The 81,140-nt window shown below is 70.5% G+C and carries 85 protein-coding genes; 48 read left to right on the top strand and 37 right to left on the bottom strand.

The genetic code is table 11. The features are described from left to right. Positions 1 to 251 precede the first annotated feature (251 nt). A complete protein-coding gene (locus ACIQRL_RS10155) occupies positions 252 to 1,013 on the bottom strand; it encodes a CDP-alcohol phosphatidyltransferase family protein (RefSeq protein WP_401329608.1) in 762 nt (253 codons plus the stop codon). Positions 1,014 to 1,169: 156 nt separating this feature from the next. Here ACIQRL_RS10155 and ACIQRL_RS10160 point away from each other — a divergent pair, with 156 nt between their 5' ends. Then, positions 1,170 to 1,721, top strand: coding sequence for a GNAT family N-acetyltransferase (locus tag ACIQRL_RS10160; RefSeq protein WP_401330780.1), 552 nt, complete (start codon positions 1,170 to 1,172; stop codon positions 1,719 to 1,721). Positions 1,722 to 1,753: 32 nt separating this feature from the next. Here ACIQRL_RS10160 and ACIQRL_RS10165 read toward each other — a convergent pair whose 3' ends face one another. From ACIQRL_RS10165 to ACIQRL_RS10195, 7 genes are all read right to left on the bottom strand, one after another. Further along, on the bottom strand, positions 1,754 to 3,379 hold the full coding sequence (locus ACIQRL_RS10165; RefSeq protein WP_401329611.1) for a type IV secretory system conjugative DNA transfer family protein: 1,626 nt from the start codon (positions 3,377 to 3,379) through the stop codon (positions 1,754 to 1,756). A 1-nt stretch (position 3,380) separates the two neighbouring features. Continuing rightward, complete coding sequence (locus tag ACIQRL_RS10170; RefSeq protein WP_401329614.1) at positions 3,381 to 4,805, bottom strand: ATP-binding protein; 1,425 nt, start codon at positions 4,803 to 4,805, stop codon at positions 3,381 to 3,383. Between the two features lie 14 nt (positions 4,806 to 4,819). Then, positions 4,820 to 6,379 (bottom strand): SCO6880 family protein, encoded by a 1,560-nt coding sequence (locus ACIQRL_RS10175; protein ID WP_401329617.1) that lies wholly within the window; start codon positions 6,377 to 6,379, stop codon positions 4,820 to 4,822. Further along, entirely contained in the window at positions 6,376 to 7,701 is a 1,326-nt protein-coding gene (locus ACIQRL_RS10180) for a hypothetical protein (RefSeq protein ID WP_401329620.1), read from the bottom strand. Before ACIQRL_RS10180 ends, ACIQRL_RS10175 begins: the two co-directional genes overlap by 4 nt. After that, positions 7,691 to 8,539, bottom strand: a complete 849-nt coding sequence (locus tag ACIQRL_RS10185; protein ID WP_401329622.1) for a hypothetical protein — start codon at positions 8,537 to 8,539, stop codon at positions 7,691 to 7,693. The genes ACIQRL_RS10180 and ACIQRL_RS10185 overlap by 11 nt, the downstream gene beginning before the upstream one ends. Before the next feature lie 210 nt (positions 8,540 to 8,749). Continuing rightward, complete coding sequence (locus tag ACIQRL_RS10190; protein WP_037622434.1) at positions 8,750 to 9,058, bottom strand: hypothetical protein; 309 nt, start codon at positions 9,056 to 9,058, stop codon at positions 8,750 to 8,752. A 518-nt stretch (positions 9,059 to 9,576) separates the two neighbouring features. Then, complete coding sequence (locus ACIQRL_RS10195; RefSeq protein WP_401329625.1) at positions 9,577 to 10,902, bottom strand: peptidase S8; 1,326 nt, start codon at positions 10,900 to 10,902, stop codon at positions 9,577 to 9,579. Positions 10,903 to 11,289: 387 nt separating this feature from the next. Between ACIQRL_RS10195 and ACIQRL_RS10200 the strand changes: the two genes are divergently transcribed. After that, complete coding sequence (locus tag ACIQRL_RS10200; protein ID WP_401329627.1) at positions 11,290 to 11,934, top strand: SRPBCC family protein; 645 nt, start codon at positions 11,290 to 11,292, stop codon at positions 11,932 to 11,934. A 17-nt stretch (positions 11,935 to 11,951) separates the two neighbouring features. Here ACIQRL_RS10200 and ACIQRL_RS10205 read toward each other — a convergent pair whose 3' ends face one another. The 3 genes from ACIQRL_RS10205 to ACIQRL_RS10215 are packed head-to-tail and all read right to left on the bottom strand — an operon-like array spanning position 11,952 to position 13,265. After that, positions 11,952 to 12,227, bottom strand: a complete 276-nt coding sequence (locus ACIQRL_RS10205; RefSeq protein WP_401329630.1) for a DUF397 domain-containing protein — start codon at positions 12,225 to 12,227, stop codon at positions 11,952 to 11,954. Next, on the bottom strand, positions 12,220 to 12,408 hold the full coding sequence (locus ACIQRL_RS10210) for a DUF397 domain-containing protein (protein ID WP_401329632.1): 189 nt from the start codon (positions 12,406 to 12,408) through the stop codon (positions 12,220 to 12,222). Before ACIQRL_RS10210 ends, ACIQRL_RS10205 begins: the two co-directional genes overlap by 8 nt. Before the next feature lie 11 nt (positions 12,409 to 12,419). Then, on the bottom strand, positions 12,420 to 13,265 hold the full coding sequence (locus ACIQRL_RS10215) for a helix-turn-helix domain-containing protein (RefSeq protein ID WP_401329634.1): 846 nt from the start codon (positions 13,263 to 13,265) through the stop codon (positions 12,420 to 12,422). Positions 13,266 to 13,472: 207 nt separating this feature from the next. Here ACIQRL_RS10215 and ACIQRL_RS10220 point away from each other — a divergent pair, with 207 nt between their 5' ends. The 4 genes from ACIQRL_RS10220 (at position 13,473) to ACIQRL_RS10235 (ending at position 16,820) form a co-directional block, all read left to right on the top strand. Beyond that, a complete protein-coding gene (locus ACIQRL_RS10220) occupies positions 13,473 to 13,919 on the top strand; it encodes an ATP-binding protein (protein WP_401329637.1) in 447 nt (148 codons plus the stop codon). Positions 13,920 to 14,031: 112 nt separating this feature from the next. After that, positions 14,032 to 14,811: a trypsin-like serine peptidase gene (locus ACIQRL_RS10225; RefSeq protein ID WP_401329640.1), complete on the top strand. Its 780-nt coding sequence runs from the start codon at positions 14,032 to 14,034 to the stop codon at positions 14,809 to 14,811. Between the two features lie 105 nt (positions 14,812 to 14,916). Further along, a complete protein-coding gene (locus ACIQRL_RS10230; RefSeq protein WP_401329642.1) occupies positions 14,917 to 15,924 on the top strand; it encodes an NlpC/P60 family protein in 1,008 nt (335 codons plus the stop codon). 194 nt (positions 15,925 to 16,118) lie between these two features. Next, positions 16,119 to 16,820, top strand: coding sequence for a phosphatase PAP2 family protein (locus tag ACIQRL_RS10235; RefSeq protein WP_401329645.1), 702 nt, complete (start codon positions 16,119 to 16,121; stop codon positions 16,818 to 16,820). Positions 16,821 to 16,839: 19 nt separating this feature from the next. Here ACIQRL_RS10235 and ACIQRL_RS10240 read toward each other — a convergent pair whose 3' ends face one another. Together ACIQRL_RS10240 and ACIQRL_RS10245 are read right to left on the bottom strand one after the other, a co-directional pair. Further along, complete coding sequence (locus tag ACIQRL_RS10240; protein ID WP_401329648.1) at positions 16,840 to 18,414, bottom strand: FAD-binding oxidoreductase; 1,575 nt, start codon at positions 18,412 to 18,414, stop codon at positions 16,840 to 16,842. 398 nt (positions 18,415 to 18,812) lie between these two features. Beyond that, positions 18,813 to 18,983 (bottom strand): hypothetical protein, encoded by a 171-nt coding sequence (locus ACIQRL_RS10245; protein ID WP_401329651.1) that lies wholly within the window; start codon positions 18,981 to 18,983, stop codon positions 18,813 to 18,815. A 118-nt stretch (positions 18,984 to 19,101) separates the two neighbouring features. On the opposite strand from ACIQRL_RS10245, the gene ACIQRL_RS10250 reads away from it, so the two are divergent. Together ACIQRL_RS10250 and ACIQRL_RS10255 are read left to right on the top strand one after the other, a co-directional pair. Further along, positions 19,102 to 19,935: a hypothetical protein gene (locus ACIQRL_RS10250; RefSeq protein WP_401329654.1), complete on the top strand. Its 834-nt coding sequence runs from the start codon at positions 19,102 to 19,104 to the stop codon at positions 19,933 to 19,935. A 130-nt stretch (positions 19,936 to 20,065) separates the two neighbouring features. Next, positions 20,066 to 20,257 (top strand): hypothetical protein, encoded by a 192-nt coding sequence (locus tag ACIQRL_RS10255; RefSeq protein ID WP_401329657.1) that lies wholly within the window; start codon positions 20,066 to 20,068, stop codon positions 20,255 to 20,257. A gap of 201 nt (positions 20,258 to 20,458) precedes the next feature. Here ACIQRL_RS10255 and ACIQRL_RS10260 read toward each other — a convergent pair whose 3' ends face one another. Then, entirely contained in the window at positions 20,459 to 20,815 is a 357-nt protein-coding gene (locus ACIQRL_RS10260; protein ID WP_356758132.1) for a metal-sensitive transcriptional regulator, read from the bottom strand. Positions 20,816 to 21,052: 237 nt separating this feature from the next. On the opposite strand from ACIQRL_RS10260, the gene ACIQRL_RS10265 reads away from it, so the two are divergent. Together ACIQRL_RS10265 and ACIQRL_RS10270 are read left to right on the top strand one after the other, a co-directional pair. Continuing rightward, a complete protein-coding gene (locus ACIQRL_RS10265) occupies positions 21,053 to 21,673 on the top strand; it encodes a DUF47 family protein (RefSeq protein WP_355841050.1) in 621 nt (206 codons plus the stop codon). A gap of 7 nt (positions 21,674 to 21,680) precedes the next feature. Next, entirely contained in the window at positions 21,681 to 22,679 is a 999-nt protein-coding gene (locus ACIQRL_RS10270) for an anion permease (protein WP_401329659.1), read from the top strand. Positions 22,680 to 23,056: 377 nt separating this feature from the next. On the opposite strand, the gene pstB is transcribed toward ACIQRL_RS10270, so the two are convergent. The 11 genes from pstB to ACIQRL_RS10325 form a co-directional block, all read right to left on the bottom strand. After that, positions 23,057 to 23,833 carry a phosphate ABC transporter ATP-binding protein PstB gene (pstB, locus tag ACIQRL_RS10275; protein WP_355759908.1) on the bottom strand — a complete coding sequence of 259 codons (777 nt, stop codon included), beginning with the start codon at positions 23,831 to 23,833 and terminating at the stop codon, positions 23,057 to 23,059. A gap of 48 nt (positions 23,834 to 23,881) precedes the next feature. Then, positions 23,882 to 24,940, bottom strand: a complete 1,059-nt coding sequence (pstA, locus tag ACIQRL_RS10280; protein WP_401329662.1) for a phosphate ABC transporter permease PstA — start codon at positions 24,938 to 24,940, stop codon at positions 23,882 to 23,884. Then, positions 24,937 to 25,944, bottom strand: coding sequence for a phosphate ABC transporter permease subunit PstC (gene pstC, locus ACIQRL_RS10285; RefSeq protein ID WP_401330782.1), 1,008 nt, complete (start codon positions 25,942 to 25,944; stop codon positions 24,937 to 24,939). The genes pstA and pstC overlap by 4 nt, the downstream gene beginning before the upstream one ends. A gap of 100 nt (positions 25,945 to 26,044) precedes the next feature. Continuing rightward, positions 26,045 to 27,178 carry a phosphate ABC transporter substrate-binding protein PstS gene (gene pstS, locus ACIQRL_RS10290; protein WP_401329664.1) on the bottom strand — a complete coding sequence of 378 codons (1,134 nt, stop codon included), beginning with the start codon at positions 27,176 to 27,178 and terminating at the stop codon, positions 26,045 to 26,047. Between the two features lie 482 nt (positions 27,179 to 27,660). After that, a complete protein-coding gene (locus ACIQRL_RS10295; RefSeq protein WP_401329665.1) occupies positions 27,661 to 28,077 on the bottom strand; it encodes an NUDIX hydrolase in 417 nt (138 codons plus the stop codon). 10 nt (positions 28,078 to 28,087) lie between these two features. Continuing rightward, a complete protein-coding gene (locus ACIQRL_RS10300; protein ID WP_401329667.1) occupies positions 28,088 to 29,161 on the bottom strand; it encodes a CHAD domain-containing protein in 1,074 nt (357 codons plus the stop codon). Next, on the bottom strand, positions 29,142 to 31,373 hold the full coding sequence (locus ACIQRL_RS10305) for an RNA degradosome polyphosphate kinase (RefSeq protein ID WP_389070960.1): 2,232 nt from the start codon (positions 31,371 to 31,373) through the stop codon (positions 29,142 to 29,144). The genes ACIQRL_RS10300 and ACIQRL_RS10305 overlap by 20 nt, the downstream gene beginning before the upstream one ends. Positions 31,374 to 31,689: 316 nt before the next feature. Further along, a complete protein-coding gene (locus tag ACIQRL_RS10310) occupies positions 31,690 to 32,685 on the bottom strand; it encodes a hypothetical protein (protein ID WP_401329670.1) in 996 nt (331 codons plus the stop codon). Next, positions 32,682 to 33,635: a hypothetical protein gene (locus ACIQRL_RS10315; protein ID WP_401329673.1), complete on the bottom strand. Its 954-nt coding sequence runs from the start codon at positions 33,633 to 33,635 to the stop codon at positions 32,682 to 32,684. Before ACIQRL_RS10315 ends, ACIQRL_RS10310 begins: the two co-directional genes overlap by 4 nt. Next, on the bottom strand, positions 33,632 to 34,555 hold the full coding sequence (locus ACIQRL_RS10320) for an ABC transporter ATP-binding protein (protein ID WP_401329674.1): 924 nt from the start codon (positions 34,553 to 34,555) through the stop codon (positions 33,632 to 33,634). The genes ACIQRL_RS10315 and ACIQRL_RS10320 overlap by 4 nt, the downstream gene beginning before the upstream one ends. Next, entirely contained in the window at positions 34,552 to 34,938 is a 387-nt protein-coding gene (locus ACIQRL_RS10325) for a GntR family transcriptional regulator (protein WP_401329676.1), read from the bottom strand. Before ACIQRL_RS10325 ends, ACIQRL_RS10320 begins: the two co-directional genes overlap by 4 nt. 202 nt (positions 34,939 to 35,140) lie before the next feature. Here ACIQRL_RS10325 and ACIQRL_RS10330 point away from each other — a divergent pair, with 202 nt between their 5' ends. The 5 genes from ACIQRL_RS10330 (at position 35,141) to ACIQRL_RS10350 (ending at position 39,891) form a co-directional block, all read left to right on the top strand. Further along, a complete protein-coding gene (locus tag ACIQRL_RS10330; protein WP_401329679.1) occupies positions 35,141 to 35,683 on the top strand; it encodes an RNA polymerase sigma factor in 543 nt (180 codons plus the stop codon). Positions 35,684 to 35,715: 32 nt separating this feature from the next. Continuing rightward, positions 35,716 to 36,603 (top strand): zf-HC2 domain-containing protein, encoded by an 888-nt coding sequence (locus ACIQRL_RS10335; RefSeq protein WP_401330784.1) that lies wholly within the window; start codon positions 35,716 to 35,718, stop codon positions 36,601 to 36,603. After that, complete coding sequence (locus ACIQRL_RS10340) at positions 36,600 to 37,460, top strand: ABC transporter ATP-binding protein (protein WP_401329682.1); 861 nt, start codon at positions 36,600 to 36,602, stop codon at positions 37,458 to 37,460. The genes ACIQRL_RS10335 and ACIQRL_RS10340 overlap by 4 nt, the downstream gene beginning before the upstream one ends. Further along, the gene (locus ACIQRL_RS10345; protein ID WP_401329684.1) at positions 37,457 to 39,028 is read left to right on the top strand and encodes an ABC transporter permease; all 1,572 of its coding nucleotides are present in this window, start codon (positions 37,457 to 37,459) and stop codon (positions 39,026 to 39,028) included. The genes ACIQRL_RS10340 and ACIQRL_RS10345 overlap by 4 nt, the downstream gene beginning before the upstream one ends. Positions 39,029 to 39,249: 221 nt before the next feature. Continuing rightward, positions 39,250 to 39,891, top strand: a complete 642-nt coding sequence (locus tag ACIQRL_RS10350; protein WP_401329687.1) for an ABC transporter — start codon at positions 39,250 to 39,252, stop codon at positions 39,889 to 39,891. 114 nt (positions 39,892 to 40,005) lie between these two features. On the opposite strand, the gene mshD is transcribed toward ACIQRL_RS10350, so the two are convergent. After that, positions 40,006 to 40,932, bottom strand: coding sequence for a mycothiol synthase (gene mshD / locus ACIQRL_RS10355; RefSeq protein ID WP_401329690.1), 927 nt, complete (start codon positions 40,930 to 40,932; stop codon positions 40,006 to 40,008). Positions 40,933 to 41,279: 347 nt separating this feature from the next. Between mshD and ACIQRL_RS10360 the strand changes: the two genes are divergently transcribed. Next, positions 41,280 to 43,079 carry a bifunctional metallophosphatase/5'-nucleotidase gene (locus tag ACIQRL_RS10360; protein WP_401329693.1) on the top strand — a complete coding sequence of 600 codons (1,800 nt, stop codon included), beginning with the start codon at positions 41,280 to 41,282 and terminating at the stop codon, positions 43,077 to 43,079. 120 nt (positions 43,080 to 43,199) lie between these two features. Here the strand turns inward: ACIQRL_RS10360 and ACIQRL_RS10365 are convergent, their stop codons facing one another. The 4 genes from ACIQRL_RS10365 to ACIQRL_RS10380 form a co-directional block, all read right to left on the bottom strand. Then, positions 43,200 to 44,669, bottom strand: a complete 1,470-nt coding sequence (locus ACIQRL_RS10365; protein WP_401329696.1) for a sensor histidine kinase — start codon at positions 44,667 to 44,669, stop codon at positions 43,200 to 43,202. Then, positions 44,669 to 45,400, bottom strand: a complete 732-nt coding sequence (locus ACIQRL_RS10370; protein WP_037622391.1) for a response regulator transcription factor — start codon at positions 45,398 to 45,400, stop codon at positions 44,669 to 44,671. The genes ACIQRL_RS10365 and ACIQRL_RS10370 overlap by 1 nt, the downstream gene beginning before the upstream one ends. Before the next feature lie 79 nt (positions 45,401 to 45,479). Next, positions 45,480 to 45,659 (bottom strand): hypothetical protein, encoded by a 180-nt coding sequence (locus ACIQRL_RS10375; RefSeq protein ID WP_401329698.1) that lies wholly within the window; start codon positions 45,657 to 45,659, stop codon positions 45,480 to 45,482. A 14-nt stretch (positions 45,660 to 45,673) separates the two neighbouring features. Next, positions 45,674 to 46,885, bottom strand: a complete 1,212-nt coding sequence (locus tag ACIQRL_RS10380) for a S1C family serine protease (RefSeq protein WP_401329701.1) — start codon at positions 46,883 to 46,885, stop codon at positions 45,674 to 45,676. Between the two features lie 700 nt (positions 46,886 to 47,585). Between ACIQRL_RS10380 and ACIQRL_RS10385 the strand changes: the two genes are divergently transcribed. After that, on the top strand, positions 47,586 to 49,343 hold the full coding sequence (locus ACIQRL_RS10385; protein ID WP_401329703.1) for a trypsin-like serine protease: 1,758 nt from the start codon (positions 47,586 to 47,588) through the stop codon (positions 49,341 to 49,343). Between the two features lie 100 nt (positions 49,344 to 49,443). Here ACIQRL_RS10385 and ACIQRL_RS10390 read toward each other — a convergent pair whose 3' ends face one another. Together ACIQRL_RS10390 and ACIQRL_RS10395 are read right to left on the bottom strand one after the other, a co-directional pair. Continuing rightward, positions 49,444 to 50,466: a LacI family DNA-binding transcriptional regulator gene (locus ACIQRL_RS10390; RefSeq protein WP_401329706.1), complete on the bottom strand. Its 1,023-nt coding sequence runs from the start codon at positions 50,464 to 50,466 to the stop codon at positions 49,444 to 49,446. A 23-nt stretch (positions 50,467 to 50,489) separates the two neighbouring features. Beyond that, positions 50,490 to 51,308 (bottom strand): response regulator transcription factor, encoded by an 819-nt coding sequence (locus tag ACIQRL_RS10395; RefSeq protein WP_401329709.1) that lies wholly within the window; start codon positions 51,306 to 51,308, stop codon positions 50,490 to 50,492. A gap of 252 nt (positions 51,309 to 51,560) precedes the next feature. Here ACIQRL_RS10395 and ACIQRL_RS10400 point away from each other — a divergent pair, with 252 nt between their 5' ends. The 9 genes from ACIQRL_RS10400 to ACIQRL_RS10440 all read left to right on the top strand — a co-directional run bounded on the left by ACIQRL_RS10400 (position 51,561) and on the right by ACIQRL_RS10440 (position 57,458). Then, positions 51,561 to 52,442 carry an alpha/beta hydrolase family protein gene (locus tag ACIQRL_RS10400; RefSeq protein WP_401329712.1) on the top strand — a complete coding sequence of 294 codons (882 nt, stop codon included), beginning with the start codon at positions 51,561 to 51,563 and terminating at the stop codon, positions 52,440 to 52,442. Positions 52,443 to 52,517: 75 nt separating this feature from the next. Further along, the gene (locus ACIQRL_RS10405) at positions 52,518 to 52,772 is read left to right on the top strand and encodes a MoaD/ThiS family protein (RefSeq protein ID WP_365879162.1); all 255 of its coding nucleotides are present in this window, start codon (positions 52,518 to 52,520) and stop codon (positions 52,770 to 52,772) included. 8 nt (positions 52,773 to 52,780) lie between these two features. Then, positions 52,781 to 53,977: a hypothetical protein gene (locus ACIQRL_RS10410; RefSeq protein ID WP_401330786.1), complete on the top strand. Its 1,197-nt coding sequence runs from the start codon at positions 52,781 to 52,783 to the stop codon at positions 53,975 to 53,977. A 143-nt stretch (positions 53,978 to 54,120) separates the two neighbouring features. Continuing rightward, positions 54,121 to 54,870, top strand: coding sequence for a DUF2993 domain-containing protein (locus ACIQRL_RS10415; RefSeq protein WP_401329715.1), 750 nt, complete (start codon positions 54,121 to 54,123; stop codon positions 54,868 to 54,870). A 285-nt stretch (positions 54,871 to 55,155) separates the two neighbouring features. Next, positions 55,156 to 55,236, top strand: a complete 81-nt coding sequence (locus tag ACIQRL_RS10420) for a putative leader peptide (protein ID WP_350310325.1) — start codon at positions 55,156 to 55,158, stop codon at positions 55,234 to 55,236. 148 nt (positions 55,237 to 55,384) lie between these two features. Further along, positions 55,385 to 56,230, top strand: a complete 846-nt coding sequence (locus tag ACIQRL_RS10425; protein ID WP_401329717.1) for a sulfurtransferase — start codon at positions 55,385 to 55,387, stop codon at positions 56,228 to 56,230. Between the two features lie 30 nt (positions 56,231 to 56,260). Then, complete coding sequence (locus ACIQRL_RS10430; protein ID WP_054232391.1) at positions 56,261 to 56,548, top strand: DUF1416 domain-containing protein; 288 nt, start codon at positions 56,261 to 56,263, stop codon at positions 56,546 to 56,548. 177 nt (positions 56,549 to 56,725) lie between these two features. Then, positions 56,726 to 56,989 carry a DUF3099 domain-containing protein gene (locus ACIQRL_RS10435; protein ID WP_401329721.1) on the top strand — a complete coding sequence of 88 codons (264 nt, stop codon included), beginning with the start codon at positions 56,726 to 56,728 and terminating at the stop codon, positions 56,987 to 56,989. A gap of 73 nt (positions 56,990 to 57,062) precedes the next feature. After that, on the top strand, positions 57,063 to 57,458 hold the full coding sequence (locus ACIQRL_RS10440; protein WP_401329723.1) for a VOC family protein: 396 nt from the start codon (positions 57,063 to 57,065) through the stop codon (positions 57,456 to 57,458). 54 nt (positions 57,459 to 57,512) lie between these two features. Here the strand turns inward: ACIQRL_RS10440 and ACIQRL_RS10445 are convergent, their stop codons facing one another. Next, positions 57,513 to 57,875, bottom strand: coding sequence for a DsrE family protein (locus ACIQRL_RS10445; RefSeq protein WP_261702080.1), 363 nt, complete (start codon positions 57,873 to 57,875; stop codon positions 57,513 to 57,515). Positions 57,876 to 58,142: 267 nt separating this feature from the next. Between ACIQRL_RS10445 and ACIQRL_RS10450 the strand changes: the two genes are divergently transcribed. From ACIQRL_RS10450 to ACIQRL_RS10475, 6 genes are all read left to right on the top strand, one after another. Continuing rightward, positions 58,143 to 58,958 carry a hypothetical protein gene (locus tag ACIQRL_RS10450; protein WP_401329725.1) on the top strand — a complete coding sequence of 272 codons (816 nt, stop codon included), beginning with the start codon at positions 58,143 to 58,145 and terminating at the stop codon, positions 58,956 to 58,958. 164 nt (positions 58,959 to 59,122) lie between these two features. Beyond that, on the top strand, positions 59,123 to 59,908 hold the full coding sequence (locus tag ACIQRL_RS10455) for a hypothetical protein (RefSeq protein WP_401329728.1): 786 nt from the start codon (positions 59,123 to 59,125) through the stop codon (positions 59,906 to 59,908). Then, positions 59,905 to 60,825, top strand: coding sequence for a hypothetical protein (locus tag ACIQRL_RS10460; RefSeq protein ID WP_401329730.1), 921 nt, complete (start codon positions 59,905 to 59,907; stop codon positions 60,823 to 60,825). Before ACIQRL_RS10455 ends, ACIQRL_RS10460 begins: the two co-directional genes overlap by 4 nt. Before the next feature lie 263 nt (positions 60,826 to 61,088). Beyond that, entirely contained in the window at positions 61,089 to 61,664 is a 576-nt protein-coding gene (locus ACIQRL_RS10465) for an FABP family protein (protein WP_389070857.1), read from the top strand. 74 nt (positions 61,665 to 61,738) lie between these two features. Then, a complete protein-coding gene (locus ACIQRL_RS10470; protein WP_401329733.1) occupies positions 61,739 to 62,164 on the top strand; it encodes a Fur family transcriptional regulator in 426 nt (141 codons plus the stop codon). A 127-nt stretch (positions 62,165 to 62,291) separates the two neighbouring features. Beyond that, positions 62,292 to 63,257 (top strand): YgfZ/GcvT domain-containing protein, encoded by a 966-nt coding sequence (locus tag ACIQRL_RS10475; RefSeq protein ID WP_401329736.1) that lies wholly within the window; start codon positions 62,292 to 62,294, stop codon positions 63,255 to 63,257. 84 nt (positions 63,258 to 63,341) lie between these two features. On the opposite strand, the gene dtd is transcribed toward ACIQRL_RS10475, so the two are convergent. Next, on the bottom strand, positions 63,342 to 63,767 hold the full coding sequence (gene dtd / locus ACIQRL_RS10480; RefSeq protein ID WP_355983883.1) for a D-aminoacyl-tRNA deacylase: 426 nt from the start codon (positions 63,765 to 63,767) through the stop codon (positions 63,342 to 63,344). 191 nt (positions 63,768 to 63,958) lie between these two features. Between dtd and ACIQRL_RS10485 the strand changes: the two genes are divergently transcribed. The 3 genes from ACIQRL_RS10485 (at position 63,959) to ACIQRL_RS10495 (ending at position 67,346) form a co-directional block, all read left to right on the top strand. Further along, positions 63,959 to 64,618, top strand: coding sequence for a hypothetical protein (locus tag ACIQRL_RS10485; protein WP_401329740.1), 660 nt, complete (start codon positions 63,959 to 63,961; stop codon positions 64,616 to 64,618). Between the two features lie 308 nt (positions 64,619 to 64,926). Continuing rightward, entirely contained in the window at positions 64,927 to 65,883 is a 957-nt protein-coding gene (locus ACIQRL_RS10490; RefSeq protein WP_401329743.1) for an asparaginase, read from the top strand. Positions 65,884 to 66,050: 167 nt separating this feature from the next. Continuing rightward, entirely contained in the window at positions 66,051 to 67,346 is a 1,296-nt protein-coding gene (locus ACIQRL_RS10495; protein ID WP_401329745.1) for a GNAT family N-acetyltransferase, read from the top strand. 163 nt (positions 67,347 to 67,509) lie between these two features. On the opposite strand, the gene ACIQRL_RS10500 is transcribed toward ACIQRL_RS10495, so the two are convergent. Beyond that, the gene (locus tag ACIQRL_RS10500) at positions 67,510 to 67,695 is read right to left on the bottom strand and encodes a hypothetical protein (RefSeq protein ID WP_037622368.1); all 186 of its coding nucleotides are present in this window, start codon (positions 67,693 to 67,695) and stop codon (positions 67,510 to 67,512) included. A gap of 215 nt (positions 67,696 to 67,910) precedes the next feature. On the opposite strand from ACIQRL_RS10500, the gene ACIQRL_RS10505 reads away from it, so the two are divergent. After that, positions 67,911 to 68,819, top strand: coding sequence for a GntR family transcriptional regulator (locus tag ACIQRL_RS10505; protein WP_401330788.1), 909 nt, complete (start codon positions 67,911 to 67,913; stop codon positions 68,817 to 68,819). Here the strand turns inward: ACIQRL_RS10505 and ACIQRL_RS10510 are convergent. Then, complete coding sequence (locus ACIQRL_RS10510; RefSeq protein WP_328554757.1) at positions 68,809 to 69,003, bottom strand: hypothetical protein; 195 nt, start codon at positions 69,001 to 69,003, stop codon at positions 68,809 to 68,811. The two genes, ACIQRL_RS10505 and ACIQRL_RS10510, sit on opposite strands and share 11 nt — an antisense overlap. Positions 69,004 to 69,190: 187 nt before the next feature. Between ACIQRL_RS10510 and ACIQRL_RS10515 the strand changes: the two genes are divergently transcribed. The 3 genes from ACIQRL_RS10515 (at position 69,191) to ACIQRL_RS10525 (ending at position 71,775) form a co-directional block, all read left to right on the top strand. Next, a complete protein-coding gene (locus ACIQRL_RS10515; protein ID WP_401329749.1) occupies positions 69,191 to 70,075 on the top strand; it encodes a GntR family transcriptional regulator in 885 nt (294 codons plus the stop codon). A 72-nt stretch (positions 70,076 to 70,147) separates the two neighbouring features. Then, positions 70,148 to 71,032, top strand: coding sequence for a FadR/GntR family transcriptional regulator (locus ACIQRL_RS10520; protein WP_401329752.1), 885 nt, complete (start codon positions 70,148 to 70,150; stop codon positions 71,030 to 71,032). Further along, complete coding sequence (locus ACIQRL_RS10525) at positions 71,032 to 71,775, top strand: HAD family hydrolase (protein ID WP_401329754.1); 744 nt, start codon at positions 71,032 to 71,034, stop codon at positions 71,773 to 71,775. Before ACIQRL_RS10520 ends, ACIQRL_RS10525 begins: the two co-directional genes overlap by 1 nt. Positions 71,776 to 71,786: 11 nt before the next feature. Here ACIQRL_RS10525 and ACIQRL_RS10530 read toward each other — a convergent pair whose 3' ends face one another. Then, on the bottom strand, positions 71,787 to 71,960 hold the full coding sequence (locus ACIQRL_RS10530; RefSeq protein WP_401329756.1) for a hypothetical protein: 174 nt from the start codon (positions 71,958 to 71,960) through the stop codon (positions 71,787 to 71,789). Positions 71,961 to 72,136: 176 nt separating this feature from the next. On the opposite strand from ACIQRL_RS10530, the gene ACIQRL_RS10535 reads away from it, so the two are divergent. From ACIQRL_RS10535 to ACIQRL_RS10575, 9 genes are all read left to right on the top strand, one after another. After that, on the top strand, positions 72,137 to 73,030 hold the full coding sequence (locus ACIQRL_RS10535) for a GntR family transcriptional regulator (RefSeq protein WP_401329758.1): 894 nt from the start codon (positions 72,137 to 72,139) through the stop codon (positions 73,028 to 73,030). A gap of 88 nt (positions 73,031 to 73,118) precedes the next feature. Then, complete coding sequence (locus ACIQRL_RS10540; RefSeq protein WP_401329761.1) at positions 73,119 to 74,519, top strand: phosphotransferase family protein; 1,401 nt, start codon at positions 73,119 to 73,121, stop codon at positions 74,517 to 74,519. Further along, a complete protein-coding gene (locus tag ACIQRL_RS10545) occupies positions 74,509 to 75,213 on the top strand; it encodes an HAD family hydrolase (RefSeq protein ID WP_401329764.1) in 705 nt (234 codons plus the stop codon). Before ACIQRL_RS10540 ends, ACIQRL_RS10545 begins: the two co-directional genes overlap by 11 nt. 102 nt (positions 75,214 to 75,315) lie before the next feature. Then, entirely contained in the window at positions 75,316 to 75,951 is a 636-nt protein-coding gene (locus tag ACIQRL_RS10550) for a TetR/AcrR family transcriptional regulator (RefSeq protein ID WP_401329766.1), read from the top strand. 123 nt (positions 75,952 to 76,074) lie between these two features. After that, on the top strand, positions 76,075 to 78,180 hold the full coding sequence (locus ACIQRL_RS10555; protein ID WP_401329769.1) for a HelD family protein: 2,106 nt from the start codon (positions 76,075 to 76,077) through the stop codon (positions 78,178 to 78,180). Between the two features lie 161 nt (positions 78,181 to 78,341). Beyond that, complete coding sequence (locus ACIQRL_RS10560; protein WP_401329771.1) at positions 78,342 to 79,280, top strand: NAD-dependent epimerase/dehydratase family protein; 939 nt, start codon at positions 78,342 to 78,344, stop codon at positions 79,278 to 79,280. A gap of 161 nt (positions 79,281 to 79,441) precedes the next feature. Beyond that, the gene (locus tag ACIQRL_RS10565; protein ID WP_401329774.1) at positions 79,442 to 79,972 is read left to right on the top strand and encodes a helix-turn-helix domain-containing protein; all 531 of its coding nucleotides are present in this window, start codon (positions 79,442 to 79,444) and stop codon (positions 79,970 to 79,972) included. A 56-nt stretch (positions 79,973 to 80,028) separates the two neighbouring features. Next, the gene (locus ACIQRL_RS10570) at positions 80,029 to 80,616 is read left to right on the top strand and encodes a hypothetical protein (protein WP_401329776.1); all 588 of its coding nucleotides are present in this window, start codon (positions 80,029 to 80,031) and stop codon (positions 80,614 to 80,616) included. Between the two features lie 117 nt (positions 80,617 to 80,733). After that, positions 80,734 to 81,072 (top strand): DUF2516 family protein, encoded by a 339-nt coding sequence (locus tag ACIQRL_RS10575; protein ID WP_401330790.1) that lies wholly within the window; start codon positions 80,734 to 80,736, stop codon positions 81,070 to 81,072. Positions 81,073 to 81,140: the final 68 nt, after the last annotated feature.

Genomic DNA, 81,140 nt, shown 5'->3' on the forward strand with positions numbered 1-81,140 from the left:
GCAGGGGGGACCCTGTGGGAGAGTAGGACGCCGCCGAACAAATATTACAGAAACCCCCGTACCGGGAAACCGGTCACGGGGGTTTTCTGCGTTCCAGGGGTTTCCTGCGTTCAGAGGTTTCGGCGTTCCAGGGTCCTTGCTCACGAGGCATTTCGCGCGGGGCCCGCGGGGCGTTTACGACGAGGTCCGGGGCGGGGGATGAGAAAAGGGGCGGCCTCCTCGTGGAGGCCGCCCCTTTTCTCATGGTGCGGTTACTTCAGGCGGGACGACGCGACGATCGAGACGATGTGCGCGGGCACGAGCAGCCACACGATCGCGGTCACGGCGACGGTCGCGATCCGCGTGGCCGTCAGGTCGCCCAGCGCCAGGTCGACGACCGCGGTGCCGAGCAGCAGGATGGTGCACTCGATGCCGTTGACCAGGCGGTGGAGGCCGACCGCCGAGGCCAGCCGGCGGATCTGCGCGAGACCGCTGGAGCGCGGGACGACGGACTGGTCGGTCGCCTTCTCCATACCGCTGTCGGAGCGGGCCACGTGGACGAGGTCGGACGACGACTTCAGGAGCAGGACGCCGATGGCCGCGGCCAGACCGGCCACGAGATAGGGGTCGAGGCCGAGTTCGGAGGCGCGGATACCCATGCCCACCATCACGGCGGCGTCGGCGAGGTAGGCGCCGAGGCGGTCCAGGTAGACACCGAGCGGGCTGAACTGGCGCCGCCAGCGGGCCACTTCGCCGTCGACGCAGTCGAGCAGCAGATAGAGCTGCATGAACAGGACCGAGAGCACGGCGCCGCCGAGGCCCGGCAGGATCAGGGCCACTCCCGAGAGCATCCCCGCGAAGACCATGATCACGGTGAGCTGGTTCGGGGAGATGCGGGTGTCGACGAGGTGGCGGGTCAGGCGCAGGGAGAGTGACCTCATGTAGAGGCGGCCGGCCCAGTGCTCCGCCCTGCTGTCCAGCTTGCCCGCAGGGTGAATGACGTTGCGGAGTTCCTCTAGTTGGACTTTGGGCATGCGGCGTTTCTCCCTGGCGAACTGGCACTGGATCGGTCGGCTGGCAAATGTCGTACAGGGAAGAGCATGACGGGGGTCCGGACGGAGGCGATCGGCAGGGTGGAAATCAGGTGATCGTTGTCGTACGCGCGTACTACGGTGACCGGCATGACCCCCATGACCCACGTGTTCCGCTCGATACGTCCCGACGAGTGGCGTCAGGTGAGGGAGCTCAGGCTCGACGCCCTGCGGGACCCCGTCGCCCACCTCGCGTTCCTGGAGACCTACGAGGACGCGGTCACCAAGTCCGACGCCTACTGGCAGGACCGGACGGCCGGGGTGGCCGCCGGTGTGGTCGACCGGCAGCAACTCGTGGCCGTGGGCGGGGACGGGGTGTGGGCCGGGTCCGTGACCGTGCTGGTCGAGGCGGCCGGGGTGGCCGATTGGTTCGGGAACATGGTCGAGCGGACCCAGGGGCATCTGGTCGGGGTCTTCGTACGGCCCGAGTACCGGGGGAGCGGGGCCGGGGTGACCCGGGCGCTCTTCGACGCCGCTCTCGCGTGGTCCTGGGAGAGCGGGCTCGAGCGCGTGCGGCTCTTCGTGCACGAGAAGAACGGGCGCGCACAGGCGTTCTACCGGAAGGCGGGTTTCGTACCCACGGGAGAGACGGTGCCGATGCCCGGAGCCACCGGGGAGCTGGAGCTGGAGTTCGTGATCACTCGGGGGTAGAGGGATCGACAGGCGTCAGGTCGTTATCCGCGTCAGACCGGAAGCTCGTACTGCGGCCAGCGCGAGCGGAGTTGTTCGCGGGAGCGGAGGAGGGCCAGCGTCGGCAGGCCGCGGGCCGGGCCTGTCGCCAGGAGGTCCGGGAGCTGGGGGAGCGGGGCCACGGCCGCGATGTCGTCGAGGACGAGCGTGAGTGGTGGGTCGAGGCGACCGGAGGATGACCGTTCGGCCATGCGCCGGCCACGCTCGACCACGCTTGAGGCGAGGGCCGTCAGGAGCGGCATGGCGCCGGGGCTCGCCTTGGGGTCCTCGATGGGTTCACCGATCATATAAAGCGTGCCCCCTTCGTTGACGAAGGAATCCAAGGCAAGGCTGTCATTTCGGTTCGGAGTGCAGGATTCGCGGATGTTGACCGTGCCGAAGGCCGAAAGGGCACGGGCCGTCAGCTCCTGCGCGATGTCCCGGCGTTCGGGGTGCGAGACGAGCGCGGCCTCCAGCTCGCCGGCGGCGCCGGACGCGGCCTTGGGATGCGTCCGCAGGGCCCGTACGGCGTCCTGCACCTGTGAGCCCTGGGCCCAGCGGTGGACATGGCGGAAGGTCTTGCCCTCCACCGCGGCGGCGTGCAGGTAGCTGCGCATGAGCGTTTCCGCGACGTCGGCCATCGCCTGGTCCGCCTTGGCGGTGGGGCGTACCGGGGCGAGGAGGGCGGCAGCCCTGGCCGCCGCCGTCTCCTTGTCCTCGCAGCCTGCCGCGGGGGACCAGTGGAGCCGGGCCGGGGTGTCGCACAGATGGGCCGGGTCGTAGAGGAGGACGGGGCCCAGCTTGGCGCGGGCGTCTTTGGTCTCCGACCAGGTGCGGGGGTCGGACGTGATGACGAGAGCCGGGCCCTCCGCGTCCCGTACGGCCTGGGCCGCGGTGAGGTGGCGGGTCTCGGGGGGCGCGAGGACGACCGCTCGGGCCGACGTCCACGTCGGCTGCGGCCGGCCCGCCGTGGCGGGCCGGGACACCGTGGCCTCCAAGGGGACGGTGTGCCGGCCGCCCACACGTTCGCGCGGCTGAGAGCCCGCGTGTTCGTGTACCTGAGAGCCCGCGGGCTCGTGTGCCTGGAGGGTGCCCGCGTGCTCGCCCTCGGCCGGTCCGTGGGCCGTCTCCAGGGGCTGCGCGGACATCGGGTGCGCCGGCTTCGCCGGCTGTTCCGTCCGGGCCGACGGCACCACCGGATCACCGGTGCCCGGGGACGCCTCGGTCCTGGCCTCGGCGCGTCTTCGCGCTCGTCCCGCCCGCCATCGCGCCACCGTCCCCATCACGAACACCGCCAGGACCAGCAGCACCATCAACTGGCCGATGAACAGACCCCAGAAGAGGCCGTAGCCGGACAGCTGGGCGGCGGGGGTGTCGGGCCAGGCGCCGGCGATGTCGTGCGGAGCGCCGATCAGGTGCCGCATGGCCAGGGGCGTACGGGTGAAGGTGATCGCGTCCGGCCAGGCGCCGCGGGAGAACCAGCCCGCGAGGCCGGTCGCCGTCCACACCATCAGGGTCATGCCGAGGAGGAAGCCCAGCACCCCGATCAGCAGGCCGTCGGGGATGCCGCCCGGGCCCTCGCGCCGGGGGTCGTGCCGGGCATCTCGCGGGTCGGGGTGCTGGTCGGGGTGCCGGCTCATCTCAAGCCACCGTGGACTCGGTGGAGCCGTCGAGATCGCTGAGGTGCTGCTCCATGAAGGCGGCCGCCCGTTCCTCGGCCTCCAGTTCGGCGGCGCGCATCGCGTCGTCGGAGAGGAGATCGGCGGACGACTGCGTCATCGCCCGGTCGGTGAAGACCAGTGGGCGTTCGGTCTCGGTGATGAGGTGCTTGACCACCTGGACGTTGCCGTTGACGTCCCAGACCGCGATGCCCGGGGTCAGCGTAGGGATGATCTCTACCGCCCAACGGGGCAGGCCGAGGACCCGTCCTGTCGAACGTGCCTCGTCCGCCTTCTGGGCGTAGATGGTCCTCGTCGACGCCATTTTCAGGATCGCGGCGGCCTCCTTGGCCGCCGCTCCGTCGACGACGTCCGACAGGTGGTGGACCACCGCCACGAAGGACAGACCGAGGCGACGGCCGAACTTGAGCAGCCGCTGGAAGAGCTGGGCCACGAAGGGGCTGTTGATGATGTGCCACGCCTCCTCCACCAGGAAGATGCGCTTCTTGCGGTCGGGCCGGATCCAGGTGTGCTCCAACCACACACCCACGATCGCCATGAGGATCGGCATGGCGATGGAGTTCCGGTCGATGTGGGACAGGTCGAAGACGATGAGGGGGGCGTCCAGATCGATGCCCACCGTCGTCGGGCCGTCGAACATGCCCCTCAGGTCACCGTCGACCAGCCGGTCCAGGACCAGTGCCACGTCCAGGCCCCAGGCCCGTACGTCGTCTATGGCGACGTTCATCGCCTCGGCCGACTCCGGTTCGGGGTGACGCAGTTGCTCCACGATGTCGGTGAGCACCGGCTGCCGCTCGACGATCGTCTCGTTGACGTAGGCGTGCGCGACCTTCAGGGCGAAGCCCGACCGCTCGTCGAGGCTGTGCCCCATCGCGACCTCGATGATGGTGCGCAGCAGCGCGAGCTGGCCCGTCGTCGTGATCGTCGGGTCGAGCGGGTTGAGCCGGATTCCCATGTCCAGGGCGGCCGTCGGGTCGAGCCGGATGGGAGTTATCCCCAGCTCCTGCGCGATGAGGTTCCATTCACCCACGCCGTCCTCGCCCTGGGCGTCGAGGACGACGACCTGGCGGTCGCGGAAGCGCAACTGCCGCAGGACGTACGTCTTCTCCAGGGCCGACTTGCCGTTGCCGGACTCTCCGAGGACCAGCCAGTGCGGGGCGGGGAGCTGCTGCCCGTAGAGCTGGAAGGGGTCGTAGATGTAGCCCTTGCCGGAGTACACCTCGCGGCCGATGATGACGCCCGAGTCGCCGAGGCCCGGTGCGGCGGTGGGCAGGTAGACCGCCTGCGCCTGGCCCGTGGACGTGCGCACGGGCAGGCGGGTCGTCTCGACCTTGCCGAAGAGGAAGGACGTGAAGGCGTCCGTAGCGGCGGACAGCGGATCCCGCATCAGTGCATCAGCCCCTACCTGCGGATTCCGGTGGCGAACGGCAGTGTGTTGACGAAGGCACGGTGGTGCTCGCGGTCGCACCACTCCAGTTTCAGATACGACTTGCCGGCCGAGGCGCGGATCGTGCGCTTGTCGCGCGCGAGGGCCTCGGGGTTGCGGGAGGACACGGTGATGTAGCCGACGAGGTTGACGCCCGCGGCGCCGCTCGCGAGGTCCTCGCCGCGCTGGTCGAGGCGGTTGTGCGAGGCGATGTCGCGCGGGTCGACGGTCCGGTTCATCTTGGCGGCGCGGCTGGCCTCGGCCTCGTCGTTCGTCTTCTCGGTCAGCATGCGTTCGATGGCGACCTCGGTGGGTTCGAGGTCCATGGTCACGGCGACCGTGCGGATGACGTCGGGGGTGTGGACGAGGAGCGGGGCGAGGAAGTTGACGCCCACCGGGGTCATCGGCCACTCCTTCACCCAGGCCGTGGCGTGGCACCAGGGCGCGCGGGTGGAGGACTCGCGGGTCTTCGCCTGGAGGTACGTCGGCTCCATGGCGTCCAGCTCGGCCGGCCAGGCGTTGCGCTTGGTCATCGCCTGGATGTGGTCGATCGGGTGGTCGGGGTCGTACATCGAGTGCACGAGGGAGGCGAGGCGTCCCTGACCGAGCGGCTGCCGTACGCGGATGTCGGCTTCCTGGAGCCGGGAGCAGATGTCGGTCAGCTCGCGTGCCATGACGACGGCGAGTCCGGCGTCCCGGTCGACCTTCCGGCCGCCCTGCGGTCGCGCCGCCCGGCCCATGGCGTGCGCCTCGGCGGCCAGTTCACGCGAGTAGTGCATGCAGGCGACGAGGTAGGCCCGGTGCTGCTCACTGCTCGTGGACACCATCGACTGGAGCTGGTCGTACGACTGCTGGAGCCATCCGGGAGAGCGTTCGTCGCCGCGTACGGAGACGTCCTTGGCGTGGGCGTCCGGGTCGGCGGGGAGGGTGCGGGCGAGCATCTGGAGGCGGGTGACGAAGCCGTCGCCGTTCGCCACGTGCTTGAGCAGCGTGCCGAAGCGGTCGACGAGGGCCTCCTGGTCCTCGCTGTCGCGCAGACCGACGCCCGGTCCCTCGATCTCGATCGCGGCCGTCACGGTCCGCCGGTCGGCGTGCAGCAGCACGGCGATCTCGTCGGGCCCGAACGGGGCGGCGAGCCAGGAGATCCGCCCGATGCCGGGCGGCGGTCCGATCTCGACCTCCTTGCCGTCGAGGCGGGTGCCGGACTCCATCACGGGGCTGCGGTACGCCGTTCCCTGGCGCAGGTTCCGCTTGTAACTGCGGTTGATCTCGAACCACTTGTAGAACGTGCGGCGCTTGTACGGGACGTACACCGCGGCCAGCGCGAGCAGGGGGAAGCCCATCAGCAGCACGATCCGCAGGGACAGCACCGGGACGAGCAGGCCGCACATCATGCCCAGGAACGCGCCCCCGATGATGAGCGCGATCTCGCCGGACTCACGGTTCCGGCCGACGATCGCGTTCGGCCGGGCGCGGCCGATCAGATATGTACGGCGGGGCGTGACCAGATGGGACAGGTGGGACTCGGTCGTCAACGCCCTTCACCTCCCGTGCGGTTGCTGTTGCGGGTGTTGCTCGCGTGCGGGGTGTTGATCGGGCTGGTACGCGGCGGCGGTGCGGCGGAGGGGACGGATCCGCCGCCTCCGTTCGGCGTACGACTGCTGTGCGCGGCCACACCGCCGGAGGCGGGGTTGGCGGGGCGGGGCTGGCTGTTGCCGCCTCCGCCGCCGTTGTTGTCCGCGCGCGTGCTGTGCGTCTTGATGCCCTGCGCGACCAGGGTGGCCGGCGAGCTGATCACGGCGGCGGCCTTGCCCTCGGCGCCCTGCATGATGCGGTTGTTGCGGGAGCCGGCGATCTCGTCGCCGAAGCCCGGTACGAAGCGGTAGATCATCGCGCTGGCGAAGATGGCGAGCAGGATGATGGCGAGCCCGGAGACGACGGCGGAGAACGCGTCGGGTCCGCTGTCGGAGCTGAGGGCTCCGGCGAGGCCGAGCACGATGACGATGACCGGTTTCACCAGGATCACCGCGATCATGATGCCCGCCCAGCGGCGGACGTGGCCCCACAGGTTCTTGTCGACGAGGCCCGCGTACACGACGGTGCCGAGGAGGGCGCCGACGTAGAGCAGGGCGGCCCGGATGATCAGCTCCAGCCAGAGGATTCCGGCGGCGAGGATCGACACCATCGAGACGACGATCAGCATGATCGGGCCGCCGCCGATGTTGCCGCCCTTGTTCAGGGCGCCGGAGAACGTCCCGAAGAACGCGTCCGTCTGGTTGCCGGTCGTCTTGGCGAGCACCTCTGTCACGCCGTCCGTCGCCGACACCACCGTGTAGAGGATCAGCGGGGTGAACGCCGAGGCCAGCACGGTCAGCCAGAGGAACCCGATCGCCTCGGAGATGGCCGTACCGAGGGGGACACCCCGCACCGCCCGCTTCGTCACGGCCAGCAGCCACAGGAGCAGCGTCAGGATCGAGGACGCCGCGAAGACGACGGCGTACTGCTGGAGGAACTTGGCGTTCGTGAAGTCGACGTTGGCGGTCGCGTTCACGGCGGCGGAGAGCTTGTCGACGGTCCAGGAGGCCGCGTCGGCGCAGCCCTTCGCCAGGGAGGACAACGGATCCAGGGTCGACCCGACCCCGGTGTCCCCACTGAGCCCCGATTTACCGGATCCCTTGGTGCCGCTCTCGCAGTAGTTCCTGGCGGGGCCGTGAATGAGGCTGCAGTGGTTGTTGCTCGCCGAGGGCGACGGTGACGGCGTGGGCGCGGCGACCGCTCTCGTGGCCAGCAGCACCGCCGAAGCCTGTACGGCCCCGACTGCTGCGGTCAGTTTGAGTACGCGGCGGTTAGCGAGCATACGTGAACCCTCCGTACTCCTCGACAGCCTTCGCGATGTCGTCGGCGCTGGAGGCCACGTCGTCGCCCGGGACGGGCGCGGGGCCGTCCTTCTGGGAGTGCGAGACGATCTTCCAGTCGCCACCGGTCCACTCCAACTTCATCGTGATGGTGAACCAGCTGCTGGTGACCGGATTGGTGGAGTTCTCACCGGCGAGGCCGAGCAGACCACCGCACCAGACCTCCACGGTCGCCGTGTTGTTCGAGGACGCGGTCGTCTTGGTCCCGATGGGGCTGGTCCGCGAGACGAACGTGTACCCCTGCGGAGCCGTGCCGTCCTCGTTCAGGCCCACGTTCTTGTTGAACTGCGCCGTGTATGCCTCGTCCAGCGTCGCCTCGAAGGCGGTCACCTTGGAAGGGGTGATCACGGTCGCGAGGATCTGGTCCCGCCTGGCCTTGTTGAACATATCGGCCGAACCCAGCGCCACCGCATAGTTCGCCGCCGCGCTCTGTGCGCCCTGGGGGGAGTGGGCGAAGCCGGTGGGGATGCCTGCGGCCTTGGTGGTCACCGGGTTCGCTCCGGAGGCCGCCGTCGGCGATGTCTTCGCCTTGGAGCCGTTGCCGTCGCCCGAGGAGGCCGCGTTGTCCCCGCGGTTCGCGAAGGCGATCGCGGCGATGAGGAGGACGACCACGCCGACGACCGTGATCAGGCTCCGCGAGGAGGACCCGCGCCGCCGCGCCCCGCCGTAGACGTCGCCCGGGCGGTCGGGCAGCCGGGTGCGGGTCTGGCCGGAGCCGCCGTACCCCCCGTCCTCGCCGCGCGGGCCGTCTCCGTACCCGGGTTCGTCACCGTGACTCATGCCGCGTACGCCCCCTCAACCTCTCGCTGAACCAAGTAGTACGACGGTAGCCGTGCTGGTTCCCGCGCGGGCGCGGTGTGGTGACTCGACATCAGGGAAACGCAACCTCAGCCGGTGGGCACGACGGACGGGTGGGTCGATGGAGAGGGATTCCGGGCGAGCCCGGCCGGGGACCGACGCTGCGCCATGTGCGGCGCGGCCCGGGCCGGGCTACACGGCCATGCCGTACACGATGGTGAAGAGCGTGCCGAGGGAACCGATGATGAAGACTCCCGTGAGCCCGGCGATGATGAGGCCCTTGCCCTGTTCGGCGCTGAAGGTGTCGCGGAGGGCGGTCGCGCCGATGCGCTGTTTGGCCGCGCCCCAGATCGCGATGCCGAGGCAGAGCAGGATGGCGACCGCCATCACCACCTCGACCATCACCTTCGCTTCGTTGCCCAGGCTGCCGAAGGGACCCCAGTCCGGGGCGATTCCACCGATGATTGTGTTGATGTCGCCCTTGTCGGCTGCGAAAAGCATGTAAGTCACCGCCCCTGGTGGGTAGTTCTGCACCCCCTGCCACTGCGCAGAGGTCGGGCCCATTCTCGCCGACAATGACGCCGTCGTATGTCGACTTGACGTCATTGGTTGGCGGGATTCGTACGAATTCCTTGTCACCGGCGTACGCGGGACCCTCTCGGGAGGCGTACGGCGGTATACGAAGAGTCGTATCGTCACTCTGTGTATCACGGCTGGTCACGCCGGGCAATGAAGCGGTAGCGAAACCTGGCGTGTGGTTCCGTCGTTGTCCCCTTCTACGGCTCGCGCGCGGGGCGAATTCGAACGGACGGGGGCCCGAAGGACCGCTTCTGACGGTTCGTCGAGCCGTTGTTCCCCGGGTCGCCGTGTCCGCGCGGGGTGGACGCGGTACGCCGGGCCGATGCTTCGGAGCAAGGCTATCCGGCACGAGGAACGGGCCGCGGCTGGTTGCCGCGGCCCGTTCTCCGGGTGCCGCCGAGGAACCCCACGTTTCCCGGTGGCCGCCCGCACTCCGGAGGTCAGCCGGTGAAGGCGGTGACACCCTCCGGGGTGCCCCAGCCGGTCGGGCCGTCGTAGCCCGTGGTGGCGGTGCAGAGGTAGCTGGTGGTGCAGGTGCCGTTGTTGCCCGAGGTCACGTCGTTGAGCGCCGAGGTGCCGGCCTTCGTGTACGGGAACTTCGCCGGGTAGGAGCCGCTCGACGGGGTGCCGCCGAGGGCGTAGACGCCCGCGATGATCGGAGACGAGGCGCTGGTTCCGCCGAACGTGTACCAGCCGGCCGTGATGCCGTACGAGTCGTACACCGCGACCCCGGTGGCCGGGTCGGCGACCGCGGAGACGTCGGAGATGGTGCGCTTGGAGCAGCCCGTGTCGGTCTGCCAGGTCGGCTTGGCGTCGTACGAGGAGCAGCCGGAGCCGGTGCCCTCGGTGCTGCTGGTCTTCCAGACCGACTCGGTCCAGCCGCGGGTCGTGGAGGTCGCCTTGGTCAGCGCGGTGCCGCCGACGGAGGTGACGTACTGCGAGGCGGCCGGGTACTCGGCGCCGTAGGCCGAGTCACCCGCGCTGACGGTGATGGCGACACCGGTGTGCTTGAAGTACGAGGTGTCGTACGTGGTGTCGGAGGACGACTCGGAACCGCCGTAGCTGTTCGAGACGTACTTCGCGCCCAGGGTGACGGCCTCGTTCACGGAGATGCCGAGGTTGGCCATCGTGGAGGACTTGGCCTCGACGAGGAGGATGTTGCACTTCGGGCAGATGGCGCTCGCCATGTCGAGGTCGAGGGACTCCTCCTCGGCCCAGCCGCTGTCGCTCGTCGGCAGTGAGGTGGTCGAGCCGGTCTGGCTGACCTGCTTGAAGCAGCCGCTGGCCTTGGTACAGGCCGAGAGGCCGTAGTACGAGCGGTAGGTCGCCAGGTCGGCCTCGGCGTTGGGGTCGTTGTAGGCGTCGACGATGGCGATGGTCTCGCCGGAGCCGTTGGAGGCCGCCGCGGAGGTCAGGCCGTACGCGGCCTGGAGGTCCGTCGGCCCGAAGCCGGACGGCGTGGAGGCGTCGGCGGCCTCGGGGGTGACGCCCTCGGCGTAGCCATGCTCCGCCATGTACTCGGTGACGCCGCCGGTGACCCGCATGGCGTTGCAGGCGGCGACGTCGGCCTTGGTGGGCGTCGCGCACGCCCTGGTCCAGCTCACGTGGGGGGTCACCTTGGGGGCGCCGGTACGGGCGTCCGCGGTCCCGGCGGCGCCGAGGCCCGCGAGGACGAGGGCGGCGGCGCCGAGGACGGCCGCGCCGGTTCGGCGCCAGCTGCCGCGCGTCGGGCCGGCAGAAGGTCTCTTGGGGAGTGTGGTGCGCAACGGACAGCCTCCTGGGAGTGGTTTGCAGGGGCGGTGCGGGTGCGCCGCCGGTGGGGTGTCCCCGGCGGTGGGCCGTGCGGCCCGCCGACGACCATCCCTTGTTGAGTACGCGACAACAAGGGGCTTATGGAAGCCTTACTTCCGCCTTACCGAAGGCGGCGGGCGCGTGACCTCCCCATGGCCCCCGGATGGCTGGAGGCTGACGGCCGCTTGACCCAACTCACAGCCCGTTCAGGGGAATTGCACTGGTGACGGTGGGGCGTTCTCCGGACGGTCGTGCGCTTTCGTGATAGGGAACGCCCTGCGGGACCGAGCCGGCGCGGGGGAAGCGGGAGCGTCGCCCGAGGAAGTCCGGCGACGGCAAGGGAAGACCTCGGAGGAGCAATCGTGATCATCGACGTGATCTACCAGATCAACGCCGTGCGCCGCACCGTCGACACGCGCGAGTTCAAGGCGGGCGAGGCCCGTGTGGTGACGCTGAGCCAGACCTACGACGCGACGGTCGAGGACGTCTGGGACGCCTGCACCAGCGCCGAGCGCATCCCCCGCTGGTTCCTGCCCGTCTCCGGCGACCTCCGCCTCGGCGGGACCTACCAGCTCGAAGGCAACGCGGGCGGCACGATCGAGCGCTGCGAGCCGCCGGAAAGCTTCAGCGCCACCTGGGAGTACGGCGGCGACGTCAGCTGGATCGAGGTGCGCGTGACCCCCGAGGGGGACCGCACCCGGTTCGAGCTCGACCACATCGCCCACGTCGGCGACGAACGCTGGGCGCAGTTCGGGCCCGGGGCGGTCGGCGTCGGCTGGGACCTCGGCCTGATGGGCCTGGCCGGCCACCTCGGGTCCCCGGGCGGCTCCGTGGACCCGAAGGAGAGCACGGAGTGGCTGGCCTCCGACGAGGGCCGCCGCTTCATCACGCTGAGCAGCGAGAGCTGGTACGAGGCGAATGTCGCCGCCGGTGAGCCCGAGGACGGCGCCCGGGGCTCGGCGGACCGGACCACGGCGGCGTACACGGGGGCCGAACCGCCCGAGTGAGGCCGCTCGGTCTCACGTCATGAGCGGTCCTCGGCGGAAGCCGGGGGCCGCTCGTGTTCGAGCCCCTCGTCCTCCAGCCCCTCGACGAAGTGGTCGAACTCGCCCGCCTGGACGCCCAGGACGAACGCGTCCCACTTCCTGCGGGTGGTGGTGACGACGTTCGCCGGGTCGCCGGTCTCCCGGATGTACACCAGGTCGTCGGCGCCGAAGGCGAGTTCGATCCAGGGCCCCGGCCCTGTCGCGTCGTCGGGCGCGGCCCGCACCCAGTCGAGGTCCGAGGGGATGTCAGCCACGGTCCTGTTCCTTCTTGAGCGTGCGGAGGAGGGAACGGAAGGCCGCGGGGGCGGCGGTGAGTATCGCTCCGCGGGGGTCACCGGATTCGGTCAGGCGGACCGCGTCGGGCCCTCCGGCCAGGTGTATGCAGGCTTCCCCCTCGCCGCAGTAGGAGGACTTCTGCCAGGTGGCGGTGCGCATGTGGGGTCCCTTCACAGGTCCTGGGCGATGCCGTGGATGAACTTCCGTGACGCGTGGGTGTCGAGGGCGACGTCCGTCATGCGCTGCAGGAGTACGCGGTACTTGTCGAGCTGGGTCTCGGCGTCGAGCAGAGCTGAGCCGTGGGACTGGTCGAGGTGCACCGTGTCGAGCTGGGGGACGGTTCCATGGGCGTACAGGATCGACTGCCCGGACCCGGGGTAGGCCCCGGCGGTGAACGGGATGACCTGGACGGCGATGTGCGGGTGCTCGCTCATGTCGAGGATGTGCCGGAGCTGCTTCTTCGTGACGGCCGGGCCGCCGAACTGCATGCGCAGGGCGGCTTCGTGGAGAACAGCCCGGTAAGGCGTCGGGGAGTCGTCGAAGAGGACGGCCTGACGCTTGATCCGGAACGACAGCCGGTGCTCGATGTCGGGCGGCGAGAGTTCCGGTACGACCTGGCGGAAGACCTCGCGGGCGTGATCGTGGATCTGGAGCAGGCCGGGGACGTGGGCGGTGATCCCGGCGGTCAGCCGTGTGGCGTGGTGCTCCATCTCGGCGAGGTCCAGCAGCCCGGCGGGCAGGATCTCGCGGTACTCCTCCCACCAGCCGCGGACGCGGTGGGCGGTCATGTCGCTGAGTGCTCGGACCAGGGCTCTGTCCAGGCAGGCGTAGTGGGAGGCCAGCGTCTGGACGCGTTCGGCGCTCACCCCGACGCGCCCGGCCTCCATGTTGCTGACCTGGGTCTGCTTGATTCCCATGAGTTGACCGGCCTCGGTCGACGTCAGGCCCGCGCGTTCGCGGAGTTTGCGCAGCTCCGTGCCGAAGCGGAGCTGGCGACCCGTCGGGTTCGTCCTCACGGGCTCGCGGCCTCCTTGCTGGTGTTTGTCACTCACATGGGTGGTAGTAAAGCCGATTCTCGCTATCCGGTGAACGCCTTTACCGGGCGCGGCTACCTTATTGCTGGGACCCCGCCCAGAAGCACCCCGCTCGACGGAGCGGCCGCGGTCACTGGGCACCGTAGCGACATGACACCACCCAACTCCCCTCCGTGATCGGAGACTTCCATGGCAACCGTATCCCCGCCCTGGTCCTACACCCTCCAACTCCCGCACGATCCACGAGCCCCGGGCATCGCCCGCGTGACTCTCCGGGCCGTCCTCGCCGCGCACCAGCTCTCCGAACTCACGCCCATGGCAGAGCTGTTGGCCTCCGAACTCCTCACCAACGCCCATCTGCACGCACCCGGCCCCTGTGCCCTGCGCGTCCTGTGGGCGGAACCCGACCGGCTGCGGGTCGCCGTGTGGGACTCGGACCCGACCGTCCCGGCCGGATTCCGGGAGGGCGCCCCCGTGGGTCCGCCCTCGCGGGAGGCCGAGCACGGCCGGGGGCTGCACCTCGTACGGGCCTGCGCCGACGCGTGGGGGGTGTCCGTACTGCGTGAGCTGGGGGCGTCGCGGGGCGGGAAGCTGCTGTGGGCGGAGTGCCGCGACGCCGGGCGGGCGCGGGGCTGAACCGGGGCATGGGGCCCTTCGGGCGGAAGTGGCCGGGCGAGGTGCGGCTTCTCAGGTGATACTCGGACTGGTCCGAGGTTTTTCTCACCCGCTTGCGGCAAGGTGAGGGGCGATGAAGAGCATCCGCATCACCCGTCTCCCAGACACCCGGCGGCCCGCACTGCTCGGTGCGGCCCTCGTGCTGCTGGCGGTGACGTCCTCGTCCGTCGCGTCGGCCGACGACGGTCCCGGGCCGTTCGGTGTGACCGTCCAGGCCGCCGAGAACGGCCGGAACGCGCGCGTGGGCGCCCTGTTCCACGGGAGCGCCGCGAGCGGCGGCAGCGGCGGCCACTTCTGCACCGCCTCCGTCGTGCACAGCGCGGGGCGGGACCTCGTCCTCACCGCCGCCCACTGCCTGGACGGCGAGGCGCAACTGTCCTTCGCGCCCGGCTTCCGGGACGGCACCGCGCCGTACGGGTTCTGGGACGTCCAGGGCGTCTTCCTCCCCGAAGGGTGGCTGAACGACCAGGACGAGGACAGCGACGTCGCCTTCGCCGTCCTCGGTACCCACGACGGCAAGGAGGTCGAGGACGCCGTCGGAGGCGGGAACGCCTTCGCCGCGCACCGCGCCACCGGGGCCACCGCCGTCACCGTCACCGGATACCCCGGCACCGTCGACACCCCCATCACCTGCACCGACAAGCCCACCGTGCAGAGCCGTACGCAGCAGCGCGTCGAATGCCCCGCCTTCGCCGGCGGGACCAGCGGCAGCCCCTGGGTGAACGGGGACGGGGCGGTCGTCGGCGTCATCGGCGGCCACGAGCAGGGCGGGGACACCGACGACGTCTCGTACAGCGCCGTGTTCGGGACCGAGGCCGACGAGCTGTACCAGCAGGCCGGCCGAGCCGGCTAGGGCCTGTCCGGCCGAACATGTTCTCCGCCGACGTGCGCGACAGCCCTCTCGCGCGGAGCCCGCCTCTACACTGACGTCGGCGGACTCCTGTGCGGTGAGGGGCGGTTGACGGTGCGTAAGGCCTGGATCGTGGCGACCGCTGCCGTCGGCGCCGGGCTCGGCTTCGTGTCCCTGCTCGTCGTCGGCGTCTACGTCGTCGCCGGGAACCTCGCCAACGGGATCGGCGGCGGTTCGGTCGGACTCGCCAAGGGCGCCGTACCCGCCGCGTACCAGCCCCTCGTACAGAAGTGGGGCAATCTCTGCGGCGCGATCAATCCCGCGCTGCTCGCCGCGCAGTTGTATCAGGAGAGCGGATTCAATCCGAACGCGAAGAGTCCCGCGGCGGCGGAAGGGATAGCGCAATTCATTCCGGGGACGTGGGCCACCCACGGAGTCGACGGCAACGGGGACGGCGTCCGCGACGTATGGGACCCGAATGACGCGATTCCGTCGGCCGCCTCGTACGACTGCGAGCTCGCCGCCTATGTGAAGAACGCCCCCGGAAACGTCACCGAGAACATGCTCGCCGCCTACAACGCGGGCGCCTACGCCGTCATCAAGTACGGGGGCGTGCCGCCGTACGCGGAGACCCGGAACTACGTGAAGACGATCACCACGCTGGCGAAGAGTTTCGCCGCGCCGGTGACCCGCGTGGACCCCTCGAAGCAGGCCGCGGCGGCCATCACGTACGCACAGAAGAAGCTCGGCACGCCCTACCTGTGGGGCGGCAACGGCACCGCTGACCAGGGCGGTCGGTTCGACTGCTCGGGTCTCACCAAGGCCTCGTACGAAAGCGTCGGGGTGACCCTGCCGCGGGTCGCCAACGACCAGTACAACGCGGGGCCGCACCCCAAGCGCGAGGAACTCCTGCCCGGGGACCTGGTGTTCTTCTCGGACGACCTCACCAACTCCCGGGCCATCCGGCACGTGGGCATCTACGTGGGCGGCGGATACATGATCGACGCCCCCCGGTCGGGTGCCGTCATCCGGTTCGATCCCGTCGACACGCCCGACTACTTCGGAGCCACCCGGGTGACCGCGGATGGCGCGAAAGCCTTGCCCACTTCGGTATGAAACCACCCTCTGATCTGCGGCGATGTATCTCTCTTCGATAACGTAAGCGTGATCGTTCCGTGGAGTGCGGAACGTAATGGAGGGGACCGTGCGTTCCTTTTGACGTAGAGAACTGATCTACAACCACGGGGGTGGATCGAGCGGCGCGCGAAAGCGCGCGGCCGCGGGAAAGACGACGAAGGGGCCACAGCGCCATGGCTGGACTCGCCGAATCCGGTTCGAACCCCGACGTCGACCTGCTGTACGACATCAATGGCCTGGCCAAGCACGCGCCGCACTGGTTCGACCGGATCATGGAGTTCGTCGGCGAGTGGGGTCTCCTGCTCGCGATGGCCCTGCTGGTCGTGTGGTGCTGGTCGAGCGTGCGGCGGCGGGGCGGGGACGACGCGGCCTCGTCCGTGGCCGCACTGGTCTGGGCACCGCTCGCGGCCGGTGTCGCCCTCCTGGTGAACGTTCCGATAAGGGGCTTCGTGGAGCGCCCGCGCCCCTTTCGCGACCATCCGGGCCTCGACGTCCTCGTGAGCGGCAAGACCGACTTCTCCTTCGTCAGCGACCACGCGACGATCACCATGGCGATGGGCGTCGGACTCTTCGTCGCCAACCGGAAGTTCGGGCTCGTCGGGATAGGGCTCGCGCTGCTCGAAGGGTTCTGCCGCGTCTACCTGGGCGTGCACTACCCGACGGACGTCATCGGCGGGTTCGCGCTCGGTACGGCCGTCGTCCTGTTGCTGTCGCCGCTCGCCATGGCCCTGTTGACCCCGGTCATGAAGGCGGTGGAGACGGCTCCGCGCGCGGGCCGGCTGATCCGCGCGCGGGGCGCCGCACCCGCCGGGCACCAGACCCTGATCCCGGGGGCGCGGGCCGAGAACACGGAGGAACGGGACCTCGCCGCGTAGTCCCCGAGCGGCCTGGGAGCTACAGCGCCTGGGGGAACGAGAAGAAGCGGTTCGGGTCGTACTGGTGCTTCAGGGCCGTCAGGCGGGTGGCCGCGTCGCCGTAGTACGCCTTGCGCCAGTCGGTCAGCGTCGCGTCCGTGTAGTTCTGGTAGGCCGCGCCCGAGGCGTACCGGGACATCGCGTTGTGGGCGCCCGTCAGCCAGGACTGCGCGGTGCTGCCGGAGGTGCCCGCCCGCCAGGAGACGATGTACTGGGCGAGCATGCGCGAGCGTCGGTGCACGAACGCCGTGGACGTGGGCGCGACACGGTTCACGGCGCCGCCGAGCGCGGTGAGCGCGATGCTTCCCGCGCCGCCGCGGACCGCGGAGATCTGGTTCAGGAGCGTCTGGACACCGGCCGCCGAGATCGAGCGGTCGAAGAAGTCCGAACGGGCCCCGTACGTCTCGCGGCCGAGGGCGCCCTGCGGGCTGCGGCCCGGCGTCGAACCCGGCAGGTGGCACTGGGCGTCGGCGGAGAACGACGAGCAGCCCGCGTACACCTCCATCGACTCCTCGTACGAGCGCCTCTTGAGGGAGACGCTGCGCGCGGGGGAGCCGATCCGCTCGGCCAGTCGGTCCACGGCGTTCTGGAGTTCGCCGTAGGTGCCGAGCGAGAAGGCGGCTATGGAGACGGTGGGGGTGCCCCCGGCCGCGTTGGCCAGGTGGCAGGACGACCAGATCTCGTCCGGCTGGCTCGGCCCCCATTCCTGCCAGGCCTTCACCACGGCGGCGGCCTTGGCCCACGGCCAGGTCATGTACGCCGAGACACCCTGCGGTGCCGGGTGGGTCCTGAAGCGGAGCTCGGTCACGACGCCGAAGTTGCCGTTGCCGGCGCCGCGCAGGGCCCAGAACAGGTCCTTGTTCTCGGTGGCGTTCGCGGTGAGCTGCTTGCCGTCGGCGGTGATCAGCGTCGCCTGGGTGAGGCTGTCGCAGGTCAGTCCGTACGCCCGTGACACGACGCCGTGGCCGCCGCCCAGGGTCAGACCGGAGACACCCACGGTGGGGCAGGAACCCGCGGGGATGGTGACGCCCTTCGCGGCCAGCGCGCGGTAGACGTCGATCAGCTTGGAACCGGCGCCGACGACCGCCTCGTTCGCCGAGGCGCGGATCTTGTTCAGCTTGGAGACGTCGATGACCAGGCGGCCGTCGCCGGAGGACCAACCCGCGTAGGAGTGGCCGCCGTTGCGGATCGACACCTTCACGCCGTGGGCGCGGGCGTAGTCCATGGTGGTGCGGATGTCGTCGGCGTGCGCGACATAGGCGACGGCGGCGGGCTTCAGGTTGTCGAAGCGCGTGTTGTACAGCTGGTGGGCGGCCGGCCAGCTGTGGTCGCCGGGGCGTATCAGGGCGCCGTCGAGCTGATGGGACAGCGCGAGCCAGTTGGCCGCCGCGCGACTGCTCGCGGTCGCCGTGCGGATGCCGGTGGTCTCGGCCGCGCTGCTCGGGGCGCTCGTGCCCGCGGCCTTGCCGTCGCCGCTGTCACTGCCGTTGCAGGCGGACGTCGCCGCCGCCGCGAGGACGGCGGTGGCTCCGCCGATGAACGAACGCCGTTGCATGTGCGCCTCCCGTGGGTTCCGTGGAACGAGACGGGCACCCGGGCCCGGGGGTTCCACCTGCGCATGTCGCAGAACCGCTACAGCGCTCCGTATCCCAGCACGCCGGTTTCCGGGCGTCGGCGGTGGGGGGTCGGCTGAGACCGGTGGGTGGGGCGGGGCCGTGCCGGTACATCCGCCCGCATCCGAGCGGATCCCCCCGGGGTTTCGAGGCGTGGGTGGGTGGTGATCCGCCCGGCCTGCGGGCATTTGATGTACCGGCACGTCCCCTCGCAACGGATCCCGGCTGCGGGTGCACGGTCGCTTGGGTGCAGACCCTCACGGGCGTGAAGATGCAGCCCCTCCGGCCGACGCCCCAGGGTGGGGCGGAGGGGGCGGAAGAGCTGGTGCGGCAGAGCGGTTCAGGGGGTCATGGCCAGGGTGTGCGTCGCCCCGTCCGTGCGGGCCTGGCTTCTGGCGCGGCGCGCCGGGCCTCGCCAGCCGCAGGTGCAACGGGCCAGGCAGAAGGGGCCTTGCTCGACGGTGGTCGTCCGGTGGTCGGGGAGAGGTGCCGTCTCGTCCAGATGCTCCACGCCCACAACGTTACCCAAGCCAAGTGAACGGATTCCTGTCGCGTGACGGGCGCCCCTACCCGTCGTTAACCGGACGGACGGGAAGGCCCGGGACGGACCGGCTGGGGGTCGGTGGACGATGGTGGCGCAGCAGCAGGGACGGGCGGCGGTCGTGGCCGTGTTCGTCGCGGCGGGGCTCATGCTCGGTGGCACCGGATGTTCGGGCGGCGGGGCGGCCGCTGGGGACGTCCGCACCGGGCCCGGCACCGTCGAGGCACTGCGCCGGGCCGTGACCGCGCTGGAGCGCGCCGGCAGCGCGAAGACCAGTACGTCGATGGAGATGGCCACCGGCGGGACCCGGGTCACCATCCGCGGGCAGGGCGTGTACGACTTCAGGAAGCAGACGGGGCGGCTGAAGGTGCTGCTGCCGCAGGACCCCGCGGGCGCGGCCGAGCACCGGCCGATCACCGAACTCCTCGCCCCGGGTGCCCTGTTCATGAAGAACCGGGGCGCCGGAGTGCCCGCCGACAAATGGGTCCGGGTGGCGACGGCCGGTCTCACGGACGGGAACCTGGTCACGGGCGGCGCCACCGACCCGTACGCCGCGGCCGAACTGCTGCGCGGCGCGCGGGCGGTGACCTATGTGGGGAGGACCGAGGTCGCCGGGATCCCGGTGCGGCACTATCGCGGGACCGCCGACCTCGACGTCGCCGCGCGGGACGCCCCGCAGGGGCAGGCGCCGGCAATGAGGGCGGCAGCGAAGGGGTTCGCCACGACCGAGGTGCCCTTCGACGCGTACCTCGACGACCAGGGACGGCTGCGCAAGGTCAGGCATCGGTTCAGCTTCGTCAACGGACAGCGGAAGGGCACCGTCGCGGTCGCCTCGACGCTCCTGCTGTACGACTTCGGCAGCCCCGTCGCCGTACGGCTGCCGGATTCCTCGGACATCTACGCCGGGAAGATCGCGGAGTAGTGGGTTCAGGGGAAATGGGCAAGAGCATCCGGAGCCGTAGCTTCACAGGAGGGCCGGAAATGGCCCTTCCGTGCCATGCGCGGTGTGTAGGCCGCTCCCTACTCTAGGAAGTCGGTGACGGCAGGAAGAGGTGACGCGCGTGGCTCCGGTCGGCGGTGCGGCAGTTCAGGACCACGTGGCCCTCGCCGAGATCGAGCTGTGCGGCGAGCTGATCATCGCGGCCTCCGCGGCCCACGAGGACCGGCTCAGCCTGGAGAGCATCGACGCGGTGCTGAATGTGGCCGAAGAACGCGCTCCCGAGCAGCCGGGTACGGAGGACTAGTCCTTTCCGGCGCCATCCCGTCCCTGCCGGTTCCGGTCCCTTCCGTTCTTCCCGGTCCTTCTCGGTGCTTCCCGGGAGGAAGAGGCTCCGCCGTCCCCTACGGGCGATACAAGCGATACGGTCGATACGGTCCATACGTCACGCATGTCACATGCGGCGTATCTCTCGTGTCCCTCGCGTCTTCCGTGTCGGCCGGGTTTCTCAGGTGCGGAGCAGGCGGCCGATCGCCTTCGTCGCTTCCTCGACCTTCGCGTCGATCTCGTCGCCGCCCTTGAGGGCCGCGTCCGCGACGCAGTGGCGCAGGTGCTCCTCCAGGAGCTGCAGGGCGAAGGACTGAAGGGCCTTCGTGGAGGCGGACACCTGGGTGAGTATGTCGATGCAGTAGACATCCTCGTCGACCATCCGCTGGAGGCCGCGGATCTGCCCCTCGATGCGGCGCAGCCGCTTCAGGTGCTCGTCCTTCTGCTGGTGGTAGCCGTGGATGCCGCGGTCGTGGTCGGTCACGATCTCCTGCGCGTCGCCGGAGGGCGCCGCCGCGCCGGCCTCGGTGGTCGTCATCGCGTCCTCCTGCTGGATCCGATCGGCGATCCTGTCTGAAACGCCACTTACATATACCCCTAGTGGGTATATGGTATCGAACTTTGCTGGGTATAGCCCCCTTGCCTGGTGCCGGTACCGGACCCCGTGCCGATCACTTTGCTCGATGGGCGACACTGGGGGACGGCCCATTAGCCGTGGCCGGACGATGCACCTAGCATCAGCCTGACCGAACCGAAGCACCCCGAGGACCCCAACGTGCGCTTTCGTCTGACCCCCAGGGAGACGAGCTTCTACGACATGTTCTCCGCATCCGCGGACAACATCGTCACGGGCTCGAAACTCCTGATGGAACTGCTCGGGGCGGACGCTTCCGCTCGGGCCGAGATCGCAGAGCGTATGCGGGCCGCGGAACACGCTGGTGACGACGCGACACACGCGATCTTCCACCAGCTGAACTCCTCCTTCATCACGCCCTTCGACCGCGAGGACATCTACAACCTCGCCTCTTCCCTCGACGACATCATGGACTTCATGGAGGAGGCCGTCGATCTCGTCGTCCTCTACAACGTCGAGGAGCTTCCCAAGGGTGTCGAGCAGCAGATCGAGGTGCTGGCGCGGGCCGCGGAGCTGACCGCCGAGGCCATGCCCAACCTGCGGACCATGGACAACCTCACGGAGTACTGGATCGAGGTCAACCGTCTGGAGAACCAGGCCGACCAGATCCACCGCAAGCTGCTGGCCCACCTCTTCAGCGGCAAGTACGACGCCATCGAGGTGCTGAAGCTCAAGCAGATCGTGGATGTGCTGGAGGAAGCGGCCGACGCGTTCGAGCACGTGGCGAACACGGTGGAGACCATCGCCGTCAAGGAGTCCTGACCCCTTCATGGCCACCTTCGCTCTGATCGTGACCATCGGGGTCGCGCTCGGTTTCACGTACACCAACGGCTTCCACGACTCGGCGAACGCCATCGCCACCTCCGTGTCGACGCGCGCCCTGACGCCGCGGGCCGCGCTCGCCATGGCCGCGGTGATGAACCTCGCCGGCGCGTTCCTCGGCAGCGGGGTCGCCAAGACCGTCAGCGAGGGGCTGATCCAGACGCCCGAGGGGTCGAAGGGGATGGGCATCCTCTTCGCCGCGCTGATCGGCGCGATCACCTGGAACCTGATCACCTGGTACTTCGGTCTGCCGTCCTCGTCCTCGCACGCCCTGTTCGGCGGCATGGTCGGCGCGGCGCTGGCCGGTGGCACGACGGTCTACTGGAGCGGCCTGCTCGACAAGGTCATCATCCCGATGTTCGTCTCGCCGGTCGTCGGTCTGCTCGTCGGCTATCTCGTGATGGCCACGATCATGTGGATGTTCCGGCGGTCCAACCCGCACAAGACCAAGCGCGGTTTCCGTATCGCGCAGACGGTGTCCGCGGCCGGTATGGCGCTCGGGCACGGTCTTCAGGACGCCCAGAAGACGATGGGGGTCGTGGTGATGGCGCTGGTCATCGCCGACGTCCAGGGGCCGAACGCCCCGATCCCGGTCTGGGTGAAGATCACCTGCGCGGCGATGCTGTCGCTGGGGACGTACGCGGGCGGCTGGCGCATCATGCGGACGCTCGGGCGGAAGATCATCGAACTCGATCCGCCGCAGGGCTTCGCGGCCGAGACGACCGGTGCGTCGATCATGTTCACCACGGCCTACCTCTTCAAGGCGCCGATCTCCACGACCCATGTCATCACCTCGGCGATCATGGGTGTCGGGGCGACGAAGCGGGTGAACGCGGTGCGGTGGGGCGTCGCCAAGAACATCGTTCTCGGCTGGTTCATCACCATGCCGGCCGCCGCGATCGTCGCCGCGTGCAGCTTCTGGGTCGTGAACCTGGCGTTCCTGTAGGAGCGGGTTCGCTTCGGTTCGCTTCCGCGGCACCTGATGTTCCGGGGCCGGTCCTCCGAGAGGGCCGGCCCTCGGCGTTTCCTGCCGCAGGTGTTCCGCCGCGCGGGGTGGGCGGGCTCTCGCTGTTCCGCCGTACGGGGTGGCGGGCCGGTCGGTGCCGGCGGGTGGGATCGCGGGGGTGCGATCGCAGGGGGTGGTACGAGCCGCGCGTGGGCCGGAGGCCCAGGTCCGGAGGCTTCCGGGGGAGAGGTTCCGGCCCGGCTCGCGGGGTGCGGGTAAACGAACGGGCCCGCCCCCGGGAGCCAGGGGCGGGCCCTTCTCGTCCTCGCGGTGGCACCGCCATGCAGCACCGCGAGGGGTTTCGGGAGGCGGTCCGGTCAGCCGAAGCGACCGGAGATGTAGTCCTCCGTGGCCTGGACGGACGGGTTGGAGAAGATGCGCTCCGTGTCGTCTATCTCGATGAGGCGGCCGGGCTGGCCGACCGCGGAGAGGTTGAAGAACGCGGTGCGGTCGGAGACGCGGGCGGCCTGCTGCATGTTGTGCGTCACGATGACGATCGTGAAGCGCTCCTTCAGCTCACCGATCAGGTCCTCGATGGCGAGGGTGGAGATCGGGTCCAGGGCCGAGCAGGGCTCGTCCATGAGGAGGACCTGGGGCTCGACCGCGATCGCCCGCGCGATGCACAGACGCTGCTGCTGACCGCCGGACAGGCCGGAGCCGGGCTTGTTCAGCCGGTCCTTGACCTCGTTCCAGAGGTTCGCGCCCTTGAGGGACCGCTCGACGATGTCGCTGAGCTCGGACTTCTTGTAGGAGCCGTTCAGCTTCAGGCCCGCCGCCACGTTGTCGAAGATCGACATCGTGGGGAACGGGTTGGGGCGCTGGAAGACCATGCCGATGGTGCGGCGCACGGCGACGGGGTCGATCCCGTTCCCGTACAGGTCCTCGTCGTCCAGGAGCACCTTGCCCTCGACGCGGCCACCGGGGGTGACCTCGTGCATGCGGTTCAGGGTGCGCAGGAAGGTCGACTTGCCGCAGCCGGAGGGGCCGATGAAGGCCGTCACGGAGCGGGGCTCGACCGTCATCGAGATGTCTTCGATCGCCTTGTGGGCGCTGTAGTAGGCGGTGAGACCGCTTACGTCGATTCGCTTGGCCATGTCAATCACTGCTTCTTTCGCAAAGGATCGGGTCGCTGATCGGCCGCGTCAGCGGCCCGTCTTGGGGGCCTTCCAGCGTGCGATGGCGCGCGCCCCCATGTTGAGAATCATGACGAAGAGGATGAGGGCCAGTGCTGCCGCCCACGCCCGGTCGGTGGCCACATCGGTTCCGGCGCTGTACTGGCGGTAGATGTACAGCGGGAGCGAGGCCTGCGGGCCGTCGAACGGGTTGTTGTTGATGAAGTTCGTACCCCACACCAACAGCAGCACGGGAGCGGTCTCGCCGGCGATACGGGCGACCGCGAGCATCACGCCCGTGGTGATACCGCCGATGGAGGTCGGCAGGACCACCTTGAGGATGGTGCGCCACTTCGGGATGCCGAGTGCGAGGGAGGCCTCGCGCAGCTCGTTCGGGACGAGCTTGAGCATCTCCTCGGTGGAGCGGACCACCACGGGCATCATCAGGATCGCCAGGGCCATCGCGCCGGCGAAGCCGGAGTAGCCCATACCCAGGATCAGGATCCAGAAGCTGAGAACGAACAGGCCGGCGACGATCGACGGGATACCCGTCATGACGTCGACGAAGAAGGTGACCGCGCCGGCGAGCTTGCCGCGTCCGTACTCGACGAGGTAGATCGCGGTGAGCACACCGATCGGCACGGCGATCAGGGTCGCGATGCCCACCTGCTCCAGGGTGCCGATCAGCGCGTGGTAGATACCGCCGCCGGGCTCGTTGTCGGCGACGACACCCATGGAGTGGGTCAGGAAGTACGTGTCGAAGACCTTCACACCACGCTTGACGGTCTCCCAGATCAGGGAGGCCAGCGGGATGACCGCGACGACGAAGCAGGCCCACACCAGGGTGGTGGCGATGCGGTCCTTGGCCTGGCGGCGGCCCTCGACGCGGGTCGCGATGACGTAGGTGCCGAGGAGGAAGAGGAGCGCGGCGATCAGGCCCCACTGGACCTTGCTGTCCAGACCGAAGCCCAGACCGATACCGACGGCGACGGCGAGGGAGCCCGCGGCGATGGCCCAGGGGGCCCACTTCGGGAGACTGCCGCCGCGCAGCGTGCTGGCGTGCTTTCGGGTGACGGGTGCGTTGCTCATGCGTTGGCCCCCGAGTACTCCTTGCGGCGGTTGATGATGTAGCGCGCCGCGCCGTTGACCAGCAGCGTGATGATGAACAGGACGAGACCCGAGGCGATCAGGGCGTCCTGGCCGAACACCGTGGCCTCGCTGAACTTGCTCGCGATGTTCTGCGCGAACGTGCCGCCACCCGGGTCGAGCAGGCTGGCCTGGATCTGGAAGGTCGGGGAGAGCACGGTGGCGACGGCCATCGTCTCGCCGAGCGCGCGGCCGAGGCCGAGCATCGAGGCGGAGATCACGCCGGAGCGGCCGAAGGGCAGCACCGACATGCGGATGACCTCCCAGCGCGTGGCGCCGAGGGCGAGCGCGGCTTCCTGGTGCATCTGCGGCGCCTGGCGGAAGACCTCACGGCTCACGTTGGTGATGATCGGAAGGATCATGATCGCGAGCAGGATGCCGACGGTGAGCATCGTGCGGGGTGCTCCGCCCTGCCAGGCGAAGATGCCGGTCCAGCCGAAGTAGTGGTCGAGCCAGCCGAACAGGCCGGTCAGGTGCGGCACGAGGATGATCGCGCCCCACAGGCCGTACACGATGGACGGGACGGCGGCGAGCAGGTCGATCACGTACGCGATGGGTCCGCCGAGCTTGCGCGGTGCGTAGTGCGTGATGAACAGCGCGATTCCGACGGCGACCGGGACCGCGAGGGCCATGGCGATGATCGCGGAGACCACCGTGCCGAAGGCCAGCACCGCGATGCCGAAGACCGGCGGAATGGTGTTGGTGTTCCACTCGAACGTCGTGAGGAAGTTGCCCTCGTTCTTGCTGAGCGCGAGGGAGGCGCGGTAGGTGAGGAAGACCGCGATCGCGGCCATGATCACCAGAAGGAGGATGCCGGAGCCGCGGGAGAGCGCGAGGAACACGCGGTCGCCGGGACGGGTGGCGCCGCGGGCGGCACGCTTCCGCGAGGCATCCGAAGATCGTGGGGTGGGGGGAGGTGATGCAGTGTTATGTGTCGTTATGTCCATCATGAGTCTCCGGTCTGCGGAGCCGGATCGAGTGGCGGCTCCAGGCGGCGGTGCACCGGACGGTGCGGCCCGCCTCGGCGAGGCGGGCCGCACTCTTGGGTCAGCCCAGGTTCGAGATGGTGGAACGAACCTTGGTGATGATCTCGGCGGGGATCGGGGCGTACTGGGCGGCCGTCAGCTGGTTCTGGCCGTCCTCGCTCGCGATGTAGGTCAGGAAGGACTTGGTGGCGGCCAGGGTGTCGGCCTTGTTGCCCTTCTCGCAGAGGATCTCGTAGGTGACCAGCGTGAGCGGGTAGGCACCCTCGGCGGTCGGCTTGTAGTTGAGCTGCAGGGCCAGGTCGTTGCCCGTGCCGACGACCTTGGCGGTGGAGATCGCCTTGGTGGCGTTCTCGACGGTGGCCTTGACCGGGGCGGTGGCGGCGGTCTTGAGGTCGGCGGCCTTGATGCCGTCAGCGGCGTAGGAGAGCTCGAAGTACGAGATCGCGCCGGGGGTCTGCTTCACCTGCTGGGCGAGGCCGGCCGAGCCCTGGGCGGACTGGCCGCCCTGCGCCTGCCACGCCTTGCCGCCGGAGTACTTCCAGTCCGCCGGGGCGGTGGCGATGAGGTACTTGGTGAAGTTGTCCGTGGTGCCGGACTCGTCCGAGCGGTGGAACGCCTGGATCTTGGTGCTGGGGAGCGTCGCGCTGGGGTTCAGCTTCTGGATGGCCGGGTCGTTCCACGTCTTGATCTTGCCGTCGAAGATCTTGGCGATCGTCGCGGAGTCCAGGACCAGGTTGTCGACACCGGGGACGTTGTAGCCGACCGCGATGGGGCCACCGACCATGGGCAGGTCGATCGCGGCGTTGCCGCCACAGGCCTTCTTGGCGGCCGCCGCGTCCTCGGGCTTCAGGGCCGAGTCCGAACCGGCGAACGCGGTCTGACCCTGGGTGAACGCCGTGACACCGGCGCCCGAACCCGTCGGGTTGTAGTTGATCTGGACGTCCTTGCACACCGCCGTGTAGGCCTTCACCCAGGCGTCGATCGCGTTCTTCTGCGCGGAGGAGCCGGACGCCTGGAGCTGACCCTTGGCGTTGTCGCACTTGATGGCGCTGGCGTTGCTGGCCGAGGCCGAGCTGCTGCTGCCGCCGCTCGACGTGCCGGTGTTGTCAGAGCCGCACGCCGTGAGGGCCAGGGCGCCGGAGACGGCGAGAGCACCGAGGGTGAGGGCACGCCGGTTCATGCGCTGAAGCTTCACTTCGGGAGTTCCTTCCAGGAGCCGCCGTCGGAGTGGCGGCGTGCGATGTCTGTGTAATGCAGTCTGTAGCGATGCGGAGGGAGCGCCGTGGGGCGTCCTTCGCACCGTGTAAGACCGAAATTAAGCAGATCAGGTGAAGGCGCCGAAGGTCGTAAGTGAACGGAGGGTGAACCCCTGAAGGCGGTGCGGTGAGGTCACGGAACGCTTACGTCGAGGACACGGCCGTGTCCCGGCAGAGGGGGCCAAAAAGGAAACTCCAGGTAATCGAACGGGTGCGTATGCGTTCCGCGATGCCCACGTTCTCGTCATACTTCATTCGCCTCAGTTTCCTCATGAGCACCAGCGAAGGGCGTGCTCGTCACGGTGAGTGTCCGTCCGTGGCTGGAATCGGCCCCTCGGCATATGGCGACGCGCCGCTCCGGATGCCGGGGCGGCGCCCTCCCGTACAGCCGGGGCGGCGCCCTCCCGTACAGGGGAACACGTCAGGCGAGACGCAGCGCGTTCAGCAGCGCGTCCACCAGGTCGCGGTCACGCGGCTGGGTGAGGCGGTGGCGGGCGGCGGTGGGCGAGAGCCACAGGACGCGGTCGACCTCGTCGTTCGGGGCGAAGCGGCCGTCGGCTGCCTCGGCGGCCCAGTAGCGGACCTCCTTGGCACGTCCGCCGACGAGATAGCGGAGCGTGGGGAGGACCGCGCCGGGGACGGCGTCGTAGCCCGTCTCCTCCTCGACCTCGCGCAGCGCGCCCGTCAGGAATCCCTCGCCGCGCTTCAGCTTGCCCTTCGGATGCGACCAGTCGTCGTACTTGGGCCGGTGGACGAGGCAGACCTCCAGCGCGGAGTCGACCGGGGAGCGGCGCCACAGGACGCAGCCCGCCGCTTGGATGGTGTCGTCGTCGGCCATGGGGCCTCCCTCACGGGGTGCGTACGGCTTCCTTCTGCCAGGCCTGCTGGAAGGCGAACCGCGCCGCCTCCACCTCGTGCCGCTGGTCGGCGTGCAGCACACCGAGCGCGTACGCCGTCGCCGGGGCGATGCGCGGGGTGCGCGCCGCCGACGCCGCGGCGGACGCCGCCTCCGCCGCGTCCCGGTGCCGGTTGAGCGCCTTGCCCGCGCCGAGCCGGCGCAGGTCGACGGGGCACTCCCCCTGGTACAGCACCTCATGGGCATAGCGGTGCAGCCGCAGCAGCAGCCGGACCTGGTGCCAGGGCGCGTCCTGCGGCTGGGGAGCGGTGTCGGCGGAGAGGCCGTGCACGAGGGCTTCCGCGTTGTACGGGTGGCCCGCGACGACCAGCGGCAGCGCGCTGACGGCGTCGGTCAGCCGGTCCTGGGCCGCGGCGGCCAGCGGACGCAGATCGGCGGTGTCCGCGGCCGGGGCCAGCGGAACCTCGCTGGCGAGTACGGCGACGCTGTCGGCGACGGCGTGGAAGCGGGAGGAACCGAGCGCCTGGAGGGCCGCCGAGTGGGCGCGGGTCCGCGCGAGCGTCAACTGACGGTCGAGGAGCGCGCCCGCCTTCGCGGCGCCGATGGTCAGATTCCCCGTCTTGGGGGCCGCGGCCGGGGTCCGTCCGGCCTGGACGGGCACCGCGGCCGGGCCCGACAGCCGGTTCAGCGCGCCGAGCAGCCGTTCCAGGCGTGCGGCGTAGGCGTGCTCGCGCGCCAGCGTGCCCGAGAGCCAGGCCAGTTCGGGGCGCATGCCCTCCGACCAGTCCGCGTCGAGCAGCGGCCGGAAGGTGTGCAGGCTCCCGCTGATGCGGCGGGCGGAGCGGCGCAGCGAGCGCGCCGCGTCGCCGGACTCCCCGGCACCGCTCGCCGCGGCACCGGTCTCCCGGTGCTGGCGCAGCGAGCGGAGGAACTCCGTGGCCTGGGCCCGCAGGTAGCCCGCGAGGGCGTCACCGATCGGGGCACCTCCCTCGTCGAGGGGGGCCGGGGCCCTGGGGGCCGTCCCGGCCAGGGAGCTGGTGGGGGGATCAAGGTGCTGCTGTGCCACGCCGGCGCCTCCGGGCGTCTATGAGCATCTCCTGGACGTTCCGCAGGGGCTGACCCTCCGCGTCGGTCGCGTGGCGGATCCACTCGCCGTCGGGGCCGAGGTGCCAGGAGGCCGTGGTGTCGGACATGCCGGTCTCCAGCAGCCGGTTGAGGGCTGCCCGGTGAGCCGGGTCGGTGACCCTGACCAGGGCCTCGATCCGTCGGTCGAGGTTGCGGTGCATCATGTCGGCGCTGCCGATCCACACCTCGGGTTCGCCTCCGTTGCCGAAGGTGAAGACCCGGGAGTGCTCCAGGAAGCGGCCGAGGACGGAACGGACCCGTATGTTGTCGGACAGGCCCGTGACGCCGGGGCGGACGGCGCAGATCCCGCGCACCCATATGTCGACCGGCACGCCGGCCTGGGACGCGCGGTACAGCGAGTCGATGAGCGCCTCGTCCACCATCGAGTTGACCTTGATGCGGACGAAGGCCGGACGCCCGGCGTTGTGGTGCTGGACTTCCTTGTTGATCCGCGCGATCAGGCCGTCGCGCAGGGACTTGGGCGCGACGAGCAGACGGCGGTAGGTCTCACGGCGCGAGTAGCCCGAGAGCCGGTTGAACAGGTCGGAGAGGTCCGCGCCGACCTGCGGGTCGGCGGTGAGCAGTCCGAGGTCCTCGTACAGCCGGGCGGTCTTCGGGTGGTAGTTGCCGGTGCCGACGTGGGAGTAGCGGCGCAGGGTGTCGCCCTCCTGCCGGACCACGAGCGACAGCTTGCAGTGGGTCTTCAGACCGACGAGCCCGTAGACCACATGGCAGCCGGACTCCTCCAGCTTGCGGGCCCACTTGATGTTGGCCTGCTCGTCGAAGCGGGCCTTGATCTCGACCAGGACGAGGACCTGCTTGCCGGACTCGGCGGCGTCTATCAGTGCGTCGACGATCGGCGAGTCGCCGGAGGTCCGGTACAGCGTCTGCTTGATGGCGAGCACGTCCGGGTCGGCCGCGGCCTGCTCCAGGAAGGCCTGCACCGAGGTGGAGAACGAGTCGTACGGGTGGTGCAGCAGGACGTCGCGCTCGCGCAGCGCGGCGAAGATGTCCGGCGGGGACGCCGACTCGACCTCCGCGAGATCGCGGTGGGTGCCGGCGATGAACTTGGCGTACTTCAGTTCCGGCCGGTCCAGCGCTCCTATGCCGAAGAGACCGGTGAGGTCCAGGGGACCCGGCAGCGGGTACACCTCCGCCTCGGAGATCTTCAGCTCGCGGACGAGGAGATCGAGGACGTAGCGGTCGATGGACTCCTCGACCTCCAGGCGCACCGGCGGTCCGAAGCGGCGCCGCATGAGCTCCTTCTCCAGGGCCTGGAGCAGGTTCTCGGCGTCGTCCTCCTCGACCTCCAGGTCCTCGTTCCGGGTGAGCCGGAAGGTGTGGTGCTCCAACACCTCCATGCCCGGGAAGAGTTCCTCCAGGTGGGCCGCGATCACGTCCTCGATGGGGACGTAGCGGTTTGGGGAGGCCTCCAGGAAGCGGGAGAGCAGCGGCGGGACCTTGACGCGCGCGAAGTGGCGGTGGCCGCTGACCGGGTTCCGTACGACGACGGCGAGGTTCAGGGACAGGCCCGAGATGTACGGGAAGGGGTGCGCGGGGTCGACCGCCAGCGGGGTCAGGACCGGGAATATCTGGTGCCGGAAGAGAGTGAACAGGCGGGCCTGCTCCTTCTCGGTGAGCTCGCTCCAGCGGACCAGGTGGATGCCCTCCTCCGCGAGCGCGGGGGCGACGTCCTCCTGGTAGCAGGCCGCGTGCCGGGCCATGAGCTCGCGGGAACGGGCCCAGATCATCTCCAGGACCTCGCGGGGCTGGAGGCCGGACGCGGACTTGGTGGCGACACCGGTGGCGATGCGGCGCTTCAGGCCGGCCACCCGGACCATGAAGAACTCGTCCAGGTTGCTGGCGAAGATCGCCAGGAAGTTCGCGCGCTCCAGGAGGGGCGTGTTCGGGTCCTCGGCGAGTTCCAGAACGCGCTCGTTGAACGCCAGCCAGCTGCGCTCACGGTCCAGGAACCGGCCTTGCGGCAGCATGATCCCGTCCTGCACCAGGTCCTCGTACTCGTCGAGGTCGGCGTCGAGGTCTGGCTCCAGGTCGGAGACGTTGGCCGCGACGGTGTGCGGACGATGCGCGGCGATGGAGCCGACGGAGGGCTGCGGGTGCTGCACGGGTGCCTGGGCGCTTCGCTGGTTCATGGACCCATTCTTCCGTGCCGAGGGCGAGACCGGCGCGTCGGAGAGGGCGGGCACCAGCGCGCCGATGCGGAAATTCCCGTTCCGCATGGCTGGCGTACGCTGACTCCCCGTAGACGGTGAGGGCTCGTTCTCCGGCGGGGGAGAAGGCTCGGGCACGGCGGGCTGCATTCCTTGAGCGTCGCAAGGTCACCTGAATCGATGGTTACGGCGACATGACGTGCGGGCTATCGGGGGGCGGCTCCCGGACGTCTGCACGCCCGGGAGCCGTGTACACAGCCACCCCCGTGAGGTGCGTGCCTGCTGGGGATACCGCGGGTTACGGGGTGTGGCGGCGCAGCAGAGCGAACGCGGCGGCGGTCGCGAGTCCCGCGACGGCCAGCAGCAGGCCGCTCTCCACGAGCTGGAGGGGCCAGAAATGGGACTCCGGGTGATAAGTCGTCCAGAAATCGGCCAGCCCCGTCCGCTCCACACAGTTCCCGAGGGCGGCGGCACTGTCGGTTCCGACGCAGGCCATGCTGGTGCTCAGCCGCTCGCCGTCGCCGGTGACGGCACCGTGTTCGAGGACCAGGGCGCCGTGCGGGAACTGGAGCGCGGCCCGTCCGGTGGTCGTCTCGGCAGGCCACAGGCTCATCCGGAACCTGTCGAGCACCTCGTGCAGGACGTACGCCGCCGCGAGGGCGGCCGCGGCGGCGGGCAGGGCCCTGCGCAGGACCAGGCCCGCGAGCGCCCCGAGGGCGAGTCCCGCGAGGGCGTACGCGACGGCCACCGGCCCTGAGGAGATGAAGACGTTCGTGATGAACCAGCCGCCGGACAGTTCCCCGTTCCCGGCACGGCGCGCCCAGTCGCCGAGCAGGACCGCCAGTGTGGTGCCCGTGGTGAGCAGGACCGCCGGGACGGCGAGCTTGGCGGCCAGCCAGCGCGCCGGGGTGACGGACTGGGTCCAGGCCAGCCGCGCCGTGCCGCTCTCCAGCTCGCGGCCGGTCAGCGCGGCACCCGCCCAGGCCGCGACCGCGTACATCAGATACGTGACGCAGGCGGAGACCAGGGCCAGACCGTAGGCGTAGATCTTGTCCGCCGTGGTCTCCTGGACGATTCCGCAGTCCGCCAGGAAGACCGACGCGTCGCAGTCGCCGACGGCCGCGCGGGCGTCGGGGCCGACGGCATGCATCCAGGTCAGGACCGCCGCGGCGATGAGCAGGGCGGCGCCCCAGGCGTACAGGGCCGTGCGGTGCAGGCGCAGCACGGTCCAGGCCAGGCCGGACGGGCGGTACGGGGCCGGGCCGGACGGGTGTCGGCCGGTCAGGGCGCTCATGAGGTGGACGTCCTCCTCAGGACGCCGAAGGCGAGAGCGACGAGGATCGCGGTGGCGGCCAGCAGGACGCCGGTCTCCAGCAGCTGGCGCGGCCAGTAGTCGGGGGAGGGCAGGTACGCGCGGGTGAAGTGGACGACATCGTGCCGGGCGAGACAGGCGCGGCTGTGGTAGCAGCCCGGGTCGGGGATCTCCGCGCCCGTGGAGGTGATCGCCCGGCTCCGGACGGACAGCTCGGGCTGCTGGTAGCTGCCTTGGAAAGGCCATGAGTTGGCGCGGAACGCGATGACCGCGTACTGCGCGAGACCGGCGACGGCGAGGGCGGGCAGAGTGCGGCGCAGCACGAGACCGGCGAGGACGCCGACGGCCAGACCGAAGAGCGGGGCCGCGACGGTGGCCGGGCCGAGGGAGAAGTACAGGGCGCGCGGTCCGATGCCGGCCAGCAGGAGGTTGCTGTGGGCGGACCACAGCATCCGGTACAGGGCGACCAGCAGGCCCGTGCCCACGGTGATGAACAGCGCGGGCACCGCCAGTTTGGCGGCGAGCCAGCGGGCCGGGGTGACGGACTGGGTCCAGGCGAGCCGCGCGGTGCCGCTCTCCAGCTCACGGGCGATCAGCGAGCCGCCCGCGAAGACGGCGACGGCGAACGAGGCGCCGCTCAGCAGGGAGGCCGGTGTGTGGAAGAGGCCGTCGTAGGTGCCCGACAGGGGGGAGCTCACGATCCAGGAGGACCAGGCGTCGTCCTGGACCCCGGCGTAGCCGAAGGTGTCGAGCAGATGCTGCGTGTGGACCGCTCCGGGCCCGTACAGCCACAGCAGCAGTCCGGCGGTGAGCACCACGAAGCCGGTCCAGATCCACAGGGCGGTGCGGTGCAGCCGCAGGACCGTCCAGACCAGGCCGCGGGGCCGGGGCAGGGCGCGGGGCAGGGGGGACGTCAGGGTGGTGGCGCTCATCGGGTCACCGTCTCGGGGGTCGGGGTCGTGCCGGGCGCGAGCAGCGCCGGGGCGGAGGGGGAGCGCAGATGGGCGAGGATCAGTTCCTCCAGCGAGGGCCGCTCGGCCTGCCATCGGTCGTCCACCGGCCCGTCGTTGCGTATCAGGGCGGTGAGACCGCGGCCGGCGGCGCGGGACTCGACGACGAGGTGCGGGGCGAGGTCGGCGGCGGTGCCGCGGCCGGTCACCACGGTGTGCGCGAGAAGCAGGTCGTCCAGGCCGCCGCCGAGCCGGATGCGTCCGCCGCCCAGGAGCAGCAGGTGATCGCAGGCGTCGGCGAGTTCGGCGACGATGTGCGAGGAGATCAGCACCGTGGTCCCGCGTTCGGCGGCGTCCGCCATCAGGGTGCCCAGCAGCTCGTGACGGGCCAGCGGGTCCAGGTCGGCCATCGGCTCGTCCAGCAGCATCAGGTCGGGCCGCTTGCCCAGCGCGAGGGCGAGTGCCACGCGGGTCCGCTGGCCGCCGGACAGCCCCCCGATCCTGCTCCCGGGGTCGAGCGAACCCTGTTCCACGATGGCGGCGGCGTACGGGGCGTCCCAGCGGGCCGGGTTGAGCTCGGCGCCCAGGCGCAGTGTCTCGGCGACCGTGAGCCGGGGGTACAGGGGCTTGTTCTGGGCGAGGTAGGCGATGTGCTCGCGCGCCTCGGCCGGGCTGGTGCCGAGCACGGCGAGCGTGCCGGCCGTGGGCCGCAGCAGTCCGGCCGCCGCCGCCAACAGCGTCGACTTGCCTGCGCCGTTGGGGCCGACGAGGGCGCTGACCCGCCCGGCCGGGAGGCGGAAGGAGCAGTCCTCCAGGGCCGCGGCGGAGCGCCGGCCGTAGCGCACGGTGAGACCGTGCGCCTCGACGGCGACGGTGGGTCGGGTGGTGCTGGTGGAACTCACTGGTCCCCCTTCGGGAAATGTGCGTCCAGTACGGAGCCGAACAGCGCCGCCACGTCCTCGCGGTCGAGGCCCGCCGCGCGGGCGCTCCGGGCCCAGGCGTCGAGCTCTTCGCGCAGGGGCGAGTCCGCCGGGGCGGCGCCGAGCGTTCTGCGGACGAAGGTGCCGAGGCCGCGCCTGGCCTCGACCAGGCCCTCGCGCTCCAGCTCGCGGTAGGCCTTCAGGACGGTGTTCGGATTGATGGCGGTGGCTTCCACGACCTCGCGGGCCGTGGGGAGCTTGTCGCCCGGTTCGAGGAGACCGAGGCGCAGCGCCTGCTTCGTCTGCTGGACGATCTGGACGTAGGTGGCGACGCCGCTGCGCCGGTCGATGCGGTACGCGACCACTCGGACAACCACCCTTTCACTAATTGAGTAGTGAAAGGGTGGTGGAAGAAGTGGGTCGCCGTCAAGTCGCGGACAAGCGGAGGCTGTTGCTCCGCCGGTGGATCCCGCCGCCTGCCAGGCGCGCGACATGTTCGGAAGGGGCGTTCGGAAAATTCTTGGCCGATGTGTGAACCGATCGGCGGGGCTCGTCCGATGAGGGGATGTGAGGGAAACGAGAAGCGACGGAGAGCTGCTGCGGGCCATCGCAGCGGACGGGGACCGTCGCGCCTTCGAAGAGCTGTACCGGCGGTTCGCGCCATGGCTGACCGCGCGGCTGCGCGGCCGGTGCGCCGACGCCGGGATCGTCGACGACGTCGTCCAGGAGACCTTCCTCGCGGTCTGGCGCGGCACCGCCCGCTACCGCGAGGAGGGCGACCCGGCCGGCTGGCTCTGGCGCATCGGCTCGCGGCGGCTCGTCGACACGATGCGCGGCGACGGCGCGCGCGGCCGGCTCCGGCACGCGCTGGCCCGGCTCCGGCACCGCGACGAGGCCTCGGCGGAGGAGCGCGTGCTGGCGGGCGTCGAACACGGCGACCTGGCGGGCGCGCTGACCAGACTCTCGCCCGAACTCCGGGCGGTTCTCCAGGCCACGGTGATCGACGGGCTCAGCACCAGGGAAGCGGCCGTCCTGCTCGGTATTCCGCCGGGCACGGTCAAGACGCGGGCACTGCGTGCCCGCAAGCAGTTGCGGGAGGCGTTGGCATGAGCGACGACCGTCGCACAAGCGATGGCACCGACATGAGCGGTGCCATGAGCGGTGACAACCGTACGACCTGGCATGTGCCGGAGGAGGACCTTCGGGCCTATGCGCAGGGCGAGTTGACACCGCCCCGGCTGTGGTCCGCCGACACCCACCTCGCCGCGTGCGCGCGGTGCCGGGAGACGCTGGCCGCGATCAGCGACCCGGTCGCCCTGGACGCCGGCTGGGAGCGGCTCGACGCCGAGCTCGACGCCCCGCGGCCGGGCCCGGTCGAGTGGCTGCTCGTCCGGTTCGGTGTCGCCGACCACACGGCACGCCTGCTGGCCGCCGCCCCCGCCCTGCGCCGCTCCTGGCTGGGCGCGATCGTCGCCCTCCTGGTCATGACCGCGGTCGCGGCCAACGCGGTGCGGGCCGGGGCCACGCCCACCCTCTTCCTGGCCCTCGCGCCGCTGCTCCCGCTCGTCGGGGTCGCGATGTCCTACGGCCCGGCGGTCGACCCGACGTACGAGATGGCGGTCGTCTCCCCCCTGCACGGCTTCCGGCTCCTGATGATCCGCACTGTCGCGGTACTCAGCGTGGGCCTGGTGGTCAACGGCCTGGCGACCCTCGCTCTCCCCTCCTACGGACTGCACGCCCTGGCCTGGCTGCTGCCCGCCCTCGCCCTCACCGCGACCGGACTCGCGCTCACCTCCCGGCTCGGTCCCGTCCTCGCCCCCTCCCTGGTCGGCGGCGGCTGGCTCGCCCTGCTCGCCGTGGCACGGGTGACCACGGAGCACGACGCCACGCTCGCCCCGTTCACGGCGCCCGGGCAGGGCGTCTCCGGGGCCGTCGCACTGCTGGCCGCCGGACTCCTCTATCTCGCGCGGGACCGGTTCGACGCGTCCCGCCTCCCGCTCACCGACTTCACCGACAGGAACGCCGCATGATCCCCACCGTCACCGCCTCCGGCCTGACCCTCCGCTTCGGCGGGACGCTCGCGCTCGACGACGTCTCCGTCCGCCTCGGAGAGGGAGTCACCGGGCTGCTCGGGCCCAACGGCGCCGGAAAGACCACCCTGTTGCGGGTGCTCGCCACCGCCGTGCCCGCCGACCGGGGCTCCTTCACGGTCCTCGGACACGACCCCGGCACCACCGCCGGACGCCTGGACGCGCGCCGCGCGCTGGGCTACCTGCCGCAGACCCCCGGATTCCACCAGGACTTCTCGGCCTTCGAGTTCGTCGACTACGTGGCGATCCTCAAGGAGCTGACCGACCGCACCGCCCGGCACCGCGAGGTGCGCCGGGTGCTGGAGGCCGTCGACCTGTCCGATGTGCGCGGCAAGCGCATCAAGCGGTTGTCCGGCGGTATGCGCCAGCGGGTTGCGCTGGCCGCCGCGCTCGTCGGCGACCCGGGCTTCCTCGTCCTCGACGAACCGACCGTCGGGCTCGACCCCGAACAGCGCATGCGCTTCCGGGAACTGATCGCCCAAGCGGGAGAAGGGCGCACCGTCCTGCTCTCCACCCACCAGACCGAGGACGTGGCGATGCTCTGCCACCGCGTGATCGTCATGGCCGGCGGCCGTATCCGCTTCGAGGGCACCCCGGCCGAGCTGACCGATCGAGCGGCCGGCCGGGTGTGGAGCAGCACGGAGCGCGACCCGGCCGCCCGAGCCGGATGGCGTACGGGCACGGGAGCCTTCCGCAATGTCGGCGATCCTCCCGAGGGCGCCGAACTTCTCGAACCGACCCTGGAGGACGGCTACTTGCTCACGCTCGACGGCGAGACCGCGGAGGTGGCGGCATGAGCGCCACCACGAGCACGATCACGCAGGCGGCTCCCACGGGGGTGGAGCCGCCTGCTCGGGGCAGGGAATCACGGGCGGCCGCGGTCCTGGCCCTCGCCCGCTTCGAAGCACGCGAACTGCTGCTCCAGATCCCGGTCCTGGTCTTCCTCACGCTGTACGTCGGCTACGCGGGCTGGACGCTTTTCTCCGGCCGTGAGGGCATGGACGACTTCCCGGTTCTCCAGGACGTCGACCGGTCCACCCAGTCGGCACCCCTCCTGCTCGCCATCGCCATGTTCGTCTGCGTCAACCGCGCCGTGCTGCGATCCCGACGCCACACCACCGACCGGCACTTCGACGTCCTGCCCATGGAACCGTGGCGGCGTACGGTGGCACACGCGCTGTCCGTCCTTCCGGTCGCCGCGATCACCGCTCTGGTCGTCGGCTTCCAGTTCGCCTGGGCGGCACTGAAGCCGGGCGCCGTCGGCCACGGCTCGCCCGCCGAACTGGCCGTGGGCCCCTTGGCGATCTTCCTCGCCGGCGTCCTCGGTGTCCTGCTCGCCCGGGTGATACCGGTCGGGTTCGTCGCGCCGCCCTTCGTGATCGGCGCCTTCGCCCTCAGCATCCTGGTCTCCGCGTTCGTACAGGGAAAGCACTGGGTGCGCTGGCTCGCACCGGTCGTCTCCGACGAGGGCGCCGATCCCTTCCCCTCCGACCTGCTGGGCCGCCCGGCCGCCTGGCACGCGCTCTATCTGACGGGCCTCGCGGTCCTGCTGCTCTGCCTTGCCGCGCTGATCAGCGGTGGCCGGACCCGGCTGGTCAAGTCGGTGGCCGCTGTCGCCCTCGCCGCGACGGCCGTCGGCGTGGCCGGACAGTCCCCCGACGAGTCGGACTCGCTGATCGCGGCCCGCACCAAGGCGTCCGCGACCCCGGAGAAGGTGCAGACCTGCGTCCGGCACGGACGGTCCACGTACTGCGCCTACCCGGAGTGGGCCGGCCGCACCGCCGACTGGGCCGAGGCCGTCGACCGCATCCAGTCCCGCGCGGGTGGTTCGGCCGGGGGCGAGCGACTGACCGTGCTCCAGCGGATCGACGCCCGCTACGGCCTTCAGAGCGATGCGGCGATCGACCCCTCCACCACGCCCGGCACCGTGACGGTCGGTACGCGCTGGGGCGGCAACCGCCTTCCCGAGTTCGCGGTCGGCGTCGCCTCGGTCCTGGTCGCGGGCAACGAGGACACCGCGGGCAAGATGTGCGACGCCCGCGTCGTGACCACGATGTGGCTGGCCCTGAGCACACAGCCGGACCCGATCAAGTCCCTCCGTGACGTCCGGCTCGACGACAGCATCAAGGGCTCCGCCGTCGCGCTGGCCCCCACGAGCCCCGTCTCCATGTCCGCTCAACAAACCACCGTGGTGCGCGAGTTGCTGCAGAAGCCGCATTACAGCGTCGCCGCCAAGGTGAAGGCCCACTGGACTGAGCTGACGTCCGCGAAGACGTCCACGACCCGGGTGGCCGAACTGCTCGGCGTGCCGGCCGGCGGCACGGGGACGGCGGCGGACTCGGGGCGTGGCTCGTGCGAGGAGTAGCGGGGCGACGGGAGAGATCGAGGGGTGCGAGGGGGATGAAGGAGGTGACCGACGTGACCGACGTGACCGATGCGAGGGATGCGAGGGATGCGCGTGAGGACAGGGCGGCTTCTGCGGGCCACCCCACCGAAGCCGTCGGCTCCCCTCCCGGGTACGTCGGGCCTCCCCCGGGGTACGTCGGGCCCCCTCCGGGGTACGCCGGGCCCCCTCCGGGGTACGTCGTGGCTCTCGCTCTTCTCCGGCCCGTGTGGCGCAGCCTGCCGCACTGGGCCCTGGTGACAGGGGCGGTCCTCGGGCTGCTGCTGGCCGGCGCTTCCCGGATGTTCGCCGGTCCACCGGATCCATGGCTGTGCCTCAACGTGTTGCGGGCGGCCGCGCTCGCCTTCGCTCTGGGGCTGACGTTCCTGCTCGACGATCCGGCCCGGCACACCACGGCGGCGGTGCCGACCAGGCGTCCGGTGCGGATCGGGCTGCGCATGGGGCTCGTCCTGCCGTTCACGGCGGTGTGGTGGACGGCCGCGCTGTTCCTCATACCCGCCAAGGGCCGGCCCCCGGCGGGCGCGATCACCCTGGAGGCGGCAGCCTTCGTCGTCCTCGCGCTGGCCGCCGCGCTGGTCTCCGTACGGCACTCGGAGGCCACGGAACCGGGGGTCGCGTTGTCCGCCGGACTCGTGGGCGCGTCCTTCGCCGCCGCCCTGCTGCTCCCCGACCGCTGGGCGCTCTTCGTGGCGCCGTCCGACCCGCACTGGGACGACGCGCACCGGCGATGGGCGGGCGTCGTGGTCGTGGCGGCGCTGGTGGGAGTGTGCTCCCTGGCCGAACCCCTGAGGCGGCGCCGGACAACCCTCCTCGCCCACCGCTGACTTCAGCCCTGGAACGGCGCCGGCGCGCCGGGCGCACAAGAGTCCGGCCGCTCAGGAGTTCAGGCCCTCAGGACCCGGGCAGTCAGGACCCCGGGCGGTCAAGACCCCGGGCGGTCAGGACTCCGTTCGGTACATCAGGTCCGTCTCGTGGGTGACGAAGCCGAGACGCTCGTAGACGGTGACCGCCGCCTTGTTGTCGGCGTCGACGTAGAGCATCGCGGTGGGCAGGGCCTGCGCGGCGAGGTGGCGCAGCCCGATCGTGGTCAGCGCCTTGCCGAGGCCGCCGCCCTGGGCCCCGGGGCGCACACCGAGGACGTACACCTCACCCAGCCCCTCCTCCGCGTGGACCTTGGTCCAGTGGAAGCCTACGAGTTCGTCTCCGCGGAAGGCGAGGAAGAAGCCGGCCGGGTCGAACCACGGCTCGGCGGTCCGGTCGTCCAGGTCGCGCTGGGTGAGCGAGCCCTGCTCGGGGTGGTGGGCGAAGGCGGCGGCGTTCACGGCGAGCCAGTCGGCGTCGTCCTGGCCGGGAAGGAAGGTCCGGACGGTCACTCCCTCCGGCAGCTTCGGTTCGGGCAGGTCGAGGTTCTCCAACGGGCGGCGCATCTGGCGCAGTTCGCGGAAGAGGGTGAGGCCGAGGACCTGGGCGAGATGCCGGGCGGCGGAGTGCCCGCCGTGTGCCCATACCCGCAGTCGCTTCCCGGACTCGTTGAGCATGGCCGCGCCGAGCGCCCGGCCGTGCCCGTGACCCCGGTGTGCCGGGTGGACGACCAGTTCGGCGGCCGGCGCCTCGACCGGGTCGGTGTCCTCCAGCTGTGCGTAGCCGATCAGTTCGTCGCCGAGGGTCAGCAGCAGGTGCCGGACGCCCTCACGGCTCCCGCCCTTGAGCTGGAGCCGCCCCTGCTCGGACACCGCCTGCTGTCCGTCGGCCCGAGCGGCCTCCGCGAGCAACCGGAGCACGTCCTCGGCCTGACCCGGGGAGAGCGCGGAGTAGGTCTCGATGGAGCGGGTGAGGGCGAAGGGTGCCGCGTCGTCGCTGGTCATGGATACGAGGGTACGGCGCGGTGGTGGGGGGACAAGGAGTTGGGCGGCGTGGACATGGATCGTGGCGGGGGCCCGGGCGAGGTGCCCGAGAGGAGGGTGGTGACGTGGGTGTCGGTCTTCGGTGAGGTGATGGCAATCAGTCCGTAACCCTCAACCCCCTTTTGCGCTACGCGCGTTGATTCTAAAGTGCGTGCAAAGCCGCGACTGTCCTTACGGCCGTGGGGCTCGCGCACGGTTCACACGGCACGCACGACCTGAGGGGCCCGCACAGCCCGCACGGCACGTACCACCCGCTCGGCTCACGTACGGCACACGCTTTCGTATCTCACCGTTCTCCAGGGGGAACCATGCCGCCCACGATCCGGTACAGACGCACGCATCGCCTCCTCGCGGCCGCCGCCGGTCTCGCCACCGTCGGCGCGCTGGCCGCGGCGATGCCCGCCAGCGCGCACCAGGACAAGGCGACACCGCTACACCACCACGGCAGCGGCCGTTTCCAGGACGTCCAGTTGCTGTCCTTCAACGACCTGCACGGCAATCTGGAGCCGCCGACCGGTTCCTCGGGCCGGGTCACGGAGCTTCAGGCGGACGGCACGACGAAGACCATCGACGCGGGTGGGGTCGAGTACCTCGCCACGCATCTGCGCGACGCCCGCAAGGGCAACAAGTACTCGATCACGGCGGCCGCCGGTGACATGGTCGGCGCCTCGCCGCTGATCTCCGGCCTCTTCCACGACGAGCCGACGATCGAGGCGCTCAACGGCCTCGACCTCGATGTCACTTCGGTCGGCAACCACGAGTTCGACGAGGGCGCCAAGGAGCTGGCCCGGCTCCAGAACGGCGGCTGTCACCCGACGGACGGCTGCTACGACAAGAAGGCGAAGTTCAAGGGCGCCGACTTCCCCTACCTCGCGGCGAACGTCACCGACGAGAAGACCGGGAAGCCGATCCTCAAGCCCTACTGGGTGTGGAAGAAGAACGGCGTCAAGATCGGCTTCATCGGCGTCACGCTGGAGGGCACGCCGAACATCGTCTCCGCCGAGGGCGTCAAGGGCCTGAAGTTCGGCGACGAGGTCGAGACGATCAACAAGTACGCCAAGGAGCTCCAGCACCAGGGCGTGAAGTCGATCGTCGCGCTCATCCACGAGGGCGGGGCGCCCGCGTCGACGGCGTACAACTACGACTGCGACAGCCCCGGCGCCGGTGACGGCATCTCCGGGCCGATCGTCGACATCGCCAAGAACGTCACGCCGGCCGTGGACGCGCTGATCACCGGCCACACCCACCAGGCGTACGCGTGCACCATCCCCGACCCGTCGGGCAGGCCCCGCATGGTCACCTCGGCCTCCTCCTTCGGTCGGCTCTACACGGACACGACGCTGACGTACGACCGTTGGACCGGTGACATCGCCCGTACGGCGGTGAAGTCCGCGAACCACGTGGTCACGCGTGATGTGCCGAAGGCCGCCGACATGACGTCGTTGATCACCAAGTGGAAGGCGCTCTCCGCGCCGGTCGCCTCGCGTCCCCTCGGCTACATCGCGGGCGACATCGGCAACACTGGCACCGAGTCGCAGGCCGGCGACCTGATCGCCGACGCCCAGCTCGCCTACGCCAAGTCGGTCGACCCGGAGGCCGACCTCGCCGTGATGAACCCGGGAGGCATCCGCGCCGGACTCACCTACGCGGCGAGCGGCGGCGAGGGCGACGGCGTGGTCACCTACGGGGAGGCGTACACGGTCCAGCCGTTCGCCAACACGGTGAACCTGGTCGACCTCACCGGCGCCCAGGTGATCACCGCTCTCCAGCAGCAGGTCAGCGGTGCCAACGAGGCCGCTCCGAAGATCCTCCAGATCTCCAGGGGCCTCACCTACACGCTCGACCTGACCAAGACCGGCGCGGCGCGTGTCGTCGCCGATTCGGTCAAGCTCGACGGCACGGCGATCGACCCGGCCGCCACCTACCGCGTCGCGATGAACTCCTTCCTCGCGGGCGGCGGCGACGGCTTCGCGGAGCTCGGCAAGGGCACGAACGTCCGTGTCGGCGGCGACGACCTGGCGGCTCTGGGGACCTTCCTGACGGCCAACTCCTCGGCCGCGACGCCTTACCCGGTCCCGGCGGCGGACCGGATCACGATCGTCCAGTAGCCGGCCGAGGCCGGCCCGCCGAGGCCGGCAGACCCAGGCCGGCAGACCCAGGCCCGCGCGCGGGAAAGGGACGAGCCCCCATCCGAAGTCGGATGGGGGCTCGTTCGTTCGCTCAGTCGGTCAGGGCATGTCGGGCGGGGGCGTCGGACCCCCGGGAAGCCGTACGGTCGCGACCGTGCCGCCGCCCGCCGCGGGGTGCAGCGACACCTCTCCACCGCACTGCTGCACCGTGCGGGCCACGATGGACAGGCCGAGGCCCGAGCCCGGGAGGGCCCGCGCGTCCGGGGAGCGCCAGAAGCGGTCGAAGACGTGCGGGAGTTCGTCCGTGGGGATGCCGGGACCGTGGTCGCGCACGGTCAGTTCGCCGTTCCTCAGCCGGACGTCGACCGTGCCGCCCGAGGGGCTGAACTTCACGGCGTTGTCGAGGATGTTCACGATCGCCCGCTCCAGCGCGGAGGGTTCCGCCCGGACGAACCAGGGCTCCAGACCGGCCGTGATCGTCAGCTCCGGGCCGCGCAGCCGGGCCCTGCGCAGGGCCGCTTCCACGGTGTCCTGGAGTGCCACGACCTCCACCCGGTCGGCCGGGTGACCCGCGTCCGATCGCGACAGTGTCTGAAGGTCGCCGATCAATGCCGCCAGCTCGGTCATCTGCGCCGTCACCGAGGCGAGCAGCGCCTTGCGGTCCGCCGGTGGGATCGGGCGGCCGATCTCCTCGCTGCGGGTGAGGAGTTCGATGTTCGTCCGCAGGGAGGTGAGCGGTGTCCGCAGCTCGTGCCCGGCGTCGGCGATGAGCTGCTGCTGCAGCTCGCGGGAGTTCGCGAGGGAGGCGGTCATCGAGTTGAAGGAGCGGGAGAGCCGGGCGATCTCGTCGTCGCTGTCCTCGTCCACGGGGATGCGGATGGTGAGGTCCTCGGTGCGGGCGACGTGTTCGACGGCCTCGGTGAGTTCGTCGACGGGACGGAGTCCGGCGCGGGCCACCCAGAGCCCGGCGGCCCCGGCCCCCACGACTCCGATGCCGCCGACCAGCAGGAGGACCAGGGCCAGTTCGTTGAGGGTGGCGTTCGTGGCCTTGAGGGGGACGGCGTACATGGTCGCGGCGTCCGGGATGAGTGTCGCCGTGCCGTCGGGATTGGCGAACGTCAGCGGGACCGTGAGCACCCGTACCGGGTTGCCCTTGGTGTCGGTGCCGTCGCGGAAGGTGCCGTGGCCCGCGACCGGGTGCTTGGCGAGATCGGTGTCGCTGTCGGTGATCTTGATCTTGCCGGGCGAGACGGAGGCGACGCAGGACTGGCCGTCCGCCGTGACGAGTTGGAGGTAGGACTCGAACTGGGCCCGGAACCCTCCGGCGTCCGGGGGCGTCTGGCCGGACGGCTCGCTCCGGGAATTGGTGCAGTTCTGGATGGTGTTGATGATGTTTCTGCCCTGCGGGCGCGTCGCCGACGACTGAAGCTCGCTGTTCAGCTCGCCGTACAGCTTGCCCTCGACGATGAACCAGCACGTCACCGAGACCGCCGCGACCGCGAACGCCACCGCCGCCGCCACCAGCAGGGCCAGCCGGGATCGCAGGGGCAGCGACCTGAATCTGCGCATCACTCCGCGCCGCCGGACCGCAGGACGTACCCCACGCCCCGCACCGTGTGGACCAGGCGCGGCTCGCCGCCCGCCTCCGTCTTGCGGCGCAGGTACATGACGTACACGTCGAGGGAGTTCGACGACGGTTCGAAGTCGAAGCCCCAGACGGCCTTCAGGATCTGTTCTCGGGTGAGGACCTGGCGCGGGTGGGCCAGGAACATCTCCAGCAGGGTGAACTCGGTGCGGGTGAGCTCCACCGGGCGCCCCGCACGGGTGACCTCGCGCGTCGACAGGTCCATGCGCAGGTCGCCGAAGGTCAGCGCGTCGTCCTCGACGACGGCACCCGCCGAGGCCGCGTACGAACTGCGCCGCAGCAACGCCCGGATGCGGGCGAAGAGCTCGTCGAGCTCGAAGGGCTTGACGAGGTAGTCGTCCGCCCCGGCGTCCAGCCCCGTGACCCGGTCACCGACCGTGTCACGGGCCGTCAGCATGAGGATCGGCGTGGTCGTGCCCGCGCCGCGCATCCGGCGGGCCGCGGTGAGGCCGTCCATGCGGGGCATCTGGATGTCGAGGACGACCAGGTCGGGCTGGTAGGCCGTCGCCTTCTCCAGGGCGTCCGCGCCGTCGACCGCGACCTCGGTGTCGTACCCCTCGAAGGCGAGGCTGCGCTTGAGTGCGTCGCGCACGGCCGGCTCGTCGTCGACGATCAGGATGCGCTGGGTGTCACGGTCGCCTTCGGCGGAGCTCATGGGTGTCGGGTTCCTCGGGTGGGATGGGTCGTGATCGGGCGCTTTCAGCCTCGCACGTTCCGGGCTGTCCCGGAATGGATCAGCTTCGTACGGTACGGCGGTGGCCGGAGGTCCGGCGCGGCGCGGGCCGGGAGACGGCGGGCGCCAGTTCCGGGGCGCGCCGTACGGGCGGGTGCAGCTCGCGGGCGACCGTCAGGGCGAGGCCGAGTCCGGCCGGGTCGTCGGCGGGGGCGGTGTGCGGGACGCGCTTGATCGTCATGGCGACCTCCGGGGTCAGCTGTCGGAACCGCCGGCCCGCAGCGTAGCGAGGTCGGACTTGACGGTGTTGATCGGGATGGCGAAGCCGAGGCCGACACTGCCCGCGCTCGACGAGGACGACGAGGAGTCCGAAGCGGCGGAGTACATCGCGGAGTTGATGCCGACGATGTTGCCGTTCATGTCGATGAGGGCGCCGCCGGAGTTGCCCGGGTTGAGCGAGGCGTCGGTCTGCAGGGCCTTGTACGTCGTCGTGGAGGAGCCGGTGTCGCCGTTGAACTGGCGGCCGCCGAACTCGAACGGCCACTGGCCGCTGCCGCCCTGCTGTTGCTGCTGGCCCTGGCTCTCGTCGGTGGAGACGGTCACGTCACGGTCGAGGGCGGAGACGATGCCGCTGGTGACGGTGCCGGTCAGGCCCTCCGGGGAGCCGATCGCGACGACCTGGTCACCGACCTGGATGCCGGCGGAGTCGCCGAGCGTGGCCGGTTTCAGACCGGACGGCGCGTTCTCCAGCTTGATCAGCGCGAGGTCCTTCTTGCTGTCGGTGCCGACGACCTTCGCGGTGTACGACTTGCCGTCGTTCAGCTGGACCTTGATCGCGGAGGCGCCCGAGATGACGTGGTTGTTGGTGACGATCTCGCCGCCGGTCGTGATGATCACGCCCGAGCCGGTGGACGAGCCCGCGTTCGAGGTCGCGCTGATCTCGACGATGCTCGGGCTGACCGCCTTGGCGACGCCGGAGACGGTGCCGCGCTGGCTGGTGGGCACGACGCTCGTGGAGGTGCTGCTGGAGGCGACGGTGTCGTTGCCGGTCAGCTCCTGGAAGGCGTACGCGGTGCCGCCGCCGATCGCCGCGGCGACGATGGCCACGGCGGCGAGCAGGGCGAATGGACCCTTCGCGCGCCGCCTGCTGGTGGCGGTCGCGGGGGGCTCGGCATGGCCGGCGGCCGTCGTCGCGAACGCCGCGGTGGAGCCGAGCGGGTCGGGCTCGGGGTACCCGGCGTACGGGCCGGGGCCGTGGCCGCCGTTCCCGCCGCTGCCACCGTGACCGGAGCCCGGCCAGACGGTGGTGCCCGGCTCGACGTGGACCGGCGCGGCCGGGTCGTACGCCGGCGGTGGAGGCCACTCGGGGTTCGCGGGGGAGGAGGGATGCGACTGCTGCTCGGGGTACGCGGACCCGTGGTCGTCGCCCTGGGGGTACTCGCCGCTGCGGCGGAAGCTGTCGGTCATGAAATAAGACTGTCCCCGGATCATGAGAGCTCCCTGAGCGGTCCCTGAGAAGCCCGACAGAACCTCGTATGCCCGATATAAAGACGCTTCCCGTGAGCCCCCTGCGAGCTCTCTGTGCGTTCCCGGTGCGTCCCCGGTGCGGCCTACGGTGTGCCCGGCGCAGGGTTAGGCGTGCGCCCGCCGCATCCCGCCGGGGGGCCTGGTGATGTGCCGCCGCATCCCGCCGCGGGGCCCGGCGATGCGCCCTCCGCAGGTCCGGCGGTGCGCCCCCCGCATCCCTCCGCAGCTCCGGCGATGCGCGCGCCGCGTCCCACCGCAGGTCCGGCGGTGCGCCCGTCGCATTCCGTCGCGGCGTCTGGCGTCCGGCGTCCTGCGTGCGTCCGCGGCCGCCCGCCGAGCGTCCGGGGCGTCCGGGGTATCCGGGGCGGGCCCCCGCGGCCGGACCGCTCCGCTCAGGCAAACGGCGGGTTGCGCCCGGGTGATGTCCCGGAACGCCGGGGACGAACACTCTTCCGGCCGGTGTGAAGGCCGTGTGCCGAGGGGTCTGTGGGGCCTACGATTCCCGGGCCGGAGGGGGGCTCCGCGGTTACGCCCGATGTCGAGGCAAGCGATTGCTGTCGACGGTCGGGCCGGTGCGTCGTACGCCCTTCTCGGGCCTCTTGCGAAGAAGACCGCACACGCACCCACACCAGGAGTCTGAGTGATACCTGCCCTGCGCGACCGCTGGAGACGCCCCGCCACGGCGTTGCCGACGGCCGCTCTCGCGCTGGCGCTGACCTGCGCCGGCGCCCTCGCGGCGCAGCCCGCCACCGCGGCCGACAACCCGGCCGGACTGCCCGACGCGAGCGTCGCCCAGTCCACGGCGGCGCCCGCGCCGACCGCCTCCGACAAGGAGCTGCGCCACCGCGTCCTGGAGGCCGCCAAGAGCCAGGCGACCCCCGACACGGCTCCCAAGAAGACGCCGTTCATCATCGGCGGCACCGAGACGACGATCTCCTCCGCGCCGTGGATGGTCCAGCTCTCCTATTACGACAGCACGGCGCAGACCGGCTACTTCTGCGGCGGCACCCTCGTCGCCCCGAACAAGGTGCTGACGGCGGCGCACTGCGTCGCGGGTCTGGACTGGGCGGACAACGGCGCGGTCGTCGCCGGCGCCACCGGTCTGCTGGACGACACCAACGGCACCGTCGCGGGCGTCTACCGCCAGTGGAACCACCCGCACTACGACAAGACGACCCTCCAGAACGACATCGCGGTCCTCACCCTGGACCGTCCTCTGGAGCAGCAGTGGCAGAAGCTGGTGGCCGCGGGCGACAGCGCCTCGTACAAGGCCGGCAACTCCGCCACCGTCTACGGCTGGGGTCTGACCTCCGGCGCCACGGACGCCGACCTGTCGGCGAACCTGCGCAAGGTCACCCTGCCGCTGGTCTCCGACTCCACCTGCAACAGCGCGATGAACTCGGTCCTCCAGGAGGACGACTTCGTCGAGGGCTCGATGTTCTGTGCGGGCACTCCGGCGACCGGCGTCGACGAGGGCACCAAGAGCCCGTGCAACGGTGACTCCGGCGGTCCGGTGATCGTCGGCGGCAAGATCGTCGGCATCGTCTCGTGGGGTGTCTCCGGCTGCACCGCGAAGGGCGCCTACCCGGTGTTCACCAAGGTGTCCTCGTACACCTGGGCGGCCCAGCCCCGCATCGACGACACGGACCTGACCTTCGACGGCCGTGCCGACCTGCTGGAGCGCACGCCGTCCGGCGGCCTGTTCGAGCAGGACAGCAAGGGCACCTCGCTCGCCGCCCGCGCCTACCAGGGCAACAACTGGCAGAACGCCAGCTGGGTCCTGCAGGCGGATCTGGACCGGGACTTCTTCCAGGACCTGATCGAACGCGACAAGAACGACGGCAAGCTCTACCGCAGCTACCTGGACCACAGCACGGGCGAGTTCGAGTGGATGCAGATCAGCTCGGTGTGGGGCGGCTACAAGTCGTACGCCGTTCCCGGTGACCTGACCGGTGACGCCCGCCCCGACCTGGTCGCGGTGGACTCCGACGGTTCGGTCTACCTCTACCCGGGCAAGGGCAACGGCCAGTTCTACGGCCGGGTCAAGATCGTCGACAAGGCGTGGAAGAACGTCAAGATCTTCGGCCACGGCGACCTGTCCGGCGACGGCCGCGCCGACCTGCTGGTCCGCAACAGCTCGGGCGTCCTGTACCTCTACCGGGGCACGCAGGTCGAGAAGACCCCGTTCTCGGCGCGGATCCAGGCCCGTACCGGCTGGAACTTCACCTCGACCGTGGCCAACGGCGACGTGACCGGTGACGGTGTCGCCGACATCGTCGCCCGCGACTCGGGCGGCACGCTCTGGCTCTACCCCGGCACCGGCAAGGCCTCCAGCAGCCTCTTCGGCACCCGCAAGAGCCTGGGCACCGGCTTCAACCAGTACAACCTGCTGTTCTAGTTCCCGTCTGTCCCACCGCTGTGAACAGAGATCCCCGCGTCCCCTCAGGGGCGCGGGGATCTCCGCTGTCCGCAGGTGGGGCGGCGGCAGGCCCGGGGGCCTACTGGCAGCCGCAGGACTGGCGTACCACCAGCCGGGAGGGAAACAGCTTCAGCCGCTCGCGGCGGGACCCGGGAACGCGCAGTCCGTCGTCCAGGACGAGGTCCACGGCCGCGCGGGCCATCGCCGAGCGGTCCGATGCAATCGTTGTCAGAGGAGGGTCGGTCAGGGCCGCTTCCTTGACGTCGTCGAACCCGGCGACCGCGAGCTGCCCCGGAACGTCGATGCGCAGCTCGCGCGCCGCGCGCAGGACACCGATGGCCTGGTCGTCCGTGGAGCAGAAGATGGCCGGCGGCCGGTGCGGCCCGGCGAGCAGCTCCAGGCCGACCTGGTAGGCGTCGTACCGGTTGTACGGGGCCTCGAAGAGCCGGCCCTCGGTCGGCTTGCCGGCCTCCTGCATGGCACGGCGCCAGCCCTCGACGTGGTCGGAGACGGGGTCGCCGACGGCGGGCGTCTCGGCCGTACCGCCGAGACAGGCCACGTACTCGTACCCGTGTTCCAGAAGGTGCCGGGTGGCGAGCTGGGCGCCCCCTATGTCGTCGGTGACGACGGCCACGTCGTCGATCGCCTCGGGGCGCTCGTGCAGGAGCACCACGCGGGCGTCCCACGCGTCGATCTCGGCGGCCGCGTGGTCGTTCAGCGCGTGGCTGACGAGGATCAGTCCGGAGACCCGCATGCCGAGGAAGGCGCGCAGATAGTGCACCTCGCGCTCGGCGATGTAGTCGGAGTTGCCGACCAGGACCATTTTTCCGCGCTCTGCGGCGGCCTGTTCGACGGCGTGCGCCATCTCCCCGAAGAAGGGCTGGCGTGCGTCCGGCACGATCAGGCCTATGAGCTCCGTCTTCCGCGAGGCCATGGCCTGGGCGACCCTGTCGGGCCGGTACCCCAGCTCCTTGATCGCGGCGAGAACGCGCTCGCGCGTGGCCGGGGCGACCGGCCGGGGTCCGTTGTTGATGACGTAGCTGACGACGGCGGTAGAGGTACCCGCCAGTCGCGCTACATCATCCCTAGTCACCTTGGCCACGCGCGGAGTCTACGCGGATGGACCTACCTCTGGGCAGGGCGTACGGCGGCTTCCTGCGGCTCAGCCGCGGCCTCCGCGGGGGCGGCGCTGTCCAGCTGTGCCGTCTCGTCCGCATCCTCCGGCTTTGGCTGGGCCGCCTTGGCCTTCGCGCCGTCCGCGGCGCGGTCCACCTTCTCCGGGGTAACGAATCGATAACCGACGTTCCGGACGGTTCCGATCAGCGACTCGTGCTCGGGTCCGAGCTTCGCCCGCAGCCGTCGTACATGGACGTCGACCGTCCGCGTACCGCCGAAGTAGTCGTAGCCCCAGACCTCCTGGAGCAGCTGGGCGCGGGTGAAGACGCGGCCCGGGTGCTGCGCGAGGTACTTCAGGAGCTCGAACTCCTTGAAGGTGAGGTCGAGGACCCGGCCCTTGAGCTTGGCGCTGTAGGTCGCCTCGTCCACGGAGAGGTCGCCGTTGCGGATCTCCATGGGGGAGTCGTCGTTGACGATCTGCTGGCGGCCCATCGCGAGCCGCAGCCGCGCCTCGACCTCGGCCGGACCGGCCGTGTCGAGGAGGACGTCGTCGATGCCCCAGTCGGCGGTGACGGCCGCGAGGCCGCCCTCGGTCACGACGAGGATGAGCGGACAGCCGGGTCCCGTGGAGCGCAGCAGCTGGCACAGGCTGCGGACCTGCGGGAGATCACGTCGTCCGTCGATCAGGATGACGTCGGCACCCGGGGTGTCGACGAGAGCTGGGCCTTCGGCCGGAGCCACGCGCACGTTGTGCAGCAGCAGGCCGAGAGCGGGAAGCACCTCCGTCGACGGCTGAAGGGCATTGGTCAGGAGCAACAGAGAACTCATCGCGCCTCACCCACTTGGGTCGTCCTGCCTTCGTGCACGGTTCGCTCGCCCATAACGTCTGGTTCCTCCTCGGTCCCTGCGAGGACGTTTGCGGCACTGCTCTGTACGCGCGGTTCCCGAGCCCCTGGGATCCGCTGTGCGTCCGGGGCCCGTACACCTGCGGTTTCCCGTTTCGTATACAACGCTTCCGAAAGCACAAAAGGACCCGGGGGCTACTCTGCCCGAGTCCTCATGCCCAGCAGAATAGCCCACATGAGCTCAGGTCCGGCAGGTCAAGTGACGCGATCTTTCAAGAGTCCACACCTTGAGACAACGTCGCACGTCCCTTTGCGGAAGTTTCTGCGCACGGTCGACGGGGTGACGATCGATGCGGCCTACGACCCCGGAACGGAGTCGTCCGGTGACCTTGCGTTCATCGTCGCACACGGATTCACCGGTGATCTGGACCGTCCGCACGTCCGCCGCGCGGCCGGCGTCCTCGCCCGCAGGGCGCCGGTGGTCACCTTCTCCTTCCGTGGTCACGGGGGATCGGGCGGCCGTTCGACCGTCGGCGACCGCGAGGTCCACGATCTGGCCGCCGCGGTCGCCTGGGCGCGTGAACTCGGGCACACCCGGATCGTGACCGTCGGCTTCTCGATGGGCGGCTCGGTGGTGCTGCGGCACGCGGCGCTCTACGGGGAGAAGGGCCCGGGGCCCGGTGGTGAGCCGGTGCCCGGCCGGGAGCACGAGGGGCGCACAGGGGCGCGTACGGACGCGGTGGTTTCGGTGAGCGCTCCGGCCCGCTGGTACTACCGGGGTACGGCCCCTATGCGGCGGGTGCACTGGCTGGTAACCCGCCCGGAGGGCCGGATCGTGGGCCGGTTCGGTCTGCGGACCCGGATCCATCACCGTGACTGGGACCCGGTGCCGGCGTCCCCGGTCGAGTGCGTCCCGCGCATCGCGCCGACCCCGCTCCTCATCGTCCACGGCGACCAGGACGGGTATTTCCCGGTCGACCACCCGCGCATGCTGGCCGAGGTCTCCGGCGGCCACGCCGACCTGTGGCTGGAGCACGGCATGGGGCACGCCGAGAACGCCGCCGCCGACGACCTGCTCGCCCGGATCGGGGACTGGGGCGTCACCCACGCGGGCTAGCCTGACGGGGTTCACGCAAACAGACGCGCGGACACCACACACCAGAACACACCAGATCGCTGATTGAGGAACGAGATGGCAAAGGGCACGGTGCGTTACTGGGCCGCCGCCAAGGCCGCGGCAGGCGTCGGCGACGAGCCGTACGACGCGGGCACGCTCGCCGAGGCACTCGACGCGGCCCGCGAACGACACCCCGGCGAACTCGTCCGCGTCCTGCGGCGATGCTCGTTCCTGATCGACGGTGATCCCGTGGGGACCCGCGGGCATGAGACGGTACGGCTGGCCGAGGGCGGCACGGTCGAGGTGCTCCCGCCGTTCGCAGGAGGGTGAGCGAGACGATGAGCAACCAGCCGTACGAGGGTCGGCACGAGGGGTACGACCCGTATCAGCAACCGCAGCAGCCCCAGCGGGACCCTCAGCAGCAGCCCGAGTGGCCGCAGCACACCCAGCAGTGGGAGGGGCGGACCTGGGAGACCCAGGCGCAGCCGCCGGTCCCCGCGGCCGACACCTCGTATCTGCCTCCGCAGGGCTACCAGACCTACGGCGAGCCCCAGGGCCACCAGGGCTACGGCGAGCCCCAGGGGTACGGAGCCGCTGGAGCGGCCCTGCCGCCCGAGGCTCCGGCACAGCCGTGGAACCCGGCGTACGCGCCGGCCGCCGGCGAGGCACCCGGCACCGATGGCTCCGCCGACCCGTACCGCCCCGGCGGGACCCTTCCGGAGAGCGTGAGGGGGACCGGCGCGGCCTACGGGCCCGCGACCGTCACCGGCCAGAGCCGGATCACCGACGCCCAGCGTGCCCGCGCCGAGGGACGTTCGCCCGTCATCGAGCCGGGCATGCAGCCGGCCGCGCTGACGGCGCTGCTCGCGCTGCTGCTCTCCGGGGCGGCGGCGATCGGGGAGTACGCGCTCGTCGTCCCGCTCGTCCTGCTGCAGGCCGTCACGGCGGCTGGCTGGTTCCGGCTGAACGGGATGTGGCCCGCCCGGCAGGGCATCGCGCTGGCGTTCCTGGGCGCGGTGACGGCCGACGTGGCCCTGCTCGCGGCCGGCCGGGAGAACGCGCCCGCCGCGATCCTCGGCACCCTCGGGGTGTGGGTCCTGCTGACCCTCGTGCTGCAACTGCGCAGCCACGCCGACCCGGACACCCGGATGTACGGCCTGATGGCGACCGTCGTCTCCGCGGCGCTGTCGATCATCGCGGCCGGGCATCTGGCGGCCGAGCCGGACGCCGTGACGGTGGGCGCCGCCGCGGTCGCCGTGGCGATCCTGGCCCGCGCGCTGCCGCTGCCCACGGCGGCCTCCGTGGTCGTCGCGCTGCTGGCCGCCGCGGGCGCCGGTATCGCGGTCGGCGGGATGACGGACCTGGGAACGAAGGGCGCCTTCCTGGGCCTCGGCGCGGGTGCCTGCGCGCTGATCGGGCACCGCGTGGCCAGCTACGACTACCCGTCCCGGTTCGTCCACTTCACCGCGGGCGTGGCCCTTCCGCTGGCCGCCGCGGCTCCGGCGGTCTACCTGCTGGGCCGCGTGCTGGGCTGACCGGCCGACCGCGCCGAATCGTCACAGGTGATCGACAACTACCTTCAAGGGCCCCCGATCCGGGGGCCCTTCGGGGTTAGGCTCGCGTTCGGCGGCCACTCGGTCGTTCAGACGGGGCCGTCCCGGGTGGGGGAACATCGAGCATGCGCGCACTGCGAATAAGCCTGATCCTGTTAGTCGTTCTCGGCGGTCTGTTCGTTCTCGCCGACCGGTTGGCGGTCGGGTTCGCGGAGGACGAGGCGGCCGGCCGGATCAAGAGCGCCGAGGGCCTCGCGGCCACCCCCGACGTGTCCATCGGGGGCTTTCCGTTCCTCACCCAGGTCTTCGGCGGCGAGCTCGACGACGTGAAGGTCGGCATCAAGGACTACGAGGCGTCGACGGGCGGCACGGGCTCCTCCGCCGGCACCATCCGCATCGACGACCTCAACGCGGAGATGCACGGCGTCGCCTTCAACGGCGGCTACACCTCCGCCACGGCGAGCCGCGCCACCGGCAGTGCGTCGATCTCGTACGCCGAGCTGCTCAAGGCCGCCAAGTCCGAGCCCGCGCGGGTCGCGCCCGGCCTCACCGCTCAGGTCGTCAGCCTCTCCGACGGCGGCAACGGCAAGATCAAGGTCATGGTCTCGGTGTCGGTGTCCCTCGGCGGGGCCGAGCGGAAGCAGACGGTGCCGGTGCTCAGCTCCGTCATCGTCTCCGGTGACACCGTGAAGGTGCACGCCGACTCGCTGCCCAAGGTGGGCATCCAGCTCGCCGAGAACCGGATCCGCTCGATCACCGACTTCCAGCAGACGATCGAACAGCTGCCCGGCGGCATCAAGCTCGACAAGGTCCAGGCGGCCCCGGACGGCGTCGAGATCTCGGTGAAGGGTTCGGACGTCAGGCTCGTCGGGTAGAAGGCCCGACCGGACCCGGCGGGAAACTCCCGGGGGGCCGGACCTGCGGTGGAGGTTCCCCCGGACCGGTCCGGGGGAAGACTCCGGCCGAGGGGTGGCTGTCCGAAAGGCGAGACGGGCCCGTCCGTACCGCAGATGCGCTGTCGAAGTGATGACCGATACCGCCCCCCGGAATCCGTGCGGGCAGGGCCCCGACAGCGTTCGCGTATCACCATGCGGACGATCGCGTCTCATCATCCGACACGCCGGTGACATGTCCGCCTGTCCGTCCCTACGATCGGACCCATGAAGCGACAGGCGGACCTCACGAAGCGGCGGGCAGTAGACCTGTGCCGCGTCGCCGCCATGCTCTGTCGCACCTTCTGAGCGGAAGCGTTCCCGCCTTCCGCGAGCCGGGCCTCTGGACCTCTCTTGTCCGGGCCACCATTGCGCCGCGCAGCCCTCACCGGCATGCAGCACCGCGCAGCCTCTCCAACGCACCACCCCGCCGCAACTGCCCCGGAGGAGAACGAGCATGAGCCGCAGCGACGTCCTGGTAGACGCCGATTGGGTCCAGGACCACCTGGACGACCCGAACGTGGCCGTCGTCGAGGTCGACGAGGACACGTCGGCGTACGAGAAGAACCACATCAAGAACGCCATCCGGATCGACTGGACCAAGGACCTCCAGGACCCGGTCCGCCGTGACTTCATCGACCAGGAGGGCTTCGAGAAGCTCCTCTCGTCGAAGGGCATCGGCAACGACACGCTGGTCGTCCTCTACGGCGGCAACAACAACTGGTTCGCGTCCTACGCGTACTGGTACTTCAAGCTCTACGGCCACGAGAACGTGAAGCTGCTCGACGGCGGCCGCAAGAAGTGGGAGCTCGACTCCCGCGACCTGGTCGACGGCTCGCAGATCCCCGAGCGCGCCGCCACCGCGTACAAGGCCCAGGCCCAGGACAGCTCCATCCGCGCCTTCCGTGACGACGTCGTCGCCGCGATCGGTTCGCAGAACCTGGTCGACGTCCGGTCGCCCGACGAGTTCAGCGGCAAGCTGCTCGCCCCGGCGCACCTGCCGCAGGAGCAGTCGCAGCGTCCGGGCCACGTCCCGAGCGCCCGCAACATCCCGTGGTCGAAGAACGCCAACGACGACGGCACCTTCAAGTCGGACGACGAGCTCAAGGAGCTCTACGCCGCCGAGCAGGTCGACCTCGCCAAGGACACGATCGCCTACTGCCGCATCGGTGAGCGTTCCGCGCTCACCTGGTTCGTGCTGCACGAGCTCCTCGGTGTGCAGAACGTCAAGAACTACGACGGCTCCTGGACCGAGTACGGCTCCCTCGTCGGTGTGCCGATCGAGCTCGGCGCCAACAAGTAACCCTCAAGGCCTGAAGGACGGAATCGAAATATGTGTGGAGCGAAGGCCGGCGGCCCCGACGCCTCGACGATCAAGCCCGGTGAGACCACGATCCAGGGTCAGGTGACCCGCGACGGCGAGCCGGTGACGGGCTACGTCCGTCTCCTGGACTCGACCGGCGAGTTCACCGCGGAGGTCCCCACCTCCGCGACGGGTCAGTTCCGCTTCTACGCGGCCGAGGGCACCTGGACCGTCCGCGCGCTGGTCCCCGGTGGCACCGCCGACCGCACGGTCGTCGCCCAGACGGGCGGCCTCGCCGAGGTCGCGATCGCCGTCTGAACGGCGGACCGCCGTCCCTGACGGCAGTCGACTGAACGGCCGAAGGGCCGCACCCCCGGGGGTTGGACGCTTACCGGATCGGGGTGCGGCCCTTCGGCTTGCCCTGCTGGGCGGCCCGCGCCCTCCGGGCGCCGCCGACACTGAGCCGGACGGGTTGTCCGGGCCTACGCTGGGGGTATGTACGCGCGCAGGCGTCATCTGTACTTCGCCATGATGGGGACGTGCATCGTGCTGTTCGTCCTCGCCTGGGCAGTGGTACGGCTGTGGTCGGTTCCCGCGGCCGTCGGGATGTGTGTGGTGGCCATGGTGATTCCGCCGGTGGCCGCGATGGTGGCCAACCGGCGGGGGCCCGAGGACCGATGGTGGGACGACCCGTCCGGGGACCCGAAGTCCGACGAGTGGTGGGACGAGCTGGACGGCAAGAAGAAGAAACAGCAGTGAGCGGCAGAGGTGGAGCGCGGCGGTGGGAACCGCGGCGGTGAAGCGGTGGCAGCGGTAGGAGCGGAAAGCGTCTATGTCGCGTACGAGGTTGTCCACCGTGGTGTTCGACGCGCCCGACGCCCATGAACTGGCCGACTTCTACCGGAGGCTGCTCGGATACGAGGTGCGCGCCGAGGAGCCCGACTGGGTGCTGATCGGCCCGCCGTTCGGCGGGATCGCGCTCGCCTTCGAGACCGAGCCGCTCTACACACCGCCGGTATGGCCCGCGGGCCCCGGCGACCAGCGGATGATGCTCCATCTCGACATCGAGGTCGACGACCTGGCCGAGGAGACCGGCCACGCCGTCGAGCAGGGCGCCCGGCTCGCCGACCACCAGCCCCAGGAGGACGTACGGGTGCTGTTCGACCCGGCGGGCCACCCCTTCTGCCTCTGGGTGGACACACGCGGGCGGCGCGGACGCGGTCAGTAGCGGCGCGGCTTCCGTCGGCGGCCCCGTGCGCGGGCCCGGCCGGCGGAGCGGCGGTCAGTAGACCAGCGCCTGCGTTCCGTCCGCCATCGCCTCCTGGACGAACACCTGCGCCCCCGCGATCCGTACGCCCTCCAGGACGTCCTTCTCCGTGATGTCGCGGCGGGCCGCGCACTGGGTGCACAGGGTGATGCGCCCGGCCGCCAGGATCGAGTCGATCAGATCGGGCAGCGGCGCCGCGTGCGGCAGCTCGAACTCGGCGGCGCGGCCCGGCAGCGCGAACCACGCGGACTCGCCGGTCAGCCAGAGGGAGACCTCCACGCCACTGGCCACGGCCACCGCCGCGACGGTGAACGCCTGTGAGCAGCGTTCCGGGGCGTCGGCCCCCGCCGTCACCTTGATCACGAGCTTGTTCGCCATGACCGCCATGGTATTCCGAATCGTGATCAACGTCCGCGCAACCCCATGTGTGGGCCATGGGTCTCCTGTGCGCGCGGATACGGAATCCGCTCTTCACGTTCGTGGGGGGACGTCTTGGTAGGACCCGAAGCACCCGAAACACCGGAAAGACCGAGCGTGCCCGAGGATGCGCCAATTGCTGAGTCCGGTACGGCACTTGCCGATTCCGTACGACCCGTACAGCCGGTGCCGACCGAGGAACCCCCGGCGCCGTCACTGGAGTTGACCGTGGCGTCGGCCCCGGCGATGGCACCGGAGTCGGCCCCGGCCCCGATGTCCGCGGAGCCGGTGGCGTCCGAGTCCGCCGAGACGGCCGGACCTGGCGGGCAGATTGACGCTCCGTCAGGGCCCCGGGCCCGTCGGCGTGGTCGTACGACTCTGCTCATCGCCACGGCCGCGGTGCTCGGCCTCGTCGCCGGTACCTGCACCGGATTTCTGGTCCAGGCCGACCGCGAGCCCGCCGAGCTGCCCTCGCTGTCGCAGCCGGTGGTGACCCAGGCCAAGGGCGACGGCCCCGAGCCGCTGTCCGCCGCCCAGGACCACCGGGTGAAGACGGACGGCGACCTGCGCAAGCTGCTGCTTCCGCGGCCGAAGGGCACCAAGGTTCCCGACTGGGCACCGGAAGGGGCCCACTGGCTGGACCTGGCCGGCTACGCGGACTCGCTGGACAACGCGGACCAGGAGTTCGGCTCTCTGGTCGGGTCGGAGTTCCGCCGGGGAGCCGAGGTCGACTGGATGGTGGGCAGCACCGACAGCACCGAGATCCGGCTGGTGCAGTACCGCCAGGAGGAGAAGCTCGGCGCCGCGGACCGGGCGGGCGGGTGGAACGTGGACGACACCACCAGCTGGGCCATTCCCGGTGTGAACGAAGGCATGGTCTACCTCTACAAGGTGGAGCGGAAGGCCGGCTACCTGCCGATGTACAAGGCGTTGGCGTCGGCCTCGCGCGGTGACATCGCCATGGAGATCTGGGTCTACGACTCCAAGCCGATCCCGAAGTCGAAGATCATGGACCTGGCCAAGCGGCAGATGGAGCGGCTGTGAACGAGCGACCTGCGGACCCGGAAGACGTGACGTCCGCCCCGGCGCCGACCCCACCGGAGACCCCCCTGTCCGAGTCCGTCGTACCGGACACGGCCACGGACGAAACGACTCCGGTCGAAGCGACTCCTGCTGAAGCGACTCCCGTTGGCGCGGCTCTAGTTGACGTGGCCCGCTCTGACGCGGAGCCCCGCAAGAAGCGCGTCCGTCGTGGCCGGGTCGCGGCCGTCGCCGGAGCCGTGCTGCTCGTCGGGGCCGTCATCGCGGGCGGCGCCTGCACCGTGGTGACCGTCCAGGACGCCGACCGTGACGCGGGCGCGCCCACGTGGACGTTTCCCAAGGCGGACAAGCAGGAGACCAGGACGGCGAAGGCCGCCTCCTCCCTGGCCGCCGTGCTCGTGCCGTACGACGACAGCTGGAGCCGCGGGCCGGACATCGCCGAGTTCGGCTCCGACGCCGCGCTCAGCGGAGGCGAGGCCACCGCGCTGCGCAAGGAGTCGATCCGCGGCCTGCCCCGCTCCCAGCGACGGCAGATCGAGAAGCAGATCGACAAGCAGCACACCAAGGGCATGGCGATGCGCAGCTACCTGAGCACGTCGAACGCGAGCGACTCCACGCTCTACGCGGCCCACGCTTTCACGGTGAGCATCGAGCTGATCCAGATGGAGGACAAGGCGGCGATCCGGGACCGGTCCACGTTCCAGAACGAGCTCTTCGACGCCCTCAAGATCTTCCGCGCCGGACCGAAGATCGAGGGCCACAAGAACGCCAAGTGCTTCCTGCCGCCCAAGGACAAGAAGGAGAAGCTCGACATGATGATCTGCTCCGCCTACCAGGGCGACGTGCAGGTCAGCCTCACCGCGTCCGCGGCGAAGCCGATGAACACCAAGGGGGTTGCGCAGCTCCTCCGTGAGCAGCTCGACCGCATCCAGGAGCCGGGGGAGTCGGTATGACCGAGCAGACGACACCGGTCGGCCAGGCGCCAGTGGCCGAGCAGCCGGCATCGGCCGAGCCGTCGCCCCCGATGCCCGAGGCGCCGCCCACGGTCGTCGCGGTCGCGGGGCCGGACGAGGCCGGCGAGCCCCAGGTGCCCCCGGTCAAGGTCAAGAAGGACCGCCGGGTGCTGCGCGCCGTCCTGCGCTGGACCGCCGCCACCGTGGTGTTCGCGGCGGTCGGCTCGGCCGCCGCGTACGGCATCACGAGCATGGAGCGCACCGACGTACCCGGACTGGCGACGAAGACCGACGGGCGCTGGGACTACCCGACGATCGTCAAGCCACCGCTGCCGTCCGGCAGCCCGGGGCCGTTCGCCTCCTCGAACAAGGCCGGCTCCCACTTCGCGGACCTGCGCGAGCTCCTGCTCCCCGCCCCGAAGGGCGCGAAGACCGACGCGGCGCTGCGCGGCGAGGACGGCTGGCTGGCACAGAAGACCTTCCTGGCCCAGTACGCCGAGCCGCAGGCCCGGGAAACCCTCGGAGACCTGCTGACCGGCTACGCCGTGCGGCACATCGCCGCGCGCGGCTGGACCACCTCCGACGGCACGCACACCCGGATCTACCTGCTCCAGTTCGACACCGCCGCCGTGGCGGAGGACCTGGCCGGGCAGCTCGCGAACTACGACTCCCCGCAGTACACGCTGCGTGGTGCCGCGCTGAACGAGCGGGACGAGCAGTTCCCGGAGCGGGCCGCGGTCGACGAGATCAGCCGGTACGCCTACACGGAGAGAGAGCCGTACGGCGCCGAACAGGTCCGTGAGGCCTACGTGTCGGCCGGGGACACCATCGCCCTCGTCGTCCAGTCCCGCAAGGACTCCGCGAAGGCGGTGCCCTTCCAGCAGACGGTCGTTCTGCAGAGTCAGCTCCTCGGCTGAGGGCGACGGGACCGACAGGGCCCACCTGACAGAGAGCGCCGGGCCCCAGCCGCGTAAGCTGGGGCCCGGCCTTTGTGTACCTCCCCAGTCCCGGCCACGTCCGGGCGGGGACCCCGTTCCGCTCACCGAGGAGCACCCCGTGGAGATCTTCTTCGAAACCCTGCTGTCCTTGGTCTGCGTCGGCGTGCTCGCCTTCGCCGGACTGACCGTGAAGAAGCTGTACCAGGGCCAGCGCTGACCCCCATCAAGGAACTGCTCAGCTCATGATCGAGATCCCGTCGGACCTCCACAAGGACCTGGTCCCCCTTGTCTTCCTGCTCGGCGACTGGGCCGGAGTCGGTGTCTACGACTTCCCCGGCTCCGAGAAGTGCAACTTCGGGCAGGAGGTCAGTTTCACGCACGACGGGCGGGACTTCCTGGAGTACCGCTCGCACAGCTGGGTGCTCGACGCGGACGGCGAGAAGGTCCGGCCGCTGGAGTCGGAGGCCGGCTTCTGGCGGGTCGACGCCGACCGCAAGGTCGAGGTCGTGATGACCCGCGACGACGGCGTCGTCGAGATCTGGTACGGCGAGCTGGCCGACAAGAAGCCGCAGATCGACCTGGTCACCGACGCCGTGGCCCGTACGGCCGCGTCCGGTCCCTACAGCGGGGGCAAGCGCCTCTACGGCTATGTGAACAGCGACCTCATGTGGGTCGGCGAGAAGCAGACCCCCGAGGTCGAGCTGCGCCCCTACATGTCCGGGCACCTGAAGAAGGTCGTCACCCCCGAGGACGTCGAGCGCTGGGCGAAGGACCTGCCCGACGACATGCCGGACGACGGGATCGCCTTCTTCAAGTAGACCGGCGTCCGGTCCGTGAGCCGCCGTGCAGTTCATCAGGTCGGCTCCGACGGGAATGGTCCTAGACTTCCAGTGTGGTGAGCATCGACTGGAAGAGCGACCTCAGGCAGCGCGGCTACCGGCTGACGCCGCAGCGCCAGCTTGTCCTCGAAGCAGTGGACACCCTGGAGCACGCGACCCCCGACGACATCCTCGTGGAAGTGAGGAAGACGGCGTCGGGGGTCAACATTTCCACCGTCTACCGGACCCTGGAGCTCCTGGAGGAGCTCGGGCTGGTCAGCCATGCCCATCTGGGGCACGGCGCGCCGACCTACCACCTGGCCGACCGCCACCATCACATCCACCTGGTCTGCCGTGACTGCACGAACGTCATCGAGGCCGATGTCTCCGTCGCCGCCGAGTTCACCGCGAAGCTCCGGGACACCTTCGGCTTCGAGACGGACATGAAGCACTTCGCCATCTTCGGACGCTGCAAGGACTGCCGGAACCGGGAGAAGTGACTCCCGAGGTGACCTTGGAAATGACCTCGTACGAACACCGGCGGTCAACCGGGATCACATTCGGCGACCAGGCGGTCGTCGGCGCAGAAATAAAATCGGCGACCGCACGGTCGTAGTGTGTATGTCCATGAAGAGCTCCCTCCTGTCCCTGCCCGGCGCCGTTCCCGCCGAGGGCGTGGACGAAGGCGTCGCCGCCCACTACGGCGACCTGTTCCGTGAGCAGCGCGCCCTCGCCGACGGCATCGGCTTCGTGGACCTCTCGCACCGCGGAGTCGTCACCGTCACCGGCGACGACCGCCTCACCTGGCTGCACCTGCTGCTCACCCAGCACGTCACCGACCTCCCGGCGGGCCGCGCCACCGAGGCGCTGATCCTCTCCGCGAACGGCCACATCGAGCACGCGCTGTACCTCGTGGACGACGGCACGACGGTGTGGATGCACACGGAACCCGACACCCAGGACGCGCTGATCGCCTACCTGGAGTCCATGAAGTTCTTCTACCGCGTCGAAGTCGCCGACCGCACCGCCGACTTCGCGGTCGTCGAGCTCCCGGCCGGTTCGATCGCCGAGGTCCCCGAGGGCGTCGTCGTCCGTGAGACGCCGTACGGCCGTGATCTCTTCCTTCCGCGCGCGGACCTGGACTCGTACGCCGAGAAGGCCGGTCCCGCGGCCGGACTGCTCGCCCACGAGGCCCTGCGCGTCGAACAGCACCGCCCCCGCCTCGGGTTCGAGACCGACCACCGGACGATCCCGCACGAGCTGGGCTGGATCGGTTCCGCGGTGCACCTCCAGAAGGGCTGCTACCGAGGCCAGGAGACGGTCGCCCGCGTCCAGAACCTGGGCAAGCCCCCGCGCCGCCTGGTCTTCCTCCACCTCGACGGCAGCGAGGTCCTTCTGCCTCCGCACGGGACCGAGCTGCGCCTCGCGACCGAGGACCCCGACGGCCGCAAGATCGGCTTCATCACCACTTCCGTACGCCACTACGAACTGGGCCCGATCGCCCTGGCGCTCGTGAAGCGCAACGTGCCGCTGGACGCCCCCCTGATGGCGGACTCGACGGCGGCGGCGCAGGAGGTCGTGGTCGAGCCGTAGGGCTCATGTCTCCGGGGGCCCATGTCTCCGGAGGCCATGTCCTCCGGAGGCTCACCTTCTCCAGGGCTCGCACCCCGGGAGGGTTCACATCTCCAGGAGGACGGTGAACGGGCCGTCGTTCGTCAGGGAGACGCGCATCTGGGCGCCGAACCGGCCCGTGGCCACCGTGGCGCCCAGAGCGCGGAGTCGGGCGACGACCTCGTCGACCAGCGGCTCGGCCACATCGCCGGGGGCGGCGGCGTTCCAGGTGGGGCGGCGGCCCTTGCGGGCGTCGCCGTACAGCGTGAACTGGCTGATGACGAGCAGCGGCGCGTCGATGTCGGAGCAGGAACGCTCGTCGGCCAGCATCCGAACGGACCAGAGCTTGCGGGCGAGTTGGGCTGCCTTCTCCTTGGTGTCCTCATGGGTGACCCCGACGAGGACGCACAGTCCCTCGCCGCTGATCTCGCCGACCGTCTCGCCGTCCACGACGACGCTCGCGCCGTCCACCCTCTGCACCACCGCACGCATGCGGACCATGATGCCGTGCCCTGGCGCCGTCGCGCGCTGCGGGCCCTTCGCGTGATTTTCCGGGGTAACCAACCCGCCATCCGGGGCTGATCGGGTCACTCGGTCACATAGCGACCATCTGGGGTGGCACCATGCGGGTGTTGCGGTGCACCCGTTGGGTGGACCGCTGTTCGAGGGGACGGTAGAGGCACATGAGCACATCGAGGGCCGGGCAGCAGCCCGGAGCCGTGTCATTGACCCGCACGAGCGCACGGCGGGCTGAAGGGATGACGGCACGGCCGCCGGTGCAGCGCACCGAGAGCGGCCCGCTGGCGACCGAACCGGGCCGACCCGGCATCGTCGTGCTCCGGCTGCCCGAACTGCGGACGCTGCGCCGGGACGCCCAGCGGGACGAGGCCGACCTCAGCTACGTCCGGCGGCTGCTCCAGGGACGTATCGACATCCTGCGCGCGGAGCTCGCGCGCCGCGGGGAGCGCCGGATGTCCGGTCCGGCCTCCGGACCCCGGTCGCTCGTGGACGAGGGGAAGCCGTCGGTCGTCGAGCGGCTCCCGGAGATCCTGACGGACGCCCCGGCCCGGCACCGCTCCTCGGCCCGTCATGTGACGGTGGGCACGCCGCACGGCGAGCAGTACCGCGCGCTGGCCGCCGACATGCTCGCCGAGGTGGAGCTGTCCGACCTGGACGCCCGGACGGACGAAGAGCTGGTCGCGGGACTCGGCCGGCTCGTCCGCTACGAGCAGCAGGTCTCCCGGCAGCGCCAGCAGCTTCAGCGCACGGCCGACGATTGCAGCGCCGAGATCGCCCGCAGGTACCGTGAAGGCGAAGCACAAGTAGACGACCTGCTCATGTGACGTGGCGGTCCCGGTGATCCCGGGGCCGAGGGGTGCGCCGGGATCCAGGAGGCGCGCTTCCGCTCCGCGCGAGGCGGGGGTGCGGTCCGGGACACGACCCGGCCGATGCCTTCCGAGCGGGTCCCCGTTCCGGAAGGCCACCGCCGATGTCCGAAGTTCCCAGCACGTCCGAAGGTTCGTCCATACCCGCGGGTACCCCGGGTGCGACCGGTTCACCGGGCACCCCCGGCACACCCGCCTCCGCCTCCTCCGCCGCCTCCAGCGCGGTCGCTGCCGCTGCGCCCGGTACGGCTCCCACGTTCCCTGCGATGCCCGCCGCCCCCGGCGTGCCCCCGGTCCTCGCCGAGGTCGTGCGTTCCGGCTTCGTCGAGGGCCATCACCGCGGCAGTCTCGTGGTGCTGGCCGCGGACGGGACGGTCGAGCTGGCGCTCGGCGACGTGACGGCGCCGGTCTTCCCCCGTTCGTCGAACAAGCCCATGCAGGCCGCGGGCGTCCTGCGCGCGGGCCTGGACCTGTCCGGGGAACGTCTCGCCCTCGCCGCCGCGAGCCACTCGGGCGAGGTCTTCCACCGTGATCTGGTCCAGAAGATGCTCGTCGAGCACGGGCTGACCGCCGGGCAGCTCCAGTGCCCGCCGGACCTGCCGCTGGACCCCGTGGAGGCCGAGATATACCTCGCCTCCGGTGCCGTCCGCGACCGGGTCACCATGAACTGCTCCGGCAAGCACGCGGCGATGCTCGCGGTGTGCGTGCGACGAGGCTGGCCCGCCGAGTCGTACCTCGATCCCGGGCACCCCCTCCAGCGGCTGATCCACTCCGTGGTCGAGGAGACCTCGGGGGAGACCGTCGCCGCGGTCGGCACGGACGGCTGCGGGGCGCCCCTGATGGCGATCACCCTCACGGGGCTCGCCCGTGCCTTCCGGTCCTTCGTCCTCGCGGCCCCCGGTTCCGCCGAGCGCCGCGTCGCGGACGCCATGCGCAGCCACCCCGAGTACGTCGCCGGCACACGGCGTCCCGACACCTGGCTGATGCGCGAGATCCCGGGGGCCCTCTCCAAGATGGGCGCCGAGGCGGTCCAGGCGGTGGCGCTGCCCGACGGCCGCGCCCTCGCCTTCAAGATCGACGACGGCGGGATCCGCGCGCTGGGTCCCGTCCTGGCCCGTGCGCTGGGCCTGCTGGGCGTGGACGCGCCCGTGGTCACCAGGATCGGCAGCGCCCCCCTGCTGGGCGGCGGCCGCGAGGTGGGCGGGATCCGGGCGGCTTTCTGACCCGGGGGCGGCCCGATGTGTCCCGGCCTGGGATCCGTGTGGCCTTCCCGGTCCGGGGCCGGGGTGCGTCCGACCCGGGATCCGGGCGGGGAGGGGGAGGACCGGCCGGGAGGGGCCGTGCGGAAATCCGCGCGACACCCCGGCCGGGGTCCGCCTAGCGTGGTTCCATGACCCCGCATGATGCCGGCGACGCCCTCGACGCCACAGACGCCGCCGATACGATCGACGTACGGCCGATCACCGCCCCCGATCTCCCCGACTGGCTGCGCGCCGTGAAGACGGGGTTCCTGCAGGAGCCGGTCGTCTCGGACGAGGACGTCGAGAACCGCAGATCGGCGTTCATCCTGGGGAGGACCCTGGGCGCGTTCGACGGCTCCCGGTGTGTGGCGACGTTCAGGTCGTTCCCGCAGGAGCTCACCGCGGTCGGCGGCGCGGCCGTCCCCGCGGACGCGATCTCCGCCGTGACCGTCTCGCCCACGCACCGCCGCCGGGGCCTGCTCACCCGCATGATGAAGGCCGACCTGGCGGCGGCCAGGGAGCGGGGCGATGTCGTCGCGACACTCATCGCTGCCGAGTACCCGATCTACGGCCGCTACGGCTTCGGCCCCGCGACCACCACCACCGAGTGGACCGTCGACGTACCGCGCACCGGTCTCGACCCCCGCTGGGCGGGTCCGGCCGACGGCGGCCGCATCGACCTCCTGGACGCCGAGGACGTCCGCAAGGCGGGACCCGAACTGCACGAACGGTTCCGGCGCGACCGGCCAGGCGTGATCAGCCGCGACGCCCGCTGGTGGCAGATGAACACCGGCCTGCTGAGGTTCGGCGGCTTCCCCTGGAAGGAGCCGTTCTACGCCGCGTACCGCTCGGCGTCGGGCGAGATCGAGGGCCTGGTCTCCTACACCTCGGACGACAACTGGGGCGACTCCAACCAGCCCCACAACACGGCGGAGGTGAACTGGCTGCTCGCGGTGACGCCGGCGGCCGAGCGCGCCCTGTGGAGCTACCTCTGCTCGATCGACTGGATCACCCGGGTCAAGACCGGCCGGCGCGCCCCCGACGACCTGCTGCCGCAGTTCCTGCCCGACCCGCGCGCCGCCCGGATCACCACGCAGTCGGACTGGCTCTGGGTGCGGATCCTGGATGTCGTACGGGCTCTGGAGGCGCGGACGTACGGGGCCGCGGGCACGCTCGTGCTGGACGTGACGGACGAGAGCGGGCCGGACGGCGGCCGTTTTCGGCTCCAGGCCGCGCCGGACGGTACGGCGACCTGCGCGCCGACCACCGAGGATGCCCAACTGTCCCTCTCCATAGCCGACTTGGCGACGCTGTGGCTCGGGGACGAGTCCGCGGTACGGCTGGTGGCGCTGGGCCGGGTCCGGGAACGGCAAGAGGGCGCCGCCTCCGTGGCCGACGCCCTGCTGCGGACGTCCAGGCGACCGTGGTGCCCGGACATCTTCTGAACTGCTGCTCCGGTCGGGGAGACCCTCCTTCCACGCGGGTGCCGATGCCGACTGTCGATCCGTAGCGATTCAGTTGTGGTTGTGGTGGTGCGGACTGACCGTGCTCCCGGCTCCCCTCCGGAGGGGAGCACGGTCAGCCGGACTGGCGGACGGCGGCGTCCGGTCAGCCGGACTGGGCGAGCAGCATCACGAGGATCACGGCCCCGATGCCGCTGACGGTGGTGTTCCGGGCCTTGAGCCCGACGGACAGCGCGACGAACGCGATGATGCCCATCGGCCCGTACTCCCACTGGATGAGTTGCTCGAATCCGATGGCCAGGGCGGCGACGGCGAGGGCGACGAGCGGCATGACGGTCCCTCCTTGGGGACGGGGAGGCGGACCCCGCTGAGGACCGTCCGCCCCGACCACCTGACGTACTGGCGGTGTTTCGGCGGCCAACCCTCCGGAAGTTTGACCATGTTGTGCAAGTTGGCGACCAACTCATTCTTAGTTATCTCCGTGTTGGGACGACTCATAACCACCTATCCGGCAACTGCCCAAAGATGGCGGGAAGTTGTAGGGTTCTGGTTGTGGAGCCGGAGCATGCCGCCGTCAAGGGGCGGAACAGGTCGCCACGGCCGCCGAGGTCACACCGCGAGGTGGCCGACGAGCTGCGCAGCCGGATCAGGTCCGGTCAGCTGCGGGCCGGCCAGCGCATGCCGACCCAGGCCAGACTGGCCGACGAGTTCGGCGTCGAACGCGGCGCGGTGCGCCAGGCGCTGCGCATCCTTCAGTCGGAGCGACTGCTCGTCAATATGTCCAAAGGGAGTCCGGCGACGGTCGCGGACCAGCCCGAAAGGGCTCTGAACGGGCCGGAGGCCCAGCCGCAGTCGACCATGGTGGCGCTCGCCCCACGGATCACGGCGGCCTTCGCGGTCCCGCACGTGGAGATCGACGCCCTGTGCCTGACCGCCGTGTCGCTCACCCTCGCCATGGGTGAGCCGTTGCGCGAGATTCACGCGGGGCGTATAAAACCGGCCAAGGTCGACGTCCGGGTGCTGCTGCCCAGCCGGGACATCGACCTCGCTTTCCCCGCACCGGTCGGCGACCTGGCGGACGACCGTCCGCGGCGCCGCTGGCTCGCCCAGCGCAACGCCCAGGTGCAGGTGCTGCGGCACAACCTGCTGGCGCTGCGGACCACGCACGGCATCGACGTGCGGGTCTCGTTCCGCGCGCTGCCCTTCACCCCGCCCGTGAAGCTGTACCTGCTCAACGAGGCGGAGGCGCTCTTCGCGTACTACACGCTCACGCGGCGGGGCGAGGAGATCGACCACGAGTACCTGGAGATGTACGACGCCGAGGGCACGCAGTCGATGCTGTTCCCCTTCGGCCAGGGAGTGGGGGCGCGGGACACCACGTTCGTGGAGCAGTCCCACCTCTGGTTCAACGCGCTGTGGGAGACCATCAGTTCCGAACTGCTCTTCACGAACTGATGGCGGGCCCCGCGACCAGCAGGGCCAGCACGACGGCCCCGATGGAGCTGCACGTGGGGTTCTTCGCCTTGATCCCGATGGTGAGCAGCAACAGCCCGACGATGCCCGTCGGTCCGTACTGCCATTGAACGAGCTGCTCGAAGCCGACGACGAAGACGGCGGAGAGGAGGGCGATGGCGGGCATGGTGGTTCCTCCTTCTTCTTCAGTGACCTGCTCGGGGTGGTGGCTGCCGTGGATGGGCGAGGAGGAGGCAAAACTTCCGCCATCTTGGCCAAGTTGGTAACCAACTCTGGTTATGTTGTCCCCACTTGGTGAGCATCCATAAACAACTTTCAAGCAACTCCCCATAGATGGGAGAGGGTTGTACCGTTTGGTCGTGACTCAGGAGAACGTTGTGGTGAGTGACAGCAGCAGAAGGCTTTCGCCCCAGGAGATCGCCGACGTCCTGCGTGAGCGCATCCGCTCCGGCGACCTGAAGGCCGGCGACCGTCTGCCGACCCAGGCGGAACTGGCCGACGAGTTCGGCGTCGAGCGCGGCGCGGTCCGGATGGCCCTGCGCGAACTCCAGGAGGACGGCCTGCTCAGCAATGTGAGCAAGGGCAGTCCGCCGCGGATCGCCGAGGCCGCGCCCGCCGGGAACGGACCGCAGCCGACGATGGTGGGCCTCGCTCCCCGTCTCGCCGAGGCGTTCTCCGCGCCCCGGGTGACGATCGACGCGGCATGTCTCACCGCGGAGACGCTGATGGTGGCGCTCGGTGAGCCGGTCCGTCAGATCCACGACGGCACGATCCGCCCCGAGCGCATCGACGTACGCGTCCTGCTGCCCAGCCGGGAGATCAACCTGGCGTTCCCCATCTCCGTCGACGGCCCCGGTGACGACGACCCGGTCCACAGGCGCTGGCTGGAGCAGCGCAACGCCCAGGGGCAGGTCCTGCGCCACAACCTCCAGGCGTTGCGCTCCTCCCACGGCATCGACGTCCATGTCACCTTCAGGGCCCTGCCCTTCACCCCGCCCGTGAAGCTGTACCTGCTCAACGGGTCGGAGGCGCTGATGGCGTACTACATGATCAGCAGGCGCGAGGAGGCTACCGCGGACGACGGGGTCCTGGACATGTACGACACCCTCGGCTCCGCGTCCCTGCTCTTCTCCTTCGAGAAGCGGGCGGGCACGCGGGACGCCGCGTTCGTGGAGGAATCGCAGAAATGGTTCAACGCTCTGTGGGAAACCATCACTACGGATCTGAAGCTCAGCTGACGGACGTCGCACACGGCCCCCGCCGGCCACGACGGCGCCCCCGGACCACAGGTGAACCAGGAGAACGTGCCCGTGAACGGCAGCCGGAAGGCCACACCCCATGAGATCGCCGACACCCTTCGGCAGCGCATGCGCGAGGGTGTCCTCAAGGCCGGCGACCGGCTCTCGACCCAGGCCGAACTCGCGGACGAGTTCCAGGTCGAGAGGGGCACCGTGCGGCAGGCCCTGCAGATCCTCAAGGGCGCGGGACTGCTCGACAACGTCTCCCGGGGGAGTCCGCCGCGGGTGGCCGAGACACCGCCGGACGAGCCTCAGCGGCCGAGGGCGACCGTCCTGAGCCTGAACGACCACCTGGTGCAGGCCTTCTCGTCCCCCGAGGTGACGATCGACGCCGTCTGTTTCACGGCCGAGACGCTCATGCTGGGTCTCAACCACATGCGGGGCGTCATCGAGGAGGGCACGGTGCGGCCCGAGTCGATCACCATGCGCTGTCTGCTGCCGGGGCCGGGGACCGAACTGGCCTTTCCCGTCCCGGTGCCCCGGCCGGAGCGCACGGCCGAGGTCCAGCGAGAACTGACGGCGGCCGTCCAGCGGAAGCTGAAGAGCCAGATCCAGTTCCAGAAGACGGTCATGGAGCGGACGTTCTACAAGTGGCGCGAGGTCGGGGGTATCGACGCGACCGTCTCGTTCGGCTGGCTCCCGACCACCCCGATGCAGAAGTGGTATGTGCTGAACGGCAGGCAGGTGCTGTTCGGCGACTATGTGCCGGACAAGTACCCGCCCAGCGCCGACGCCGAGGGGTACGAGATCGAGGTGTACGACGTGCGGGGATTCAACACGCCCCTGTTCGCGTTCCGGGTCGAGGACGGTCCGCGGGACGCCGCGCTCGTCGAGGAGAAGCAGAAAGCGTTCAACGCCGTCTGGGCAACGTACGCCGACTGGCCGACACTCGCTTAGTGACTGCTGAGACTGGACAGACCGATTTGGTGACGAGTGAGATCGAGAATGTTCGGGAACTGGTCGCACAGACACGGTTTGTCCTCTTCGACTTCGACGGCCCGATCTGCCAACTGTTCGCGGGCCACTCGGCGGAGGTCATCGCGCGGGATCAGGTGAAGTGGCTGAAGGAGCGGGGCCTGTACGGCGTGCTCACCGAGGACGAGCGCAGCCGTCCGGACCCGCACGGTGTGCTGAGCACGGTGGCCCGACGGCACCCCGGCAGCGATCTGGTGGTCGAGCTCGAAGAACGCCTCACGCAGCAGGAGTTGAGGGCCGTCCGCAACGCGATGCCGACGGCCTACGCCGATCCGCTGATCCGTACCTGGGTGGCGATCGGGGCAAGGCTGGCCATAACGACCAACAACTCGGCGCGGACGGTGACGTCGTACCTGAGCGGAAGGGGTCTCATGCCCTGCTTCGCTCCGTACATATACGGCCGTACGCAGGACTTGAGTCTGCTCAAGCCCCATCCGGCGACCCTGAAGCGCGCCCTGAGCGCCATGGGCGCGTCGCCGGAGGCTTCGCTGATGATCGGCGACACCCCCTCGGACCACGCGGCGGCGGTCCGGGCCGGGGTCCGCTTCCTCGGCTATGCCCGCAGTCCCGCCAAGGCGAAGGTGCTGAGGGAGGCCGGGGTGCCGCCGCGGAACATCATGGACTCGCTGGAGCCGTTGCTGCGTGCCGTGCGTGACCATTCCTGAGCCGCCGGTCCTCAGGACTGGACCGTCAGCATGATCAGCACCAGCGCACCCGCGTAGGCCAGCGTCGTGTTGACCGCCCTCAGGCCAATTGTCAGGAGAAGGAAGCCCAAAAGGCCGAGTGTGCCGAAGGCCCCCTGGAGCTCCTGCTCGACACCTATGAGCGTGATACCTACGCATATCTCCACCCACTCCGACTCTTTCACGGTCCCCCCCAGACGAGCGTCAACCTGTCGACCAATTGGACTGGTTGTTCAAGGTTGACTGTTCCCGGTCGGAGTGATCCGTTAACCACCAGTCCAATAAGTAGGGATTCTTGACGGGGAGTGGTGTCAGCGCTGCCCGAAGGCGGTAGGTTCAGTCTGTGACTGCATCAGATCCTGAGACCGGTCCGGAAGGCGACGAGAGCGGCGGTCGGCCGTTCCAGCGTGTGGAGACCGCTCTGCGGCTGCGGCTGGCGGACGGGACGTACCGCAAGGGCGACATGCTGCCTTCGCAGCGGGCCCTCTCGGACGACCTCAGGGTCTCGCGGGACACCGTCCAGAACGTTCTGAAGGTGCTGGCCGAAGAAGGATGGATCACTTCCAGGCGGGGCAGCGGCACCAGGGTGCTGAAGGTCCCGTCGGCGCCCACCCCTCAAGGCCGTCCCCAGCTCTACAACTTCATGCACGACGCGTTCCGGCAGCCCGAGGTGTCCTTGGACGTCTCCGCTCTGACGGGCGAGTCGTTCGTCGGCCTCTTCGATCTGCAGGTGGGGCGCGTCGAGGCCGAGGAGATCGCTCCGCGCCGCGTGCGCGTGCGGATGCTGCTGCCCTCGGAGGACGTGGACCTGCTGTACCCGCGGGCCTGGGATCCGAAGGACGGCCGGGTCCACCGGCGCTGGCGGAACAGGGCGCGGATGAACGTCGCCGACATGAACGACTTCTGCGAGCGGCTCAGGGCCAAGGGGGTCGACGCCGGTCTGGAGGTCCACAGGGTCCAGTGGACCCCGCAGTTCAAGCTCTACATCGTCAATGACGCCGACGCGCTCGTCGGCTTGTACTCCCCGGTCAGGGGGCGGATCAGGCTCGAGGACGGGATGAGCATCGTCGACGCCGTGGACGTCAAGGGCGTCGGCGCGACCCTCCATCACCATCCGCGGCCCAAGGCGGAGAACGCCCGCCAGGGCTCGTACTTCGCCGACTGCCGCGACTGGTTCGACTCCAACTGGGAGCAGCTCGCCAGGCAGCCGAGGTCTGGCCGAAACGAACCCGGCTGAGGGCGTCGACTGTCGGGTTCGGGCAGAAAGGTGTCCACATGGTGACACGCTGTGAGGGAGATCACGCCACCGGCTACGCTGTGCGCCCATGGCACCTCACCTGCCCCCTGGAGCACACCGGGCCCTGGTGCGCGCCCTGGCGGAGGTGCAGCGACGCCGTCCCGGTGGTGCCACTGTCATCGGACATCACAACCGCAACTACATCTCATCCCTCGGCGGGCCCCTGGCTTATTTGCTGGGTGCGGATTCCGGACAGACGCGGGCCAAGTTCCGGATGCCGTTCGAGACGGTGGAGGTCGTGCCGCGCCACTGGCGGCGCGAAGCGGATGTGCTGCGGGTGGTGAGCGAACGGCTGGGCGAAGTACCGCGCTGTCTGGCGGACTTCGGCACGTGGTCCGTGCACCAGTACCTCGCGGGCACCTCACTGGCCGACGAGATTCCCAAGGGCCCGGTCGGGATCGATCACCTCAGAGCGCTGGCGGCCTTCTTCGGCCGTCTGGCCCAGGTGCCGGTCGACGCCCTCCCGGCCCCCCCGGGCGACTGGCCGGCGGACGGCGACAGCACCGGCTTCCTGCGCCGGCTGGCCCGGTTCACCGAACAACGGGTGCACCTGCCGAACCGGCCGCGCTTCGGACGGCTCTTCGAGGCGGTCGGAGTGCCCCGGGACGCCGTGGACCGATTCCTCTCGTCGGTGCCGGACCTCACCCGACGCCCGTTCGCCCTGCTCCACACGGATGTCCACCGGGCCAACGTGGTGCTGACACCGGCGGAGCACGGCGACCGACGGGTCGCCGTCATCGACTGGGAACTCGCGCTGTACGGAGACCCGTTGCACGACCTGGCCACGCACCTCGTGCGGATGGACTACGACGAGTCGGAGCGGGACCTCATGACCCGGCTGTGGGCCGGCGCGCTGGGAGACGCGGGCCATGCGGACATGACGGCCGGACTGGACAGTGACCTGCGCCGTTACCTGGACTTCGAGTACGCCCAGTCGGTGTTCCCCGACATCATGCGCGCGGCTCTGGCCCTGCCGGCCCGGCCGCGGGACGCCCACTTCGAGACGGCCGCCGAGGGAGTGTGCCGCGCGCTGCGACGCGCCTGGCGACCGCTCGCCCTCGGAGGCGAACCCCTGGACGAGCCGGCCGCGGCCCACGCGCTGCGGCAGTGGCACACCTCCGACCGGGCCGGGAGCAGGCCCAGGAACGAACCCGGGGAAGAGCCGAAGGCCGAATCCAGGGGCGACGGCGGGCGGTCACGGGCCGGGACGGCGGACGGGTCCGGCGGCCGGTGGCAGTACTCCCGTGGGCGCTGGGCCGCCCGGGTGACGTTCGGCGGACCGGCGGACGACGAGACGCGCCCCGACACCTGCGCGTCGCCGGAACGGCTGGAAGCGCCGCAACGGCCGGATCCGCCGGAACGGCTACGACGCCCGGAGCCCCCGCAACGGCCGGAACCGCTGGAAGGCCTGGAACGACATGGCTGTTGACGTCGACGCGATCGAGGACGTACGCGCCCTGCTCGCGACCGCGCGCGGAGTGCTCTTCGACTTCGACGGCCCCGTGTGCCGCCTGTTCCCCGACGGCTCGTCGCTGCCCGTCGCGAACGAACTCCGGGAGCTCGTGGCCCGCGAGGGCGCCCGGAGCCTTCTGACGGCGGGGGAGGCGAGGGACAAGGACCCGCACGCCGTCCTTCGGGCCGTGCACCGGGGCCGGCGGGAGCACGCGGGCCTGGTCGGGGTGCTGGAGGAACGGGTCAGCGTCCGGGAGCTGGACGCGGCCCGGAAGGCAAGGCCCACCCCGGACGCGGCGCGGCTCATCCGGGAGCTGTCCGGAAGGGGACTTCGGCTCGCCGTGGTCACCAACAACTCGTCCCTGGCCGCCTCCTCCTACCTGGAGGAACACGGGCTCCGGGGCTGCTTCGACGTGGTCCACGGCCGTACCAGCGACGTCCATCTGATGAAGCCGCACCCCGATGTCGTCATCCGCGCGCTCCGGAGCCTGCGGCTGCGCCCCGAGGACGCGGTGATGATCGGAGACTCGCCGGCGGACGTGCGGGCGGCGGCGCGGGCCGGAGTGCGTTTCATCGGGTACGGCCGCAACGCCCGCAAGGAGTCGGAACTGCGCGGCGCGGGCGCCACCGTCGTGGTCAGCTCGTACGCCCTGCTCCTTGACGAGGCGTGAGAACGCGGATCCCCGGGCCGAACGCCTGACGACCGCGGTGCCGGCACCGTGGGAGGCGGCGGTGGCGTTGTCGCGCCGGCGGCGAAGCTACGCTTCACATCCATGAGCAGCGGCAACGCGGGACTGCGGGAACGCAAGAAGCAGCGGATGTACCAGGCCGTCTCCGACACCGCCATCGGCCTCTTCCTGGAGAAGGGGTTCGACGCCGTGTCCGTCGCCGAGGTCGCGGCCGCCGCCGAGATCTCCAAGCCGACGCTCTTCCGCTACTTCCCGGCCAAGGAGGACCTCGTCCTGCACCGGTTCGCGGACCACGAGACCGAGGCCGCGCGGGTCGTCGAGGAGGGCCGGGCGGCCGGGCGGTCCGCGATCGACGCGCTCCGCGAGCACTTCCTGGACGCGCTGCGCCGCGAGGACCCCGTCACCGGGCTCAACGAACATCCCGCCGTCCTCGACTTCCACCGGCTGCTCTACGGGACGCCGTCGCTGGTGGCGCGGATGTACGGGTACCTGGAGCGGTCCGAGGCCGCGCTCGCCGAAGCCCTCGCCGAACCGCTGGGCGCCGGGCTCGACGCACGGCTCGCCGCCGGGCAGATCACGGCCGTGCGCCGCATCCTCGCCGAGGAGAACCTGCGGCGGATCGCGGAGGGGGAGCGGGTGACGGACGTACGTCCGGACGCCGTGGCGGCGGCCGAGCGGGCCTTCGCGCGGTTGGCGGCGGGTTTTCCCGGGCTCACCTGAAAACGGTCTTCCCGGGTTCATCCGAGCGGGCGTGACCGGGCCGAGGCGGGCGTGACCGGGCCGCAAAAGCGTGACCGGGTTAAGAATGTTACTCGGTTACGTTATTCCGGTACTCTGGATGGAATGACGCCACCCGACCCCGTCCGACGGCATGCCCCGGACCTGCCGCTCGCCCGCTCCCTCTCCCGCGAACGCGCCTTTCACGACACCTGCCGCGCCGCCCTCGCCGCGATGGTCGACGGTGCCGAGGAGCAGGTCGTCACCGGCGAGGACGTCTCCGCCTCCGGTGCCGACGCCGAAGTGCTCGGGTACCAGCTGCGCAGTCAGGCGAAGGAAATGCGGGAGCTGCCCCAAGGCCCTTTGTTCTTCGGCCGGTTGGACTTCCAGGGCTCGGTCGCGGCGGCCGGTGACCATGCCGGGCAGAGCTATCACATCGGGCGGCTGCGGATCAGGGAGCACCCGGCCGCCCCGCCCCTCGTCGTCGACTGGCGTGCCCCCGTCTCGCGCGCCTTCTACCAGGCGAGCGCCCGCGACCCCCAGGGCGTCGCCGTCCGCCGCCGGTTCGGCTGGGCGCCCGGCAGCCGCGGCGACTCCGCCGATCTCACGGGGCTGGAGGACGAACCCGTCGGGGCGGAGCGGATCACGCCGGACCCGATGGAGGACGGGACCGTCGGGAGCGGGTCCGGTCGAGGCGGTTCGATCCTCGCCGGGGAGATCGAGCGCCCCCGCGTCGGCCCCATGCGGGACATCGCCGCCACCATCCAGCCCGAACAGGACGATCTCGTACGAGGTGATCTGACGGCCTCGGTCTGCGTGCAGGGCGCCCCGGGCACCGGCAAGACGGCCGTCGGCCTGCACCGGGCGGCCTACCTCCTCTACACGCATCCGCAGCGCATCCGCCGCGGCGGCCTGCTGATCCTCGGTCCCAACCGCACGTTCCTGTCGTACATCGCGGAGGTCCTGCCCGCCCTCGGGGAGACCGGCGTACGCCAGTCCACGATCGGGGAGGAGATCGCCCGCCACCCGGTGACCGCCGAGGACGACGAACGTGCCGCCGTCGTCAAGCACGACGCCCGGATGGCCGAGGTGCTGCGCCGGGCGCTGTACGGGAACATCGGCCTGCCGGGCGACGCCCTCGCCGTGCCGGACGGCACGTACCGCTGGCGCGTCCCCGTCGCCGTACTGCGCCGCATCGTGGACGACGTACGCGCCGAGGAACCGCCGTACGCCGTCGGGCGGGAGCGGGTGCGGACACGGGTCGTGCGGTATGTGCGCGAACGGGCCGAGTGGCGGGCGGGGCCGCAGACGAACGCCTGGGCGCAGCGGATCTCGCGGACCCGGCCGGTCGGTGAGTATGTCGACGCGGTGTGGCCGAAGGTGCGGCCCGAGGAACTGCTCGCTCGACTCCTCACCGACGCCGAGGCGTTGGAGCGGGTGGCCGACGGCGTCCTCGACGCCGACGAGCGGAAGGCGGTCCTGTGGGCGAAGCCGCCGCGTTCGTGGAAGTCGGCACGCTGGTCGGGAGCCGATCTCGTTCTCCTCGACGAGATCGCCGGACTCATCGAACATCCCGAGGGATACGGCCACTTGGTGATCGACGAGGCGCAGGATCTGTCGCCGATGGAGTGCCGGGCCATCGCGCGGCGGGCCTCCTTCGGATCGCTGACCGTGCTCGGCGACCTCGCGCAGGGCACGACTCCCTGGGCCGCACGGGAATGGGACGAACTCCTCGTCCATCTCGGCAAACCGGACGCCTCCGTCGTCCCCCTGACGGTCGGATTCCGGGTGCCCGAGGTCATCGTCCAGCTCGCCAACCGGGTGCTGGACCGCCTCGGCGTGGGCGTTCCGCCGGCTCGATCCCTGCGCGGGGACGGCGCGTTGAGGATCCTGCCGGCCTCCGACCCGGCGGCCGGGACCGTCGCCGCCGTGCGGGAGGCGCTCGCGTACGAGGGATCCATCGGCGTCATCACCGCGGACGCGGACCTCGAAGGAGTACGGGAGGCGCTCGCCGCCGCGGGGATCAGCGCCGCCAAAGTCGACGAACTGGGCGCCAGGGTCGCGGTGTTGCCCGCGAGCCTCGCCAAAGGACTGGAGTACGACCATGTCGTGGCCGTGGAACCGGCCGCGATGGCGGAGGCCGAGGCGCGCGGTCTGCACCGGCTCTATGTGGTGCTGACCCGGGCGGTGTCCCGCCTGGACGTGATCCACGCCCGCCCGCTGCCCTGGTGACCTCCGCCCGTCTTCCCCGTCCGCGACCCGCCCCTCTTCCCCCGTCCGCGACCCGGCGCGCCGTCCGTATGTCACACATGCCGCGGTCCACTCGTCCATGAGAGGAGAGCCGGTCGTGTCCTCGGGGGGCATCGGGCGGGATCGGGCGGAATCGGAAGGTGATGGTCATGAGGGTGTTCGTGGCAGGCGGGACCGGGGTCCTGGGGCAGCGGCTGGTGCCGCAGCTCGTGGCCCGAGGTCACCAGGTGACGGCGACGACGACGAGCGCGACCAAGCTGGGAGTGCTGCAGCGGCTCGGCGCCGACGGCGTCGTGATGGACGGACTGGACGCGAGCTCGGTCGGCGAGGCGGTGGCGGGCGCCCGGCCGGACACGATCGTCCACCAGATGACCGCGATCTCCATGGCCCACGCGGGCAAGCCCGACATCAAGCACCCGGACCGGTGGTTCGCCACCACCAACCGGCTGCGCACCGAGGGCACGGACCATCTGCTGGCCGCGGCCGGGACCACCGGTGTCCCCCGCTTCGTCGCGCAGGGCTACGCCAGTTGGAACGGCATCCGCGAGGGCGGCTGGGTGAAGACGGAGGAGGACCCGCTGGACCTGATGGAGGGGACGGCGGCGCACGCGGGGATGCTGGCGATGCGCCATGTCGAGGAGGCGGCCCTCAAGGCGGGCGGAGCGGTCCTGCGCTACGGCGCCTTCTACGGTCCCGGCGCCACGGACGATCAGGTCGAGCTGGTGCGCAAGCGGCAGTTCCCGCTGGTCGGGCGGGCCGCCGGGCACAGCTCGTGGATCCATCTCGACGACGCGGCGAGCGCCACCGTGCTGGCCGTGGAGCAGCGGGCGACGGGCGTTTTCAACATCGTCGACGACGACCCGGCCCCGGCGTCCGAATGGCTGCCCCACCTGGCCGCCTGCGCGGGGGCGAAACGGCCGATGCGGATTCCCGTGTGGCTGGCGCGACTGCTGGCCGGGGACCAGGCGGTGGTGATGATGACCGAGGGGCGCGGTTTCTCCAACGCCAAGGCCAAGCGGGACCTCGGCTGGCTGCCGCGCCATCCGTCCTGGCGCCAGGGCTTCGCGGAAGCGCTGGCCTGACCGGGACCGCGCCCCGATCGAGGACCAGGCTCTGTACGGCGGCCCAGACGCCGACCGGGTCGTCCGGCAGCCCCTCGATCGGTGTCGTACGGAGAGTGACGTGACACACTTTTGCAAGCAGGTGCTTGCAATAGTTAGCGAGGGTGCGGCAAGGTGGAGTCATGGCATCGCTCAACGTCGGCAACCTTGGTGAGTATCTGCGGGAACAGCGGCGCACCGCGCAGCTGTCACTGCGGCAGCTCGCCGACGCCGCCGGGGTGTCCAATCCGTATCTGAGCCAGATCGAGCGCGGGCTGCGCAAGCCGAGCGCGGAGGTACTCCAGCAGGTCGCCAAGGCGCTGCGGATCTCCGCCGAGACGCTGTATGTGCGGGCCGGCATTCTCGACGCCGAGCGGGACCGGGACGAGGTGGAGACGCGTGCAGTCATCCTCGCCGATCCCACGCTGAACGAGCGGCAGAAGCAGGTGCTGCTCCAGATCTACGAGTCCTTCCGCAAGGAGAACGGATTCGAGATCGCGCCGGCGGACGGGACCGCTCACGGCATCGAGGTGCCCGGCACCGGCGAAGGCCGTGGCGCCGGCGCACCCGAGGCTCAGGACATACCGGACGCCCAGCCTTCACCGGACACCGCCGTCCGCGGCCCCCGCACGGCCGACGGCAGCGATGCCGATCCGCAGCAGAGCGCGAGCTGACCGCATGCGGATCACCAAAACCCTCAGCTGAAAGCGATTACGGGAGGACCATCGCCATGGCCATCACCGACGACATCCGCAAGGCCGCCACGGACCCGACCCCGCTCTACTTCCTCGCCGGCACCGCCGACCTGGCCGTTCAGCAGGCGAAGAAGGTCCCCGGCATCGTGGAGCAGATCCGCGCCGAGGCCCCGGGGCGCATCGACACCGTGAAGAACATCGACCCCAACGCCGTCCAGGAGAAGGCCACCGCCCGCGCCAAGGAGGCGCAGGAGACCCTTCAGGCCAAGGTGACGGAGCTCCTCAGCACCCTCGACACCGACCTGAAGAAGCTCGGTGAGTCCGCCCAGGACTTCGCCCTGCGCGGTGTCGGCGTCGCCGCCGAGTACGCCGTCAAGGCCCGGGAGACGTACGAGAAGGTCGCCGAGCACGGCGAGCAGACCGTGCGGACCTGGCGCGGCGAGGCCGCCGAGGAGATCGAGGACTTCGCCATCGCGGTCGAGCCGAGTGCCGAGCCGGTCGAGGTCAAGGAAGAGGAGAGGCCCACGGCCGACGCCGAGGACGCTCCCTCCAAGAAGAACCCCGCGAAGAAGGCCCCGGCGCGCAAGCCGGTCGCCAAGAAGACGGCTCCGCCCGCGAAGTAGGCGAGCGGCGGCAACACGACTCCGCCTTACGCGGACGGGCCGGGCACTCTCTGAGTTCCCGGCCCGTTCTCCGGGTACGGTGGCGGTAGAGACGACTCGGACAGGGCGGTGGGCATTGTGCTGATGACGGCATTCGGCGGTCTGATGTGGCTGATCTTCACAGCCATGCTCGTACTCGCCGTGGTGGCGCTGGTGTTGGCCGCGGTCGCCCGCGAGGACGCCTACCGTGCCGCCGACAAGCAGAACAAGATGTTCTGGCTGATCATCCTCGGCATCACCGTGGCCGTGAACCTGTTGGTGCCGATGCTCTTCCTGCAGATCGCGGGCCTGATCGCCACGATCGTCTTCTTCGTCGACGTCCGCCCCGCGCTGCGCCAGGTCTCCGGCGGCGGCCGAGGCCACCGCGGCGGAAGCAGCAGCGACGGCCCCTACGGCCCCTACAACGGCGGCCGGTAGGACCCACCGCCCGAGACGCGCGGGGACCCACCGCCCGAGACGCGCGGGGACCCACCGCCCGAGACGCG

Origin of the sequence: Streptomyces sp. NPDC091209 (genome assembly GCF_044757755.1) — a bacterium.
Taxonomy (GTDB): Bacteria; Actinomycetota; Actinomycetes; order Streptomycetales; family Streptomycetaceae; genus Streptomyces.

Coding starts and splice junctions, on each gene's coding strand:
- ACIQRL_RS10260 (WP_356758132.1), bottom strand. CDS start 20,815: ATGACGACCACCGAGGCCGGCGCGGCGGCGCCCTCCGGCGACGCGCAG.
- ACIQRL_RS10185 (WP_401329622.1), bottom strand. CDS start 8,539: ATGAGTCACGGTGACGAACCCGGGTACGGAGACGGCCCGCGCGGCGAG.
- pstB (WP_355759908.1), bottom strand. CDS start 23,833: ATGGCCAAGCGAATCGACGTAAGCGGTCTCACCGCCTACTACAGCGCC.
- ACIQRL_RS10445 (WP_261702080.1), bottom strand. CDS start 57,875: ATGGCGAACAAGCTCGTGATCAAGGTGACGGCGGGGGCCGACGCCCCG.
- ACIQRL_RS10310 (WP_401329670.1), bottom strand. CDS start 32,685: ATGAGCGCCCTGACCGGCCGACACCCGTCCGGCCCGGCCCCGTACCGC.
- ACIQRL_RS10295 (WP_401329665.1), bottom strand. CDS start 28,077: ATGGCCGACGACGACACCATCCAAGCGGCGGGCTGCGTCCTGTGGCGC.
- ACIQRL_RS10510 (WP_328554757.1), bottom strand. CDS start 69,003: ATGCCCGCCATCGCCCTCCTCTCCGCCGTCTTCGTCGTCGGCTTCGAG.
- ACIQRL_RS10170 (WP_401329614.1), bottom strand. CDS start 4,805: ATGCGGGATCCGCTGTCCGCCGCTACGGACGCCTTCACGTCCTTCCTC.
- pstC (WP_401330782.1), bottom strand. CDS start 25,944: ATGGACATAACGACACATAACACTGCATCACCTCCCCCCACCCCACGA.
- ACIQRL_RS10410 (WP_401330786.1), top strand. CDS start 52,781: ATGAGCAACCAGCCGTACGAGGGTCGGCACGAGGGGTACGACCCGTAT.
- ACIQRL_RS10490 (WP_401329743.1), top strand. CDS start 64,927: ATGCCCGCCGCCCCCGGCGTGCCCCCGGTCCTCGCCGAGGTCGTGCGT.
- ACIQRL_RS10375 (WP_401329698.1), bottom strand. CDS start 45,659: ATGACGATCAAGCGCGTCCCGCACACCGCCCCCGCCGACGACCCGGCC.
- ACIQRL_RS10360 (WP_401329693.1), top strand. CDS start 41,280: ATGCCGCCCACGATCCGGTACAGACGCACGCATCGCCTCCTCGCGGCC.
- ACIQRL_RS10555 (WP_401329769.1), top strand. CDS start 76,075: ATGACGCCACCCGACCCCGTCCGACGGCATGCCCCGGACCTGCCGCTC.
- ACIQRL_RS10340 (WP_401329682.1), top strand. CDS start 36,600: ATGATCCCCACCGTCACCGCCTCCGGCCTGACCCTCCGCTTCGGCGGG.
- ACIQRL_RS10495 (WP_401329745.1), top strand. CDS start 66,051: ATGACCCCGCATGATGCCGGCGACGCCCTCGACGCCACAGACGCCGCC.
- ACIQRL_RS10405 (WP_365879162.1), top strand. CDS start 52,518: ATGGCAAAGGGCACGGTGCGTTACTGGGCCGCCGCCAAGGCCGCGGCA.
- ACIQRL_RS10305 (WP_389070960.1), bottom strand. CDS start 31,373: ATGAACCAGCGAAGCGCCCAGGCACCCGTGCAGCACCCGCAGCCCTCC.
- ACIQRL_RS10370 (WP_037622391.1), bottom strand. CDS start 45,400: ATGAGCTCCGCCGAAGGCGACCGTGACACCCAGCGCATCCTGATCGTC.
- ACIQRL_RS10250 (WP_401329654.1), top strand. CDS start 19,102: ATGGTGGCGCAGCAGCAGGGACGGGCGGCGGTCGTGGCCGTGTTCGTC.
- ACIQRL_RS10415 (WP_401329715.1), top strand. CDS start 54,121: ATGCGCGCACTGCGAATAAGCCTGATCCTGTTAGTCGTTCTCGGCGGT.
- ACIQRL_RS10430 (WP_054232391.1), top strand. CDS start 56,261: ATGTGTGGAGCGAAGGCCGGCGGCCCCGACGCCTCGACGATCAAGCCC.
- ACIQRL_RS10435 (WP_401329721.1), top strand. CDS start 56,726: ATGTACGCGCGCAGGCGTCATCTGTACTTCGCCATGATGGGGACGTGC.
- ACIQRL_RS10395 (WP_401329709.1), bottom strand. CDS start 51,308: ATGAGTTCTCTGTTGCTCCTGACCAATGCCCTTCAGCCGTCGACGGAG.
- ACIQRL_RS10400 (WP_401329712.1), top strand. CDS start 51,561: ATGAGCTCAGGTCCGGCAGGTCAAGTGACGCGATCTTTCAAGAGTCCA.
- ACIQRL_RS10315 (WP_401329673.1), bottom strand. CDS start 33,635: ATGAGCGCCACCACCCTGACGTCCCCCCTGCCCCGCGCCCTGCCCCGG.
- ACIQRL_RS10550 (WP_401329766.1), top strand. CDS start 75,316: ATGAGCAGCGGCAACGCGGGACTGCGGGAACGCAAGAAGCAGCGGATG.
- ACIQRL_RS10540 (WP_401329761.1), top strand. CDS start 73,119: ATGGCACCTCACCTGCCCCCTGGAGCACACCGGGCCCTGGTGCGCGCC.
- ACIQRL_RS10380 (WP_401329701.1), bottom strand. CDS start 46,885: ATGACCGACAGCTTCCGCCGCAGCGGCGAGTACCCCCAGGGCGACGAC.
- ACIQRL_RS10180 (WP_401329620.1), bottom strand. CDS start 7,701: ATGCTCGCTAACCGCCGCGTACTCAAACTGACCGCAGCAGTCGGGGCC.
- ACIQRL_RS10545 (WP_401329764.1), top strand. CDS start 74,509: ATGGCTGTTGACGTCGACGCGATCGAGGACGTACGCGCCCTGCTCGCG.
- ACIQRL_RS10460 (WP_401329730.1), top strand. CDS start 59,905: ATGACCGAGCAGACGACACCGGTCGGCCAGGCGCCAGTGGCCGAGCAG.
- ACIQRL_RS10165 (WP_401329611.1), bottom strand. CDS start 3,379: ATGAGCCGGCACCCCGACCAGCACCCCGACCCGCGAGATGCCCGGCAC.
- ACIQRL_RS10570 (WP_401329776.1), top strand. CDS start 80,029: ATGGCCATCACCGACGACATCCGCAAGGCCGCCACGGACCCGACCCCG.
- pstA (WP_401329662.1), bottom strand. CDS start 24,940: ATGAGCAACGCACCCGTCACCCGAAAGCACGCCAGCACGCTGCGCGGC.
- ACIQRL_RS10475 (WP_401329736.1), top strand. CDS start 62,292: ATGAAGAGCTCCCTCCTGTCCCTGCCCGGCGCCGTTCCCGCCGAGGGC.
- ACIQRL_RS10270 (WP_401329659.1), top strand. CDS start 21,681: ATGGCCACCTTCGCTCTGATCGTGACCATCGGGGTCGCGCTCGGTTTC.
- ACIQRL_RS10500 (WP_037622368.1), bottom strand. CDS start 67,695: ATGCCGCTCGTCGCCCTCGCCGTCGCCGCCCTGGCCATCGGATTCGAG.
- ACIQRL_RS10345 (WP_401329684.1), top strand. CDS start 37,457: ATGAGCGCCACCACGAGCACGATCACGCAGGCGGCTCCCACGGGGGTG.
- ACIQRL_RS10210 (WP_401329632.1), bottom strand. CDS start 12,408: ATGCGCACCGCCACCTGGCAGAAGTCCTCCTACTGCGGCGAGGGGGAA.
- ACIQRL_RS10235 (WP_401329645.1), top strand. CDS start 16,119: ATGGCTGGACTCGCCGAATCCGGTTCGAACCCCGACGTCGACCTGCTG.
- ACIQRL_RS10565 (WP_401329774.1), top strand. CDS start 79,442: ATGGCATCGCTCAACGTCGGCAACCTTGGTGAGTATCTGCGGGAACAG.
- mshD (WP_401329690.1), bottom strand. CDS start 40,932: ATGACCAGCGACGACGCGGCACCCTTCGCCCTCACCCGCTCCATCGAG.
- ACIQRL_RS10190 (WP_037622434.1), bottom strand. CDS start 9,058: ATGCTTTTCGCAGCCGACAAGGGCGACATCAACACAATCATCGGTGGA.
- ACIQRL_RS10420 (WP_350310325.1), top strand. CDS start 55,156: ATGAAGCGACAGGCGGACCTCACGAAGCGGCGGGCAGTAGACCTGTGC.
- dtd (WP_355983883.1), bottom strand. CDS start 63,767: ATGCGTGCGGTGGTGCAGAGGGTGGACGGCGCGAGCGTCGTCGTGGAC.
- ACIQRL_RS10440 (WP_401329723.1), top strand. CDS start 57,063: ATGTCGCGTACGAGGTTGTCCACCGTGGTGTTCGACGCGCCCGACGCC.
- ACIQRL_RS10365 (WP_401329696.1), bottom strand. CDS start 44,669: ATGCGCAGATTCAGGTCGCTGCCCCTGCGATCCCGGCTGGCCCTGCTG.
- ACIQRL_RS10465 (WP_389070857.1), top strand. CDS start 61,089: ATGATCGAGATCCCGTCGGACCTCCACAAGGACCTGGTCCCCCTTGTC.
- ACIQRL_RS10560 (WP_401329771.1), top strand. CDS start 78,342: ATGGTCATGAGGGTGTTCGTGGCAGGCGGGACCGGGGTCCTGGGGCAG.
- ACIQRL_RS10425 (WP_401329717.1), top strand. CDS start 55,385: ATGAGCCGCAGCGACGTCCTGGTAGACGCCGATTGGGTCCAGGACCAC.
- ACIQRL_RS10155 (WP_401329608.1), bottom strand. CDS start 1,013: ATGCCCAAAGTCCAACTAGAGGAACTCCGCAACGTCATTCACCCTGCG.
- ACIQRL_RS10240 (WP_401329648.1), bottom strand. CDS start 18,414: ATGCAACGGCGTTCGTTCATCGGCGGAGCCACCGCCGTCCTCGCGGCG.
- ACIQRL_RS10335 (WP_401330784.1), top strand. CDS start 35,716: ATGAGCGGTGCCATGAGCGGTGACAACCGTACGACCTGGCATGTGCCG.
- ACIQRL_RS10225 (WP_401329640.1), top strand. CDS start 14,032: ATGAAGAGCATCCGCATCACCCGTCTCCCAGACACCCGGCGGCCCGCA.
- ACIQRL_RS10160 (WP_401330780.1), top strand. CDS start 1,170: ATGACCCACGTGTTCCGCTCGATACGTCCCGACGAGTGGCGTCAGGTG.
- ACIQRL_RS10485 (WP_401329740.1), top strand. CDS start 63,959: ATGAGCACATCGAGGGCCGGGCAGCAGCCCGGAGCCGTGTCATTGACC.
- ACIQRL_RS10220 (WP_401329637.1), top strand. CDS start 13,473: ATGGCAACCGTATCCCCGCCCTGGTCCTACACCCTCCAACTCCCGCAC.